The following is a 102,927-nucleotide window of genomic DNA, read 5'->3' on the forward strand; positions in this document are numbered from 1 at the left end:
TCAAAGAAACCTACTAATAAGCAGAATAAACGAGATCATGGCAGATATGATTCTACAAAAATTGAAATATTACCTGCTGAGCCATATTTAGATCCTCGCATCAACATTAAGCATAAGAACGTCAGAACTCTGATTAAGTATATTAAATGCTCTAGGTACTACGTCAATGATGAACAGATAAAAGAAACAGAGGATGTTACCTACTACATTTCATCACTAGCTTATGCAGAAGAATATACTCTACAACAGGTTGTAGCTAGCATTGAAGATTACTGGCAAATTGAAACAAGCCATGCTGTATTGGATAGTCCTCTTCTTTTCCATCAGGATGCCTTACAAGCATGCTTACCTACTACAATAAAGAATGTAGCAGCTTTCAATAAAATCGGCACCGCTGTTCTAAGCTATATCAGACAGAGAATGTCCATTAAAGAGGGTAAGAAGAAGCCTTATTCTTTCAAACTCATTAAATCTAGATGTCAAAATATGGGTCTAGAATCATTACTTATCTATCTATATGACTACTGGTTTGACAGAGTTGAACAAACAGATTCGGATGAACAGTAATACAACACAATCAAAAGGATAACTTTAGAAGTTATACCTTTCACCTCTATTTCACAAATCCTATTTTTGTATATTACAATAACTGTTAAAGAACACCGCTTAAGCTTGTTGAGCGGTATAAACACGAATTATGCATCCAATGTTTATACTTTGTTCAAAAGTGTGAACTTAGTGCTGATCCATAATTTCGCCATAATGGAAGTAATTATTTAAGAACATTTGAGCCAGATAATCTTGACTCTTATATTAAAGAGAAAAGTTATATCAATAACATTAAAGAAAAAGACCTTAGCGTGATGGAGGAATTTTATCATTACAAAGGCTGTTTGATGGAATTTATATCTAAACAATTAAATGATCCGAAACCAAAAAAATGTGGAAAATGTATGAATTGCAAAAAAGAAATTCCATCAATCGAAGTTGAAGAAGATAACTTAGTAAAAGCTAAGAATTTTCTGCTTCATCCATACACTATAAATTCAGATATCAACAAAATAAAACCAAGAAAAAAAGTAAATAATCATAATCTTGATTATATTAATGAACCTGGATTTTTTCTTTCAAAATATAATGTAGGGCTTGGTACACTTGTCTCTGATGGAAAGTATAAAAAAGGATTCTTTTCTGATGAACTTGTAGAGCAAATGGTTATTATGATTAATTACCTTATTAGTGAAAGTAAAATAAAATCTCCTGATATTATTGCATACATACCATCATTGAGAAGACCATATCTTGTTAGAGATTTTGCATATAAAGTAGCACATAAATTAAATATTCCATGTTGCGATGTACTTAAGAAATCAATAAATTCACCAGAACAGAAAACCATGCACAACTCTTGTTTGCAACGTGCAAATGTTGAAAAATCGTTTACTTTAAATGAAAGTGAAATCGATAAAATTAAAGAAAAAAATGTTATTCTTATCGATGATATGGTAGATTCTGGTTGGACATTCACTGTATGTGGTTATTTTATGATGTCATATGGTCAGGCTAGAAGCGTTACACCATTTGCTTTGGCAGATACTTCAAACGGAGATTCTTAGAAATGGAATTATCAGACAATGAACTTGTGACATTGCTTTTATGCTCTGATATTGCTTTGAATGAATCTGGTCTATATCCATTGACAGATGCTGCATATAGTTGTTTTGCGAAGGCTTTGTTTAAAAGTAATCTAGAGCCTGCCAATCTTTTTTCAATGTCAGAAAACTCGATTTATGATCTTGTAAATCAGAATAAAGAATTGTTTTCAAAATTGAAGAATAAAGATTTTGAAACAAGAATTCCTGCTTTACTTAAAAGACATACTCAACTGTATATACAGCTTTCAAAACTACAAAATGAAGGTGTTAGAGTAGTAACTAGAGCAAATAAAGAATTATATCCATCAAAATTAAGAAACAAGTTTTCAAAATCTTCATTTGCTTTACCTTCAGTGATTTATTACTCAGGAAATATTCAAAATATAGATAACATTGACTTTCTTGGAGTTGTTGGTTCTAGAAATATTGATGATGACTCAGAGTCAGTTTCTTTTACAAACAAATTAGTAGAGCTTGCAGTTGAAAATAATTACGGAATATCTAGTGGTGGAGCTAAAGGAATAGACACCATTTCTCAAGTTCAGGCCGATAAAAATGGTGGATTTACAGTTATTTCTGTGTCAGATAGCCTAACTAAAAAAATAAACATAAAAGAAGTCCGAGAATCTATTATGGATGGAAGATCTGTTTATCTTTCTTTGTCATCTCCATACTCTAGATTCTCAGGAATTAATGCTATGAACCGAAATAAACTTATTTACGGTTGTAGTAATTATACTGCCGTTATCACATGCTCTTATCAGACAAAGACTGTTAGAGGCAAAACAGTTATTGATATGAATAAAGGTGGTACCTGGGTAGGAGCTCATGAATGTGTAAAAAATGAGCTCTCAAAACTGCTTGTCCGCTCAAACGGAGAATATACTTCCCCTGGTAATGATGAGCTTATAAAGACAGTAAAATGTATTGAAATAAAACAATCTGATTTGCTTTGTGCAAAAGATTTTGAAAGTCTTTTAAATTCAAAATCAGAAAAAGAAATTCCTGTTTATAAAACTCCAGTTCAGACTGAATTAAATTTTGGTTTGTAGTCTCATAAAATAACGTATATTCAAAATATCTGTTGAATATGCGCTATTTACTTGTTGTCTTACTTCATAAATTTTAAATTTTTCGATTTACGAGATCTTGTTTATTTATTATTTTGTAAAAAAAACATTTTTAGGAAAATACAAATGACTCAAGAAAGTATAGAAAAGAATAAAAATAATAAAGAAAGCAAAGATAATAAGATATGTTTTGAATATCTAGAGCAAGGAAAAATAGATAAGGTATTAGATTATCTGGGTTCAAACCCTGATTGTGTAAATCAGATTGATAAGAAGACCAACTTAACTTTAATTGAATTCTCTATTAAAAAAGGATATGAAAATTTAGTATTTAAGTTGCTGGAAATAAATCAGTTTGATTTAAATATTCAGGGACATAATCCATTAAGAATGGCTATTGAGCATGGTTTTACAAATCTTGCAGAAAAAATGCTCTCCTTAAATGCTAATGTTAATGATTATGAAGAAGGTAAAGACAGTATTCTTAAGTTAGCGTTAGATAGTGAATATTTTGCTCTTGCATCAAAAATTATAGATAAAGGTGCAGAAATAAACGCAAGAGATAGTAGAGGTTGGACTCTTTTAATATGGGCTGCATTTCATGGAAGGCTTAATATTATTGATTTTTTATTAAATTATAAGGCGAATATCAATATCTGTAATAATGATGGTTGGAATGCTCTTGTTGGTGCATATGCAACGGGCAAAATGACTGTTGTAAAAAAACTTGAGGAGTCTGGGGCTTTATTTTGCGATAAATACATAAAAGCAGCTCTTATAAATTCTTATGCTAGTGGTCACAGACTTATAACTAAGAGATTACTTGAAAAAAATGTAGATGTGAACATTAGAGATATCAAAGTTGAGCCACTTTTAGTTCAGGCCGCACGGAAAGGTGATGAAGAAATGTTTATGCTACTTCTTGAAAAAGGCGCGGATCCGAATACTAAAGATAATGAAGGAACTCCCGTTTTAAATATTGTAGTCAAATTAAACCTTGTAAATATGGTAGATGCTCTAATTGAAAAAGGTGTCGATGTTAATTCTACAAGCTCACAAGGTAATAATTCAGTCATTATTGCTTCTATGTTTAATGTAGATAAAATTCTAAATAAACTAATTGCATCTGGGGGGTGTGTAAATTTTCAGAATAATAAAGGAAATACTCCGATAATTTTTGCAGTTATTGATCAATATGTAAATATTGTTGAAATATTAATGAAAAATGGAGCAAATCCTTCAATTTCAAATGATAATAATAAAACGGCATATGATTTTAACAGAGGTGACTATGTGGGAATTATAAATAAGCAAATTGAAAGCCTTATAAGAGAAACAAATGATTGAATCTGAAGAAGTCTTTAATGCTATCAGACGTGGATACACAGAATTAAAAGAAGCTTCACCTGATGAAATCTGCGCCTATTTTTCTGATTTAGAGTCGTCAGAATTAGTCGGACACATAAGCAATATCAAAGGAATTGTGTTTGAACAAGAAGTTGTTGATGCTTTAAAAGAGCAGGGATATTTTGCTACTGTATTTGAAACTACAAATCATCCTGCAACAGATATTGTTTTTATGGATGATAACGATCTTTATGCTGAGTTACAGCTAAAAGCCACAAATAGCACCGAATATATCAATAATACATTAGAGTCTCATCCTGATATTCCAATTATAACTACTCACGAGGTTGCTCAGGAATTTGATGATGTTTCATTAGTTTACGATTCAGGCTTAGATAATTCAGTTCTTACTGATTCTGTTCAGTCTGTTTTAACAGGTTCCTCAGAATTAGTTGATTCTGTGAATGATAGTATTAGTGAAGAAGTTGGAGATGCTCTTAGTGATAGTGTTAGCGAGGGGGTAGGCGATCTTATTGGAGATAGCATAATACCCTTGCCAATTTCTCCTCTTGGAGCAATTCTATCTTGGCTTGTTTGGTAGAAAATGTACCAAACGGAATTATATTAAACATAATCTTGTTTTATGGACTATACCGTTAATAGTTGTCTTTGATATAAACTCAACTAATTGATTGCAAGGGTATTTATTTGATAAATGCGGACACATTGAAAATGTTTTATTAGGATAAAATGTTATTCTGTTTATACCTGGTCTGCATCCTTGCCATTCTCGTGGTAATGTAACAGCATTAGTATTTTCTAACAAGGTAGACAGTTCTGTAAAACAAGGATCTATAGCAACTATAAGTCCTTTATCAGCTTCTCTTTTTATGTCAAGTGCTAACTTTAAAAGCAGAGCATTTGAAATTTTTGCTGAATGTAATCCATTTTTATTTTTCTTTCTAAGCAGAACACATATCATAGGTATATTTAGTTTTCTTGCCATATTTGAAACTGAAATAAAGTCGCCGATATTTTCTGAACCTACGCAGAAATTTATGGCAGATTTTTCTGGTGCAATTCTTGATATCAACTCAAGTGATTTAGCAGATGTTTTATATCCATCCCTTGATACAGAATTGATTAATTCTGTTGATCCATTAAGTGAAACAAAGATTCTAGAAATTCCTGCATTAATTATTGATGATAGTTTGACCTCTGATAATCCATAACCTGATGTTACAAGATTTACTGCTATTCCATTATTAACTGTTATATTGATGAGTTTTTCTAGTTGAGGATGTACAAGTGGTTCTCCACCAGAAAAATTAAAGTAGCTAACTTTTAGTTTCTTTGCAAAGCAAATTATTTCTTCTAGAAATTCTTCTGTAATATTTCCGTATTCTTCATTTGCAAAACAAATAGGGCAGTTATATGGGCATTTTGATGTTAAATGTAAAACAAAAATATTTGTCATTTTTGTTGAATAATCCATAATAAAGACAATTAAAAAAATATAATGTTTGTAATATTAAAAAAAAGATATTTTTCAGTAATTTGATATATTGCATTATTTGTTTAACAGAATATACAACAATCTTTTGTTGTCTTGTATGATAATGTATATTAATTTGAGTCATGTTTGTTTAGAGTGAAGTTCAATGAGTAAGGCAAAAGACGTTTTTTCCACCCTTGTAACGCAGATTGAAAAACTGTCAGGCAAGCAATTTTCTGATTCAATCAATGAAGAAAAAATTGATATAGAGAAAGTCAGAAGATATGAGGCAAAGCTTGCTGCAAGAGAAATTGCTCAACAGCGTCTTGAGAACCACAAGAATTTTGTTAATTCCTTCTATCAGCAGGGTATTTTAGATAGTAAGGATGTATTTGAGACATTTGTTCAGGATAACTGCAATCAAGATGCTTTTTTGTGTGCACAGAGTTTTACTCAAAGCATCAATCCGGCTTTTCTGTCATCAGCAAATAAAATTTCATCAAGACCATCCTTGTTACTGCTGTTAGGAAATCCTGGTACCGGTAAAACAAAGCTTTGTAACTGCATTGCAAACAAGGTTCTAAACGAGTACTGGAAGGATGTGGAAATCAATAATCAAAACGAGATTAAGCGTAAACGTCAGCCATCTGTTTCTGATACAAACTATGATGTTGCAGAAAAGAACTCTCAGTGGGAGAGACTGACAAGCGTTGATCTTCTGATCCTTGATGGTCTTTGTCAGAACTCTTCAAGGCTGAGTCCTTTTGACGTTCAGATGATTTCAGAACTTTTAAGAGTAAGATTCTCAAAGAAATTACCAATGGTAATCACTACACCTCTTGAGGCTAATGCTCTTCATATGGTATTAGGTGATGAGATCATGGAATCAATCAAGCTTTACAATGTATTTTCATCCGTACTTCTTGGAGTATCTAGAAGAAACGGAATCATGATTAACGGAACATTTTACGTATGAGTTTTGTTCTTTGTTTTGATTTTGGTGTTAATCATATCGGTGCTGCTGTTGGTAATACAGTAACAAAAAGTGCTAATCCATTAAAGGAGATAAAAGCAAAAGACGGTATTCCAAATGAGCTAGAACTGCAAAAAACAGTAAAAGACTGGCAGCCTAGTGTATTTGTCGTCGGTCTGCCTCTTAACATGGACGGTACTGAACAGCTGATGACTAAAAGAGCAAGAAAATTTGGCAACAGACTAAAGGAAAAATTCAAGATCCCAGTCGAGTTTGTTGATGAACGCCTAACCTCAAAAGAGGCTAAAGGGCAGATCTTTGAACAGGGTGGTTTTAGAGCTCTTGCAAAAGATAAAGGCGCAATTGATTCTCTTGCTGCAGTTACTATTCTTGAACAGTATTTTTATGAAAATGAACACTAAGATTGAACAAATTGAGCTTGCCTTAAAGGAAATTGAACTTGTAATGAGAAAGCTTAATATCTGGTCTGACGGAAAAAACAGACCTGATGACAGTGCTTTTTTAAGTCAGTCTCCCTTCTTTCTTGATACCATGAATTTTGAGCAGTGGCTTGAATTCGTGTTTGTACCAAGATTTTATTCACTTATTGAAAGTGGTTCAAAACTTCCAGAAAATGTCGTTATTCACACCTATGCGCAGGAATTTTATAGAGGTAGGTGGCAAGAATATAAAGAACTTATTCAAATTTTAATGAAGTTTGATAAGCTTTTTGCTAAGGCATAATTATTGCATGAAAATAGCAAGCTGATGCAATTATCGGATTTTTGACACGCGAACTTGGATGATAAATTGAAACTTCCTGCATTTTTTACAGATTTTATTACACAGGCTAAACGAAACGACAAGGTCATGAAAGGTCTGTCTATAGGTTCAACCGCCTATAAGAAGATCTCTATGTTCAAGGTTGGTACTCCAATACTTGTTCTAGCCTGTCTGTCCATGATCACGCTCCCAATGCCACCATTCCTGCTTGATATGCTGTTCTCTTTGAATATTGCCTTATCAATGATTGTGCTTTTGGTAGCTATCTATTCAACAAAACCGCTTGATTTTGGATCTTTTCCGTCTGTTCTGCTTTTGACAACTATTTTAAGACTGTCTCTTAACGTTGCATCAACCCGTGTGATCCTTTTAAACGGTCAGAATGGTACAGCAGCCGCCGGTAAGGTTATCGAATCTTTCGGTCATGTTGTGATGGGCGGTAACTATACAGTTGGTATCATCGTTTTTGCTATCCTGATTATCATCAATTTCATGGTGGTAACAAAAGGTGCCGGCCGTATCGCTGAAGTTTCTGCAAGATTTACTCTTGATGCCATGCCTGGCAAGCAGATGTCCATTGACGCTGATCTTAATGCCGGTATTATCGATCAGGATACAGCAAGACAAAGACGTATCGATGTTACAAAAGAGGCTGATTTCTACGGTTCAATGGACGGTGCTTCAAAGTTCGTTAAAGGTGATGCTGTAGCAGGCCTTCTCATTATGATAATCAACCTTGTAGGTGGAATTATCATAGGTGTTTTCAATTTCGGCCTGTCTGTTGGTGACGCTGCTTCAATTTTTGCTATTCTTACAATCGGTGACGGTCTTGTAGCTCAGATCCCATCACTGTTACTGTCAGTTGCATCAGCAATTATTGTTACACGTCAGTCAAGTTCTCAGTCAGAAATGGGACAGCAGGTTGTATCAGATCTGTTCTCAAAACCAAAGACAATGTATATCGTCTCATCAGTACTTGCTGTAATGGGACTTGTTCCTGGAATGCCTCATCTTGCATTCTTGCTGCTCTCTTCAATCTGCGCCGGTATAGGTTATCTTATCAAACGAATTGCAGATGCCAAGCAAATGCAGGCTAAAATGGAGATTGAAACATCAAAACTTGGTAATGATGGTAAACCTCTGCCTGATCAGAAAGAGCTTAGCTGGGATGATGTCTCAGAGGTTGATGTAATCGGCCTTGAGGTTGGTTATCGTCTTATTCCTATGGTTGACAAGAATCAGAATGGTGAACTTTTAAACCGTGTAAAGGGTGTAAGAAAGAAACTCTCTCAGGATCTTGGTTTTCTTGTGCCTCCTGTACATATCAGAGACAACCTTGATTTAGGTCCAAACTTCTACAGAATCACACTTATGGGCGTAACCTTTGGTGAAGCAGAAATTCAGCCTGAGCGCGATATGGCAATCAATCCAGGTCAGGTGTTTGGTGATATTCCCGGTATCAAGTCAAAAGATCCTGCATTCGGTCTTGATGCTGTATGGATTTCAAAACAGGATAATGACAAGGCTTTAGGTCTTGGTTATACGGTTGTTGACTGTTCAACAGTCATCGCAACTCATTTATCTCAGATCCTTGTTAATAATTCTGCATCCTTAATAGGACAGGAAGAGGTTCAGAATATTCTTGATATCGTTGCAAAAACTCAGCCTAAACTTGTAAACGGTCTTGTACCTGGTGTTGTAAGCTTAGGTCTTTTAACACACATCCTTCAGAATCTTTTAAATGAAGGAGTGCCAATCAGAGATATGAGAACTATTCTTGAAACACTTGTTGAGTACGGACCTAAGAGTCAGGATCCGGAGGTACTTACAGCTGCAAGCAGAATTGGTTTAAGACGTCTGATTGTTCAGGATATTGTAGGCTCAGAGAATATAATTCCTGTAATTACGCTGGCTCCTGATCTTGAAAAGGTGCTGCACAAATCACTGGAGACAGGCGGTGCTGAAGGTGTAGGCATTGAACCTGGTATGGCAGAAAGACTTCAGCATTCATTAATGGAAGCTTCAAACAATCAGGAAATGGAAGGAGAGCCTGCAATTTTACTAACTTCTGGTATTTTAAGATCAACACTCTCAAGATTTGTAAAGAATACTATTCCTGGTCTTAGAGTATTGTCTTATCAGGAAATTCCTGATGACAAACAGATTAAGATCGTCAATGTGATAGGAAATGCATCAAATCAGATAAATTAAAGCAAAAAAAGTTTTAAAAAGAGCACAAAAATAGATATAGGTGCTCTTTTTTATTGCTCTATATCAAATCTTTATAAGATCCGCTTTGATTGTGCTAAAAATAATTTGTAACATATATTCAATCAAACAAACGTATTGAAGTCACGGATAATAATAAAATGAAAGCTTTGAAATATTTTGCTACTGGCATGCTTATACTATGCGGAATTGTTTTTGCAGTGCATGCAGCAGAAGATTATATAATCAATGGTAAGGTTATATATCTTAGAGGTCAGATGAACAACTATGATGCAACTGACGAGTATGCATTAAAACAGACTGACGTTGGTGGGTGTGTGAATACCAGACTTGTTCGTACAACAAAGTTCAAGTTTGCTGACAGAGACTGGAGCAGAGGTACAAATTTTGGTTATACAAGAATTGGTACCATCAAGGAAGGTGACAATGTGGGGATTGAGCTCAATCCTGATTCTATGTATGAGGATTTAACCTTCTATCCTCCACAGGTTGGAGTATACAAGTTCTGTCTTATAAAGAATAACGATAAATACTATGTAACCATCAATAAAACTAGTGAAAAGGCAGTTAATATAGAATAGTATAAAAAAGAATATGAAACGCATATATGATCCATACAGAAAAACTCCTGTATGGATTTTTTTCTTTTTGTTTTAAGATTAACTGAAAAACGGAGGGTAAATTTTGAACAGAAAAAATATAAAAGCAGGATTAAAACTCTGGTCAGTTAATACCGATCATTATTTGAAAGAAGCCTGCAGATTATATTCACTTGGTATTTATGATTATATAGAGTTATATGTAGTTCCTGATACAACAGATACATTAAGCGCATGGAAAAAGCTGAAGATCCCTTTTATCATTCACAATGCTCATTTTGCACACGGTTTTAATCTTGCAAAAAGAGAAAACAGAGCGCGAAATATGGAAATTTATGAGCAGAGCAGACTTTTTGCAGATGAGTTAAAAGCTGAGAGCATCATATTCCACGGGGGTATTGATGGTGATGTAAATGAAACTGCAAAACAGCTTTCATCTTTTAGAGAGCAAAGAGCACTAATCGAGAATAAGCCATTTGTTGCACTTCCAAATAAAATGGGAGGTAACTTTTGCAGAGGTGCTACAGTAGACGAGCTGAAACTGATAATGGATACAGCATCCTGTGGTCTTTGTTTTGACATTGGCCATGCAGTTTGTTCAGCTAATTCACAAAATATTGAGCCATATTCATTCTTAAAGGAAATTAAAAAGTTAACACCTAGAATGTATCATCTGTCAGATATTACCGATATGACATCTCCTTATGATGCACATCCGCATCTGGGCACAGGCAATCTTGATATCAGGTGGGTGATGGATGAAATAATTCATGAAGGCGCATGTGTATCTGTAGAAACAAACAAGGACAGTAAAGAGAAACTTGATGATTTTGAAAAAGATATCTGTTATCTGAAAAACTGCCAGTAAATCTGACTTTAATTTTCAGTGTAAATATCACAATGTGATATTTACGCTTATCTCAATATACACTTAATGAATCATGCAAAAATCATATATCAGTTTTTTTTATCTGCATGTTTGCAATTTTTCTTAGTCTGCTTGAATTGACTTTACGGCAAACGTTTGCAAAAAAACATAATTACAATAAAATAGGCAACTGTCTAAAACACAACAAAGATAACAAAATAATAAAAAATAGCTTAATCAACTTAACATAATTTATTGTAATTACGTTGATTTTATTGACTTACAGAATTTTTTTTTAGAAAATTCAAGTAAGTGAACTTATATGATAACCATTATCAGTTAATGGGATACATAGCAGAATTATAAATATTAATGGTTTAGGTATGAAATTAAAACGCTTCGTTGCCGCAGACATGCGCTCAGCATTATCTTTGATTAAAGAGGAATTGGGTGCTGAAGCCGTTATTATGTCTAATAAACGCGTAGCAGAAGGCGTTGAAATCATTGCAGGTGTTGAAACAGACTCTCTTGAGCTTGTGAAGGCAGATGCAAAAAAGAAGACTTCATCAAGAACAATCAAGGATGATGAGGTCACCCTGTCTAAAGCTGCAACCAGTCCAAAAGGCAGCAAAGTTTCAGAACGTAAATCATCAGAATTTGCAAAGAGCCTTCTTGAGATCCTGGAAAGACAGAAACAGGAACAGAGCAAGGTACAAAAATCAGCTGTTAAGTCAAACTCTGCAAATTCAGAGCCTCCTGCACCTTTATATGCACAGTCAGGTCTTAAAGATCTGTTCAAACAGAATAATGACGTAAAAGAGAAAGTTGAAAATACCCACGGTATTTCATCATACAAGAGCTTTGCATCTGAAAAGGAAAGTGAAGAACTCAAAAAGATGCGTCAGGATGTTGATTCAATAAGACGTCTGCTGCAGTTTGAACTTGCCGGCTTAATGTCAGACAGCAAAAAGCGTGAAGAGCCTGTAAAAGCAATGATTTATGAGCTTCTTTTATCAAGTGGTTTTGATAGGAGCGTATCATCTTCTCTATCTGATGAAATTGATTCAGATGCTTCATTTAATTTTGCATGGCGACAGCTTGCTGGAATTTTAGAAAAGAAGATTAAGACCGGAAATGATGAAATCATCACAGAAGGCGGAATTGTGACACTAATAGGTCCTGCAGGTGTCGGAAAAACAACAACTTTAGCAAAGCTTGCAGCACGTTTTGTTATGAAATATGGTGCAGACAGAGTAGCTTTAATTACTGCCGATCATTACAGAATTGGAGCTGTGGAACAGGTAAAGACCTATGGTCGTATTATGGGCTGTTCAAGCTTTGCCATCAAGTCTTTAGATGAATTGCCACAGATGCTTTATACCCTCAAAGACAAGAGTTTGGTTCTTGTCGATACAGTAGGTGTAGGTCTTAATGATGAAAGATTTGGCACACAACTTGCAAAACTCAAAGAACAGTCAAAGCTTAATCTGAAGCATTATCTGGTTTTACCTGCAACTGCACAAAGAAGAGTGCTGGAGCAGGCATATGAGCACTTTAGCTCATTGGGAATAAAAGGTCTTATTCTTACAAAGATTGATGAAAGTCAGTCTTTAGCAGATGCACTGTGTCTTTGCATTAAGGAAAAACTTAAGCTTTCTTACTGCACTGACGGTCAGAGAGTTCCTGAAGATCTGAGTGTTCCAAGTGCAAAGGATATTGCAGTTAAAGCTTTAAGCGCTGTAGAGAATGATGTCGCAAAAGAAGCTTTGGCTTTTAGTAAATAACGAATACATGTTCAAAAACAAGGGCAGAAAATGGTACAGGAAGCAGCAAATTCACAACGTAAAGTAAAGGTAATTACCGTTACTGGTGGTAAAGGTGGTGTAGGTAAGTCAAGCGTATCCTTGAATCTTGCCGTTGCCTTATGCCAGCTTGGTAAAAAGGTAATGCTCTTTGATGCTGACTTAGGTCTTGCTAACATCGATGTTATGTTAGGTTTGAAGGTTGACAAGAACTTAGGTCATGTATTAAGTGGCGAGTGCGAACTAAAGGATATTCTTCAGACAGGTCCATATGGTCTTAGAATCGTTCCTGCATCATCTGGTTTAAAGCAGATGGTAGAGCTTACAACAGAGCAGCACGCAGGTCTTATAAGAGCTTTCTCAACCCTAGATGAAGACGTTGATTTCTTAATTGTTGATACTGCAGCCGGTATTTCAGACATGGTTCTATCATTCTGTAGAGCAGCTCAGGATGTTCTGATGGTTGTATGTAATGAGCCAACCTCTGTTGCTGATGCCTATGCACAGATGAAAGTCTTATCAAGAGACTATGGTGTTAAAAAGTTCAAGATTGTAGGTAACTCTCTGCATTCTCTAGACGAAGGCAAGCTTATGTACCAGAAGCTTGTTACCGTAACAGAGAGATTTATCGATGCCACACTTGAACTTGTAGCATGTATTCCTGTTGATCTGAACATGAGAAAAGCAATAAGACAGAGATCATGTGTTGTTGATGTATTCCCAACATCACCTGCAGCAAGAGCATTCAAGACACTTGCAAACAGAATAACAAGCTGGCCAATCCCTGAGGTTGCAGGTGGACATCTGCAGTTCTTTGTCGAAAACCTGGTTAATAAGAAATAAAAAAGAGATTGTTTATGTCAGGTAAGGTTAATGGAGCAAAGATATATCAGGCGCAGGCACGCCTTGATATTTCTGCAAAGGTTGAAGAGTATGCACCTCTTGTTAAGCGTATTGCTCTTCACATGAAGGCTCGTCTGCCTGCCTGCGTTGAAGTTGACGATCTCATTCAATCTGGAATGATTGGCCTTATCGATGCCGTATCCCACTATGAGGAAGGTCATGGTGCATCATTTGATACATATGCATCAATAAGAATACGTGGTGCTATGATTGATGAGTTAAGACAGTCTGACTGGGCTCCACGATCTGTTCATCAGAATACAAGAAGTATTTCTCAGGCTATAAACAAGCTGTCACATCAGCTTGGCAGAGAGCCAAAAGACATAGAGATTGCAAATGAGCTTGGTGTTGACATTGATAAATACAATCAGATGCTTCTTGATTCATCATCAACTCAGATAATCGGCATAGATGATTTAGGTGTTACTGATGATGTGATTGCAGATGGTGGCGATAATACAAGAGACAGACTTTTTGAAACTCTAGCATCAAGCAGTTTTAAGAAATCACTTGCTGAGGCCATTAAAAACCTTCCTGAAAAGGAGCAGCAGATTCTGGCACTGTACTATGATGAAGAACTAAACCTGAAGGAAATTGGAAAAGTTCTTGAACTTAGTGAATCAAGAATATGCCAGCTTATGTCGCAGACCATGGCAAGATTGAGATCTATGCTCAAAGATTGGACTGCAAATTAAGGGCTAAGTAACAGATTTGAATTTTAATAGTGGTATTTTCTATAGATACTGCTTATAAAAGTAAGGAAAATCAGCAAAAAGACTGATTTTTCATGGAAGAAGGAGAAAATCTTGGATAAGAACATCAAGATACTTATTGTTGACGACTTCTCAACAATGCGCCGTATTATTAAGAATCTTTTAAGAGATTTAGGCTTTAACAATACTCATGAGGCCGACGATGGTGCTACCGCTCTGCCAATGCTTGAGGCTGGCGACTTTGATTTCGTTGTAACAGACTGGAATATGCCTATCATGCAGGGTATTGACCTTCTGAAGAATATTCGTAAAAGTCCAAAGCTAAAGGCAATGCCTGTACTTATGGTTACTGCTGAGGCAAAACGAGAGCAGATCGTTGAAGCTGCAAAAGCAGGTGTTAATGGCTATATTGTTAAGCCATTTACTGCTGCAACTTTAAAGGCAAAGCTCGATAAAATCTTCGAAAGATTTGAATAATCAGGAGATTAGCTTATGGCGAATGATGCTGCCCAGTTGACTCTTGAGGATGTTGAAGATCTTCGTGCGCTTGTTGAGGCAGGCATGCAGGATGATGCAAGAGATGCATTGCTCAAGTTAGCTGGAAAATTTCCATCTTTAGACAAGCAGTCTAAGGTTTTTGAGGAAGTTGGCATTTTGACTCGAGATCTTCACAATGCAATTAAAGATTTTGCTGAAGATGATCGATTAAGAGTAATAGCTAACGTAGATATGCCAAGAGCATCAGAGCGACTGACAAGTATCATCAGCATGACAGGTAATGCGGCAAATAAAACCCTTGATGCTGTGGATGCATGCCAGCCTATGGTTGATAAACTCAATGACAGTGTAGAAAAGCTGCTGCCTGCATGGAGTGCTTTAATGCACGGACGTATCGACAGAGATAACTTTGTAACTTTATGCAAGAATGTTGATACTCTGATTCGTGATACAAAGAAGAATGCAGCAAAGGTGTCAGAACAGCTGACAACCATTCTGATGGCTCAGGATTATCAGGATTTAACTGGTCAGATGATACAGAAGGTTATTTCCCTTGTAGCAGAAGTAGAAGATAAATTATTAAAATTTCTGATGAATTTCAGTGAATCTGAAAGAGAATATCTGCTTGAAAAGGACGAACTTCAGTCTGGTATTGAACCACACGGTCCTGCACTTGATAGCATTAAACAGTCAGACAATATTGCAGCAAATCAAGATGAAGTTGATGATTTACTTGCAAGTTTAGGATTCTAAAAAAAATATAACGGAGATAGATTTATGGATGAGGAAATTCTACAAGACTTTATAGTAGAAGCTGGTGAGATTATTGAAAATCTCAATGAACAGCTAGTCCAGATTGAAAAGACACCTGATGATAAGGATCTGCTCAACGCTATTTTCCGTGGCTTCCACACAGTTAAGGGTGGTGCAGGCTTCCTGTCTTTAACTCCATTAGTTGAGGTTTGTCATGCTGCAGAAAGTCTTTTCGACGAACTGCGTAACGGTAGAATCGGCATGTCCCCTGATCTTATGGATGCTGTACTTCAAGCCTATGATGAGATTACTACAAAATTTGATCAGGTAAAAAACTCTGAGCCAATGGATGATGCACCGCAGGATCTGATTGACAGACTGCATGCATTAGCTGCAGGTAAGGCTGTTGAAGCTGCTCCTGCAAAAGAGCCAGAACCTGAACCTGAACCAGAGCCAGAACCAGAGCCAGCAGCAGATAATTCTTCAATCGATGATATTACAGAAGAAGAGTTTGAAGCTTTACTGGATCAGTTGCACGGTAAAGGTCATGCTCCGGGCGTTGATGAGAGTGAAGGCGGTGCTTCAGATTCAGATGATACTGATGCTGAATTTGACAAGCTTGTTGAAAGTGCTCAGGAAAAGAAGGTTGAAGAACTTAAGGTTGCATCTGGTGAAGATTATTCAAAGGCAACAGAGGCTGCAAAGGCTGCAGATAATAAACCTGCACCTGTAGCAAAGGCTGCACCTTCAGCTCCTGCAAAGACAGGTGAAGCAAAAGCTGCTGCTGATGCTGATACTACTGTTCGTGTTGATACCAAGATCCTTGATGACATCATGAAGCTTGTAGGTGAGCTTGTTCTTGTTCGTAACCGTTTGGTTAATATGGCTGCAAGACGCTCTGATCAGGACATGTCAAAAGCTATTTCAAATCTTGATGTTATTACAGGCGATCTGCAAAATTCAATCATGAAGACAAGATTGCAGCCTGTTAAGAAGGTATTCGGTAGATTCCCTCGTGTTGTTCGTGACCTTGCAAGAAAGCTTGGCAAGAAAATTGAACTTAGAATGGAAGGTGAGGATACAGAATTAGATAAGAATCTTGTAGATGCTTTAGCAGATCCTATGATTCATATGGTTCGTAACTGCTGTGACCATGGTATTGAAACGCCTGAAGAGCGTAAAGCAAAAGGAAAGAGCGAAACCGGTGTTGTTCTTCTGTCAGCTTCACAGCAGGGTGATCATATTCTTCTTAAGATCTCTGATGACGGTCAGGGTATGGATCCAAATAATCTTCGTATGGTTGCTGTTAGAAAGGGGCTTATGGATGAGGCCGCTGCAGACAGACTGTCAGATGCTGAGGCTTTGAATCTTATCTTCGCACCTGGTTTCTCAACAAACAGTGAGGTTACAGATATATCAGGTCGTGGCGTTGGTATGGACGTTGTTAAGACCAATATTTCCAAACTAAACGGTATTGTACATGTTCTGTCAGAGTATGGTCAGGGTACCACTATTGAGATTAAGGTTCCTCTGACTCTTGCAATTCTGCCAACACTGATGATCAGTGTATCTCACAGAACATTTGCTCTGCCATTAACATCAGTATCAGAGATCTTCTATCTTGATCTTGATTCAATGAGAAATGTTGATGGTCTGAATACTATTGTTATTCGTGACAAGGCTATACCTCTGTTCTTCTTAAAACAGTGGTTTGAGAATGTATCTATCAAGGAGTATATGAAGCAAAAAGCTCATATTGTTCTTGTACAGGTATCAGCAGCTCAGTTGGTTGGCTTTGTTGTGGATGAGCTTTTAGGTCAGGAAGAAGTTGTTATTAAACCTCTTGATGATGTCCTCCGTCATACACCTGGTATGGCTGGTGCTACTGTAACATCAGATGGTGGTATTGCTCTTATTCTTGATATTCCAGGTCTTATGAGAGCATATGCTCACAAGAATGCTGAGCGTGTAAATCTTGATGTTAAGGATGCAGTTGCAGATCTTGGATCTGTAATGGACAAAGCAGTTAAATCAGCAACTCAGAGCATAGCAAAAGAGCAGGCTGAAAGATTTGGAAATTCACCTAATGAGCAGCCTTTAGAATAAAGTTATAAAAAATTAAATATAAGGATAATTTATGGCAACCAAGGTTTTGATTGTAGATGATTCTACTTTCTTTAGAAAAAGACTAAGAGAGATTATTGAATCTGATCCTACAATGCAGGTTGTAGGAGAAGCAAAGGACGGAAAAGAAGGTGTTGATCTGACACAGAAACTTCGTCCTGACGTAATCACCATGGACGTTGAAATGCCTGTAATGGATGGTATCAGTGCGGTCAAGGAGATTATGAGTAAATGTCCAACACCTATTTTGATGTTCTCATCTTTAACTCACGAGGGTGCAACAGCTACATTTAAGGCCTTAGAGGCTGGTGCGATTGATTTCATGCCAAAGAACTTTGATGATATCGCACACAGAAGAGAGGAGGCTTTAAAGTCTTTAATAGGTTCAATCAAAGCTGTATCCCGTTCAAGAGTTCGCGGTTTTAGACCATCAGTGTCTACAGCAACTGCAGCGTCAAGACCTGCAACAACTCCTTTAAGAACAACAGCTGCCACTACAGCATCATCATCTGCTGCAAGTTCTGCTGCATCAGCTGTAAGACCTACAACTGAAGCTGCTGCCATGGGGCAGTATAAAAAGATTAGTGAGCTTTTAAATACTGATCCTGCTGTACCTGCTGCTGCAAGAAAGTTTACCTTTGGTGATCACAAATCTGAAACAACTGCATTCAGACGTTCAGGAAAGCTTCATTCTATTGTTGCAATCGGTTCATCAACCGGTGGTCCTATTGCTCTTCAGCAGATTATTCCTAATCTTCCAAAACTAAATGTACCTGTGGTTATTGTTCAGCATATGCCTGCAGCATTTACTAATACCTTTGCCATGAGACTTGATGCAATGTCACAGCTGCATGTTGTTGAGGCAAAAGATGGTGACATTCTTGAAGCTGGTACCTGCTATATTGCACCTGGCGGCAAGCAGATGATTTTTGAGAAGGTTGGTGTAAAGGTTAGAATAAGAATTATTTCAGATACAGGCAGAGTTACCTACAATCCATGTGTGGACGTGTCATTTGCATCTTTATCACAGATCTACGGTGACAAGGTTTTAGCTATGATCCTGACTGGAATGGGATCTGATGGCTGTGAGGGCTGTACCCTTTTAAAGAGAAAAGGATCTGTGATCTGGGCTCAGAATGAGGAAACCTGCGTTGTATATGGTATGCCTCAGGCTATTGTAAATGCCAATGTTGCTGATCTGGTTCTCCCAATTGAGGAAATTGCCAACTGTATTGTTAAAGAATTCTAATAAATGCCCCGATAAGCAAATCGGGGCCTTTGAATTTGAAAGCACAATTGAATAACAAAGATTAAAAAAGGTAGGTTTACATGAACTTCCTTGGAATTATCCTTGCGGTCGGATGTATTGTGGCAGGTATGCTCTTGGAGGGTACCAGCCCTCTTATGATGCTTGTTCTTCCTGCTTTCTTAGTTGTGGTTGGAGCATCATTCTTTGCCTGCTGGGTACAGTTCCCTCTGTCAGATATGATAGGTGGTCTAAAGTGTATTCTCTGGCTTTTATCTCCTCCAAGAATTCCATTTGACTCACAGGTTGAATTATTAGTTGGTTTATCAACTACAGCTCGTCAGCAAGGTCTGCTGGCATTGGAAAACTCCATAGGATCTGCAAGTGACGATTATACTCGTGATGGTATTCAGATGATTGTTGATGGTGTTGACAAGGATGCTTTAAAGTCAATTCTTGAAAATGCCATTGCAGTTGAAGAAGCTAAATATGAGCCTTATGCAAAGATGCTTGAGGCTATGGGTGGTTATTCTCCTACCATGGGTATTATCGGTGCTGTGCTGGGTCTTATTCATGCTATGTCACTGCTTGACAGACCAGATGAATTAGGTCCTGCTATTGCGGTTGCATTCGTTGCAACAATTTACGGTCTGGTTGTAGCTAACATTATCTGTCTTCCAGCATCAAACCGCGTTAAGGGTATTATCGGTCAGATGACTTTATACAAGTACATGACTTTAGAAGGACTTGTATCAATCGCAGCTGGCGAAAATACCATGATGTTAAAGAGAAGACTTGCTGTTTACACAGGCGAGAAGAACGAAAACGCATAACCTTTAAGGGGCCAAAATGAAAAAGAAACCGCCAGAGCACGAAAACCTTGAACGTTGGATGGTGTCATATGCCGACTTCATGACTCTTTTGTTCGCTCTGTTCGTGGTTTTATATGCTTTCGCTATGGCAAAGCAGTCTGATGCAAAGGCTATGGCAGAGGCAATTGCCCAGTCTTTTAATGAACAGCTCCAGATTTCATCCCCAGGTGGCGTACTTTTAGTTCCTGGTGCAATGTCATCAAAGATGACTCAGGAAGTAGAGGAAGCTATCAAACAGTCACAAAGTGGCGGTAGCGGAGATGAAGGCAAGCAGATCATTGAAAACGGTGGTGTGATCATGAATTTCCAGGTTACCACCACATCTTCAACACAGCAGCATGAGGATACCACATCAGGCTCTGATGACGATAAGGAAGGTCAGAACAGTGCTGATTCTTCAACTTCATCAGGTGAGCTTGTTATTTCTGAAAATGAGATTTCAAAGAATGACAGCCCTCGTTCAGATAATCCAAATGGCGGTTCAAAATCTGGTGAAGGTGGTTTCCAGGCTGGAGGCTCTTCAGATAAATTTGAAAAGGGCGGTACCACAGAGATAGATGCTACTACTCAGGGTGAAGGTAAGGTTGGTACCCATTTTGATGCGGTAAGACGCTCAATTTCAGAGGCTATCTCTCAGTCTGGTATGGAAAAGTTCATTGACATTGAAGAAGATTCCCACTGGTTGTCCATCAACATTAATTCAGGACTTTTGTTTGCAGAAGGTTCAGCTTCAGTGCTGGCAGCCTCAAGGCCTGTAATTGGAAAGATTGCTGTTACAATTTCAAACATCAATAACTACATCAGAATTCGTGGTTATACAGATGATTCATTCATTCCAAACGGAATTTTCAGAAACAGCTGGGATCTGTCAGCTAACAGAGCAGTGTCTGTTTTAGAAGAGCTTGAAAAGGCTGGTATTAATCCTGAAAGAATGGCTATTGAGGCTTTTGGTCAGTTCTCACCTAAGTACTCAAACAAGACTGCTGCAGGCAGATCATTAAACCGTAAGGTTGTTATTGCAATTTCAAGATATGCTATGGAAAGAAATCCTGTTCTTGAAAATGCAGAAGAGATCCTGAACGGTCAGTCTGATAATAGAAATTACAGTGGTAAGGCAGGCTCAAGCAATATTGGTATTTCTCGTGGCGAGGATAACCGAATTGAGCTGAATTTCTCTGGCAAGAAGAATTAGTTGATAAGCTTTAAAAGGAGTTTTTGTGTTAGTCTGGGCAATTGCAAGTCAGAAAGGCGGTGTTGGTAAAACCACAACTGTTGCTTCATTAGCTGGCTGGTTTCAAAAGGAGAATCTTAAGGTTCTTATCATAGACACCGATCCTCACGCTTCTTTAACAAGCTATCTTGGTTTTGACTATAACGGTATTGATAAGAGTCTTTTCGATCTTTATACAATGGAAGAGCTAACTTATGATAACGTTAAAAGCTGTATAACCCATACAAATTTCCCAAATCTTGATATCATCGTATCAAGTATGACTCTTGCCACAATTGACAGAAAACTCTCAGGTCGAGCAGGTGTTGGTAGAATTTTAACTCATGCACTTTCATTAGTTGAGGATGACTATGATATTGCTCTTATAGACTGTCCTCCTGTATTAGGTGCCCTGATGGTGAATGCACTTGTTGCAAGTTCATCCATTCTTGTTCCAACACAGACTGAATTTCTGTCATTAAAGGGTCTTGAAGGTATGGTTCGTACTTTTGCAGTCATGAAAAAGGCTGACGAGCAGTGCAATATTAACTATACTATCATCCCAACTATGTATGACAAGCGTACAAAAGCCTCAAGAACATCACTTGATTTTCTGATAGCGCACTACAAGGATAATCTCTGGAAGAGTCAGATCCCTGTAGATACTCTTTTTAGAGAGTCATCTCAAAGAGGTATGCCAATTACAATGCTCGATGAAAAGTGCAGAGGTGCACAGGCTTACAGAAAACTGATGATTGATCAGTTAGGTATTGAACTTAAGAATAATAAAGACAAAATTACCCCAAATGCAGCCGCCATTGTTTCTTTAGAGCCTGAATCAGCTCATAGGGAAAGTGATGATATTGATCTGGTTGCTGATGATATGGGCACAATGCTAAAAGATTAAAGGATCTAAAAACTATGTCATTTCACGAGATTGATGACACACTTGTAGAATATTTTAAGCAGATGCTCGCTGAGGAAAGCGAGTTATGTGATAACAACAATGATGCACAATCACAAAAAGCTGTAAAAAGCTCAGATAAAGATGATTTTGGAATTGATACATCATCATTAGATGCGTGTTTAGATGATGCAGGATCATCTTTACAGCCAGATGCTGATAAAGATACTGTTAATGTGTCTGATACTGTTTCATCAGATTCACAGGAATCCTCAATTGAAGTTTTGGATACACAAAGCTCATTTGACAATCCATTGGAAAATGATTCATCAGTCTGCTCAAGTCTTGCTCATTTTGAGGCTCTTGCAAGAATCAGTTCAGATCCTTTGAATGCTCAAATACAGGATCAAAATGAAAAGAATGATGAAAAGCTGCGTGATACTGATATATCAGATGATGTTTCACTGAATGTAGAAACTGCAACTGCAGCAGAAAATGAAAACTCAACCAAGCTTGCGTTTGCTGAGCCTCATCCATTAGAAAAGCTTCTTGAAAAGGTTGAAACAAAGACAGAAAACGCAACTCAAGAAGAGGTCAGAACTGATACTCAAGAAGCGGTACAGACTGTAGAGCAGGATGTAAAATCAGAGCAAAAAGAAGCACAAATCATAGAAGATACAAAGAGTGAAGATAACAATAAGTCACAAGAAGAGTGGCACAATATTGAACTTCCAAAAGAGTTCCAGGCTCTGTTCTTCCTTGTAAAGGGAATTCGTTTTGCTGTGCCGTTAGTTAATCTTGGTGGCATTTTCCAGTCTGAAAAGATTACTCCTTTGTTTGGCAAACCTAAATGGTTTATGGGTATTGCCGATATCCGCGGAAAGAAGATGAATGTTGTTGATACTCTAAAGTGGGTAAAGAGCGATGCTCCTGACAGTGAAAACTATGAATACAAGATTGCTCTTGACAATACATTATGGTCAATAGGCTGTGACGAGCTTGAAGGTAACAGGATCCTTTCAAATGATAGTGTCACCTGGAGACAGCATTCTGGTAACAGACCATGGCTTGCAGGTATTGTTAAAAAGGAAATGTGCGCCCTTTTACATGTTGAAGAGCTCATCAAGATGTTTGAAAAAGGTGTAAACCTCAAAGATTTAGACCTTCAAATGAGTGAGTGATCAAAATTTTAATGATGATTACTTCAACATTAAAAAAAGTTTATTAGAATAGGATAATAAAGGTGTGGCGTGTTGTGCCATACATATGATGAGGAATAGCAGATGTCAGACGAAAACAAAAATGAAAGCATCATTGGTAACAAGCTTTCTGAAAAGAAGGGTGAGCTGTTACGTTGGGTTACCTTTAAGTTAGGAAACGAATTATACGGCGTAAACGTAATGCAGGTTCGAGAAGTTCTGCGTTACACTGATATTGCTCCTGTTCCTGGTGCACCATCATACGTATTGGGTATTATCAATCTTCGTGGTAACGTTGTTACTGTTATTGATACACGTGCCCGTTTCGGTATTCCTCCTGCAGAGGTTACTGACAATACAAGAATCATGATCATCGAATCAGAGAAGCATGTAATCGGTATTCTTGTAGATTCAGTTGCTGAGGTTGCAGATCTGAATACAGCTGATATTGATGATACTCCTAATGTTGGTACAGAAGAAAATGCTCAGTTTATTTCTGGTGTATGCAACAGAAAGGATGATCTACTCATTCTTATCGATTTAACAAAGCTTTTCACTGAAACAGAGTGGAAAGAGGTTACAAACCTTGGTTAATCAGATTAATCCATAGCTAGTCTGAAAGGTCACTGAATAAGTGGCCTTTTTCATATGTAAAAACAGGTTTAATAGTTCCTATGATATTTTCTTTACCTACAATACCAAAATATCTGCTATCAAAGGAGTAAATCTTTTCTGCAACAAAAAGGTATTCACCATCATCAAGTAACTTTTCAAAAAATCTTTGAGGCATAAGCTCTCCATTTGGATCGAATTTTAGTGGCTGGCTTCTTTTGATCCTCACATTGTCAACATATGTTCCAAATCGGTTTATTTTCACAAGGTCTCCAGCTTTTGCCACTGCTTTTTTACCAATCGGTGCAAGTCCATTGCAAACGCCGTTTGATAGATATTTTCTTTCCTTTGCAATAACAGAGAATTCGTCATTCAGGCAGAACAGTGCTAGTTCATTCTTTTTTGGTAGTCTTTTTTCAAGAACATAAAGTCCTTTGGGAATTGAATCTGAGATATTCAGATACAAAGAGAAATAGCCAAAACAAAATGCAAAAACCGCTGTTGAAAATGCAGCAAGCAAAAGAAGATATTTCAGATGGGAAATTGATTTTTTTACAACACAAAACATAAAGACCTCGCAGTTTTTTCAATTTTACAGCCTTTATTTTTTCTGCGAGGTCTTAAACTGGCGTTTTGTGCCAACTTTATACTAATTTTCTTTATATATCAGATAGTTGTTATTTATTATCTGGCAGTAAAGAATCTATTGCGTGCTGAGTTTCCTGTTTTACCTTGATTGCCTTTTCACCGATTGCCTTGATAAGCTCGATATAAATCAAATCGATAATAAAGAATACGCTCAGTCTTGAATCAGCATATCCATGAGCAAGATCGTAATCATGTACAGCATGTAGCACTGTAATATCAGTAAAGGTATAAAGTGGGGATGTAGTCTCAGCTGTAATAGCACAGATCATAGCTTTTCTTTTTGAGCAGATTGCAGCTGATTTTACAAGCTCATTTGTTCTGCCGGAATTTGAAATATAGATAACCAGATCGTCAGGTGTTGCAATAGCTGAATGAGTCATAATCTCATGGGAATCTGAGTAACATCTAGCATCAATACCTATACGTGCAATTTTTCTTGCAGCATCCTGAGCTAAAAATCCCGATGAACCGATACCAAAGAAGAAAACTCTTCTTGCCTGAACAATTTCTTTTACGAGTTTTGCAACAGAATCAAAACCGATTTCAACTGCAGTCTGAGAGAGTAGGGTCTGATTTAACTGCAAGAGTTTCTGTGCTGTTGTTTCAAGACTTTCTTTTAAGTTGATTGCAGATTTTTTTGTTGATTTGTCAGAATCCTGTGCACCTAAATCCTGAGCTATTGCAATCTTGAAATCCTTTAGGGTCTCATAGCCGAATTTTCTTGCAAAGCGGGTTACTGTTGCATGAGAAATATCGCAATGCTCTGATATTTCAGAAATTGATGATGAGCATGCCTTCATGCCGTTTGATAAAAAATAATGTATCAGTTTGTTGTCAGCTTTTGATGTTTTAATCTGAGGAGAACTGAGTTTCTTTAAAATGCTCACTGTTTTATGCCTTGTATTAAAAAAGTGAAAATTATTTTACTATATTTTTAACATTTATAAATTAGAAAATTTACATAAATGGCATAACATATTGAATCTATATAAAAAAATAATTATTAAATATTCTACATTTGTTACTTTATCTTCATTTTACGTCTTTTATTCATATAAATTGAAAATTATAAAATCCTGATAAAAAACACTGATCATAATTAGTGCAAACCGTGTTTTTTATTGGAAAGTTTTAAATTTTTTTGCTACATTTTGAACCAATTAAAAAACAAGCCTTGTTATAGGCATAACCATACAGGTAAAGGAAAATTCATATGACTACAAGAGTAGGTATTTATGGCTACGGTAATTTAGGCCGTGGTATTGAGCTTGCTGTTAATGCAGCTGAGGATATGGAATTAGTAGCTGTTTTCACAAGACGTGATCCAGCATCTGTTAAGATTGCAACTTCAGGTGTAACTGTTGCTAATGTTAAGGATGTAGAGTCTTTCAAGGATAAGATTGACGTTATGATCCTATGCGGTGGCAGTGCTACAGATTTACCAGAGCAGACTCCTGCTTTAGCTAAGTTATTCAACGTAGTGGACAGCTTTGATACCCATGCAAAGATCCCAACACACTTTGCAAATGTTGATGCAAGTGCAAAATCTTCAAAGCATGTTGCCTTAATTTCAGCAGGCTGGGATCCTGGCATGTTCTCATTAAACCGTTTATATGCAAATGCAGTTTTACCAAACGGTAAGGATTATACATTCTGGGGTAAGGGCGTAAGTCAGGGCCACTCAGATGCAATTCGCCGTATTGAAGGTGTTGCTGATGCAAGACAGTATACCTGCCCTGTACAGAGCGCTTTAGATGCAGTTCGTTCAGGTTCAAATCCTGAGCTTACAACTCGTGAAAAGCACACAAGACTATGCTATGTAGTTTTAAAGGATGGTGCTGATGCAGCTAAGGTTGAGCAGGAAATCAAGAATATGCCAAACTACTTCTCTGATTATGACACAACCGTAAACTTCATTTCACAAGAAGAGTTAGACAAGAATCACAAGGGCTTACCTCACGGCGGTTTCGTTATTCGTTCAGGTTCAACCGGCAACGGAAAGAACAAGCACGTTATCGAGTATAGCTTAAAGTTAGATTCAAATCCTGAATTCACTGCAAGTGTTATCGTTGCTTATGCAAGAGCAGTTGCTCGTTTATTCAATGAGGGTGCATCAGGCTGTAAGACAGTATTTGATATCGCTCCTGCATATCTTTCAACCTTATCTGGCGAGCAGTTAAGAGCAACTATGCTTTAATAAAAGTATGTAAAAACTTAACAAAAAATCAAAGTAGAAAATCCCGCAATAGTAGTAGCGGGATTTTTTGTAGATAGTAAAGACTTAACTGGTTCTTGAATAAGACTATCTAGAATGAATTTGTTCTCTTTAATGTGATTTCAATGATCTGAGCTGGTGTTTTAAGACGAAGCGGAATGCCTGCCCATATTCTTGTGCCATTGCTTACAATCATCTTTTCCTTTCCGATAGTATAAAAACCACTTACATATCCGTGATTTGCAGCTGCTACTAAAGATTTAAGTACAGGAAAAAGGCCACCGTGTGTATGTCCTGCTAAGGTTAGATCTGATATTGCTGATAGTTCATCTGCAACCTTTGGCTGATGTGTCAAAAAAATAACAGGAGCATCAGAATCAACATTCTTGATTGCTGTTGGAATGTCTGCTTTTTTATCTGAATATTTGTAGGCTGTAGCATCAGTGATTCCACAGATATTTAAAAGAGGGTAGTCATTGTCAGAAATGGTAACAGACTCATTCTCTAAGAATCTTATACCACCTTTGTTAAAGTATTTAATCCAGCTGTCATATCCTGAGTAAAACTCATGATTTCCAGATACAGCATATACACCGTATTTTGCTTTTAACTTGAATAAAATATCGGTTTTCTTTTTAAGAGAATCTACATCACCGTCTACAAGATCGCCTGTGATAACAATTATCTCAACATTTCTTTTGTTGACCTCTTTTACAATATCCTCAATCTCTTCTTCTGTTGTAGGTGCGCTTATGTGCAGATCGGATAAATGAATTATTCTCATACCATCAGCAAGAGGGGACAGAGTGTCGATATTTACTGTATAACTGCAAAGAGCAGCCGGCTTAAAGCCGTTGTATACACTTACGGTGCCAAGAAGCAATGACACTATTACAGACAAAAGAGCATATCTTAGAGAATGCGGATTTATAATGAATTTTGAGATGTTTCGTCTTAGTGCCTTGTAAAGACCATTGATGCTCATTCTAAAGATAGTCAGCATCAGCACCATAAGACTTGAAAAATACAGGCATGACAGGAACATTGTGGATATTCTTGACAGTTTCGGATCCATTGCATTTCCGCCTGTAAAAATAAACACATATAGCTTGAATGTTCCTACAAGAAGTATGGCAGATATTATTAGCTTTGTTTTAAGTGAACATCTAATCGGTCTTATAAAGAAAATTACAATAATAAGAGCCTGAATCAGTGGGTAGAGTTTAAACAAAGTCATTTTTAATCTTGGATCCTATCTTGTTGCAGGGAACAGGCATCCTAACACAGAATTCTTAGCGCAGGCTGTGGAATCCTTGAGATTTAACGGACGTCTGTGAGTAAACATATATGCAAAATAAGCAAAGGCATGTGCTTCAATAAGTTTAGAGTCAATGCCAAGTGCATCTGCTGTATAGAATTCAACATTATTCTTAGACAGAAGTTCTCTCATTCTATCCATCATAAATCTGTTAAAAGCGCCTCCGCCACAGACAATAAGTCGTGACTCATCCATAGAATATTTATAGATTATCTTTCTTATCTCATTTACGCATGCAATTACGGTAAATTCAGTAAGTGTGGCAACAAGATCTCTTGCGTACTGCTCATTGCTCATGGCAATGAAAAGCTCTTCTTTTATCATATCGGCATTGAATGTTTCTCGACCCGTAGATTTTGGAGCTGGTTTTGAAAGATAAGGATTAGACAGATACTCCTGAAGAAGTGATGGCATTACCTTTGCGTTTTTTGCAATTTCTCCATCCTTATCAAATTTCTTTTTGAAAATAATTCTTAAAACTGTATCAATAAGTGTATTTGCAGGTCCAATATCATATGCGCACAGGACAGTGTGGTTTTCATCATTGTCAATTACACTTACATTTGCAATGCCACCTAGATTTAATACAAATGTCTTTTTGTCAGAGCCAAAAAGTACACTATGAAAAGCCTGAGTCAGTGGAGCTCCGTTTCCACCGTTTGCAATGTCGGCTGCTCTAAAGTTACAGACTGTATCAATGCCGGTATTAGCAGCTATTCTTGCACCGTCATCTAACTGAATTGAAAACATTCTGTCAGGACAGTGCCTTACAGTCTGACCATGAGAGCCTACAGCAACAATGTCAGATGCTTTAAAGCCAGTTTTTTCAAGAAGCTTTAATACAGCCTGGCTCTCATAATCAGCAAGCTTTACTCTTGCCTCACCTGCCTTTTCAATCTCATTGTCAGATGGTGAACAAAGTGAGTGTAAAAGCTCTCTTGTTGATTCATCATAATCAACACTGGTACTGTCTATTATTGTACTTTTTCCGTTTTCATCAAATTTTGCAAGTACTGCATCAATACCGTCGATACTTGTGCCGGACATAAGTCCAATATAAAGCTCATTCATTGTTAAATCTCTTTGATTCTTTTTGCAGTTTAGATTTTTTTCAAAATATATTAAAATATTAAGTTATCAGTTTTTAATTTTAATTCATTTTATTACATAGGTGACAGTAATGTCTGATATTGAGAGCGCATTACGTGAGATTGCTCGTGGCGCAGAGGAAATTATTCCATTAGAAGAGCTTAAAAAGAAGCTTGAGTCTGGTAGAACACTTACAATCAAATTAGGTATGGATCCTACCGCACCTGATATTCATTTAGGCCATACTGTTATCTTAAATAAGCTTCGCACATTCCAGAAACTAGGTCACAAGGTTGTGCTTATTATTGGTGATTTCACTGCTGCAATCGGTGATCCTTCAGGTAAGAATGCAACAAGACCTGAACTGCCACGTGAGCAGATCATTGAGAATGCTAAGACCTATGCTGAGCAGGCTTTTAAGATCCTTGATAAGGAAAAGACTGAAATCAGATACAATTCTGAGTGGTGCGAAAAGCTAGGTGCTGCAGGTACAATTAAACTAGCATCAAAGCTTACTGTGGCACGTATGCTTGAGCGTGATGATTTCTCAAAGCGCTTCTCATCAAAGCAGCCTATCGCTATTCATGAGTTCTTATATCCATTATTCCAGGGCTATGATTCAGTTGCTATCAAGTCAGATGTTGAGCTTGGTGGTACCGATCAGAAGTTTAATCTTCTAATGGGTAGAGAACTTCAAAAAGATGCAAACATGGAACCACAGTGTGTTCTTATGATGCCTCTTCTAGTTGGTCTTGATGGCGTTGTTAAAATGTCAAAATCAAAACACAACTATATTGGTGTAACCGAAGAGCCAAAAGAGATGTTTGGTAAGATCATGTCAATTTCTGACGATCTGATGTGGTCATACTATGATCTGCTTTCTTTCAAGAATGTAGATGAAATTAAGGCATTAAAGGAAAAATGCTTGTCAGGTCAGATGAACCCTCGTGATGCAAAAATTGAACTTGGACGTGAAATTGTTGAGCGTTACCATGGTGAACAAAAAGCAAATGAGGCTGTAGAAGGCTTCAAGTCTCAGTTTGCAAAGGGCGTAATCCCTGATGATATAGCAGAGGTTAGCGTATCATCAAAAACCATTCCAAATCTTTTAAAGGATGCTGGTCTTTGTGAGTCAACTTCTGAGGCTATGCGTATGTTAAAGCAGAGTGCTGTTAAGTGTGACGGTAAGGTTATTACTGACAAGAATGCACCTGTTGAGGCTGGCACTCACGTATGGCAGGTTGGCAAGAGACGTTTTGCAAAAGTAACTGTAGCATAATAGAGGTTTAAAATGACACAGGACGAATTAAAGGTAATGGTTGCTAAGGCAGCTTTGGATTATATTCCAAAGAATGCTGTTTTAGGTGTAGGCTCAGGCTCTACCGTAATGAAATTCATCGAGCAGATCGGTATTAGCAAAGCTAAGGTTGCAAAGGCTGTAAGCTCATCAAACAAAACCACTGAAGCATTAAAGAGTGTTGGTGTTCAGGTTGTTGATCCTAATGAGGTTGAGCCTTATGAGGTTTATATTGACGGCGCTGACGAGGTTGATCCGAATTTCAATATGATCAAAGGTGGCGGCGCATGCCTAACCCGCGAGAAGATCCTAACCTCAATGGCTTCAAAGTTTATCTGTATCGTTGACAAGTCAAAGCTTGTACAGACTTTAGGAAAGTTCCCTCTCCCTGTAGAAATCATTCCTATGGCACGTGAGCAGGTTGCAAGAACTCTAAAGGAGCTTGGTGGAAATCCTGTTCTTCGTGAAGGCTGTATTACTGATAATGGCTGTGAAATTCTTGATGTTCACGGTTTAAATATCACCGATCCTGTTGCACTTGAGCAGAAGATAAATCAGATCCCTGGTGTTGTAACTGTTGGCCTTTTTGCATCAAAGGGAGCAGATATCGTTTTATATGCAACTGAAGATGGCGTTAAGGTTTTAAAGAGAAACTAAAATGTAGTCATATCTGCCTGGTGCAATCATTGTGTCAGGCATCCTTTTCATCATTTTTCTTAACAAAAGATAGATTTTATATCTTTATTCTTTTTTGTTTTCTCTGAATCTTAACAAAACATAGAGAAGACATAATTGTCTTGAAAAATTCTTCATATACTGAATTTGGTATTGAAAAAGTCTTTTATGCATAAATAAATCTGAGACAATATATATAATTACTTATGATCATACGGAGCCGAACCAGATAATCTTCTGAAAAAAATATCAAGTCCTTCTATTTGTCTGTAACGCCTTTTAAGAATTTTGAATTCATTGCATGTTTTGAATAAAAAATGCAATATTTTTGTATCATTTCTCCAAAAAGCTCTAATATAATCTATAAATAGCAAAAAATTGTTTTTATAGTACTCTTACTTCATAAAATAAGACTCGTTGTGAAATGGCTATCTTTATTCCAGGTTTAGAAGATATAAAAAAATTTAGAGTAGCTCCAACTGCAGGAGAATGGTTTTTACTAAATTTTCTAAAACACCTTGATGATTCATATGAAATCTATTTTAATCCTTATTTAAATGAGGATAGACCAGATGTCCTAATAATGCGCAAGGATCATGGTATTCTTATTATAGAAGTTAAAGACTGGAATTTATCTGATTATAAAGTTGTTCAAAAACAATCAAGTCCATTTGAACCATACAATGAACCATACAATCAAGATAAAAAATATAGTTGGTTGCTAATTAAAAATGGTGTTGAAATAAAATCACCTATTGCTCAAGTTAGAAAATATCGTGAAAATTTATTGAATTTTCATATAAAAGGTCTATTACCAGAGTTAATTCTTGAACCTAAAAAATACGCCATTGTGAATACGATGGTTTTCTTCTATGGTTCCAATCGAAATATATTATTTAATTCGAAAAACTTAAATCAATTCACTCAATTTTATGATTTCAATGGTACAAATACAAAAAAAAGTAAATATGTTGCGAATAATTGTATTTTTTCGGAGGAAGATTTAACTGTAGAAAATTTTAAAAATTTACTTTTAAAAAATTATTTGGGAAGTGACATTAAATCAAAATATTTTACTGAAAAAATGTACCTTCGTTTTAGGCAACAATTAGCACCAACCGAACACATGAAAAATCAAGGCAAATCTATAGATTACACTCCTAAACAAATGGAAATAATCTATGATGTAAAGTACCGTAATAATAAAACAGGTGTTATATACAGTCCTAAAGAAAAACCAACACTAAATGCGTATATTAGAGGTACATATGGCTCTGGTAAAACTACTGTTTTAGCAGCAAAAGCAGTAAATACATATTTAAATTTAAAAAAGAAAATTCATGATCCTAGAATTTTGGTAATTTGCTATAACATCGCATTGGTCAATTGGTTAAGGGATAGAATAAACTCTGTTCAAGAAAGATTTTCACATGAGTGTTTTACTATAACTAATTATCACCATTTTATACTAGGCTTCTTTAATAATGCTGGTATAGAAATTTCTCCTCCAGATGATAGTTTAGTACAAATTGAAAAAGATGAATATTGGGAAAAAAATTACTTTGGAAATTATGACTTATTTAATACACTTTTTTCAAAAGAATCACAACACAAAGAACATGAACCTGATTATTTCAAATACGATGCTATTTTCATTGACGAGGTTCAAGATTATCACAAAATTTGGACGCAAATACTGAAAGAATTTTTTCTTCGGGAAAATGGAATATACTTCGTATTTGGTGATGAAAAGCAGAATATCTATGACACTCCGCTAGAAAATAAAATAGTTAAACCATATTTTGGAACAAAAAACGTCTCTTATTTTAGATTGAATGAAAGTAAGAGATCAAATAATGAAATTCAGGATTTTCTCTATGAATACCAAAAGAAATTCCTATCTAATAAATATGATCTAGATTCATCTCTAGAAAAACAAACTGAATTACATTTTTTTGATAAAAATTCATCTAAATCAATTGATTATATTGAAATAAGTAAGCCAAATAAGCTTGAAAAAATAATTAGTTTAATACAACTTATTGAAGATCTTAGTCAAAATAAATTTAATAATATTAATCCTAATGACATTACTATTTTAGGAGCAGAAATCAAATTACTTCGCTTAATTGACGCAATATACAGGTATACAACAGGATGCAAATCAGAAACTGTATTTGAAACCATTGAATTTATGATCCTATTTTGGAAAAAACAACATAATCCGAACTCTAATTTTGTTGAACTTTCAAAAAAAGTAAAAAAAATAATTTACAAATGGATGGAACGGCAGAATTTTTGCAATAAAGAAAATATAAATGCAGTAAAAGAATGCATAGATCGATGGATAGAACAACAACCAAGAAAAATATCTAACAATCGTAGTGTTTTTTTGGAAAATATAGAAGAATTGATACATGGGCTATCTCATATCAATTATGGAAACTTTCAAGAATTAAAAAGCTCTATTCAGATCTGGAGTGAAGACCAACTGAGTGGCTATCAGTTAGTATCTACGCTAGATAAAATATCTGAGGGAGTTCCAAATGCAGATAAAAATAAAGATAAAAAAATCATACAATGTGAACTTTTAACAGCTTTTTATCTGCAAAAACTCTTAAAAGATAATATAGAGCCTGTGTTAGCATTTAAATGCCAGAAATATAGCTTAAATTATGATAATGTTTATAAAGAACTAGATAGTAATATAAAATCAATAAAGAAAATGCTTGAAGTCATTATTGATCCAAACAACAATAATTATGAAGATATACGAAAACAAAAAAAGCTTCATTTTGAAATGAATAAAGGCAGCTTAAAATTAAGCACTATCCATAGTTTCAAGGGGTGGGAGTCTAGAGTTGTTTTTCTGTTATTAGACAAAAAATATGAAAATCAAAATACCTTTGCTGAATTGGTTTATACAGGATTATCAAGAACCAAGGAAAATTTGGTAATAATAAATCTTGGTGATTTTGATTACGGATCAGAATTTAAAGAAATTCTCTCTGATTAACAGAATAATAATTTTAACAATTCTATCAGTTTATCTTTATATTTATTCACATACTATATAGTTGAAACAAGATTTTTTTTAGCTACAATAAAGTAAGTTATAAGCAATATGGATAAAGCTATGGGCGATAAATGCTTTAAACAACTGCCATTTGGAACTGAGAAATTCTCTGTACTTAGAAAAGAGGATTACTATTATATAGATAAATCCTTATACATAAAGAATGTTTTTGAAAACTCAGCTTCCGTTATCCTTTTTACAAGGCCAAGACGGTTTGGTAAAACTCTTTTAATGGATATGTTCTCTTCATTTTTAGCTATAGCTGAAGATGGAAGTGATAACAGAGAATACAAAGAAAAACTCTTTGAAGGTCTTGAGATTTTTAAAGATAAAGAATTTACAGATAAATACCTAGGACAGTTCCCTGTTATTTCTATTTCTCTTAAAAGCGCTTATGGAGAGACTTTTGAACAAGCCTATGATGCATTAGCACGTATCGTAGTAAGGCTATTTTCTGGTTTCGACTTTTTATTAAACAGTAAGAATCTGTCAAAAGATGAGATTGAAAACTATGGAAAATATCTAAATAGAGAATTTCTGTGTGATATAAATTCTATGGGATATGTAAAAGAGGCTTTAGAATTTTTATCAAACTGTCTTTATAAGCACTATAAAAAGAAAGTCATACTTTTAATCGATGAGTATGATGTACCTTTAGCAAAGGCATCAGAGAAAGGTTATCATAATGAGATGGTAACTCTTATAAGCCAGTTCTTTGATTTCATGAAAATCACACCTAATAACAATAGCACAGAATATCCAATTAAAAAGATAGTACTCACAGGCTGTTTAAAGGTAGCAAAAAACAGTATCTTTACAGGTGTAAACAACCTTTATGTGAATACAATTCTGTCAGAAAGTCAATCTTTTGATTCAATGATAGGATTTACAAAAGAAGAGACTGTAAAGATATTAAAGGATTATGAGCTTGAAGAGTATGCAACGCTGGTTAAAGAAAACTATGATGGATACAGATTCAATGAAAAAGAGATGTTCTGTCCATGGGATGTAATTAACTTTATAGCAGAGTCATTAGATAAGATAGGCTCAGGAAAAACAATAATACCAGGAAACTACTGGATAAACTCAACATCAAGCAACGCATTATTATCATATGTTGGATATCTTACAGATAAAGATAATGAGAATATGCAAAAGCTCATGGATGGAGAGTGTATAGAGACCACCATCAATGATTCAATGAATTATGATGATTTAGCTATGCACAAAGCTGAGGATTTCTACACATTATTGCTTTTTACAGGATATCTTACAGTAGATGGCTACAGAACAGAGAATATTTCTGGAGAAGATAAGACAGTCTACTCACTTAAGATCCCAAACAGAGAAATTCGTCAGTGTTTTATAAAGAACATAAAAGAGCACTTTGATACTATAGTAAATCAAGGTGAGAATAAGGCAAAGCTTATAGCAAATGCTCTGTTTGAAGGTGATTTCACAGTTGCAAAAAAGCATATAGATAGTCTTTTAAACAGCTACGTATCAATAAGAGACTTTGCAACAAAGGCAAAACCTGAGAACTTCTATCATGGATTCTTATCAGGAGTATTTACGAACTGTTCTGATTTCATATCTGACTTTAAATCAAACAGTGAATCAGGTGATGGTTATGCTGATTTAATGTTTGTGAATAAAACAGGTGATAAAGCTGTTATTCTAGAGATTAAAGCATCTTCTAAAATCGAATCTGTTATAGAAGATGCAAATCATGCTATAAAACAGATAGAAGATAAAGGATATGCAAAAAGTTATACAACTAATCCTTTTATAAATGAAATTTATGGCATTGGCATCAGTTTCTATAACAAGCAGTGTTATATTTCTTGCAGAAAGATAAAGTAAAATCTGCAAACTTTATTTGGACAATCCTGCTTTTTTGTACAACAAAAATCATTTCCTCTTATGATTGTCCAAATTATTCAATGCAAGCTCTCATTTTTAATCAGTATTCTTCATTAAATCTTGAAAAGCGTTGTCAATAAAGGCAAAATTTACTTAATTAGTAATAGCTTAGAGAATTTTTTTTTCAAACTTGGCACATAACTTGAAAGATATACTTCAGAATTAGATTAAATGTCAGTTTTTTGACTGTTGAGGTTGTTATGAGTATGTCAGTTAATTCTTTAGGTTCAAATATGTCAATGCTAGCTCAGTTGCAGAAGATGCAGCAGCAGATGCATGCTCTTAGCAACGCGGCACGCGGAATTAATACTCCAAATGATGAAGCTGCAAAAGCTCAGTCATCACAGGAGATGGCAAAGACAGTAACTCATGATGAGCATAATGATAATGTCGGTGCCTTTGCAAATATGCTGAAAGATGCATTTGAAAATGTGAATCTGCTGCAGAATGATTCATCTAACAAGCAGACAAAATTTGATTTAGGTGATCGCTCTGTGACTTTATCTGATGTGATGCTAGCTTCTCAAAAAGCAAGTATCTCATTTGAGGCAACCTTACAGATCCGCAATAAGATGCTTGAGGCATATAAGACAGTTTCTCAGATGCAGGTATAACCTTTGAGGATTAAAAATGGCAGATAATGGTTTTCCGGTAACATCATCTTCTTCTCAGGAAAATGAAAATGCATTAGCTCCTGTAGATAGTAATGATAAGCAGTCAGGTTCAAGTGATCTTGTTGTGTCATCTGAGCCAAACGAGCAGTTTTCTCCGGTAGAAACTGACAACTCCTCAGTTGATGAGAAGAGCTCTGGTATCAAGTCTTTCTTTAAAGATGGTGAGATGATTCATCGTCTTATTCTCCTAGGTTTTCTTGTAATATTCATTGCAGGCATTATCTTTGCCGTTTTCTCATTTACAGGTTCATCAAATACTCCTGATACTCAAAGACGTTTAGGCCAGTATTCAAGCCAGGATATCGGTCCTGTTATCGAATTTTTAAAAACCGAAGGCTACAAATACAAATTATCTAACAATACCGTTATTGTTGATGCTAATGAGTATGATTCTATAGTTGAAAAAATGCTTATTCAGGGAATTGCCATTCCAAAAGAGAATACAGATGATGGCGACAAGATCATCATGACTGATTCTGGATTCGGTGTTTCTCAGAGAATGGAAAGTGAAAGAATCAAGCATGGCCGAGAAGTTCAGTTGGCAAGAGCAATTGAAAAAATTGATGGTGTTCAAAGAGCAACCGTTCTTCTTGCAATTCCAAAGGAGAATGTTTTTGCAAGAGAAAAGAGCAGACCTAGTGCTGCTGTAGTTGTTACTCTAAAGCCAAATGCATACTTAACACCTGAAAATGTAAATTCAATCCGTTTTATAGTTTCATCTTCAGTACATAATCTGCTTAGCAAGGATGTTACTGTAACCGATCAGACAGGTCGTCAGCTGTCTGCTGAAGTTCCTAAGGATACAACAGAGAGCAAGCTTCAGCGCGAATTTGAAATGCGTACCATGCGAGAAGCTCAGTACAGAGACAAGCTTGATGCTATTCTTGCTCCAATGCTCGGTATTGGCAATTATTCAGCTGAGGTTGATGTAACTTTAGATACCACTATTCAAGAAGAGACAAGTCAGCTTTATAATCCAGACTCTCAGGCTGTTAGATCTGAAACATTAAAGGAAGCTTCAGGTCAGTCAGAAAAAACTAATCCTTATGGAGTTCCAGGCTCTCTGTCAAATCAGCCTCCTGCTAATGCATCTATTCCTCAGCAGCTCAAGAATGGTACTGCATCTGATTCTCAAAGCTCAGACAACAGAAAAGAGTCTCGTGAGGCTGTAAGAAACTATGAAGTTGATACAACCATGAGACATACTGTAAGACCTACAAATGTTGTATCCCGTCTTACCGTATCTGTTGCTGTTGATTATATAAAGACTCTCAACAAGGATAATAAAATTGAATATGTGCCACGTCCACAGGCAGATCTTGACAAGATTGCTGATCTTGTACGCGGTGGTCTTGGTCTGTCAGAGTCAAGAGGCGATTTTGTCAAGGTGGAGACTGTCTCATTCCCTCATGGTGATATCACACCTGAACTTCCTGTTTACCAGCAGGATTGGTTCATAAGGCTTGTAAAACCTCTTGCAGTTATCCTGATTGTGCTGATTGTTGTAGTCTTCGTAATAAGACCTCTGCTCAACAAGCTTCTGCGTAAGGATGAAACTGATGTACCTGAGGTTGACCAGGATGAGCTTGATTCTCAGTCAGCTCTTGATGGATTTGATGACTTCAATCTCATTGCAAAGAACAAGGAGCTTGCAGATCAGGTTTATACCATCAATACAGAAGGTGGTATCGAGCTTCCAAACTTGCGAAAAGAAGCCGATCTGCTCAAGGCTGTGCGTACTCTTGCATCTAATGAACCACAGCTTACTGCTGAAGTTATTAAAGACTGGCTTGCAGAAGATCTCAAGGAAAAGTCATAGGAGTTACAAATGTCAGATACAGATTTACAGGCACCTATTGCAAAGTCGCCTACAATTAATGGCAATAGCAATGCTGTCCTTGAGTTTACTGAAGACGAGAAGACTGCACTTGAAAGTATGTCCGGAATGGACAAGTGCGTGCTCCTGATGCTTTCTCTCTCTGAGGAGGATGCTGCACAGATTTTCAAGAATCTTGAGCCAAAACAGGTTCAGAAACTTGGTATCAGAATGTCAGAGATGACAAACTTTACTCAAGATCAGGTAAATGCTGTACATAAGTCCTTCTTAAAGGATGTTACAAGTCATTCAAATCTTGGTCTTGGAAATTCAGATTTCGTTCGTCATGCTCTTACTGCTGCATTGGGTACAGAAAAGGCAAACAACCTTATCGAGCAGATTTCTTTGGGTACCGGTTCTCGTGGTCTTGATTCATTAAAGTGGATGGATGCCCGACAGGTTGCTACTATTATTCAGCATGAGCATCCTCAGATTCAGACTATCGTTTTATCATATCTTGAGCCAGAGCAGTCAGCTGAAATTCTCTCTCAGTTCCCTGAAAATGTAAGACTTGATCTTATTATGAGAATTGCAACCTTAGAAGAGGTTCAGCCTGCAGCATTGCAAGAACTTAATGAAATTATGGAAAAACAGTTTGCCGGTACCGCAGGTTCACAGTCTGCAAAGATTGGTGGTCTAAAGAGTGCTGCCGATATTATGAACTACTTAGATAGCTCAACTGAGACTCAGCTGATGAATGCTATTCAGTCTCAGGATAAGGAAATCGGTAATCAGATCCAGGATCTTATGTTCGTATTCGACAACCTCAATGGTGTTGATGACCGTTCAATCCAGACTCTGTTGCGTGATGTTCCATCAGACGTGTTGCAGAAGGCTTTAAAGGGCGCAGACGATGGACTCAAGGAGAAGTTCTTCAAGAATATGTCTTCTCGTGCAGCTGCATCCTTACGTGAAGATCTTGCATCTATGGGACCTACCAAGCTCTCAGATGTTGAGGCTGCTCAGAAGGAAATTCTTACTATTGCAAGAAAACTTGCAGATTCTGGCGCTATCATGCTAAGCCGTGGTGGTGGAAGCTCAGACTTCATCTAGTGACTGAAGGAATACTATGGACGATTTTTTTTCACAGGAACAAGTTGATGATTCCGTTGTTAATGCTGAGGATAACCAGAAGCTTAAAAAGAGCCGTCTTGATATTAGATATCATCGAACTGTTTCTACTGTTACATCAGCTGAGATGGCCAAAGATTACAAGGTTAAGGTCTGGCCGACTCTTGATGAGAATGATGCTGAAGGTCCTATAAATGCACTTGGTGTAAGAATTGAAGATTATCAGTCCCGAAAAAAAGCTCAGATAAAAGAATTTGAACAGTTTCAGTCAAAAAAAAGACAGGAGCTTTTCTTGGAAATCAGCAACATGGCTGATGAGGAAATGGAGCTTATTGAGGCTGAAAGACAAAAGCCAGCCTTTACTGTTGAAGAGCTAGAACAGATTAGAAACGAAGCTTTTGAGGAAGGTAAAAATCAGGGCCTTGAAGAAGGTAGAGCAAAAGGTCATGAGGAAGGTTTTCAGTCTGGATATAATGATGGAATTGAAAAAGGTGTAGCTGAAGGTTTAGAAAAAGGCTACCAGGATGGTTTTCGTCAGGGCCAGGAAGATGGCTTTTCAAAAGGCCACTCTGAAGGTTTAGAGTCAGGTCAGAGCGTCGTGCTTGAACAGGTAGAGCGTTTTAGATATCTTGCTGACTCTCTTGCAAATCCACTTCGTGAGCTTGATAGAGATGTAACAGATGAAATCTGCTATATCATTTCCCGTCTTGCAAAGGTGATTATAAGAAAGGAAATTAATAATAATGAGCCTTTCTTACGTAATACACTGGATAAAGCTCTTTCAATACTTCCAAATTCAAAGAAAGGTGCATCTATCTATTTAAACCCTGAAGATGCAGCTCTTGTTAGAAGTGCTCTTGGCAGTGAGTATATAAATGAACAGCAATGGGAGCTTAATGACGATGAGTCACTTGAGATTGGTGATATTAGAGTCTGCAATAGTGCATCAACTGTTGAGTGGCGAGTTAATGACCGAATTGATTCTCTTTTAGATGAATTCTTAAGCAGTGTCTATCCAAATGTAAACTCAGCTTTAAAAGAATCAATCGAGGGATGTCCTGAGTATGATGAGATCCCAAAAAAGAAGATTGCAAAAAGAACCTTAACTGACATAAAAGATTCAATTGAACATAGTGTAAATCCAGAAGATCATCAACAGATGCAGGATGCTGAAAGTGAAGGTGGCGAAATTTCAGATGAGTCTGTATCTGAAAATGAAGTATCTGATGCTCCTCAAGAAGATGCACAGCAGGTTTTGATGGATGAGCCACAAAACAGAGAGCTTAGCGCAATTGAAGAGCTTGAAAGTCAGGTATCAGAGCCTATGTCTGATGAGGATGCTGCTTCAATTCTATCTAAAAGCGCAACCGGGGAGATATAAATGAGTAATCTTCTCTCCAGACTGCAGTCAATAAATCTTGTGGAGAGTGAAAAGCCTCCTGTTATCTCTGGTCATCTTACAAGAGTAGTCGGTCTTACTCTTGAGGCTGTCGGTATCAAGGTGCCTTTAGGTCAGAGATGTCGTATTGATACTAATAATGGTCCCATGATTGCCGAGGTCGTTGGCTTTTCAGGTGAGACAACATTCCTTATGCCTACCTCTGATATCATTGAGGTTCAAAATGGCGATCCTGTAATTCCTGTTGCAAATACTGATTCTTATCCATACGGACTTCATCTGTTAGGACGTGTGCTAGACGGTATGGGTAATCCTATCGATGATAAGGGACCATTAGTAAGTACAACTGCAACAAAGTGGCATCCTAAAAAGTTAAATCCAATGGGACGTCGTCCTATCAAAGAGCCATTAGATGTTGGTGTAAAGGCAATCAATTCCTTACTTACCATAGGTCAGGGACAGCGTATTGGTCTTTTTGCAGGTTCAGGTGTAGGTAAGTCAGTACTTTTAGGTATGATGACACGTGGTACTACAGCTGATATCGTTGTTGTGGGCCTTATTGGTGAGCGTGGCCGTGAGGTTGTAGAGTTTATCGATGATATTCTCGGAGAAGAGGGAAGAAAGCGCTCTGTTGTTGTAGCAGCTCCTGCCGATGCTTCACCTCTGATGAGACTTAAAGGCTGTGAGACCACAATTCAGATTGCAGAGTATTTTCGTGATCAGGGCTATAACGTTCTTTTAATGATAGACTCATTAACCCGTTATGCCATGGCTCAGCGTGAGATTGCACTAGCTGTAGGTGAACCTCCTGCAACTAAAGGTTATCCGCCATCTGTATTTGCAAAGCTTCCTGCTTTGGTTGAAAGAGCTGGTAACGGTGGTAAAGATCAGGGATCAATTACTGCCTTCTTCACTGTTTTAGTTGAAGGTGACGATCTGCAGGATCCTATTGCAGATTCAGCAAGAGCTATTCTTGACGGTCATATTGTTCTATCCCGTGAACTTGCTGACTCCGGTCACTTCCCTGCAATCGATGTTGAAAAATCTGTAAGCCGTGTAATGCCGGCTGTTGTAACTCCTGAGCATATGGTAATGGCAAGAACAATACGACAGTGTCTTGCTCAGTATACCCAGTCAAGAGAGCTTATTCAGGTTGGTGCTTATCAGCATGGATCAGATCCAAGAGTTGATCAGGCAATCATGATTAAGCCTTATATTGATGATTTTACTGTTCAGGAAATGAAACAGATTGTTCCTTACAAAGAATCAATTGATGGTCTAAAACAGTTGTCTATGATCCTAATCAATGACGCACAGGCAAAGATTGATGCTATGAATGCAGGTAACAGTAAACCTGCTGTAACCGTTAAGAAGAATCCTTCCGTATCATTTAAACAGACTCCAAAAAATCAGCTGCCACAAGGCTAAGAAGAGGATAGAGCAAGATGAGTTCTGATAAATCCTTACTTTTAGTTCTCGATCTTAGAAAAAAGGCTGAAGAAGAAGCCCTTAGAATGTGGTCTGATGCCAGAAAGGCTGTTCAGTCTTTTAAAGATCAGTTGGCACAGCTAGAACAGTTTGCAAAAATATATGAAGTTGAAATGCAGTCAAAATCTAAAAATGGTCTTGATATGACTATGTATCAGTCATATGTTCAGTTTTTAGATAAACTTGAAAAAATTAAAGTGCGACAGGAAAACGGCTTAAAACAACTTGAACTGCAGGAGCAAAGAGCTCAGCAGTTTTATCTTGAAAAGCAAAAAGAGCGTAAAATCATTGAATCCCTCCTTGAAAAACATAAGATCCAAAGACGCATTAAAGAAGCTAAAGCAGAGCAGAAACTTGCTGACGATCTTGTGTCATCTAAGCATGCACGTTTGGTGATGAATAAGAACAACTAATGATTATTATCATTATCTAAGATCGCATAATTGCTAAAAAATTATGAAGAATTGAGTAAAATGTGTAGAGTAATTATACATATGTGTAATATAATGTCTAAAAGTTTTTAGCAATCTCTAACTATATTTAAGATAATAAAAAGTGTGAAAAATGTTTTACTGCTCATTACACAGTAAAAGTTTGATACATACGTATAAATCAGATTTATCCGTTTGTAAATTCAAACGTTGAATGGTCTTGTAAAGAAATTTTTTGTTAATTAAAGGTTATTTATTATGGCTACTACTTCATCAGATTTAGGAAAAACACTATGGGCTGCTGCAGATGTACTACGTCAAAAAATGTCAGCTGATGCATATAAGGATTATTTATTAGGCTTAGTTTTCTATAAGGCTCTTTCAGATAAATACCTAATCAAAGTAGTAGATCTTATTGAAAATAGAAAGGATGTATCTTTAGAAGAAGCACAAAAATTATATGAAGATACAGCTCAGAATTCTGAAGACTGGAAAATATTATGCGAAGAGCTACAAAAGGATATGGGCTGCATTATTCTACCTGAGCACACATTCACTGCGTTTTATAATCAGATCAATGAAGGTTCTTTTCTCTTAGAAAATTTAAGTCAGGCATTTAGAAATATAGAACAGTCTCATGGAAACCACTATGATGGTTTATTTGATGATTTTGATATTTCATCAAAAGATCTTGGTAAGAATGTGATGGAATGTAACAAGATGATTTCATCTGTTATCAAAGCATTGGAGGGTATTGATTTTTCACAGTATTCAGATGATGCTTTAGGTGATGCTTATGAATATCTTATTGGCCAGTTTGCTTCTGAATCAGGTAAAAAAGCAGGTGAGTTTTATACCCCTCAGGCAGTTTCAAAACTGATTGCTAAAATTGTTACTCAGGGCAGGGAGAAAAAAGATGGTTTCTCTGTTTACGATCCTTGTTGTGGTTCTGGCTCCCTACTTCTTCAAGTAAAGAATTACATGTATAAACAAGACAATGTAGATTATTCTCGCCTAGTTCATTTCTTTGGACAGGAAATCAACAATCAAACCTATAATTTGGCAAGAATGAACATGATGCTACACAATGTGTCATCAGGTTACCAGCATTTAAATAACGGTAATACACTTTCTTTGGATTGGCCTGTTGATGAACCAACAAATTTTGATGCTTGTACAATGAATCCTCCATATTCATTAAAATGGGATGCCCAGCCTTCACTTATAACTGATGTTAGATTTTCTCGTTACGAAAGATTAGCTCCTAAAAGTGCTGCAGACTATGCTTTCTTATTGCATGGTTTTTATCATTTGAAAACAGATGGTGTTATGGGAATCGTATTACCTCATGGAGTTTTATTTAGAGGATCTGCGGAAGGTACTATTAGACAGCATCTATTAGAAGATGGATCTATTTATGCAGTTATAGGTTTACCAGCTAATCTATTCTTTAATACACCAATTCCAACCTGTGTGATAATTCTTAAAAAGAACAATCCTTCACGAGATGTTTTGTTTATTGATGCTTCTAAAGATTTTGTAAAAGAAAAAACAAGAAACATTTTAACTGATGAAGCTATAGACAAGATATTATTGGCATACAAGGAACGTAAAGATATTGATAAGTATGCACATCTTGCGTCATACAAAGAAATTAAAGAAAACGACTTTAATTTAAATATTCCTCGTTATGTTGATACGTTTGAAGAAGAGGAACCAATCAACATTGAAGATACTTTTAAGGAATTTGAAAATATCTGCAAAGAAGAACATGAATTAAGTAACTCTTTGAATGATTATTTTAAAGAGCTTGGTTTAACCTTTAGAATGGAGGTTTAAGCCATGTCTAATGAAAAGAAAGTACCAAAACTTAGATTTCCTGGTTTCACTGACGCTTGGGAACAGCGTGAGTTTAGAATTTCATTTACAGGACTTCAAAATAACACTCTTTCAAGAGCAAATCTTAATGATGAATATGGAGTTGCCCAGAATATTCATTATGGTGATGTTTTAATAAAATATGGTGAATATATTGATGCATCGAAAACGAACTTGCCGTATATCACGGATACAGATGTAGTAAACAAATTTTATAAGTCTTTTTTGCAAGACGGAGATATTATCTTTGCAGATACGGCAGAAGATGAAACAGTCGGAAAGTGCTGTGAAATCGTGTGTTCTAAAGGCAAAACTCTAATTGCTGGATTACATACAATGGCATTCAGACCAAATGAAAAATATGCTTCTAAATTTCTTGGTTATTATCTAAATTCACCTTCGTACCATGATCAATTGAGACCATTGATGCAAGGAATAAAGGTAACATCTTTATCTAAATCAGCAATGCAAAATACAGTTATGATTGTTCCTAGATCTATTGAAGAACAAGAAAAAATCGGCGAGTATTTTTCAAATTTAGATTCCATTATTACCCTTCAGCAGCGTAAGTGTGAAAATCTAAAAAAACTAAAAAAAGGACTTCTTCAAAAAATGTTTCCAAAAAATGGAAGCAATTTTCCAGAACTTCGTTTTCCTGGATTTACTGACGCTTGGGAACAGCGTAAGTTGGGGAATATTGGTAGCACATATACAGGATTGTCCGGAAAAAACAAAGATGATTTTGGACACGGTGATGCTAAGTTTATTACTTATTTGAATATCTTTAACAACGCAATTGCAGATCCTGAGCAATTAGAAAGTATTGAAATTGATCCTAAGCAAAATGAAATCAAATATGGCGATATCTTCTTTACAACATCTTCAGAAACTCCAGAAGAAGTAGGAATGTCTTCTATTTGGCTTCAAAATCAAGCAAATGTATACCTAAATAGTTTCTGTTTTGGTTACCGTCCCATAATAGATATTGATCCTTATTTCATGGCCTTTAATCTTAGATCTGAATCTATTAGAAAGAAATTTATGTTCCTCGCACAAGGCATTTCAAGGTATAACATTTCTAAAAATAAAGTAATGGAAATGGAAATATGTCTTCCTTGTTTAGCTGAACAAAAAAAGATTGGTGCTTTCTTTTTTAAACTAGATAATCTTATCACCCTTCAGCAGCGTAAGTTAGAATCATTAAAACAATTGAAGAAAGGTTTTCTTCAGCAGATGTTTGTATAGTAAGGATTTTATTTATGTCAGAATTAGAATCAACAATTGAAGAAAAATTAATTAAAGTGCTTACTACTGGAGTTTCTCAGTGGAATTACAGACAAGATTTAAAAAATGAGAACGATTTGTGGAATAACATTCGAGAAAAATTGAATGCTTCAAATGCTAATAAGCTAAATGGTGTTCTCATTACTGATTTTGAAATGGAGCAAATAAAGGAATTTATTAAAACTCAGGCTGAATCTCCTTTTAAGGCTGGTACTTGGCTGTCAGGAGAGAATGGTTTAGCTCAAATTCCATTAAAACGAGAAGATGCAAAACAAGGAAGTATCAGCTTAGATGCAATTGATAATCGCCAAATTAAGGGAGGAAATTCCTCCTATGAAGTGATAAATCAATACGTTGCTTTTAGGGATGATAGTAAGGATAGAAATAGACGTTTTGATGTTACTCTTCTTATCAATGGTTTTCCTATGATCCATATTGAACTTAAAAACCAGGATCACAGTATAGATGAGGCCTTTAATCAAATAAAAAAATACTCTGGGGAGGGTAAATTTAGAGGTTTGTTTGGTCTTGTTCAAATGTTTGTTGTATCAAATGGAACAGATACAAAATACATTGCGGCTGCAACTCATGATAAGTTGAATAAAAAATTTCTAATTTCTTGGGTAGATAAGGACAACCATAGAGTTGATGATTATTTAAGTTTTGCTCAGCATGCGTTAAATATACCATGTGCTCACGAATTGGTTGGAAAGTATAGTATGCTCGATGCAAACACAAAATCATTGCTTCTATTGAGACCATATCAGATCCATGCAATTGAGGCTGTAAAAGAAGCAAGTGTACATCCTGATCCGAAAATGAGATCTGGTTTTGTGTGGCATACAACAGGTTCAGGCAAAACAATTACATCTTTTAATGTAACTCGAAATCTTCTTGATATTCCAAGCATTGATAAAGCTATTTTTTTAGTTGACAGAAAGGATCTAGATCAGCAGACTACTTTAAGTTTTAAGTCTTACGCAGAAAGTACTGGTGATCAGATTTTTGAAACAGAGAACACTAAGTATCTTGAAAAGGCTTTAAAAAGTAAGGACAGAATTGTAATTGTTGCAACCAGACAGAAGATGGATTGCTTGTTAGAAAAATGCAAGAAAGCAATTGCAAATGGTGATGAATCAGCTTATTACTATAAAACAGCAATGAAGATCAAAGAGAAGAATGTTGCTTTTGTAGTAGATGAATGCCATAGAGCAATAAGTGACCAATCAAAAAGAATTATATCTGAATTCTTTGATACACAATTTAAAAAATCATTGTGGTATGGATTTACTGGAACTCCTATTTTCAAAGAAAACAAAAAAGCCGAATGTGGTCAGGCAGCAAGAACAACAGAGCAACAGTATGGAAGATGTCTTCATAAGTACACCATTAAAGAAGCTCTTCATGACAAAGCTGTATTAGGTTTTCAGGTACAGAGTTCTGGGTTTTCTAGACAGGAACTAGAAGATATTGCAGATCAACTAGATTTAGGAAAAGATTCTGATTTTATTGAAAAGGCTGATAGAGCAGACTTAGAAGATAAAGTATTAAAAGCGTTTAAGGCTAAATCGGAAAACAAAAATTTCTATGATTCTCCACAGCATAGAGAGCAAGTAATAGATTATATCTGCAATAAATCAGTTGACTTGTTTAGATTAAAAGAACCTAATGGCGAAACTTTTGAAGCCATATTAACTTGTTCAAGTATTGCAGAAGCTCAGAAATATTATATTGAGTTTAAGGATTTTATTTCGAAGGGGAGAATAAAAGAAAAGATAAAACGTTTAAAGCCTGATTTCCCAAAAATTGCAATTACGTACTCAGTTTCTGAAAATGATGAATCTTCTGAAGTAAATCAAAATATGATGAAAGCATATCTAGAAGATTACAACAAGATGTTTGACACAAAATGGACATTAGAAAACATTGCTTCATATAATTCGGATCTTAATGCACGTCTTGCAAGAAAAAGTGGAAAATACAAGGTGAGAAAGGAGCAGTTAGATTTAGTAATAGTTGTTGATAGACTGTTAACAGGTTTTGATGCACCTTGTTTGTCAACATTATTTATTGATAGACAACCTATGAGCCCTCAAGGAATAATTCAAGCTTTTTCAAGAACTAATAGAATATATTCAGATAAAAAATCTTGGGGCCACATTGTTACATTCCAAACTCCTGCAATGTTTAAGAAAGCCTTTGATAAAGCTCTTGACTTATATTCGAATGGAGGAGGTAATTATGTTCAAGCTCCATCTTATGAAGAGTGTAAAGATAGGCTTATTACAGCTTTAGCTGAATTAAAAGCTTATAAAGAAAATCCTCAGGATATTGAAATTTCTTCAAGTACAGATAAATCTGAACTTAAGAAATTTGCATCACTTTTCCAGCGATTTGATAAAGCCTTAGCAGCAGTGCAAACATATGAGGAGTGGTCATCGGAGGCTGAGAAATATATTAGTAGAGAATCATCAAATGATGTTACAAATGAAAATCATAGTGATGATAATGAAATAAATAATTATCAGGAATTACAAGAAACTGATATAGGGGTAATTTTAAAAGGAATTACTGGTCTTACTGTCTCTCAAAAAGAACTAGATACTTATACTGGTAAATACCATAATGTTATTGAAGAAATTAAAAATCGCGAAGATTCAGATGATCCAATTGAACTTGATATTAACTATGAATTGGAATCAGTTAACCAGACACAAATTGATTACAGTTATCTCATAGCGTTAATGCAGAAATATGTTCCTGCTTCAGATGAGGATACCATAAGACAGATTAATGATCCTTCCATAGAAAAATATATTACAAATATGGAAGTAAAAAATCGTAAGCTGGGAGAGGTTATTCGCGGAATTTGGGAGCAGATAAAAACGGAACCTTCACAGTTCAGAGGTAAACAAGTAATCCATGTAATAAATGACAAAATTGATTTAATTATTAACGAGAAAATTGAGTCATTTTGTAATGAATGGTGTGTTGAAAGAACTGATATGAGATACTTTTCAAAGTACTACTCCAAGGAAATAGGTCTTGAAATCTCGAATATGGATAAATTCTGCTATTTTGATGAGTATGTTGCTAAAGGAGGAACATTATCAAAGCTTCGCTACAGAAAATTAGTAAGAGAAAAAGCAGAATCTTTGATTGCTGAAGAAATTTTACCTTTAAGACAAAGGTAGTGTAGTAAGTAATAAGATTCTAAAAATCAGCAGCGTATTTTTTTTAGATCTTAAAGACTTGCTAACGATCTCATAACAATATCTACATCTTTATTCTCAAGTTCTTGAATAATATGTAGATATGTTTTCTGCGTAGTGTTCATACTAGCGTGGCCAAGTCTTCTGGCAACGCTAGCAATTGATACTCCAGCAAACAACAATAAAGAAGCATGTGTATGTCTTAGACCGTGAATCGATATAACAGGTATTTTGGCTAACCTGCATTTACGTGCAAGAAGATCGTTAATTGTTGAGTTATAAAGCCTTGTTCCTTCTTTAACAAAGATGGGTTTGTCTTCTGGTAAGTTTTTTATCAATTCTGAGAATTGAACAATGGTTTGCCAATCAATCTGAATTTTTCTTACAGAAGATTTATTTTTTGTTGGTTGGTAACCTCCTTCCCCCTTGTAATCCCACGTTTTATCAATAGATAGAAGTTGATGAGCAAAATCGAAATCTTTTGGAGTAAGAGCAATAGCTTCCGAAAATCTCAATCCTGTTTTTGCTATCAATTGAATGAGCCAATCAGAATTTATGGTACTTCCAAGATCCAATACAGAAAGTAAGGAGTGCAGCTCAAACTGGCTTAAAAACTTAGGCTTTTTAGAACGAGATACTTTACCTTTGATGATAGCTTTTCGAGTAGGATCATGTTCAATCAATCCTTCATCTAAAGCATCCATGATTGCACCTTTGAGTTGATGATGAAAATCCATTGTTGTTTGTTTTTCGTGAACTTCTGCATAGTCATTTAATAGTTTTTGATATACATTTCTTGTCATTTCAAAAACTTTTATGTTTGGAATCAACTTCTTTAACCATTGAAGTGTCATTTTATATTTATTGAGCGTTACTTTTCTTATGGCTCCATCTTTATAAATGGAAATCCATTTTTCATAATATTCATAAAAAAGTGCAGTTTTCATAGTTGAAACTCCTTACTTTATGTTATTTGGAAAATATACTTACGCTGCTGAAGGGTGATAAGATTATCTAGTTTAAAAAAGAAAGCACCAATCTTTTTTTGTTCAGCTAAACAAGGAAGACATATTTCCATTTCCATTACTTTATTTTTAGAAATGTTATACCTTGAAATGCCTTGTGCGAGGAACATAAATTTCTTTCTAATAGATTCAGATCTAAGATTAAAGGCCATGAAATAAGGATCAATATCTATTATGGGACGGTAACCAAAACAGAAACTATTTAGGTATACATTTGCTTGATTTTGAAGCCAAATAGAAGACATTCCTACTTCTTCTGGAGTTTCTGAAGATGTTGTAAAGAAGATATCGCCATATTTGATTTCATTTTGCTTAGGATCAATTTCAATACTTTCTAATTGCTCAGGATCTGCAATTGCGTTGTTAAAGATATTCAAATAAGTAATAAACTTAGCATCACCGTGTCCAAAATCATCTTTGTTTTTTCCGGACAATCCTGTATATGTGCTACCAATATTCCCCAACTTACGCTGTTCCCAAGCATACGTTATTTGTTCATGAAAAAGTCTGAAAACTTGTTTCATTTTTATGAATATTGTTTTTTCACTATTTAATAATTTTAAGGCTAAATATTCATTTTTCACTTACGCAGCTGAAGGGTAATAAGGTTATCTAGTATTGAAAAATAGTCGCCTATTTTCTTTTGCTCATGAGAAGATGGAATTGCAACAACTAGTTCTTTAATTATTTGTGCTGATAAATTTCCTTGTCCACCTTGGAGAAACGTTGCGATAATATTGCTCTTTTCTTTTCTGAACCACTCTACCAAAAAATCTGCATTTATATCCTTGTTAGGCAACAATGCCAATATAGCTTGATTTATTGCACCATCAAGTCTTGCACGACTTACTTCACCACTTGTGGCTCCATATAGTGCATATAAAATATCCCCTTTATGAACCATCTTAGCGGATGAATTATCCATACCTAATTTTGTAATATTCAATTCAGTTTTGTCATTATTAATTTCACCTGAACGAATGAATGGTATGTCTCCATCGTAATATTCAGCTGTTCCTGATTTTGGTGTTCCCCCAGAGTATGAAGTTACTAATTCTGAAACCTTACGCTGTTCCCAAGCAATGACAAGAAAATAAATTTCATATCTAATGGTTATTCGATGTAATCAACAAACTGTAGTATTATTTTTTCACTTCTTAGATTCCATTTTTATGAATTAAAACAACCCACCTTATAAATTGGCACCACATTTGCATAATAAAAACTTAGGATAAACTTTGAGTTTATCTTTAAGTGGATAAAATACTGATAATAAATAAAAATTTACTATCTGAAGCGAAATAAAGAGGAATGTGGTATGCAAATAATTGCCTCTACGCAGAATGAAAAATTGTTAAATCTTGCCACTTCTGCCAGTGATAGAAATACTGACAGATCATCAGGTATGGATTTTTCATATCTTTTCAATCTAGCCAAGACTAGTGACTCAATAAATGCTTCTCCTGTAAAGCAGCAAAACAAAGCTACTCGTACTGATAGAAATACTCAGAGTCTTTATGGTGAGAATAAAAAAGATCTTTCTGTAATAAAAAAAGAAAACACAGTAACTTTCAAGCAAGGAAATATTGCAAGAAAGAGTAGTTCTTCTGAGACTTCATCTCGATATGAGAAGTTGGATCAGGATGTTTTAAATAAGAACAAATCTGATCCATTCAAAAATTTTAATGAATCTGATGAATGTAAAGAAATAAAAGAACAAGCAAAAATAATTTGTGAAGATGAGGTAAACAACGATGCTATTACTGATCAAGAGAATAATCAGGCAGTACAGGGGCAGATACTAAACAACTATAAACTGCTTGAAACACCAAAAATATATGCAGATGTGCAGGCAGAATCAAGACCAATTACAGAAGAGGATATTGAACTTCTAGAGTCTTTAAAAAACGCAGAAAACATGAACCCTGATGAAATATCTGATCCTAAAACAGAATCCTTAACAGATATCTTTTTAAAGTCTACTTTAAAGATTAAAGAAGAGGACGAGGTTGATGAAGAGCAGACTGATGAAGAGACTGAAGAAAAAACAGCTGATACAGTTGCAGACAACGCAAAGAAGCTTGCAATAAAGGATCCTTCATCAACTGATAAGACTTTAAAGTCACAGATAGCATCTATGCTAACTGAACTTAATGCTGAATCTGTTGAGGTCGTAGATAAAATTGATACAGCACAGAGTATCAATGACGATGAGTTTGGTGCAAAGACCTTTGAAGCAATTGAAGATTCAATTATAGCTTCAATGGAGCTTGAAGAGAATTCACACAACATCGAGAAAGAAGAGCTTCTCCCTGAAGAGAATGAGGTTAGCGAGTTTAAAAAGTCTCTTGATATATTAAAAGCTGCTGTAAAGGGAAGTGATTCAGAGACAGATGTAAGTGAAGAGTCTTTAGCATCAGATGAGTTTGCAAATCCTGATGAAAATACTGCTAACACTAAAGATGCTGACAGAAACACAATTGTCCTTCGTGATCAGAAGAATGCTGATTCATTAAAAGGCAGTAACGGATCTTCATCAAAGGATAGTGGTTCATCACTTGGTGGGAACCAGAATCATACATCTGCAAGCGCATTTATTAAGGAGATGAATGCAAAGAGTGCAACTACTCAGAGTACTCATTCATCATTCTCAACACTTTTAATGTCATCTAATCTAAAGCAAAATGCTCAGCAGATAACAGAATCCGTTATGAAGATGGCTGCAAAAAACCTAAAGAGCGTTAATATCCAGCTGTCTCCTGAAGGTATGGGTAAGCTCAAAATAAGCATTGATATGACAAAATCAGATGAGGTTGCATCTGTATCAATCAGTGCAAGCAATCAGGCAACAAAGCAGTTAGTCGAGCAGGGGCTTACCGATCTTAAAGAGAGACTGATGGCAAATGACATCAAGGCTGATCCTAGAGTTGAAGAGTACAGCGAGCAGGAGCAGTCAGGTCATCAAAAAGAGCAGTCAGAAAAAAATTCTGATGATCACAAAAAAGAGCACAATTTAGCTGACAATGACGAAAATATCGAGTTTATTGATGATAATCTCAGCTTTGAAAGTCTAATTAACTCACAAAATATAGACTTTATGAACAAATTTGCATAAAAAATCAAATAATTATTTGATGCAATATGCCATAATAAAAGAAAAGCATGGAGAGTCCTATGGCAGCGAATGAAAAAGATGATAACCTTGAAGAAGCAAAGCCAAGCAAAAAGAAGAAATTTTTAATGCTTATTCTGCTAGTTCTTCTACTGCTTGGTATATCAGCAGGTGGTCTTTTTGTTTATGAAAAATTCTTTAACGACAAAAATGAAGGCCCAACTCCAGAGGAGATTGCTGCTAAGAAGGCTAAAGAGGAGCTTGAGCAACGCCTTTTACAAAAAGAGATTTATGTTCCTTTAGGGGCTCCTTTTACTTATACTGTTAAAGGAGAGCGCCGAACCCATAACGGTCAGTTAGAACTTGTATTGGTTGTTATCGGTGAAGAAAACGAGGCCTTAGCTAAAAAGCATCTTGTACTTCTAAATTCAGTTGTGTTTGATAAGCTTTCAGCTCAGACTTATGAATCATTGCTTCTTCCTACAGGACGAAACAGACTGAAAAGAGAATTACTAGATGCAGTACGTGCACGTATGACTGAGGTTGCAAAAGCACCAGTCGTAGAGCAGATACTGTTTACAAGCTTTGTTTTACAGTAATGGAGCTTAATCTGTGACAGAATATTTAACACAGGATGAAATTGACGCCCTTCTGCATGGTGCAGATGATGTAGAGCCAGAAGTTCCCCAGGACACCTCGGGTATTAAATCCTTTGACTTTGGCTCTCAGGAACGTATTGTCCGTGGTCGTATGCCAACACTTGAGCTTGTTGACGAACGATTTGCAAGACATATGCGTATCAGTCTTTTCAACATGATGAGACATTCTGCTGAAGTTACCTGGACTGGCGTTAATATGATGAAATTTGGTGAGTACGTACAGGGTCTGTATGTGCCTACCTCTTTGAACATGGTCCGTTTCAGACCATTGAAGGGTACAGCTTTAATTACTCTTGAATCAAAGCTTGTATTCATTATGGTGGAAAACTTCTTTGGTGGTGAAGGACGATTCAGAACCAAGATTGAAGGTCGTGAATTTACACCAACTGAAAGACGTATTATTCAGAAACTTTTAAAGATGGTGTTTGCCGATTACAAGGAAGCCTGGGCTCCTGTAATGGACGTTGAGTTTGAGTACTTGGACTCTGAAGTTAACCCATCTATGGCTAACATTGTAAGCCCATCAGAAGTTCTTGTTGTTAATCAGTTCCATATCGATCTTGATGGTGGTGGCGGTGATTTGCACATCTGCTTCCCATACTCAATGATTGAACCTATCAGAGAGCTTTTAGATGCTGGTGTTCAGTCAGATAAGGGTGATACCGATGTCCGCTGGAACAAAGCTCTGCGTGAAGAGGTTATGGATGTTAATGTTGATATGAGAGTAAAGCTTTTAGATACTCTTGTGTCACTAAGAGATATCATGAACTTTAAGGTCGGTGATGTTCTTAATGTTGAAATTCCGCCAAATCTATTAGTATATATTGAAGATCTGCCAAGCTATCATGCAAAGCTTGGCCAGGTCAAAGACAAGATGGCAATTAAAATCTCTGAGGTTCTAGAAAGACCTAAGAGTGTTAAGAATGATTTAAGCTTCATTAAAGGCAATAATATTTCTGTTGCGGATGATGATGATGTTGAAGAATTTGATGATGATTAGCAGGTAGTATTATGTCAGATGATCAGAAATTAGCAGACGAGTGGGCAGCAGCCTTAGGCGCTCAGGAAGGGGCAGGTCAGATTGAAGGTGTTGCTGTAGAGCAGTTCGATGAGGACAGTTCTTCTGCAAAGGCTCCTTTATCTGTTGAAGAGAGAAAAAAGCTTGATTCAATTCTTGATATTCCTGTAACCATTACTATGGAAGTTGGCCATGCAAAGATTTCTATTAGAAATTTACTGCAGTTAAACCAGGGCTCTGTAATTGAGCTTGAAAGATTAGCTGGTGAACCATTAGATGTTCTGGTTAACGGTACTCTAATCGCTCATGGTGAAGTGGTTGTTGTTAACGACAAGTTCGGTATCCGTTTAACAGACGTTATCTCACAGGTCGAAAGAATCAAGAAGTTGCAGTAATTATGAGAAGAATTATAAGCATTGCACTAATGCTTGTGTCAGCATCTGTTTATGCTGATGAAACTGCAACAAACAGGGGGCTAGTTTCATCAGCTAATATCGTTTCATGGATTACATCTACCTTTGTAATCCTTTTTATTATCCTGATATTGGCTTATCTTCTGAAAAAGACACGTTTTGGTCGAATTAATACTGGTGATCTCAGAATTGAAAATCAGCTTTTTTTAGGCCCAAAACAAAAGATTATGGTGGTAAATGCCTATGGAAGAAAAGTGCTGTTAGGCGTTACAGTCAATCAGATAAATTATCTTACAGATCTGGATACAAACAAGTCTGATTTTGAGTCTCTTTTAAAAGGATCTGCACAGATAAACGATAAGCCTCAAGAGAGTAGCGATGATACTGAGTAAAGAAAACTATATGGGCAATACAAAAGCCATCATCAAAAGGTTAGCTTCATTAAAGAAAACTTTCTTTGTAAGCCTTTGTCTTACAGTTTTCTTTGGCTCAATACTTTGCTTTTCTCAAAGCGCTTATGCAGAGAATACTCTTGATATATCAGCTTTTACTGTAAAGACAAATCCTGATGGTACTCAGGATTACTCATTGTCATTGCAGGTTGTCATCCTGATGACGCTTCTGTCCTTTCTACCATCAATACTTGTGATGATGACGTCTTTTACAAGAATTATTATTGTTCTCTCTATTTTAAGACAGGCTATCGGTCTTCAGACAGCCCCATCAAACCAGGTGCTGGTAGGTATCTCTCTTTTCCTGACACTTTTTGTCATGACACCTGTTTTTGACGATATCTATACCCAGGCTATAGAGCCTTATATGCAGGAGAAAATTCAGGCTAGAGAAGCTTTGCAGATAGGTCAGAAACCAATACACAAGTTCATGATAAATCAGACAAGAATGTCCGATCTGAGCGCATTTAGTGAATTTGCCAATATAAAAATTGATAAGCTTGAAGATGTACCAATGAGAGTACTTATTCCTGCTTTCGTGGTAAGTGAACTTAAGACAGCCTTCCAGATTGGTTTTATGCTGTTCTTGCCATTTTTGATTATCGATCTTGTTGTAGCTTCCATTCTTATGGCCATGGGTATGATGATGCTCTCGCCTATGCTCGTATCGTTGCCATTCAAGCTTATGCTGTTTGTTCTTGTAGATGGCTGGGCTCTTATTATGGGAACGCTCATGAGTAGTTTTGGTCTTGGAACGGCCGGAGGGTAGAGATGGAACCAGAGATTTTTGTTGATATCGTCCGTCAGGCATTAGGCCTTGTTGCTATTCTTGTAAGTGCCAGTATTGTCCCTTCACTTGTGGTTGGTCTTTGTGTATCTATTTTCCAGGCTGCAACCTCAATCAATGAACAGACATTATCCTTTCTTCCAAGATTGCTTGTGACTGTTGGCGCTCTGATGTTCGGATCACACTGGGGTCTTGAAAAGCTGATGTCTTTTTTCAGATCCATTATTGATATGATACCTCAGGTTATCAGCTGATGAATTTTCTTGAGCCTATAACTTTAGCTGCAGTAGCCCAGATTGTGTGGCCACTTTGCAGAATAAGTGCTTTTTTAGCCACTATGATGGTTATCTCTGGAAATTCCTTTCCTATGATGACTAGAGCTCTTTTATCATTAGCTGTTACAGTCTGTTTTCTTCCATCAATTCCAAATCTTCCTGCAGATGCAGCCCCGTTTTCAGCTCCAGGAATTCTTACGACAATAAAAGAAGTCCTTATAGGCCTTTGTATGGGACTTGCAACTTTGCTAATTTCTCAGGCTTTTATTGTTGCAGGTCAGACCATTGCAATGCAGACAGGTTTAGGTTTTGCCTCCCTTATCGATCCTGTATCAGGTACAAATACAGCTGTAGTAGGTCAGTTTTTTACAGTTCTTTGTACACTGGTATTTTTCAGTGTTAACGGTCATCTTATTTTCTTCAGGCTTCTTTTATTAAGCTTTGAAGTTTTACCAATAGGAAGTTTTCTTCCAGCTCAGGGGCTAAACGAATTTTTATTTTTCTTTGGCTCAATGTTTACAGCAGGTCTTGCGATGGCTTTAACTGCTGTATGCACCATGTTGGTTGTTAATTTTACATTAGGTGTTATGACAAAGGCAGCACCTCAGCTAAATGTCTTTTCTTTAGGTTTTGCAATTTCAATGGTTGTTGGTATGTTCGTTCTTATCTTCTCATTAAATGCATTTATGAGTAATTTTACGAACAACTTTAATGACGTGTTTGATGCAACCTGTGCCCTGATAGGCACAAGCTGCGATGGAGTATTAAGATAGGCTATTCAAAGGTATAGCAAGGCTTGTATTCTTTTTGTGACAGTAAAATACGATGCTGCTTTATGAAATTCTCAAGAAGTTTTCCAAGCTCATCGATAATCATCTTGTCACCATGAAGAACAAAAGGTCCGTTCTTCTTGACTGCCTGAATACCATAATCTTTAACATTACCTGCAACAATGCCAGAAAATGCACTTCTTAAGTTTGCTGCAAGTTTCCACTCTTCCTGTTCTTTTGTAAGATTTAAAGATGACATGAATTCATGAGTTACAGTATTTGCTATCTGAAGTTCATAAGGAATTTTCATAGTCCAGTTAAAGCAGTAAGAATCATGTGTAATGGTTCTATGATCAAATACTGATTCATTGTTCTTTTTAACCTTGTTTGCCACAGCTACAGGATCATCGATAATCAGATCGTAGTATCTTGTAATTTCCTTGCCAAAACATGTGATGAGAAAATCTTCAAGTGCTTTGAAATATTCTTCACTTTGTTTGTTACCTGTGAGAATTAAAGGTATGAAATTATGTTTATTCTCAGGATGTAACTTTATAGAAAGAATATATAAAAGCTCTTCAGCTGTACCTGGTCCACCAGGGAAGATAATAAGAGTATGACCAAGACGCACAAATGCTTCAAGTCTCTTTTCAATGTCAGGCAGAATAATAAGATCATCTACCATTGTATTTGGCGGTTCAGCTGCAATAATGGATGGCTCTGTAAGACCAATTAGTCTGCATTTTTCCTGAGCGCATTGTTGAGAATATCCCTGCAGTGATCCTTTCATTGGAGCTTCCATTACACCAGGTCCGCATCCTGTGCAGATATCGATATAACGAAGTCCCATTTCAAAGCCTACTTTGTATGCATAATCATATTCTTCCTTACAGATAGAATGACCACCCCAGCACACAGCAATGTTTGGTTTTGCACCAGCCTTTAAAACCTGTGCATTTCTTAAAATAATAAAAATAAGATGGGTTATATAATCAGATTCATCATCAAACTGGCTTTTTACAGACGCATTGAGCAATGATGAAAGATTTGTTAACTGAATAATATCTCTTAAAACTGAATACAGATGATTTCTTAATTTTTTTATTACAATTCCATCAACAATTGCACTTTCAGGAGGATTAACAAGCTCTAGCTTTAAACCTCTTTCATTTCTAATGATGTTAATTTCAAAATCTTTTGAGTTTTCAAGCAGATCGGCTGAATTATCAGTGATATTACCTGAATTTAAAACTGCAAGTGAACAGTTTCTGTATAGTTCATAAAGCTCTCCTTTTCCTGATAAAGAAATAGCGTCAGCTTCATTTTTTGTTAAAAGTGCCATTGAACCAACTGGCCATACATCAACTACACTCATAAAAATCCTTTATTATCAAATACATTTCTTTTTACAGTATAGATAAGAATTGTTAAGAATGTTATGTTCTATGTTAAGAAAATGCTATTAATTCAATATTAAATTTTTTTGAAACTAAATGCTTTTAAGCTAAAATATAGAAAGTAAACAAAAATACGGATAAAGACTATGAGTGATAAATGCTTTAAACAACTGCCTATAGGAAATGAGAATTTTGCTTATATCATTCAAAATGGTGGTTATTATATTGATAAGACCTCCTATATAAAAAAAGTATTTACCAATCTCTCTCCAGTGATCCTTTTCACAAGACCAAGACGTTTTGGAAAAACTCTATTAATGGATATGTTCAAATCCTTTTTAAGAGTTGCACCAGATGGATCTTCAAACAGAGAGTATAAAGAAAAACTCTTTGATGGTCTTGAGATTCTAAATGATAAAGAATTTACAGATAAATACCTAGGACAGTTTCCTGTTATTTCTATTACACTTAAAAACGTATATGGTGATACATTCACAGAAGCTTATGAAGCTTTTGCCTATGTGATATCTAATTTATCTAGTGAATTTGATTTTTTACATGAAAGTAATAAGCTATTAGATTCAGAAAAAGAATCATTAAGAATACTACAGAATGTTAATCAGTTACGTTCATTAAATAATAGCTTTTATATAAAAAACTTTTTAGAATTCTTATCAAACTGTCTTTATAAACACTATTCAAAAAAAGTCATTATCCTGATTGATGAATATGATGTACCTTTAGCAAAGGCTTCTGAAAAAGGTTACCACGATAAGATGGTGACTTTGATGACTTCATTTTTTAATGTAATGAAAAATAATTTTTATGCAAATGAAAAAGCAGATTTGCCTATAGAAAAGATAGTACTCACTGGCTGTTTAAAGGTAGCAAAGAACAGTATTTTTACAGGTGTAAACAATCTTTATGTGAATACAATTCTGTCTGAAAGTCCATCATTTGATTCAATGATAGGCTTTACAAAAGATGAGACTGTAAAGATATTAAAGGACTATGAACTTGATGATTACTTTCCTTTTGTAAAAGAGAATTATGATGGCTACAGATTCAATAAAAAGGAAATGTTCTGTCCATGGGTTTTAGTCTCTTTTATTAAAGATGCCATAGAAAAGAAATCACAGAATATCAAGGTAAATGCACCAAACTACTGGATAAACTCAACCTCAAGTAATGCATTATTGTCATATGTTGGATATCTTACAGATGAAGATAATGAGAATATGCAAAAGCTTATGGATGGTGAGTGTATAGAGACAACCATCAATGATTCAATGAACCATGATGATTTATCGATGCACAAAGCTGAGGATTTCTACACATTATTACTTTTTACAGGATATCTTACAGTAGATAGCTACAGAACAGAGAATATTGCTGGAGAAGATAAGACCATCTATTCACTAAAGATACCAAATAAAGAAATCAGAAAATGCTTTATACAAAATATCAATGCTCACTTTGATGCAGTAGTAAATCAAGGAGAGAATAAGGCAAAGCTTATTGCAAACGAATTGTTCGAAGGTGAATGTGAAAGTGCATCAGAAAATATCTCTGACCTTCTTAGCTCCTATGTATCTATAAGAGACTTTGCAACAAAGGCAAAACCTGAGAACTTCTATCATGGATTCTTATCAGGAGTATTTACAAACTGTTCTAACTTCATAACTGACTTTAAATCAAACAGTGAATTAGGTGATGGCTATGCTGATTTAATATTCATGGATAAAAGAAGGAAGAAAGTAGTTATCCTTGAGATTAAAGTATCAAAAAGCGATGATGATTTTGAACAGGACACAAATGATGCTCTTTTACAGATAGAAAAGAAAAAGTATTACGAGCCATTTGTAAGAAAAGTTACCATAAATACTATCTATTGTTACGGCATAAGCTTCTATAATAAGCAGTGCTATATTGCAGGTAAAAAAATAAAGTAAAAGTGAAGATATTAAGGTGCAATGCTGCACCTTAATAGTGTATGTTTTACTGTCTAACAGTTCTTACGTTTTTATATGAATCTATTGCTTGATTTGTTCTAAATGGATTGATGTCAATACCACCACGTCTTGTAAAACTTGCATGAACACAAAGCTTTTTTGGCTTTAACATTGTCATAATATCGCTGTATATCAGTTCAACGCACTGCTCATGAAACCCCTGATGATTTCTAAGTGAGATAAGGTAGGATAGCAAAGATTCATAACTTATCTCTTTTCCCTCATATTCAATAAACATTGTTGCATGATCTGGCTGTGCTGTTACAGGACAAAGCGAACGGAAAAGATTTGTATGACAGTTTATTGAGATTTGCTTGTCTGAAGTTGCTTTGAGCATATCTGTTGAATAGGTAAAAGAGTTTTGTTGGAAATTTTTCAGATCGATTGCACTTTCAAGCTCAACACTATCAATCTTGGATATAGCAAAATCATTATCGTTTAAAGTCATAAGTGAGACTTTTACATCACATTCAAGTAGTTCACTCAGATCTCTTTTGATAACAGATTCCACCTGCTCAAGTGATTTGAATTTTGTCATGGTCAAAGAGAAAATATATAGTTTTAATGACTTTGACTCGACTATATATTCACTGTCTTTTGGAACTATGATCTTACCTACTGCAACTTTTGGAAGTGAATTGAGATCAAGATAGGTTATCTCATACAGTCTCCAGAGATCGTAACCTTCAGATTCTGTATAGTTTTTAATCTGTGAACGACCAAGCTCTCGTTTGATTCTCTGCAGTCTTGAAGGTGCATATTCACAATCATAGGTTGTGCTTTTTCCAAGAACGAGGTTTGTCATTTCCATTTATAAATCTCCAAAGGTACAACCTAATATTGAAAGTGCTGCTAATGCTGCTGTCTCTGTTCTTAATATTCTAGGGCCTAATGTAACTCCTTGAAATCCAGCTTTTGCTGCATTGTCTATTTCCTCTGCTGAAAGTCCGCCTTCAGGACCAATAAGAAGTCTTACATTCTGCTTTGGTTCAATTTCAGTAAGCTTTTTGTCAGCCTTAGGATCAAGAGTCAATGACAGAGCATTCTCACCTTGCTTGTACCAGTCATCAATCAAGGTAATATCATTAACAACAGGCACAACATTTCTTCCTGACTGTTCGCATGCTGCAATAGCAATCTTCTGCCACTGTTCGACTTTCTTTTCTTCACGCTTTCTGTCAAGTTTCACACCGCATCTTGATGAGTACAGAGGTGTAATACAGTGAATTCCAAGTTCAGTAGCTTTCTGTATTGTAAATTCCATCTTGTCTCCGCGGCTTATGACCTGACCTAGTTCAACAAGAAGTGGACTTTCGACATTTCTGTCAATCTTATCTGTACATTTAAAAGAAGCCTTTTTAGAAGATACCTCTTCTAATGTTGCTTTGTACTCATTTGCTAATCCGTCAAATACGATAAAGTTATCGCCCTGTTTGAATCTTAATACTCTTATAAGATGGCCAAAGCCGTCATCATCAAGAGTGAATGTGTCATTCAGGTTTAAATTTGCTCTAAACTGGCAGATCCTTACATCACGCATAGCTATCCTGTTTTTTATAGTTTAAATCTCTTGCACTGAGCCTTTACAAAAGGATTATCGTTTCCTTGAATCTCCTTTATAAGCTTATTTCTTATGCATTCGTTCTTTGTAACTTTGTATTTTTTGTTCCAGTATCTGAACATATTTATCTCTTCAGAAGTCAACGGTATCTTGTAGGTACTCGACATATAAAGATATGCTCTTGCAACAATACCCTTAGCTCTGTTTGGAATTGAGGCTACCTTTTTTTTAGTATTTATAACAACTGAGCATTTACCGTAAGGTGATTTTCCTTTAAGCTTTTCTACAAATCTGTAGTTGCTTCTATCGCCATTTACCTCACCAATTGAAGGATAAAGATTATGAAGATCACCTTCCATATAGATAAATTCAGGATCATTCTCAGAGCATTCTTTTCTGCCGCCTAAAATCCAGCACTCTCTTTTTTTACCGAATGCATGTGCAGGCATAATATGTTCAGCTTCTATTCTTTTTGCTCTTTGCTCATTAGATCTTATTTTATAACCGCATGAAGCAAGATCTGGTTTATATCCGTTTTCATAAAAAATAATATTGCAACCGCAGTAGATTGTTTTTGCCTTTGTAAGCTTACTGAATATTCCTGGCATATGAGTTTTAGATTCTCTAAAAGAGAGTGGTTCACTCATTGCACAAGTAAAGAGTACGCTTATAGATAGAATTAAAACAGATAGCTTTTTTATCATCTTTTTAAACCTTATAAATTCAAAAAAAGATTCTAACACAAAGACATGATCATTTTATAATTTTGCAAAAAGCATGATAACTGGCTGTATGCTATAATCAGATAAGTTGAATTTACAATTTTTTAGGTATTTCTTTTGGAGTGCAAATGTCTATTGATTTGAGCAAAATGGCTACATTTGGCGTAGCAGGTAATTTTACCGGACACCTCGAGCAGGCAGGTGAGGCAGTTGATTTTACCAATGTAAAAACTGCTGAAGCTAAGGCCCCTAAGGCAGTATTCCCAACATTCATGCCAAAAGCAGGCAAGAGCATTCCTGAATTTTTAAATGTATTTCCATTTGATTCACAGAAGATTATCTTCCCTGAGGGGGAGACCAAGCTTCAGATTGAACCTGAGTGTGCAATTATCTGTGAGGTAACCTATGAAGGTACACAGGTAAAGTCATTAAAGCCTGTTTTATTCGGTGCATCCAATGACTGTTCAATCAGAAAGGAAGGCGCAAAGAAGATTAGTATTAAGAAGAACTGGGGAAAATCATCAAAAGGCCTTTCGGACAACCTTATTGCAATTGATTCATTTGATGAATCAGGCATATTGAACAGGTACCGCATTGCAAGTTTCATGGTAAGAGATTCCAAAGTTATAGCATACGGTGAAGATTCAGCTGTAAGAGATTACAGCTATGTTTATCAAAAGCTTGTTTTATGGCTAATCGATAAGCTTAACAATCAGCAAAATGAAGGTCCTGCTGAGAAGATTGGTGATTATATAAATGAGGCTGGCAAACCAGAACTTATCATGGTTTCAATTGGTGCTACAAGATATACAGATTTTGGTGAGCACAATTTCCTTGCAAACGGCGATAAATCAGTTGTTGTAGTTTATCCTGAGGATAAGTACTCAAGTGAGGATATTAAAAAGGGCGTAGAGAATAACTCTCTAAATGACAAGGATGTAAGTGTTTTATCTCAGCTTGTAGTTCTATAAACTCTGAAAATTAAAACACAGTTTTAAATCAAAAAGATAAATGCCACTGAAGTTTTAATATCAGTGGCATTTTAATTTTGGTAGAGTATTACAGATCCAAATTTATATCGGGCTCTATCAAATTATTATTTGATGGCCTGCAGCAGATCATCTACCTTGTTGGTCTGTTCCCAGCTGAAGCTTGGACGGCCGAAGTGACCGTATGAAGCAGTCTTCTGGTAGATTGGTCTTAACAGATCAAGCTGACGGATAAGGCCAAAAGGTCTTAAATCGAATACTTCAGGTACGATCTGAGCAATCTTGTTGTCATCGTACTTACCTGTACCGAATGTATTTACTGATACAGAAACTGGCTTTGCAACACCGATTGCATATGAAACCTGAACCTCTGCTTTCTTAGCCAGGCCTGCAGCAACGATATTCTTTGCAACATATCTTGCAGCATATGCAGCTGATCTGTCCACCTTTGATGGATCCTTACCTGAGAAAGCACCGCCACCGTGACGGGCTGCGCCACCGTATGTATCAACGATGATCTTGCGACCGGTTAAACCTGCATCACCTACAGGACCACCGATAACGAATCTGCCTGTTGGATTGATGAAGATCTTGGTATCCTTTCTTAAGTATTTCTCAGGAATTACTCTCTTGATGATTTCTTCATAAACGCACTCATGGACAGTTTCCTGTTTTACAGTCTCATCGTGCTGGGTAGAAAGAACGATAGTATCGATATAGTCTATAGAGCCATCATCCTTGTAAGCTATGGTAACCTGGCTCTTTGCATCAGGACGTAACCATGAGATAGTGCCGTTACGACGCAGCTGAGCCTGTTTTTTCATAAGCTCATGAGCATAAGTAATTGCAGCAGGCATTAAGTGTTCTGTTTCATTGGTTGCATAACCAAACATCAAGCCCTGATCACCTGCACCCTGATCTTCAGGTAAGGCTCTGCTTACACCCTGATTGATATCAGGAGACTGTTTGCCAAGACCATTTAAGAATGCGCAGTAGTGTCCGTCGAAGCCAACTTCAGAATTATCATAACCGATATCACAGACAGTCTTTCTTGCAATTGCTTCAAAATCGACATTTGCAGTGGTGGTAACCTCACCTGCAATAAGAATAAGACCTGTCTTAACAACAGTTTCGCAGGCAACGTGAGCTGTTTTATCCTGCTTTAGGATAGCATCAAGAATAGCATCAGAAATCTGATCGCAGATTTTGTCTGGATGTCCTTCTGAAACTGACTCTGAGGTAAATAATCTTGACATAATTTAATTCCTCTTAAATAAATCTTATGGACTGATTATATACTAATAAAAAAACTTGTATAGATATTATTGAAAAAATTACTCAATAAAATTAAATAAATTACGTAAAATCAAATAATAAAATGCTTAAAAAGTAGTGATTAATATTTTATAATTTACTACTAAAAAATGTGGGATTAATATTTGAATTTTCTTGTGATATTTCAGTGAATACGCAGATAATTGAAAACATGATTTTTCTTTTTGCCAAATTCAAAAAAATAGAGTAAAAATTAAAGGTGAAAAAAATAAAATTAGAAAAAGTTCACAGTTTTATAAAATTGTAAACGTTTACGGTGCTGTTTGTACTATTATTAAGTAAAACAGTTTTATTAACAGAAATTGATTCGTAGGGAGTATTTATAAATGAGATTCTTTTTAGATACAGCTAATGTTGAAGATATTAAAAAGGCAAACGATTTAGGTGTTATCTGCGGTGTGACAACCAATCCATCACTGATTGCAAAGGAAGGTCATGATTTTAAAGAGACCGTAAAGGAAATTGCTTCAATTGTTGACGGCCCTATCTCAGGTGAGGTTAAACCTACAACTCTTGATTTTGATGGAATGATGAAAGAGGCTCGTGAAATTGCAGCTATTCATAAGAACATGGTTGTAAAGTTACCAATGACTGCTGAAGGTTTAAAGGCATGCAAGCAGTGCAAGGCTGAAGGTATCAAGACCAATCTTACCTTAATCTTCACAGCAAACCAGGCTTTACTTGCAGCAAGAGCCGGTGCAACCTATGTTTCACCATTCGTTGGTCGTCTTGATGATATTTCAGAGGATGGTCTTGATTTAATAAGAACCATCTCAGAGATGTTTGCAATCAATAACATTGAATCACAGATTATCTGCGCATCAGTCAGAAATCCGGTTCATGTTACCCAGTGCGCACTTGCAGGTGCCGATATTGCTACAGTTCCTTACAAGGTTATCGAGCAGATGATTCATCATCCTCTAACCGATCAGGGTATTGAAAAGTTCCAGGCTGACTACAAGAAAGTCTTCGGTTAATCAAAAAAAGTGTGATATACCGGCTAATGCCGGTATATTAAACTTGAGGCAAACTCTTCAATTGAAGTACACTTCACTGGTATTTAATTGGAGATTTTAACTTGCAGTCATTCAAACTAAAGATATCACTTAGCCTTGTATTGCTTGTTCTTGGCGCTGCCTTTTTTTATAGAGCAGGTATATATGTTACCGGTAAGTGTGCAAACAGGACACTTGCAGCACTTGTATACAAGGCTAATTTGTTCTTGGAACATGAGTACAATACAGATCTGCTTTTGTACAAGACAACCGTAAGTTATAAAAAGATTGATGAGAGCTGGAATCATCAGGTTGGTTTTGTTGAAATAGAGATCCCTGATATTGAAAAGCGTTATCAGATAATTGTAAAGACTGACTACAACTTTTTAAATCTTGAATCAAAGTTTCAGATTGAGCCGATTTTAAGAGATTTCACTGTTAAAACCGGACTTTTAAAGGACAGTATAAGTAATGAAGCTTCAGTAAAGGTTAAACTTATTCCTTTATCTGTAAGCGCAAGGTTCTATCTTAATGCACCATATTCAGACAGAATCATAGATCAGGGGGTTGTAAAGAAATACAACGGAAAGAATTCAAACCTGACAATAGATTACAGATTCCTGCAAAGAGAAGATGCAAGACGAACTGTAGTAGGAGAGTTTGACAACCTTTATCTTCCAGGTTTGAGTGCAGAAAAATTCTTCTTTACAATGACATATGATCAAATAGAGGAGCTGCAAAAGCCTCTGTTTGCAAGAATCTATGCAAAGGAGCTTGTAACAGAAAGTGAAATGCTTCAGCAGTTCAGATCTTTTGATGTTTCGCTTGTACCTTACAGATTTGATAAATTTAATAATTTCAATCTGAAGATTATGGCAAGAGGAAATTTAAAATACGGTACAGGTGCATTTGAAGGATCGCTTCGTTATTTAAATATGAATGAACTTAAAAAGCTAGATCTGTCATGGCCTGAGCTGATATTGAGACCAATGCTGATAAACAGGGCTACAATATATCAGGCTGTAAAACTCGATATGAAAAAACTTGAGTATCGATCACAGTTTATTAAAGATAACAAAAATGTAATGTATAATGCTATGGCTAACGGCTACTTGACTATTCCAAAGCATAGCAGAGGTATAAACCCAGTTTTAAGTCATCTTGTCGGAAAGATAAATGTAAAGTTCGACAGAATGAATGATGCCGGTTTTGAATATATAAGTTCAATTGGCGATGAAGTTTTAGTAAAATCAAAGGATACCTATCACACTTCGATAGAACTGAATGATGGTAAGGTAATCTTTGACGATCAGGTTAATTAGGTTTTGTTTTCAAGGAGAAAATATGTCAGATTTCAGAGAGCTAGCTAACGCAGTGCGTGCATTGAGCATGGATGGTGTTCAAAAAGCAAATTCAGGTCATCCTGGTGCACCTATGGGTATGGCTGATATGGCTGAAGCATTATGGCGTGGTTTTATGCATCACAACCCAAAGAATCCTAAGTGGGCAAACCGCGACCGTTTTGTTTTATCAAACGGCCATGCTTCTATGCTTATTTACTCCCTGTTACACCTGACAGGTTACGATTTATCCTTGGATGATTTAAAGAATTTCCGTCAGTTCGGTTCAAAGACACCAGGCCACCCAGAGTATGGTGAGGTTCCAGGTGTTGAAACAACAACCGGTCCTCTTGGCATGGGTATTGGTAATGCTGTTGGTATGGCACTTGCTGAGCGTTTACTGGCTTCAGAATTCAACAGAGAAGGTTTTGATATCGTTGATCATTACACCTATGTATTCACAGGTGACGGCTGTTTAATGGAAGGTATTTCACATGAAGCATGCTCACTTGCCGGTACCTTGGGTTTAGGCAAGCTTGTTGTTCTTTACGATTCAAACGGCATTTCAATTGACGGTGAGGTAAAAGGCTGGTTTGCTGACGATACAAAGAAGCGCTTTGAGGGCTACGGCTGGCAGGTTATCGAAATTGAAAACGGTAATGACGGCAAGCAGGTACGTGCTGCAATCGAACTTGCTCGAGCTGATAAGAACCGTCCATCAATTATTATTTGTCCTACAACAATCGGTTTTGGTTCTCCTGCAAAGGCTGGCTCTGAGAAGTCACACGGTGCTCCTTTAGGTGAGGATGAGATTGTTGCAACCAAGAAGGCTTTAGGCTGGAACTATGGTCCATTTGAGGTACCTGCAGACATCAGATCACAGTGGGATGCAACAGAGCAGGGCGCAAAGCTTGAGAAAGAATGGAACGATCTGTTTGCTTCTTACAAGGCTAAGTACCCAGAGCTTGCAGCTGAATATGTACGCCGTATGGAAGGCAGGTTACCTGCTGACTTTGCTGCAAAGACCAAGTCATGGATTGAGCAGTTGCAGAAAAATGCAGATCCTAAGGTTGCTACACGTAAGGCAGGTCAGTTAGCTTTAGATTTCTTCGGTTCACTTCTTCCAGAGCTTGTAGGTGGTTCAGCTGACCTTGCACCTTCAAATCTGACTGTAAACAAGGAATCAAAGTCTGTTCTACCAGGTCACCTTGAGGGTAACTATATTCACTGGGGTGTACGTGAGTTCGCTATGGCAGCTGCAATGAACGGTATGTTACTTCACGGTGGCTTCCGTCCATATGGCGGTACCTTCCTGATCTTCTCTGACTATGCTAAGAATGCATTAAGAATGTCAGCATTAATGAAGATCCCTACATTATATGTATTCACCCACGATTCTATCGGTGTTGGTGAGGATGGTCCTACCCACGAGCCAATCGAGCAGATTTCAACATTGCGTTTAATTCCAAACTTTGATGAGTGGCGTCCTTGTGATATGGTTGAAACCGGTGCTGCTTGGTCATACATGATTGAAAGACAGGATGGTCCAAGTGCTGTAATTTTATCACGCCAGACCTTAGAGCAGATGAACCGTACACAAGAGCAGGTTGAGAATATCTCTAAGGGCGGTTATGTATTAAAGGACTGCGCTGGCACTCCTGATCTTATCTTAATCGGTACTGGTTCTGAGGTAGCTCTTGCATATCATGCAGCAGAGCAGTTAGAGGCTCAGGGTAAGAAGGTTCGTGTTGTATCAATGCCAAGCACAGATGTGTTTGATCGTCAGTCAGCTGAGTACAAAGAGTCTGTACTTCCTAAGGCTGTACGTGCAAGACTTGCAGTTGAGGCTGGCTGTTCTAACATCTGGTTCAAGTATGTTGGTCTTGATGGTGATACATTATGTCTTGATCATTATGGTGCTTCTGCTCCTGCATCATTGCTGTTCAAGGAGTACGGCTTTACTGTTGAGAATGTAGTAAACAAGGCATTAAATCTTTTAAAATAAGATATGAAATATGACAGGGCCGGCTTTATGCCGGCTTTGTTTTTTGGTTCTTAAAGAAGATAAAAAAATCATTTGAAATGTATATTGCAAGAGTGAATGAAATCAATTTTCACCACAATGAATTCAAAATGAAAAATAGTGAAAAAATGTCTCATTAAAATTGCATTGTTTGACTTATGTGCTAAAATATTGGGACGTAAATGCTAAGTAAAAGTCTAACAAAGACGAATTTAATAACAGAGGAAAACGAACTATGGCAGTTTTAAAGATGGCCGATCTTGACCTACAGGGCAAGAGAGTACTTATCCGTGCAGACTTAAACGTACCTTTAAAGGACGGCAAAGTTGCATCAGACAAGCGTATTATGGCTACATTACCAACCATCAAATTAGCTCTTGAGAAGGGTGCTAAGGTTATGGTTATCTCTCACTTGGGCAGACCTACTGAGGGTGAGTACGCAGAAGAGTTCTCATTAAAGCCAGTTGCTGATTACATTGCAACCAAGTTACCAAACGTATCAGTTCGTTTAGAGAAGGATTACTTAAACGGCGTTGACGTTAAGGAAAACGAGCTGGTAGTTTTAGAGAACTGCCGTTTCAACGTTGGCGAGAAGAAGAACGCTGAAGATTTATCAAAGAAATATGCTGCATTATGCGACGTATTCGTAATGGACGCTTTCGGTACAGCTCACCGTGCTCAGGCAACTACTTACGGTGCAGCTCAGTTTGCTCCAGTAGCTTGTGCAGGTCCATTGTTAGCTGCTGAGTTAGATGCTTTAGGCAAGGTTATGGATAACCCTGCACGTCCAATGGTTGCTATTGTTGGCGGTTCAAAGGTTTCAACCAAGTTAACCGTTTTAAACAGCTTATTAAAGGTTTGCGACCAGTTAATCGTTGGTGGCGGTATTGCCAATACCTTCATCAAGGCTCAGGGCAACAACGTAGGTAAGTCTTTATGCGAAGACGAGCTTGTAAACGATGCTAAGGAAATTGCTGGCAAGACCAACATTCCTGCATTCGTAGACGTTGTTGTTGGCAAGGAGTTCAGCGAGAATGCTGAGGCTACTACCAAAGATTTAGCAGACATCGCTGATGACGACATGATCTTCGACTTAGGTCCTAAGTCAATGGCTAACATCAACGAAGTTTTAAAGAATGCAAAGACCATTTTATGGAACGGCCCAGTTGGCGTATTCGAGTTCGATCAGTTCGCTCTAGGTACCAAGTCAATGGCTGACGCTATCGCTTCTTCAGAGGCTTTCTCTGTTGCAGGTGGTGGTGATACCATCAACGCAATCCAGAAGTTCGGCGTAACTGACAAGATCTCTTACATCTCAACAGGTGGTGGTGCTTTCTTAGAGTTCGTAGAGGGCAAGAAGTTACCTGCTGTTGAAATCTTAGAGAAGAGAGCAGCTGAATAATTCATTTTGTAAAATGCCAGTGTCAGCTGGCATTTGTGTTATCTAAAAGTTTCTTTTTTTATTTTTATAGGTATTTAATCTTATGACTAAGATTTTAGACGTTATCAAGCCAGGTGTTGTTGCTGGTGAAAACTTACAGAAGTTATTTGCTTTAGCTCGTAAGGGTGGTTTCGCTTTCCCTTCAGTTAACTGCGTTGGTACTGATTCAATCAATGCTGTTATCGAGGCTGGTGCTAAGGCTAAATCTCCTGTAATGGTACAGTTCTCAAACGGTGGTGCACAGTTCATCGCTGGTAAGGGCTTAAAGATGGATAAGCCACAGGGTGCAGCTATTTTAGGTGCTATCTCTGGTGCTTTACATGCTCGTAACGTTGCTGAGTTCTACGGTGTACCTGTAGTTGTTCACACTGACCACTGCGCTAAGAAACTGTTACCATGGATTGACGGTTTATTAGACGCTGGTGAGAAGTACTATGCTGAGCACGGTGAGCCATTATTCTCATCACACATGATTGACCTTTCAGAGGAATCATTAAAGGATAACGTTGCTCTTTGCTGCAAGTATTTAGAGCGTATGTCTAAGATCGGCATGACTCTTGAGTTAGAGTTAGGCTGCACCGGTGGTGAAGAAGATGGTGTTGATAACTCAGGTAAGGACGAGTCAGCATTATATACTCAGCCAGAAGACGTAGCATATGCATATGAGGAGTTATCAAAGATTTCTCCAAACTTCACTATCGCTGCTTCATTCGGTAACGTACACGGTGTTTACAAGCCAGGTAACGTTAAGTTAAAGCCAACCATCCTACGTGATTCACAGAAGTACGTTAAGGAGAAGTTTGGTTTAGCTGATGAGAAGCCATTAAACTTAGTATTCCACGGTGGTTCTGGCTCTTCAGAGCAGGAAATCCGCGAATCAGTATCATATGGTGTTATCAAGATGAACATCGATACCGATACTCAGTGGGCAACCTGGGAAGGTATCCTTAACTACTACAAGGCAAACGAGAACCGTTTACAGGGTCAGTTAGGTGATGGTACCGATCCAGATGTTCCAAACAAGAAGTTCTACGATCCACGCGTATGGTTACGTAAGGGTCAGGAGAGCATGGTTGTTCGTCTACAGGAAGCATTTGATCGCTTAGGTTCAGCTGGCTGCTTAGACAAGGACATCTAATGTTCTGAAATATCCTTGATTTAGGATATTTATAAGATCGCCGCAAACAATGCGGCGATTTTTTTTGCATGTAGATTGCAATCTATGAAAGGTTTTCGGATCACATCTTTACCAAATTGTGCCGGAAAGCATCTGGCATCAGCCATGGTGCGCTGTCAACATCTGTGTCTTTATCTAAAAAAGCCTCTTATAACTCATTTCTAATGAGTTGAATTAAATTTAAATTCAGTTAAACTAACATATAGTTACTATATATTCTGGATATAAAAATGACCGAAAAGACATTCAAACCATTGCCACTTGGCAATGAGGACTTTGTTTCATTAAGACAAAAAGGTAAATACTATGTAGATAAGACACCTTATCTAAAGAATGTCTTTACAGAGCCATCCTCGGTACTTCTTTTTACAAGACCAAGACGCTTTGGTAAAACTCTTTTAATGGATATGTTTGCCTCATTTTTAAGACTTGCACCAGATGGCAGTGACAACAGAGAATTTAAAGAAAAAATCTTTGAAGGTCTTGAGATTCTAAAAGATAAAGAATTCACTGATGAATACATGGGACAGTTCCCTGTTATTTTCATTTCTCTTAAAAGTGCATATGGAGAGACTTTTGAGCAAGCCTATGATGCATTAGCACGTGTCGTAGTAAGTCTATTTTCTGATTACGACTTTTTATTAAACAGTAAGAATCTGCAAAAAAAAGATCTTGAGAACTATAACAAATATCTAGATAGAGAATTTCTGTGTGATATAAATTCAATAGGATATGTAAAGGAAGCTTTTAAATTTCTATCAAACTGTCTTTATAAGCACTATAAAAAGAAAGTCATACTTTTAATCGATGAGTATGATGTACCATTAGCAAAGGCATCAGAAGGTGGATATCATTCACAGATGGTGAAACTGATAAGTCAGTTCTTTGATTTCATGAAAATCACACCAAACAATAATGAATATGAAGTATCCCCAATAGAAAAAATAGTTCTTACTGGCTGTTTAAAAGTAGCAAAAAACAGTATTTTTACAGGTGTAAACAACATCACTGTTAATACAGTGCTTTCAGAGGACTATGATTTTGATTCCATCATAGGTTTTACAAAAGAAGAGACTCTAAAGCTTTTAAAAGACTATGAGCTTGAAGAGTATACAACGTTGGTTAAAGAAAACTATGATGGATACAGATTCTATAAAAAAGAGATGTTCTGTCCATGGGATGTAATTAACTTTATAGCAGAGGCAGTCAAAAAGAAAGTTTCTGGCACTAAGATAATACCAGGAAATTACTGGATAAACTCAACCTCAAGTAATGCATTATTATCATATGTAGGATATCTGACTGATAAGGCAACAGACAAGATGCAGGCACTGATGGATGGTTTGAGTATTGAAACCTATATCAATGATTCAATGAATTATGACACCTTATCAGAACATGAAGAGATAGATTTCTTCTCCCTTCTTTTGCATACAGGATATCTGACATCTGATGGTTATAGAGTTGAAAACGAAGAAACAGGAAGACCAAAAGCTGTCTATTCACTTAGAATACCTAATCTTGAAATCAGAGAATGCTTTGAAACTAACATATTGAAGCATTTTAAAGAATCATCAACTAAAGGTGAGAATAAGGCTATGCTTATAGCTAAAGCTCTGTTTGAAGGTGATTGTGAAACAGCAAAAATCAATTTAAAAAAGCTACTTAAAGGATATGTATCTGTAAGAGATTTTGCAACAAAGGCAAAGAAAGAGAACTTCTATCATGGATTCTTATCAGGTGTGTTCACAAACTGTTCTGATAGCATAAGTGATTACCAGTCAAACAGTGAATCTGGTGATGGTTATGCTGATATCGTCTTTAAAAATGAAAGTGAAGATACTGTTGTTATTCTTGAACTTAAAGCATCAAAAAATATTGAATCTGTAATAATTGACGCAAAAAATGCAATAAAACAGATTGATGATAAAGAATATGCAAAAAGTTATATCACTCATCCATTTGTAAACAAAATATACAGCTACGGGATCAGTTTCTATAAAAAAGACTGCTATATTGAATTGAAGAAAGTAAAGTAATTTAACTACAAGCTCTTTTATTATATAAAAACAAAGGGCGATAATTATCGCCCTCGTTTTTATGCGCAATGCAATTGCTGTTAACCAATGCTGCTCATGATCTGAGATATGTATGTTGATGATGTATTGTACTTGGCCATAAGGGAGTCAAGGTTACCATACTTCTTACGAAGCATAGCCTCATACTGTTCAAGTTTAACAGTATTTGCCTCTTCTTTGTCAGTCCAGCTGTCAATCTGTTTTTGAATATCATCAACACGCTCAGATAGAAGACCACCAGTCTCTGTGTAATCTTCAACGTAGTTACTCATTTCCTTGAGAAGGCCGTCTTCAGAACTGAACAGATTAACTACAGCATTGAAACTTTCATTAATAGCTTTTGTAAACTTAGTCTTATCAAGAGCGAGTGTTCCATCTTTTTTTAAGGTCAGACCACAGTCAAAAATAGTTTTATTACTGCCAGATGATGACCCATCTCCACCGTCATCTGTTTTATTGAATCTTGAGATCATGGTCTGAAGAGCATTCTGAATACCCTTAACCTGAGAGTCACCTGCAAGATCACCACCGTCTAACTGATTCTTACCTTCTGAATAGGTGTTGTGTTTATACAGAGAGGTTAGAGTAGACTGCAGAGTGTTGTAAGCTTCGACGAACTTATTCATCTTGTTGTAAGCTTCATCGGCATCAGTAGTAATATTGACACTGTAGCTCTTGAAACCAGTGGTAACGTTACCACTACCATCATCAATGGTTTCTTTTTCTGACAGTTTTAATACTTCAAGGGTAATACCTGAAATTTGTTCATCAAACTGATTGGTGTGTGATGTTACGCTTTCACCATCAATAAGAATTTCAGCATCCTTAGCTTCTCTATATGCCCATTTAGAGCCACTTGTAGAAACTCTGTTACCTTTTGCATTAACCTCAGTATCAGATGATCTGTCAAAGTTGAATACACTGATAGAATCGTGTGTTGTATCAGATGGATTGCTAGGAGTTGCAGTGATCTTCATGTTGGTGGTATCAACACCAGTTGTACCGCCATCAACAGAGAAAGTGTATCCAGATGAAGTCTTGATAAGATTTACGTTTACACCAAGATCGTTCTTGTTTAAACGCTTTCTTACAAGTTCAATTGTATCGCCTTCGCTGATATCAATTTCAAACTTTCTTTCTCTGGTTTCTTTTTCGCCCCTGTCATTTTGGAAAGTTTCAGGACCAAGATCGATTGTAATATGACCTGCACCAAAAGAATTTCTAAAGCCGTCTGCTGTATTGAATTTCTGTGTAACAGCCTCTGACTGAGCTAGCTGAGTAACAGTAATATCAAAATTGGTGTTGGAGCAGTCTTCTTTTTGAGTAATTTTGAAAGCTTCATAATCTTTTGACTGTGAAGTTGTAACCTTATGTGTATTCATAGCATTTGCTTTACACATTTCTTCACAGGCTGTCTGGAAGGTGTTGAGCGCACTCTTCATCTTCTTGACACCATCAAGTTCAATTTCGCATTTAGCTTTTGCTTTTGTAACTCTGTTAGTCAGATTAGATTTCTTAGTAGAAAGCATCGCCTGAATGATGCTTTCAAAATCATTACCAGAGCCAACACCAGCATTGGTAATAGTTGTCATTTTGATTACCTCTTATATCTATATCAAATATAGAATTATCCCACCTATATATATTATCGGCGAAGAAAAAGTAAAAGTTTAATTTTTTTGACAAAAGATTTGATAATTTTTTTGAAGTGCCAATCCTTTGATCACAGATCAAAGGATTGCAAATAGTGTGCCAGTTACAGATTAGTCTTCCAGTAACTGCTTGTGAAGCTCATTTAAAGCTACAGAAGTGTCTCCGTCCTTTAAAAGGAAGCATAGGTTGTGGCGTGAAGCACCGTAGCAGATCATTCTTACAGAGAACTGCTGAATACAGTCAAAGGCTTTAGTGATAACACCGTTGTTCTCTGACATATTGTTGCCGATAATGGCAATTAGTGGCAGACCCTGTTCAACCTTAACGTGGCAGAACTGTTCAAGCTCTTTTAACATGTTAGGATCAAGACCTTGAGCACCTGATGTGCTGGTACCACCGTCAATAGTAACTGCAATTGAGATTTCTGATGTGGAAACAAGATCAATTGAGTGGTTGTATTTAGCAAATACTGAGAATACGTTTGCCAAGAAGCCAGTTGCACCAACCATTACAGGTGATGATAAAACGATAAGAGTCTGATTCTTGCGTAAAGCTAAGGCTCTGAAGTTTGGAGCAGTCTGTGTTGATGGACGAACCCAGGTACCACCCTTTTCTGGCTCCTTTGAAGAACCAACAAAGATAGGAATTGCGCGTCTTACAGCAGGAACCATTGTTGATGGATGTAAAACCTTGGCACCGAAGTTTGCCATTTCAGCAGCTTCAATATAGGTTAACTCAGGAATTGGCTTTGCATTCTTTACAACACGTGGATCGGTTGTGAATACGCCTGGAACATCAGTCCAGATGGAAATAGTTGCAACGTCTAAAGCTTCACCTAATAATGCTGCAGAGTAGTCAGAGCCACCACGTCCTAAGGTTGTGGTCTCACCTAAAGTATTTGAACCGATAAAGCCCTGAGTGATGATAATAGTCTTATCAGAAATAAGAGGCATTAACTTGTCACGGGTTAAAACACGGATTTCATCGCAGTTTGGCTTTGCGCATGAGAACTTGGAATCAGTGCGCATTACAGTACGAACATCGAACCACTGTGCATCAGTACCGTAGTGCTTGAATAAAGCAACAAACAGGAATGATGACATTAACTCGCCGTGAGATACGATTGCATCAGCAATCTGATCGTTTGTGCCCTTATCGTTTGCAACAAGGGTCTGATCCTTAATCTCTTTTAAGTGGCCTTCGATGAAGTTTCTTAATTCGTGCTGGTTTTCAAGATGAGTGATGATCTGCTCGTGAATATCGCGAAGCTTGGAGATAATCTCATCAATTTTCTCGTTTGAGCATTTACCTGAAGCAAGCTCAACTAATAGATTTGTAACGCCAGAGCAGGCTGAAATTACAACAACACGTGAATTTGGATTTGATACAACTACCTTGTAGCTTGAAGTCATAGCTTCAAAGTTACCTACAGATGTACCACCGAATTTAGCAATATCTAAATTTGTCATAGTTATATGTCTAATAAGTTAAAAAAAATAAATAGAATAATAGCATACGAAAGCCGATGTGTAATTCTAATATACTTTTACCCCTTTTTGGTGCATAATTAATATTTATTTCTTGTATTAAACTGATATTTATTCCTTATCTGCATAATCATGAATAATCGACAGCTTTTTTTACTGGGAGTACGTCATTCTATTCCTATCTGTTTGGGTTATATTTCTGTTGGCTGTGCTTATGCTGTTATGGCAAAAGAGTATGGCTTTTCAGCTTTTGAGACAATTCTGATGTCAATGATCTGCTACTCAGGATCAGGTCAGTTCCTGGCTGTTACATATGCTCAGCAGGGGGCAAGTCTGATTGCGCTTGTGGTTGGTCTTTTACTTCTAAACTTCCGCTACTTTATTATGAGCGCAGTTGTTTTTGCAAGATTCAAGGTAATGAGTAATTTTCAGAGAGCATTTTTCTCTCACTACATTACAGATGAGCCATTTGCTATTTTTGCAACTGCAAAAAAAGAGCTTGTAAGTCCATATTATTTTTCAGGCCTGGTATTTATCTCATGGTTATCATGGATAAGTGGAGCAGCATTAGGTCTTGTTGCACATGATTTTATGCCGCCAGCTCTTACATCATCGATGACAATTGCTCTTTATGCGCTGTTTGTTGCGATTATTATTCCTGGTGCCTGCATGAGCAGATCAATGTTTTCAATCATTTGTTCTTCAGCTTTATTCAATATCCTCATGACAAGGTTTATGGATGAGTGCTGGGCTGTTCTTGCAACCATTGTTGTCTGTTCGTTAGCAGGAGCTTTCTTTATAAAAGACAAGGTTTCAGATGATGAAAAGCAGCAGATAGAATCAAAGGATAATGAAGGGGGGAAAGAGAATGGAACACTCTAATTACTATCTTTACATAGTTATTCTGTCATTTGTTGCAACATATCCTGTAAGATCAATACCAGCTTTATTCATATCAAAGCTAAAGCTTAGCCCATACTGGCAGAAAGTCTGGGATCTTGTGCCATATACTGCATTGACAGCGCTGGTGTTTCCTGGAATATTCAACTGTATAAAGGAAAAAGTACTAGTTGATGGAATTGAAACAGAAGTTATCAATGTGCATGCAGCTGCAATTGGCACTGTAGTTGCTATAGTAAGTGCGCTTTTTAAGTTACCTTTATCGGTTACAGTTCTCTTATCTGTTGTGGCAACCTATATCAGTGTTTTAATTTTTTAGGCTCAGTACAAATAAATGTGGGATCTAGGATCCCCTTATTCATTCTGAGACTTCCATCTTTGTCCTTGGGAATCAAACAGTTTTAAAAAGAAATATTCATCATCAGTGAGTCCATAGCTCTTCGTTCGATTGTCTTTATCTTCTGATTGATACCTTCAACCTTTCCGTTTGATAACGGCTATCTCATGGCTTATGATGCCATTAATATGATTTTTAAGTAACCTTGAAAACCATATGAAGTGCTTGTTTTCTGTGCCTTTATAGGAGTTAATAATCTCTTCTATATTGATTTATATAATGATCTTATTCAATAATCGCAAATATAAAAAGAGAACGAAAATCAATAAGTTACACTAGACAGAAAAATATTCCAAAATTTACTGAATGGTATGTAGAGAACGGCGATACACTGACGCTCAATGTCAGATATATATATTAAAAAACCTGAATATAAATTCAGGTTTTTTATGTTCAGTATATAGACTGACTGTTAATCTAAAGAATCTTCTGAAGACTGTGAGCCACCCATGAAGCTGTTGCCGTTTAACTCATCATCATTGCCAACTGAGCATAGACGGTGAAGGTGGCGTGGCTGGATAACCTGAAGATACTTCTTGAAGATCTTTGCGTTTTTATCAGTAATTACCTCATCAGAAGTAATCTGCTTTACGAACTCTTTTTCTTCATCATTTGAAGGCTCACGGGTACCGTTGTAAAGTTCCATCATTGCAGTACCGTATTTCTCAAGAAGATTTGACTCATTGATTGTAAAATCACCGCTGCGACGTAAGCCACGAGCAAAGTGCTGGAAATCGTTAAAAGGCTTTTCTGATTCAAAGCTCATCTTTATATCCTCGGTTAAAAGAGATTTAATTCATGCGATTATATATTTTTTTTAGAAAATTGTGTAGTTTCGTATAAAAAAAAAGATGTTGATAATATATACAGTACAAAAAAATCAAAGCTATATCTCAATTATGCATTAATTGTAATATTCTACAAAAATTTAAGATATTGAAAATAAATAAAATTATTTTATTTATTGATGCAAAAAATAACAAAAATTGCTAATAAAATTGAGTGTTTAGCTGCTCTTTGATAAAATCAGTACAATTGTTGATTAGTTAATAGTTTTTTCCGTTGGAATTGGAGTAAAAAAGAATGAGTAATACTGTTGGAGTTGAGGAAAAGATCCCTCGTAACTTTATTACTGATATTATTGATGACGATTTAAAATCCGGCAGGACCGATCATGTTGCAACCCGTTTCCCTCCAGAGCCAAATGGATATCTTCATATAGGCCATGCAAAATCAATCTGTCTTAACTTTGGTCTGGCAAGAGATTACAAAGGTACATGCAATTTAAGATTTGATGATACAAACCCTGAAAAAGAGGATATGGAGTACATCAACTCAATTAAGAACGATGTACAGTGGCTTGGTTTTAAGTGGACTGAGATTCGTCATTCCTCAGATTATTTCGACAGACTTTATGGTTATGCAGTAGAGTTAATCAAAAAAGGCCTTGCATATGTTGATGAGTTAACACCAGATCAGATCCGTGAATACCGTGGTACTCTTACAGCACCAGGTAAGGACAGCCCATACAGAAACCGTTCAGTTGAGGAAAACCTCAATTTGTTTGAGAGAATGAAAAACGGTGAATTTAAAGAAGGTGAAATCTGTCTTAGAGCAAAGATTGATATGGCATCTGCATTTATTTGCATGAGAGATCCTGTTATCTACCGTGTTCGCTATGCAAGTCATGCAATAACAAAAGACAAGTGGTGTATTTATCCAATGTACGATTTTACCCACTGTATTTCTGATGCAATCGAAGGAATCACTCATTCAATCTGTACTTTAGAGTTCCAGGACAACCGTCGTCTTTATGACTGGGTTTTAGAAAATATTTCTATTGAGGCAAGACCTCATCAGTATGAAATGAGCCGACTGAATCTTGAAGGTTCAATCACATCAAAAAGAAAGCTCAATCTTCTTGTAAAAGAAGGTATTGTTGATGGATGGGACGATCCTAGACTGACAACTATTTCAGGTCTTCGCCGCAGAGGTTATACACCTGCGTCTATCAGAGAATTCTGCCGTAGAATCGGTGTGACAAAGCAGGATAATGTTGTTGAGATGAGCGCACTTGAATCATGTATTCGTGACGATCTCAATACCAATGCACCACGAGCAATGGCTGTTCTTCATCCAATCAAGCTTATTATTGAGAACTATGGCCAGGAAGGTGTAACCGATACTTCCTATACAGTTTCAAATCATCCTGAAAGAGAAGATTTAGGCAGCAGGACAATCACATTGTCTAAGGAAATCTACATTGATGCTGCTGACTTCAGAGAAGAGGCAAACAAGCAGTACAAGCGCTTGAAGCTAGGCTCAGAGGTTCGCTTGAGAAACAGTTATATTGTTAAGGCTTTATCCTGTCAGAAGGATTCAGAGGGCAATGTAACAGTAGTTCACTGTGAGGCTGTTCCAAACTCAGTTGGTGCAAATATTGAGGGACACAAACCAAAGGGTGTAATTCACTGGGTTGATGCAAACAACTGTTTTAGAACAACAGTAAATCTGTATGAGAATTTATTCAATACACCAAATCCTGGTGCAGCAGAGGATTTCTTATCTACAGTAAATCCAAATTCAAAGACAGTAATTGAAAATGCCGCTTTAGAGAAGAGCCTTGAGAATGCAAAAGTTGGTGATCATTTCCAGTTTGAGCGTGAAGGCTATTTCTGCACAGATTCAAAGGCTTTTGAAGAGGGTAGAGTCGAGTTCAATCTGACTGTTGCTCTTCGTGAAAGCAAAAAGGTTATAGTATAAATAAAACATAGGAGTAGACATTATGTCTGATTATGAGAATTCTGACGTGCAAAAATCAGATGAGAAGTTAGCACCTCCACCAGGAAGCGATTATGAGGTTGCTTTTACCTATCATTCTGATAATCAGTTAGAAAGAGCTTATGATAAAGCTGAACACTGGGTAAGATGCGGTGTAAAGCCAAATCAGGTGTTCCTGGATGACCGCTCAATGGGTGTTATCAATTTCAGAAAGGAAATGCGCGACCCTTTACTGATTCAGGCAGGGGTAGAGCGTCTAATTGACTTTAGATGTTCATTAACTTTATCTGATACAGATGTTGATGCCGTTTTCTCAAGTGTAAGTTATTACGAGCCAGGCTGTGAGCCAACATACATTAATGCATATGATCCTGAACTTTCTTCCATTAGAGAAGTTCTAAATATGGTAAGTAATAATTTATTCAATTATCTGCAGAAGCCTCTAGTACAGACTGATGCGGATTAATAAAAGACAAGACTTCCTGTTTTTCAGGAAGCTTTCTTTTTTATAAGGAAAATTGGAGATCCTTGTGACCAGAATTAAAATCAAAAAGCTGGTAGGCGCACTCTTTGTATGTGGCCTTCCTGCTTTTGTTATGTCCGGATGTATTTGTGTAAAGAATCAGTACCAGAAGGTTTTTGGTGTTGATGAAAGTGTGAATGAGTCAACCGGATATTATTCATATCTTGATGCTCAATTATCAGACAACAAAATTGTTGTACCAGAAGGTCTTGATAATCCTGGCAGGAATTCTCAGCTGAAGGTTCCTTCTGTAAATCCAGACACCTTAAAGGGAAATGTTGGTGAGAAGGTTGATGTAAGACCTCCTGCAGCTCCATACAGAGCAGACTTTGGCAGCTACACCCAGTGGATAGACAATGAGGCTATTGTATGGTTTGAAAAAGATGGAAGCCACGGTATTCGTACCGAGGATGATGCATGGATGCTGATTGATTCAATGCTGAGAACCATGAAGGTTGGTATCGGTGAGGTTTCTGACGGTCAGTATGTTCTGACAACAGTTTCATCTGATTTTACAGATTACGGCAAACCTTATTCTGAGCTTGACGAGGACAATGGTATTCTTCGTTATCGTCAGATTTATCAGCTTCGTGTTGGTAGAAATTCTGCCAATGAAATTGGTATTGCAAGCAGACTGTTAGCTTCAGGACGATTCCTGTCAAATGGTTATTCTGTAAATAAAGATCTTTCTCCTATCGAGCAGGAAAGATTTACTATGGGCTTTTCAAACAATATCATTCATGCTTTGAATGATAGATTTGTTGAAAGATCATATGATCCTGAAAATCTTGTAATTACACTTGGTAAGGATAACAATGGTCATGATGCTATCCTGGTTGAAGCTCCATTTGATACTACCAACAAGGTGCTTGTAAGAACATTCCCAAGAATTGGCTGGAGTGTAACAGCACATTCTGTTGCAAAGGCTCAGTATGATATTGAGGTTCTGGACAGTTCTGATGAGCAGGTAGTGTACACAAATTCAACATCGCTTGATATTGATCAGGGTACATATAAGATCCGTGTCGGTATTCATGGCAACATGAGTGCTATTACTCTGTATGACAAGGATGATGCTCCTGTACCTTATGAGGTTGTCTCAAGGATCTATCAGGGCTTTGCACAGGTAATGTCAGCACAGTTTGTAGAATATACAAATAATCAGGCTAATGTCGTCAAAGCAAAATAGACATTAACTGATATTCAATAATAAGGAGCAGTAGTGCTCCTTGTTTTTTTTTAATCACTGTTCAAAATAGCATTAACATAATTGTCAATTTATTAAATGTGGTTTATTATATCAATAGATGGCAGAATGTTATTTTTATGGGATTTCTTTATGGAAAAGCTAACATATACAATCAAGGATAGAGATGGTGTTCATGCTCGTCCTGCAGGTGCAGTCATTAAAGCTGTAAGTGCTTACAAGTCTACAATCACCTTAATCTATAAAGATCGTAAAATCGATTTAAAGAAGGGCGGAATCTTTGCTCTTTTAGGTTTAGGTATCCGTTTTGGTGAAGAGATTTATCTTCATGTTGAAGGTGAAGACGAAAAGGATGCATCAGTAGCTTTAAAGCGTGCTTTTGAAGAATTCCTTTAATTTTGGATCATAAAGAATAAATATAAAAGGGCGATTTTTCGCCCTTTTTGCTAACTGTATAAAGGCAGCTTCAGCTGCCTTTTGACTAAGATTTAAACACCTGCAGGTTCATCAGCTACAGGACGCTTGCCAAATACTAAAAGTGCTACAAGACAAGCTAAACCAAATACAATACCAACACCATTTGAAACTGTCAGATCCATACCGAATCCCATATTAGGCTCGTATAGAATATATGCAGCTGCAATAGATGTTATGAATGTTGCAGGAATTGATGCTATCCAGTGCAGTTTGTTTCTTCTGTACAGGTATGCTGCAGCCGCCCATAAAGCGATTGCTGCAAGTGACTGATTTGACCAGCCGAAGTATCTCCAGATAACGTTGAAATCAACCTGGGATAAGATTATACCGATGATGAAAACAGGTACTGCAATTAAAAGTCTACTGGTTGCCTTTGTTTGCTCAGTATGAATAGCCTCTGCAATTGTCAGACGGCATGCTCTAAATGCTGTATCACCAGAGGTGATTGGCAGAATAACTACACCAAGAATTGCAAGAATACCACCGATAGGACCCAGCAGATCACGGCAGCTTTCAAATACTACTGATGCAGGACCACCAGCGTTCATTAGCTCCTGAGCTGTTGGATAGAATGTCATACCAACAGTAACCCATACAAGACCGATAAAGCCTTCTGCTACCATTCCACCGTAGAATACCATTCTGCCTTCTTTTTCATTTTCAAGACAGCGAGCCATCAGAGGTGACTGTGTGGAGTGGAATCCTGACAAGGCACCACAGGCGATTGTAATGAATACTAAAGGCCAGATTGGCAGCCCCTTAGGATGTGGATTAACATCAAAATCACACCATGAATAGAAATCACCTGATTTGTAGACGAATAGACCGATTGTAACACCGATAGCCATTATGATAAGCAGTGCACCGAAGATTGGGTATATTCTTCCGATGATCTTATCGATAGGCACGATTGTTGCCAAAAAGTAGTAAGCGAAAATGATAACAATCCAGAATGTCATTGTCAGGTTGTTATCAAAGTAACCTGCAGTCAGTTTTGCAAGCAGTCCTGCAGGAGCAGTTGCAAAAACAACACCAACAAGTAAAAGGAGGATAGTAGCAAACACGCGCATTACGTATTTTGCACCTTTTCCAAGGTTGTAACCTACGATATCAGGAACATTTGCACCGCCATATCGTACAGACAGCATACCAGAGAAGTAATCATGAACGGCACCTGCAAAGATTGTTCCGAATACTACCCATAGTAATGCAACAGGACCGTACAGAGCACCAAGGATAGGTCCGAATACAGGTCCGACACCGGCAATATTCAATAGCTGAATAAGCCAGAGCTTCCATTTTGGCATTGCAACGAAGTCAACACCATCATTTTTTAGTTTTGCAGGGGTAGCTCTTTCAGGTTTGATACCGAAGACCTTCTCCACAAACTTACCATATACCAAATATCCTACTATAAGCATAGCTACAGCAAGGATAAACCACATGAATCTTGGCATAGAAGCCTCCTTATGTTTTTGACTTATAAGGGGATCTTAATTATTCCTTTAATATCAGTGGCTTTATATATGCAAATTTGATACACAGTACACATTAAAAAAGGATAAAACATGAGTTTTATCACGTTTGTATGATGTATAAAAATCGTATTTGTCTGTAAATTAAGAAAAAAATTACTAAATCGTATTCTTTAGGATCTGAGTTTTCTTTACAAAATCCTTTAGAAGAAGGCTCGATTTATCATTGTATTTATAATCATATTCAGGATGCCATTGAACAGCTACCATGTAAGGATGTGTGGTACTGCTTACTGCTTCTATAATACCGTCCTGTGAGATACCGTTTATCATCAGATCCTTTCCTAAATCCTTGATAGACTGATGATGAATACTGTTTACCTTAATATTTGAAATTTCAAACAGATAAGACAGATATGAGTTATCTACTAAAGTAACATTATGAGATGGAGTGCAATAAGGTTTTTCCTGATGATGATTAATCTCTGATTTGCCTTGAGAAACAATATCCTGATAGAGAGTCCCTCCTTGCATAACGTTGATAAACTGCAATCCTCTGCAGATCCCTAAAATTGTTTTCTTCTTTAAAATAGCATGGTTGTAGACAGTTACACTCAGATTGTCAAGAATATCAAGACACTCACCACAGTAGTCAGCCTTTTGCTCATTGTAAAGTTTTGGTGATACATCCTGACCGCCTGTGAAAAGAAAACCGTCACAGTATGAGCATATCTGTTCAAGAACATCTTTTTTGTCAGTATATGGAAGAATAATAGGACAAGCGCCGTGATCAACCAGTGCATTTATATAGTCAGGAAGCATCCATATGCTGTCTAATTGAGTGTCATATAAAGGCAAAACGCCTATAACAGTCTGTGTCATAAAATCTCCTTTTCTTCGATTTTATATAAAAAGAAGAAAAGAATTTCAAAATGACTATATTTGAACATAATGCATGAATTAAGTGCTAAAAATGTACAAAAATAGTGATGAATTTTCAAATTGGATCTACAATGCAAAAAAACTTTTTTTTAGGACGATTATTCATGAAAACTGTACTGAATCTTATTGCGGCAGTAAGTTCTTTCTTTTCAAGAACCTTTGCCTATATAGTTATTGTATTTGCTCTGATTGCATATTTCTTTCCAGATGGATTTACAAAGATTGCACCATACATTGCTTATCTACTTGGTATTGTAATGTTTGGTATGGGACTGACCATGCAGCCAAAGGATTTTGCTGAAGTTCTGAAAAGACCTGTAATGGTTCTGTCAGGTGTTGCAGGACAGTTCATTTTAATGCCAGTAATTGCTTATGTTCTGGTTTTTGTATTCAGTTTCTTTACTGATATGCCTGAGTTCTCATCAATTGCTGCAGGTGTTCTGCTTTTAGGATGCTGTCCTGGCGGTACTTCATCTAATGTTATGTCATATCTGGCAAAAGCTGATGTTCCTTTATCTGTGACGATTACTGCATGTACAACACTTTTAGCTCCTGTTGTTACACCAGCTTTATTCTACCTGATGGCCAGTCAGTGGGTAGATATTGATCCTGTAGCCATGTTCTATTCAATCATTAAAATTGTGATCCTTCCAATCGTTGGCGGTGTCATTGTAAATTTACTGTTCAAAAATGCAGTAAAGAAGGTTATCGTATCACTTCCACTTGTAAGTATTGTTGCAATTGTAGCTATTGTATGTGCTGTTGTTGCACTGAATGCTCAACGTTTAGCACAGACTGGTGCAATCATCTTTGTTCTGGTAGTACTGCACAACTGCATAGGTTATGCTCTTGGTTATTTGATGGGGGCGATCTTTAAATTCAGATTGTCTGCCAAAAAGACTGTAGCTATTGAAGTTGGTATGCAGAATTCAGCTCTGTCAGTAACACTTGCACAGAATTTAGCTAAAACTGGAGCAATCGATCCGATTGCTGCTGTTCCTGGTGCCATTTTCTCTGTATGGCACAACATATCAGGACCGATTGTTGCTACTATCTTTGCAAATATGAAAGATAAAAAGGACAATAGCAAGTAATAAGTGAAATTCTGATGTTATAACAGTAACAATCCTCCTTATACATAAAAGTATCGGAGGATTTTTTTGTTTTTGAGTTTACAACTGATTTATCAAAGAATGTAAGATTGGAAAGGTGATTTTCGATTCTACGTACTATCTTTAAAAAAATATGCACTTTCTGGCAGGAATAAGCAAAATAAGAGACTCAAATAGCATTGCAGATTTTTTGACTGAAGAGAGTGAATATTCAAGATGTCAGCATCTCAGTCATCCTTGCACTCCAAGCTGTTAGTCTCTGCATTAGAATGATCCTTCCTTTGCAGGTGGAGAATGTAAAACTATTTCAACGCTAAAATGCTTTTTGTAAGATAGAAACAGTATTTCTTTAAAATACAAAAATAATAAATACTGATTAAGATATTGAACATATCCTCTGTATGTATGAAGAATATACAGAGGATAAATTTGATGAAAACTAATTAAAGCTGGTGCTGAATTTTTTCAATAGCAAGATGGTAGATATTTTCAAGTGACTGTTCTGTAGTAGTCTTGTACAGTGTCTTTGTATCTGTAATTACCTTTCTTGTCTGACGGTTCTTGAGCTTGAAGTGCTTTTGCATATTGTTCTGCTGAGTGTAGATATCAAGCTCAATATCTGAATTTATATCATCAGTCATATTATCAAGACCAGCCCATGTCCAGAACTGTTTGATGCTTACTGCAACTACAATAGTTTCTTCATCATCAGCAAAACCAGGTTCTACTACCTGATATCCAGCTTCACTAAACGCTCTTGAAATAAGCTTTCTAAACAAGTCAGCCACAGTGCTGTTCTTTGGCAGGAGCAGAGCACCTGACTGTTCATTGAACATATTCTTGAGTCTTGCATAAGCTCTTGATTTGTAATCTTTTGACAAGATCTTTCCTGATGGAAGATTAGGCTGCTTTGCGTTGCCGATAAACATACGATTATCAGTTACATCTGCAATCATTACCTTTGGTCCATTTTTTGGCTCATCAATATATGTTGGTAATTTTAAATCTACAGCCTTTTCGCTGTTAGAGCATGCACTGAGATTAAGGGCGATACATGCTACAAGAAGTAATTTGATCAGTAGTTTCATAAGATATTACTCTAATAATGTGGTGGTGGTACTTCATCCTTCAGATCTCTGGTTGCGTATGGATCGCCAACTTTTGAGTAGAGGATTTTAAACTGTACTTTTAGTTTATCTAAAGTTTCATATACAGAAGTTAGTTCATTAGACTGTTTTTCAAGTTCAGCCTCAAGCCAGGAAATTTTTTCCTCAAGCTCAACTAGCTTTTCACTGTCGGACATTTTTTTCTCCTTTATAGCGGATAAAACATTATAATGTTTTTGCAAAAAATAATAAAAAGGAATTTATATGTCTTCTCAGGAACTTGTTGATATTGTTGATGAAAATAACGAGGTTATAAAAACTGTTACAAGAGCAAAGATGAGAAAAGATCAGTTGCCTCACAGAGCATCATATATTGCACTTTGCAACAGTAAAGGTAATTTTCTTGTGGAGGTTAGAACTTTAAACAAGGATTATGCTCCGGGGCTTTTTGATGCTGTTGTAGGTGGTGTGATACAGCATGGAGAGGATTTTGATGAAAGTGCAAAAAGAGAACTTTTAGAAGAAGTTGGTATAGATGCTGATTTAAAGGAAGTAGAGTTTCACTCACTTGGTAACTGTAAAATAGTTGGCAAATCAAAAATGCGCTATTTTTATGGATATTTGTATCTAGCTAAAACCGATCTGATCACTAAAAGACAGGCAAGTGAGGTATCAGGTATTATGTATCTGCCATTTGAGGATATTATTAAATTAAAAGACTCTACAACTCATGATTCGGTTGTTGCTCTTCTGGAGATTATTAAAAGAGCAAAAGAGAAGAAACTACTGTAGATGTTTTTTTTGCGCCTTCGCAGAAAGACAACTTAAGGCGCAATACAAGATTATTAATAACTGAAAGCTTTGTGCTTATAACCAGCCTTTCTTTCTAAAGAAGAAATATGTAATAGCTGCAGATAAAATCATCATTCCGATAGAAACCGGATAACCGTAATACCATTCTATTTCTGGCATAAACTTAAAGTTCATTCCATAAACAGATGCAATCCAGGTAGGAGGCATGAACACTACAGCAGCCACGGAGAAGATCTTGATGATGCTGTTCTGCTTCTGATTTGTATAACCCATTGATGCTTCTAGCTGGAAGTTAATCTTGTTAGAAATAAATGAGGTGTGAGGCAGAATAGACTCAATATCGTTTAAAACCTCTTCAAGCACACGGGACTGTCTGTCATCAATATAGCTTTCAAATGTCTTTCTGATAAATCTTAAAGCTCTTCTTGTATCGTGTAGAGCCTGCAGGATCTGAGAGTTCAACTCTTCCTGTAAAATAAGCTCTTCTAAAGTTTCCTTCACGTGAGAATCATCTGTTATCTGGTCGGATGTCTGTTCAAGAGTAAAGTAAGCATCCTCGATGAGATCGGATAACTGATCAACCTTAAGATCCTGAAGTTTTAAAAGGATATCAAGAGCTGAGCGGATTTCAACCTTGTCATGTCTTATGTAGTATCTTAAAAGTCTGACAATTGAGATGTCATCTTCCCTGAATGAGATAAGAAGATTCTTTCTCATTGTAAAAGACATGTTCACACCACGGGTTTCATTTGAAAGTCTCTGTGGGAATAATGACAGGATATGAACACCGTCAGGACCTACTCTGAAACGGGATGATGACTCGATATCATCCATCTCATCCTCTTCAGGAACGTCCTCAACGAATAAAGTTTCAAGCCAGGAGCGCTCTTCTTCATCAGGCTGATTAACATCAAGCCAGATAACATCGGCAGGAAGACTTTCTTTAGGACTGACCTGAACGATGCTTAATTTATCAGTGTCTTCATTTAAAATGCATGCTGAAATCATACATCCTCCTAAAGAAAAAGAAGCCTATTTTAACTTCGGTTTATACACAAATCCTGTCAGGAAACCTGTCCTGCTTAAAAAAAACGCTTTATTCTTTCACAAAACTGCAAAAAAAACATTAAATTTTTTGTAAAAAATGTAAATAATATTTTATAAAAAATCAAATTTGTCTTTTATTACAATTACTTAACTAAATGTTCAAAATTTTTCCAGTAGGCACCAAAGTCTGGAAGAATATGTGCTCTTAGAAGGGTTACAACACGACCAATATTTCTTTCCTTGATTGCATTAGCAATATTCTGATGCTCGATTATGGATTTTTGCATGTGTTCCATATTGTTGCCAAGTCTGTTTCTAGCTGTGTTCATTATTGCAGAAATTCTTTCAAATGATGAAATGAAATAGCTGTTTTCACACAGATCTACAAGGTTTTTATGGAAAACAGAATCCTGATAAAGATAATCCTCACCATTGTTAGAAGATAGAGCAAATTTCATTTTTACAATTACTTTTTCTGTTTCTTCTATTAATCTTTCCTGATTTATAGCAAAAGAAAGGATCACACTTTGAGATTCAATTACAAATCTGAAGTTTAATAGATCCAAAAGTTCTTTTGAATTTAATGAGAATACATATGTTCCACTTTTAGCTTTTCTTACAACAAGACCTTCAGCCTGCAGTCGTTTTAAGGCATCACGGATAGGAGCCTTGTTAGCTGTAATAAGCTGTTCAAGCATTCTTTCGGAGATCTTCTCGCCCATAGCAAAAGAGCCCTGGATGATTTTCTCTTTTATCTGCTCATATACAATATCTTTCTGAAGATTATGCTCCATACCATACCTTAAAAAAATAAAGATTTTTATAGATTAAGATCAGTTTCGTCTTAAAAACAAGATAAAAATATTATATAAACTGCAATCTAAATATTCACAAAAATTAACAAAAGATAGTTAAATATAATAAAAATATGTGAATAACATCACAATTATTTTATTTTACATAAATTTAACAAAGTATTGAATAGAACTTTACGAATCAAGTAAAAAATAAAATATATCTACCAAAAAAGTAATTAGATCTAGTAAAATTACCCCCAAAGTATATAACTTAAGGAACACCATGTTTTCAAGTATAGTTTTTATCATTGTGGTTATGCTTCTGCTGCTGGCTGCACTGGACCTTTTTGTAGGCGTAAGTAATGACGCTGCCAACTTTTTAAATTCTGCTATCGGAACCAGAATCGCGCCACTTGCCGTAGTGCTGGTGGTTGCTTCGTTAGGTGTTCTTATGGGAGCTACCTTTTCGTCTGGAATGATGGAAATTGCAAGAAAAGGTATGCTTTATCCTGAAATGTTCAGCTTCGGTGAAATAATCCTTATCTTTGTCGCTGTAATGATTTCAGATGTCCTTTTACTTAATCTTTTCAATTCATTCGGTCTGCCAACCTCTACAACAGTTTCAATCATTTTCGAGTTACTGGGCGCTGCAACATTCGCATCCTTCTTTAAGGTATATGGTACTGGTCTGTCCTATTCAGAAATTTTCAATTACATTAAGCTTGATAGAACCGCTACCATTGTTTCAGCTATTTTACTGTCTGTTGTAATTGCTTTTATTACAGGTATGGTAGTGCAGTTTGTCTGCAGACTTCTTTTCACATTCAGATTTGAAAGAACTGTAAAATATCTTGGTGGTATCTACTGCGGTCTTTCAATTTCAGCAATTGCATACTTCCTAATCATGAAAGGTGCTAAGGGTGCATCTTTTATGAAGCCTGAATATCTTGAGTTCATGAATGCTCATTTCTCAACTATCATGTGGACCATCTTCGCATCTTTTGCTCTGATTGGTCAGATAATGGTGCTCTTTAAGAGAAATGTATTCTGCCTTATCATTCTTGCAGGTACCTTCGCACTTGCATTCTCATTTGCAGGAAACGATCTTGTAAACTTCGTAGGTGTTCCTCTTGCAGCGCTTGACTCATATCAAAACTGGAGTCAGTTTGGAGCAGGTGATTCATCATTCATGATGGACTGTCTGAATGAGACTAACAGAACCTCAACAATCTGGCTGTTTACAGCAGGCGCTATCATGTGTGTTACTCTGTGGGTGAGCAAGAAGGCAAGACAGGTTATTCAGACATCTATTAACCTTTCATCAAGCACATCAGGTACAAGAGAGCAGTTCGGCGCTTCAACTCTTGGCAGAATCATCACAAGAATTGGTCTTGGTGTTTCAAGAACAGTATATAAGGCTATGCCTGATTCAGGCGTTTCCTATATCAAGAAAAGATATACAAAACCTCTTGTTAAGAAAGGCGAGGATAGATTACCTTTTGACTATGTAAGAGCTTCAATAAATCTTGTTATTGCTGCAACGCTAATCTCTGTTGCAACTTCATTAAAGCTACCTTTATCAACAACTTATGTTTGCTTCATGGTTGCAATGGGAACCTCATTTGCTGACGGTGCATGGGACAGAGAAAGTGCAGTTTATAGAATTTCAGGTGTGGTAACTGTTATTGCAGGCTGGTTCTTAACCGGTATTTCCGCCTTTACATTTGCATGCTTTATCGGATTTATTCTGTTTAATCTTGGGTATATTGCTGCTCTTTGCATAACTCCATTTGTATTTGTTTTAATTATCTATACTAACTTCTTTAGAAAGTCAAAATCAGATGCTGCAATCAGTGAACTTTCAGCAAAAACTGATCAGGAAATTCTTCAGTCTGTTGCTAATTCAGTTCCTGAATATTTTACAAAGGAGCTTGAAAGCCTGCAGGTTTCAATCGATGCCTTCTTTGATGATAACGAATTCCAGTTAAGAAGAGCACGTAACAAGGCATCTAATATTCTTGAATCCTTAAGTGAGAAAAGACGTGCTTACTATTCTCTTGCAATAGATAATACAAAAGATCTGCTTTCATCAAAGGCTGTTTCAAGAGCTAAATGTACAAATGATGCCAAGTTCTTCTTCTATCTTGTGTTCTCAAATATGAAGGAAGCTTCAAAATCAGTTCATTACGCAATTGATCAGGCTGTAAATCATGTTGCAAACCGTCATACTATATTTAGTGGTGTCATGAAACAGAGTCTATATGAACTGTTAAAGAGAGTTGAGCGCTTAAATGACGATCTGGCATCTATAAGAGAACAGGCTAATTATCAGTCTGTTGAAAACCTGGTAAAGCATTCAAAGAAACTTAACCGAGATATCGATAAATGTCAGCTAGAATTAGTAGCTATTATCGGCTCAGAGCACGTATCTATGCATTCATCTGAAATGTATCTGACATTCTTGCAGTGTATGAGAGATATTGCAAACAGATATGTGGCTGTATGTATGCAGGCTCATGCCTTAGCAGAGATTGTATATGGCTTAAAGTCCAGCAGGGATGCTGACAGTCAGGCTCAGAGCATTGTTATGGCAACAGCTTTCAGACAGGAAAGATCAGAACTTGCAATTTCTGATAGTCAGACACAGCAATCTCCTGTTTTAAAGATAAGTGATGAAATTCCAGCTCAGAGAGTAGGTTATCTTGTAGATAATGATGATTCTTATGTTGAGCTGCCAAAATCACCTGCTCAGATGGAATCTGAAAAATAAGAAATTAAAAAAAATGAAATAATACCTCAGTTTGTTTTATAACTACTGAGGTTTTTTATTTTAGTAGTTAAAGAAATCTTGTGATGCACCGTTAAATGTTTGTATTTCAATAAGGTATAACTTTGAATTAAGTCAAAATTTAATAATTTTGGATTAACATTATTGATAAACATTGCCGATAATAGTAACAAAGTATCAGTAGTCTGCTGACACTGTTTTTCTTATACAAATAAGGATGATTCATATGTTTGGTTGGTTTAATAATCTTGCAGTAAAGGCTAAACTTCTTGTCGCCTTCTCAGTTGTAATCGTATTGACACTCGTTATCTCAATTGTCTCCTTAGTAAATCTATCATCTATTAAGGGCTCTATTGAGTATGCTGATACAGAACTTTCAGGTAACTATAATCCTAATGTTGAAATCAGCGCACTTATAAATGAGGTCAACGATCAGCTGTTTATTTTCGTAAGTAATATTCGTGAATTTACTCCTGAAAATCAGGCTGCTGTTGAAAACAAGTTAACACAGATAAGTCAGTTTGCTGATAAGATTGACAGCACTAATTCAACAGAGTACACAAAACTCTTAAAGTCTGATATTGCAGAAGTTGTAGCAAATTACCATGAAAGACTTATTCCTGTCTTAAAGCGTAACTTTCAACCTATGGCTCGTGGTATTTACTCTGTAGAAATCTATCCAAAGCTAGTTAATGCAAATAAGATCCTTGTCAAGATTAACTCATCAATTCTGTCAAGTATCATGGCAAACTTAAATGAGCTGAACTCCAACGGTCATATCGTTGCTGTTGCATTGGCATCATTATTGGTAGTTATTCTGTCAGTAATTGTAAGCATCTCTCTTGCAACGGTATTCACAGGTGCAATCAAGCAGGCTCTTGTTGCAACATCTGCAATTTCAAAAGGTGACCTGTCAAGTGAGATACGTACAAACTTAAATGATGACTTTGGTACACTTCTACGTGCATTAGAGAGTATGCGTGTTGAATGGCAGGGCATTGTAGGTGCTATCAAGGGTGCTGAAGCCAAGTTAAATGAGAACTTTACCAACATCAATAACACTACAAGTGAGATTGCCGAATCTGCTAAGGTAACTGAGAGCCGTGCTCTTACAGTTGCAGCTGCAGCAGATGAGATGGTTTCTACAACATCTGATATTGCCAAGAACTGTCAGGAAGCTGCTGTTAATGCTGAAGATTCCAACAGAACCACCCAGGATGGTGTATCAAAGGTTCGTCTGACCATTGAAGCTATTCAGGAACAGGTTGTTAAGTCAAAGAACGATGCTCAGCAGGTTAGCGCTCTTGTAGATAGAGCTCAGAAGATTGGTACTATTGTTCAGACCATTGATGAGATCGCTTCTCAGACCAACTTACTTGCTCTTAACGCTGCAATTGAGGCTGCTCGTGCAGGTGAGGCTGGTAAGGGCTTCGCTGTGGTAGCAGATGAAGTTCGTGCCCTTGCATCCCGTACTTCAAAATCTACTCAGGAAATTACCTCAATGGTATCTCAGGTTCAGTCTGATGCCAACCTTGCAAATGAGTCTATGACCAAGTCTGTTGAGTCAATGGATGCTTTAGCTGCAGAAACTGCTGCTATCGAATCACTGCTTAACGATATTATCATGAAGGGTGAAACTGTAACTGCTCAGATTGGTCAGATTGCAACAGCTGCAGAGCAGCAGACAACTGCAACATCTGAAATCTCCAACAACATGCAGAGCATTACCAATGCAGCTCAGGGCTTTGCTGTTGAGGTTGATACCGCTCAGAGAATCGTTAATGATGCAACAGATAACGTATCTCACTTAACAGAGATGGTATCTAAGATTAAGGTATAAATACAATCAAACATTTAAAGGATCACTTAATGTGGTCCTTTTTTTGTGTCTTATAATCCTGCCATTTAAGTCGCAGATGTTAATAACTTAGTATCTGCTGTTTTTTTGATAAAGCAAAGTGAACCTTTAGTTTTTTTGCTGCATACAACCTCTGCACTCAGAGCAATAGGCTTCTTTTCTCAAGACTTTTTCCTTTAAAAGAGGTGACTGTCAGGTAAACGTATGTAACATACAAAGAACATTTTGTTTTGTATATTTTTCTTTTTCATATATCATATTATCAGTAATCAATTCATATCGAGGCTCAAATGGAAGATAAGGTTGTTAAACTTGGCAATATTGAAATTGCCAACCACAATAAGTTTGTTCTTTTCGGCGGAATGAACGTTCTTGAAAGTCGTGATCTTGCAATGAAGATCTGCGAACACTATGTTAAGGTTACTGAAAAACTAAATATTCCATATGTGTTCAAGGCAAGTTTTGACAAGGCTAACAGATCATCAATTTTCTCATTCAGAGGTCCTGGTCTTGATGAGGGCATGAAGATTTTTGAGGAAATCAAAAAGACTTTTAATGTACCTATTATTACTGATGTTCATGAAAATGAGCAGGCAGCTGTAGTTGCAGAATATGTTGATGTTCTTCAGATCCCTGCATTCTTAGCCCGACAGACTGATCTTGTTGCTGCAATTGCAAAGACTGGCAAGGTTGTAAACATCAAGAAGCCTCAGTTCCTATCTCCATCTCAGATGGCTAATGTTACAAAGAAATTTGAAGAGTGCGGAAATGACAAGCTTCTTCTTTGCGACAGAGGCTCAAATTTTGGATATGACAATCTTGTTGTAGATATGTTGGGTTTCTCTGTTATGAAGCAGGTTACAGGTAATTATCCTGTAATTTTTGATGTTACACATTCTCTTCAGTGCCGTGACAGCAATGGTGCAGCATCAGGTGGCAGAAGAGCTCAGGTTACAGAGCTTGCAAGAGCAGGATTAGCAGTTGGAATTGCAGGTTTATTCCTTGAGGCTCATCCAGATCCTTCAAATGCTAAATGTGATGGTCCATCAGCTTTACCTCTTGATAAATTAGAGCCATTCTTGGCTCAGTGCAAGGCAGTAGATGATCTGATTAAGTCTTTTGCTCCATTAGATACATCTCATTAGTATGGATGTCCTTTAAAGAATAAATAAGGCCTCAATATGAGGCCTTTTAACATTATAAATATAGATTAGATATCCTTTGCAAACTTGACAGCACGACCAATGTAGGTTGCAGGAGTCAAGCCACGTAATAAAGCCTTTGCTTCTTCTGGCATATCAAGATTCTCAAGGAAGTTTTCCATGATCTCTTTAGTAACCTGCTGACCACGGGTTAATTCCTTTAACTTCTCGTATGGATTTGCAATACCATAACGACGCATTACTGTCTGATATGGCTCAGCTAAAACTTCCCAGTTGTTGTCTAATTCAACTGCAGTGTGGTTTGCATTAGCCTGAAGCTTTGAAATACCCTTTAGGGTTGATTTATAAGCGATTAGAGAATAACCAAAAGCAACACCAAGGTTTCTTAAAACAGTTGAGTCAGTAAGGTCACGCTGGAAACGTGAGATAGGTAATTTGTTTGCTAAGTGACCGAATAGAGCATTGGCGATACCCAGGTTACCTTCTGAGTTTTCAAAGTCAATTGGGTTAACCTTGTGAGGCATAGTTGATGAACCGATTTCGCCTGCGATAGTCTTCTGAGTGAATACACCGTTTGAGATATAACCCCAGATATCACGGTCAAAATCGATAAGGATTGTGTTGAATCTGTCAACAGCGGCAAATAACTCAGCAATGTAGTCATGTGGTTCAATCTGAGTTGTATATGGATTGAAGGTTAAGCCTAAATCCTCTTCAAAAGCCTTTGAAAATGCGTACCAGTCAACATCTGGATATGCAACTGTATGAGCATTGAAGTTACCAACAGCACCGTTGATTTTACCCATGATTTCAACATTGGCAATCTGCTCGCGCTGACGGCGCATTCTGTAAACTACGTTTGCCATTTCCTTACCGATAGTGGTAGGAGATGCAGGCTGACCGTGGGTACGTGCTAATAATGGAACATCTGCATACTTGTGAGCTAAATCTGCAATCTTTGAGATGATCTCATCCACAATTGGAAGTAAAACTTCTTCTCTTGCAGTCTTAAGCATTAAAGCATGAGAGTTGTTGTTGATATCCTCTGAGGTACATGCAAAGTGAATGAACTCGCTAACTTTTGCAATCTGCTCGTTAGACTTTGTCTTGTCCTTTAAGAAGTATTCAACAGCCTTAACATCATGGTTTGTTACAGCTTCACGCTTTTTGATATCTAAAGCATCTTCTTCGTTGAAGTTCTTAATAATTGAATCGATAAACTCAACAGTTTCCTTAGAAAATGCAGGAACCTCTTTGATCTGTTCGCAGGCTGCCAAGTGCTTTAACCAGGTTAACTCAACCTGTACTCTAAAGCGCATAAGGCCATATTCAGAAAAAATAGGACGCAGTTCTTCAGTTTTAGATGCATAACGACCATCTAAAGGTGAAACAGCTGATAAAGTTGAAAGTTCCATGATATTCCTCATATAAAAGTAGAAATTCTAGATCTGCTCAGATGCGTAACTTAGAATGTCTTTACGTCTGAACATTAAATAAAGCTTTTTACCGCCTACCTGATTCCATAAAACCACTGCTCTGATACCTGCAAGCAGGAGAGCTCTGATCCTATTCTGATTCTCAGTTGAACTTAAAAAACGCTCCTCACCAAAAATCAGGAGTTTTGAAAAATTAGGACTGATTAAAGACTGATAGAGCTGAGCAAATTTTTCAACATTGTCTGAATTCATGACAACTGAAGTACTTCCATCAAGAAAATCAGGATAATTCTTTTCAATTTGTACCTTCAGAGAATCAATTTCATTTGACAGTCTGTTGTACAAGGAAGAGTTACCCATAATTCTATCTGTAAGAGCAATAACCTGCATTGCAAGTTTTGCCAGCTCTTTTGCATTATTGTCTGTAATACCGTCTGTTGAGAATCCTTCAATAAGAGACTTAAATCCATTTTTAAGATCGCTTGTCTTGTAGATATCCTCAACTGTATCAGGATCTGTAACAAGAAGTGCACGTAATACTGTCGCTGCTGCATTTTCATCACAGTACCCTGTATGAGCTATTCTGTTTATCTGTGAACAGCACTGGAACAATGCTGCAAGAGCAATTGCTTCTGATTTGATATTCTTCATATTTCTAATCTTTCAGATGTCGGTCAATAACAGCACCACCAAGACAGTCAGGTCCCTGATAGAACACAACAGACTGACCTGGAGCTACAGCTGCAACCTTATTATCAAAAATAACCTTTAGGTTTTTTCCTTCTCTGTATACGGTACAAGGTACATCTGGCTGGCGATAACGGATCTTGCAGGTGCATTTTAATGGTAATTGAGGGCAGTCAGTGATCCAGCTTTCATTGATTGCAACAAGTCCGTATGAATAAAGATCAGTATCCTCATTTCCCTGTGCAACTATAAGTCTGTTGTTCTTAACATCCTTTTCAACAACATACCATGGTTTTCCGTTACTGTCTTTTCTGCCGCCAATATTAAGTCCCTTGCGCTGACCTATGGTTGCATACATAAGTCCATCATGACGGCCAACTACTTCACCTTTGGTGTTAACAATGTCACCTGGTGTTGCAGGAATATACTTTGAGAGAAACTCATGGAAACGTTTTTCTCCGATAAAGCAGATACCTGTAGAATCTTTCTTTTTAGCAGTTGCAAGACCTAGTTTTTCTGCAATGGCTCTAACCTCAGGCTTTTCAATATCGCCTACAGGGAAGAGCACTCTTTCAAGGATATTTCTGTTTATTGCATGCAGAAAATAACTCTGATCTTTATTTGAATCTGCACCTCTTAAAAGGTGAGCTTTTGGTGTATTGAAGCTTCTCTGACAGTAATGACCTGTAGCAATGTAGTCAGCATCAAGTACCTCGATTGCATACTGCATGAAAGCTTTAAATTTGATTTCTTTGTTGCAAAGAATATCTGGATTCGGTGTTCTGCCAGCCTTGTACTCTGACAGGAATATCTCAAAAACATTATCCCAGTATTCAGCTGCAAAATTGATGGTTTTAAGTTCTATTCCAAGTTTGTCACAGACTTTCTGTGCATCCTCTCTGTCCTTTGCTGCAGCACAGTATGAATCAGTGTCATCCTCTTCCCAGTTTTTCATGAAAAGAGCAGTTACTTTCATTCCGTTCTGCTTTAAAAGTGCAGCACTCACAGATGAATCTACACCGCCTGACAGTCCGACAACAACATGCTTTCCTTTTAGCTGTTCGTAAGGGATGCGTGCATCAAATTCCATTTTATATCCTATGGCTTGATTGAGCTTATTAAAGACAGATCAAAACGCTGTCCCTTGAAATAGGCATCGAAATTTTTGCCAACAAGTCTTGTACGCCATTTATCCTTGTTGTTGTAGATTTCTTCTTTTGTATACCATTTAACTGCAAGGATCTCATTGTCAGGATCATCAGCTCTCATCTGCTCCTTGTAATCCTTAAGCCTGCCTTCAAAGCAGAATCTGTAGATTGTTTCATTATCCTTGACATAATCATCAATAGAAACAAGGCTTACAATTTCAACTTCACAGCCGGTTTCTTCATAACCTTCTCTTTTTGCAGCCTCAACAATGGTTTCCCTTCCATCAATATGACCGCATGGATTTGAAAAGACAAGACGGTTTTCCTGATCCTCGTTATACTCTTCAACAATAAGGTATTTTCCATTGTGCTCAACAATAAGAGCAACGGTTGCATATGGCTTGAATCTTGATGACATTTTTATCTCCTTGAATGTGATCATTTTAGCAAAAATTACTGATTTTTTAAACTGCAGATAAAAAGGAGACAAGACATGATTTTTTTTTCTGATGCCATATTTTTGTGCATAAAGCAGTCTAACTGAGAATATTTCAAGAATACTGCTAGTTTTGCACTATTTTTGCTACAATTATGCATCATACATTGTTTTATTAGGAGATACTGATGTTCAACTCAAAAGTTGTAGTACCTGCAGAAGGTAGCGCAATTACAATCGATGCAAACGGCAAGTTGCAGGTTCCTGCAAATCCAATCGTTCCATTTATCCGTGGTGACGGTATCGGTGCTGATATTACTCCTGTAATGCAGAAGGTTGTTGATGCTGCAGTTGCTAAAGCTTATAACGGTCAGAAGAAGATTTCTTGGATGGAAATCTATGCAGGTGGTCGTTCAGTTGAGGTTTATGGTGACAACACATGGTTACCAGATGAGACTTTTGATTTTATCAGAAAGTATCACGTTGCTATCAAAGGACCTCTAACAACTCCTGTTGGCGGTGGTATCCGTTCATTAAACGTTGCTTTAAGACAGACTCTTGATTTATATATCTGTCTTCGTCCAGTACGTTACTTCAATGGTGTTCCATCACCTGTAAAGCATCCAGAGCTTGTTGATACTGTTATCTTCAGAGAGAATGCTGAGGATATCTATGCAGGTATCGAGTGGGAAGCAAATTCAGAAGGTGCCAAGAAGCTTATAGACTTTTTAGAAAAAGAAATGGGCGTTAAGAAGATCCGCTTTAATACAGACTGCGGTATCGGTGTAAAGCCTATGTCAAAGGCTGGTACTGAAAGATTAATCGGTGCTGCTTTTGAATATGCTATTGACCATGACAGAAAGTCAGTAACCATCGTTCACAAGGGCAATATCATGAAGTTTACTGAAGGTGCCTTCAAGAACTGGGGTTACAAGCTTGCTGAAGAAAAGTATGGTGCAACTAAGGATGAGAAGGGTGTAGTAAGCTTCACCAATCCAAAGAATGGCAAGAAAATTGTAGTTAAGGATTGTATTGCTGATGCATTCTTACAGAACATTCTTCTATATCCACAGGATTATGATGTAGTTTGCGCAATGAACTTAAACGGTGACTATATTTCTGATGCTCTTGCAGCAGAAGTGGGTGGTATCGGTATTGCACCTGGTGCAAACATCGGTGCTGACAGCGCAATCTTCGAGGCAACTCATGGTACTGCTCCTACTATTGCAGGTACCGGTAAGGCAAACCCAGGTTCAATCATCCTGTCAGCTGAACTTATGTTACGTCACATGGGCTGGGAAGAGGCTGCTGATTTGATTGTTGATGCTATGGAAAAGGCTATTACCTCAAAGCGTGTAACATCTGATTTTGCTGGTTTAATGGAAGGTGCAACAACCTTAACTACCAGTGAATTCGGTGATGAGATTATCAAGCACATCTAATTAGATTTTACAAAAATGACAGTGTCGGTGCATAGAGTAATGCATTGACACTGTTTTTTTTAATTAGAAAAGGAGAAAATACTTATTTGAACTATCACAATAGTCTTGTTTGATCCTCTATTTTGTTTAGCTATTATAGAAGTGACATTTTTTTTTGTCACTTCTAATGTCAATTCTCAAAAATATTTTTGACCAAGTTTTTTACTTATTTTATTGTTTTTAAAACAAAATATAACTAATACAATCTATTTACTTCTTTTAG

Annotated in this window: 91 protein-coding genes and 2 pseudogenes; 66 read left to right on the forward strand and 27 right to left on the reverse strand. The window is 36.7% G+C overall.

What is annotated here, in order from left to right; genetic code table 11:
* The 5 genes from J5V48_RS01770 to J5V48_RS01790 form a co-directional block, all read left to right on the forward strand.
* Positions 1-567, forward strand: a 567-nt coding sequence (locus J5V48_RS01770) for a hypothetical protein (protein WP_219936376.1), incomplete at its 5' end; no start/stop codon positions are given.
* 329 nt (positions 568-896) lie between these two features.
* Positions 897-1,616 (forward strand): phosphoribosyltransferase, encoded by a 720-nt coding sequence (locus J5V48_RS01775; protein ID WP_219936378.1) that lies wholly within the window; start codon positions 897-899, stop codon positions 1,614-1,616.
* 2 nt (positions 1,617-1,618) lie between these two features.
* On the forward strand, positions 1,619-2,707 hold the full coding sequence (locus J5V48_RS01780; RefSeq protein ID WP_219936383.1) for a DNA-processing protein DprA: 1,089 nt from the start codon (positions 1,619-1,621) through the stop codon (positions 2,705-2,707).
* A gap of 144 nt (positions 2,708-2,851) precedes the next feature.
* The gene (locus tag J5V48_RS01785; protein ID WP_219936386.1) at positions 2,852-4,072 is read left to right on the forward strand and encodes an ankyrin repeat domain-containing protein; all 1,221 of its coding nucleotides are present in this window, start codon (positions 2,852-2,854) and stop codon (positions 4,070-4,072) included.
* A complete protein-coding gene (locus tag J5V48_RS01790; protein ID WP_219936389.1) occupies positions 4,065-4,673 on the forward strand; it encodes a hypothetical protein in 609 nt (202 codons plus the stop codon). Before J5V48_RS01785 ends, J5V48_RS01790 begins: the two co-directional genes overlap by 8 nt.
* An 18-nt stretch (positions 4,674-4,691) precedes the next feature.
* Here the strand turns inward: J5V48_RS01790 and J5V48_RS01795 are convergent, their stop codons facing one another.
* The gene (locus J5V48_RS01795) at positions 4,692-5,567 is read right to left on the reverse strand and encodes a radical SAM protein (protein ID WP_219936391.1); all 876 of its coding nucleotides are present in this window, start codon (positions 5,565-5,567) and stop codon (positions 4,692-4,694) included.
* A gap of 166 nt (positions 5,568-5,733) precedes the next feature.
* Here J5V48_RS01795 and J5V48_RS01800 point away from each other — a divergent pair, with 166 nt between their 5' ends.
* The 19 genes and pseudogenes from J5V48_RS01800 to J5V48_RS01885 all read left to right on the forward strand — a co-directional run bounded on the left by J5V48_RS01800 (position 5,734) and on the right by J5V48_RS01885 (position 23,837).
* The gene (locus J5V48_RS01800; RefSeq protein WP_219936394.1) at positions 5,734-6,543 is read left to right on the forward strand and encodes an nSTAND3 domain-containing NTPase; all 810 of its coding nucleotides are present in this window, start codon (positions 5,734-5,736) and stop codon (positions 6,541-6,543) included.
* Positions 6,540-6,962: a Holliday junction resolvase RuvX gene (gene ruvX, locus J5V48_RS01805; protein ID WP_219936401.1), complete on the forward strand. Its 423-nt coding sequence runs from the start codon at positions 6,540-6,542 to the stop codon at positions 6,960-6,962. Before J5V48_RS01800 ends, ruvX begins: the two co-directional genes overlap by 4 nt.
* Positions 6,946-7,284, forward strand: a complete 339-nt coding sequence (locus tag J5V48_RS01810; RefSeq protein ID WP_219936404.1) for a YqcC family protein — start codon at positions 6,946-6,948, stop codon at positions 7,282-7,284. Before ruvX ends, J5V48_RS01810 begins: the two co-directional genes overlap by 17 nt.
* 126 nt (positions 7,285-7,410) lie before the next feature.
* Positions 7,411-9,534 carry a flagellar biosynthesis protein FlhA gene (flhA, locus tag J5V48_RS01815; RefSeq protein WP_219936615.1) on the forward strand — a complete coding sequence of 708 codons (2,124 nt, stop codon included), beginning with the start codon at positions 7,411-7,413 and terminating at the stop codon, positions 9,532-9,534.
* A 158-nt stretch (positions 9,535-9,692) separates the two neighbouring features.
* Positions 9,693-10,133 (forward strand): early set domain-containing protein, encoded by a 441-nt coding sequence (locus tag J5V48_RS01820; protein WP_219936407.1) that lies wholly within the window; start codon positions 9,693-9,695, stop codon positions 10,131-10,133.
* 103 nt (positions 10,134-10,236) lie between these two features.
* Complete coding sequence (locus J5V48_RS01825) at positions 10,237-11,019, forward strand: sugar phosphate isomerase/epimerase family protein (RefSeq protein ID WP_219936411.1); 783 nt, start codon at positions 10,237-10,239, stop codon at positions 11,017-11,019.
* 383 nt (positions 11,020-11,402) lie between these two features.
* Positions 11,403-12,803 carry a flagellar biosynthesis protein FlhF gene (gene flhF / locus J5V48_RS01830; RefSeq protein ID WP_219936414.1) on the forward strand — a complete coding sequence of 467 codons (1,401 nt, stop codon included), beginning with the start codon at positions 11,403-11,405 and terminating at the stop codon, positions 12,801-12,803.
* A 30-nt stretch (positions 12,804-12,833) separates the two neighbouring features.
* On the forward strand, positions 12,834-13,664 hold the full coding sequence (locus J5V48_RS01835; protein WP_219936420.1) for a MinD/ParA family ATP-binding protein: 831 nt from the start codon (positions 12,834-12,836) through the stop codon (positions 13,662-13,664).
* A 41-nt stretch (positions 13,665-13,705) separates the two neighbouring features.
* Positions 13,706-14,419, forward strand: a complete 714-nt coding sequence (locus J5V48_RS01840; RefSeq protein WP_443069877.1) for an RNA polymerase sigma factor FliA — start codon at positions 13,706-13,708, stop codon at positions 14,417-14,419.
* 111 nt (positions 14,420-14,530) lie between these two features.
* Complete coding sequence (gene cheY / locus J5V48_RS01845; RefSeq protein WP_219936425.1) at positions 14,531-14,914, forward strand: chemotaxis response regulator CheY; 384 nt, start codon at positions 14,531-14,533, stop codon at positions 14,912-14,914.
* Positions 14,915-14,929: 15 nt separating this feature from the next.
* A complete protein-coding gene (locus J5V48_RS01850) occupies positions 14,930-15,688 on the forward strand; it encodes a protein phosphatase CheZ (protein WP_219936428.1) in 759 nt (252 codons plus the stop codon).
* 24 nt (positions 15,689-15,712) lie between these two features.
* Positions 15,713-17,794, forward strand: coding sequence for a chemotaxis protein CheA (locus J5V48_RS01855; RefSeq protein WP_219936430.1), 2,082 nt, complete (start codon positions 15,713-15,715; stop codon positions 17,792-17,794).
* 31 nt (positions 17,795-17,825) lie between these two features.
* Positions 17,826-19,061: a protein-glutamate methylesterase/protein-glutamine glutaminase gene (locus tag J5V48_RS01860; protein WP_219936432.1), complete on the forward strand. Its 1,236-nt coding sequence runs from the start codon at positions 17,826-17,828 to the stop codon at positions 19,059-19,061.
* 80 nt (positions 19,062-19,141) lie between these two features.
* Entirely contained in the window at positions 19,142-19,891 is a 750-nt protein-coding gene (locus J5V48_RS01865; protein ID WP_219936435.1) for a flagellar motor protein, read from the forward strand.
* Between the two features lie 16 nt (positions 19,892-19,907).
* Positions 19,908-20,034 (forward strand): annotated as a pseudogene (locus tag J5V48_RS10065) (flagellar motor protein MotB); the annotation flags it as partial.
* A gap of 194 nt (positions 20,035-20,228) precedes the next feature.
* The gene (locus tag J5V48_RS01870) at positions 20,229-21,122 is read left to right on the forward strand and encodes an OmpA/MotB family protein (RefSeq protein WP_418896164.1); all 894 of its coding nucleotides are present in this window, start codon (positions 20,229-20,231) and stop codon (positions 21,120-21,122) included.
* Between the two features lie 25 nt (positions 21,123-21,147).
* Entirely contained in the window at positions 21,148-22,047 is a 900-nt protein-coding gene (locus J5V48_RS01875; protein ID WP_219936443.1) for a ParA family protein, read from the forward strand.
* 14 nt (positions 22,048-22,061) lie between these two features.
* Positions 22,062-23,225: a chemotaxis protein CheW gene (locus J5V48_RS01880; RefSeq protein WP_219936446.1), complete on the forward strand. Its 1,164-nt coding sequence runs from the start codon at positions 22,062-22,064 to the stop codon at positions 23,223-23,225.
* 102 nt (positions 23,226-23,327) lie between these two features.
* Positions 23,328-23,837 (forward strand): chemotaxis protein CheW, encoded by a 510-nt coding sequence (locus J5V48_RS01885; protein ID WP_219936448.1) that lies wholly within the window; start codon positions 23,328-23,330, stop codon positions 23,835-23,837.
* Between the two features lie 16 nt (positions 23,838-23,853).
* On the opposite strand, the gene J5V48_RS01890 is transcribed toward J5V48_RS01885, so the two are convergent.
* Together J5V48_RS01890 and J5V48_RS10005 are read right to left on the reverse strand one after the other, a co-directional pair.
* The gene (locus J5V48_RS01890) at positions 23,854-24,423 is read right to left on the reverse strand and encodes a S26 family signal peptidase (RefSeq protein ID WP_219936450.1); all 570 of its coding nucleotides are present in this window, start codon (positions 24,421-24,423) and stop codon (positions 23,854-23,856) included.
* Between the two features lie 109 nt (positions 24,424-24,532).
* Positions 24,533-25,390, reverse strand: coding sequence for a MurR/RpiR family transcriptional regulator (locus tag J5V48_RS10005; RefSeq protein ID WP_219936452.1), 858 nt, complete (start codon positions 25,388-25,390; stop codon positions 24,533-24,535).
* 326 nt (positions 25,391-25,716) lie between these two features.
* On the opposite strand from J5V48_RS10005, the gene J5V48_RS01900 reads away from it, so the two are divergent.
* Positions 25,717-26,700: a diaminopimelate dehydrogenase gene (locus J5V48_RS01900; protein WP_219936453.1), complete on the forward strand. Its 984-nt coding sequence runs from the start codon at positions 25,717-25,719 to the stop codon at positions 26,698-26,700.
* A 109-nt stretch (positions 26,701-26,809) separates the two neighbouring features.
* On the opposite strand, the gene J5V48_RS01905 is transcribed toward J5V48_RS01900, so the two are convergent.
* The gene (locus J5V48_RS01905; protein ID WP_219936459.1) at positions 26,810-27,955 is read right to left on the reverse strand and encodes a metallophosphoesterase; all 1,146 of its coding nucleotides are present in this window, start codon (positions 27,953-27,955) and stop codon (positions 26,810-26,812) included.
* Between the two features lie 15 nt (positions 27,956-27,970).
* Positions 27,971-29,107, reverse strand: coding sequence for an anhydro-N-acetylmuramic acid kinase (locus J5V48_RS01910; RefSeq protein WP_219936464.1), 1,137 nt, complete (start codon positions 29,105-29,107; stop codon positions 27,971-27,973).
* A 109-nt stretch (positions 29,108-29,216) separates the two neighbouring features.
* Between J5V48_RS01910 and tyrS the strand changes: the two genes are divergently transcribed.
* From tyrS to J5V48_RS01975, 13 genes are all read left to right on the forward strand, one after another.
* Positions 29,217-30,404, forward strand: coding sequence for a tyrosine--tRNA ligase (tyrS, locus tag J5V48_RS01915; RefSeq protein ID WP_219936467.1), 1,188 nt, complete (start codon positions 29,217-29,219; stop codon positions 30,402-30,404).
* A gap of 12 nt (positions 30,405-30,416) precedes the next feature.
* Entirely contained in the window at positions 30,417-31,079 is a 663-nt protein-coding gene (gene rpiA, locus J5V48_RS01920) for a ribose-5-phosphate isomerase RpiA (protein ID WP_219936471.1), read from the forward strand.
* 442 nt (positions 31,080-31,521) lie between these two features.
* Positions 31,522-34,113 (forward strand): AAA family ATPase, encoded by a 2,592-nt coding sequence (locus J5V48_RS01925; protein ID WP_219936475.1) that lies wholly within the window; start codon positions 31,522-31,524, stop codon positions 34,111-34,113.
* A 120-nt stretch (positions 34,114-34,233) separates the two neighbouring features.
* On the forward strand, positions 34,234-36,036 hold the full coding sequence (locus J5V48_RS01930; RefSeq protein WP_219936479.1) for an AAA family ATPase: 1,803 nt from the start codon (positions 34,234-34,236) through the stop codon (positions 36,034-36,036).
* A gap of 260 nt (positions 36,037-36,296) precedes the next feature.
* On the forward strand, positions 36,297-36,710 hold the full coding sequence (fliE, locus tag J5V48_RS01935) for a flagellar hook-basal body complex protein FliE (RefSeq protein WP_255557636.1): 414 nt from the start codon (positions 36,297-36,299) through the stop codon (positions 36,708-36,710).
* Positions 36,711-36,726: 16 nt separating this feature from the next.
* Positions 36,727-38,589, forward strand: a complete 1,863-nt coding sequence (fliF, locus tag J5V48_RS01940) for a flagellar basal-body MS-ring/collar protein FliF (protein ID WP_219936481.1) — start codon at positions 36,727-36,729, stop codon at positions 38,587-38,589.
* Between the two features lie 117 nt (positions 38,590-38,706).
* Complete coding sequence (fliG, locus tag J5V48_RS01945) at positions 38,707-39,699, forward strand: flagellar motor switch protein FliG (RefSeq protein ID WP_255557669.1); 993 nt, start codon at positions 38,707-38,709, stop codon at positions 39,697-39,699.
* A 16-nt stretch (positions 39,700-39,715) separates the two neighbouring features.
* Positions 39,716-41,098: a FliH/SctL family protein gene (locus tag J5V48_RS01950; protein ID WP_219936483.1), complete on the forward strand. Its 1,383-nt coding sequence runs from the start codon at positions 39,716-39,718 to the stop codon at positions 41,096-41,098.
* Positions 41,099-42,544, forward strand: coding sequence for a flagellar protein export ATPase FliI (gene fliI, locus J5V48_RS01955; RefSeq protein WP_219936485.1), 1,446 nt, complete (start codon positions 41,099-41,101; stop codon positions 42,542-42,544). It abuts the gene before it with no gap.
* Between the two features lie 17 nt (positions 42,545-42,561).
* A complete protein-coding gene (gene fliJ, locus J5V48_RS01960; RefSeq protein ID WP_219936487.1) occupies positions 42,562-43,017 on the forward strand; it encodes a flagellar export protein FliJ in 456 nt (151 codons plus the stop codon).
* 276 nt (positions 43,018-43,293) lie between these two features.
* Complete coding sequence (locus J5V48_RS01965) at positions 43,294-44,874, forward strand: type I restriction-modification system subunit M (protein WP_219936489.1); 1,581 nt, start codon at positions 43,294-43,296, stop codon at positions 44,872-44,874.
* A 3-nt stretch (positions 44,875-44,877) separates the two neighbouring features.
* On the forward strand, positions 44,878-46,158 hold the full coding sequence (locus J5V48_RS01970) for a restriction endonuclease subunit S (RefSeq protein WP_219936491.1): 1,281 nt from the start codon (positions 44,878-44,880) through the stop codon (positions 46,156-46,158).
* A gap of 14 nt (positions 46,159-46,172) precedes the next feature.
* Complete coding sequence (locus J5V48_RS01975) at positions 46,173-49,391, forward strand: type I restriction endonuclease subunit R, EcoR124 family (protein WP_219936493.1); 3,219 nt, start codon at positions 46,173-46,175, stop codon at positions 49,389-49,391.
* Between the two features lie 50 nt (positions 49,392-49,441).
* Here the strand turns inward: J5V48_RS01975 and J5V48_RS01980 are convergent, their stop codons facing one another.
* From J5V48_RS01980 to J5V48_RS01990, 3 genes are read right to left on the reverse strand one after another with little or no spacing between them, the layout of a single operon-like run.
* On the reverse strand, positions 49,442-50,356 hold the full coding sequence (locus J5V48_RS01980) for a site-specific integrase (RefSeq protein ID WP_219936495.1): 915 nt from the start codon (positions 50,354-50,356) through the stop codon (positions 49,442-49,444).
* Positions 50,357-50,373: 17 nt separating this feature from the next.
* Complete coding sequence (locus J5V48_RS01985; protein WP_336244980.1) at positions 50,374-51,018, reverse strand: restriction endonuclease subunit S; 645 nt, start codon at positions 51,016-51,018, stop codon at positions 50,374-50,376.
* Positions 51,015-51,551, reverse strand: coding sequence for a restriction endonuclease subunit S (locus tag J5V48_RS01990; protein WP_219936623.1), 537 nt, complete (start codon positions 51,549-51,551; stop codon positions 51,015-51,017). Before J5V48_RS01990 ends, J5V48_RS01985 begins: the two co-directional genes overlap by 4 nt.
* A gap of 201 nt (positions 51,552-51,752) precedes the next feature.
* On the opposite strand from J5V48_RS01990, the gene J5V48_RS01995 reads away from it, so the two are divergent.
* The 8 genes from J5V48_RS01995 to fliR are packed head-to-tail and all read left to right on the forward strand — an operon-like array spanning position 51,753 to position 57,923.
* The gene (locus tag J5V48_RS01995) at positions 51,753-53,549 is read left to right on the forward strand and encodes a flagellar hook-length control protein FliK (RefSeq protein ID WP_219936498.1); all 1,797 of its coding nucleotides are present in this window, start codon (positions 51,753-51,755) and stop codon (positions 53,547-53,549) included.
* 59 nt (positions 53,550-53,608) lie between these two features.
* Positions 53,609-54,145, forward strand: a complete 537-nt coding sequence (locus J5V48_RS02000) for a flagellar basal body-associated FliL family protein (protein ID WP_219936502.1) — start codon at positions 53,609-53,611, stop codon at positions 54,143-54,145.
* A gap of 13 nt (positions 54,146-54,158) precedes the next feature.
* Positions 54,159-55,205 carry a flagellar motor switch protein FliM gene (gene fliM / locus J5V48_RS02005; RefSeq protein ID WP_219936505.1) on the forward strand — a complete coding sequence of 349 codons (1,047 nt, stop codon included), beginning with the start codon at positions 54,159-54,161 and terminating at the stop codon, positions 55,203-55,205.
* Between the two features lie 11 nt (positions 55,206-55,216).
* Positions 55,217-55,618, forward strand: a complete 402-nt coding sequence (gene fliN / locus J5V48_RS02010) for a flagellar motor switch protein FliN (RefSeq protein WP_219936509.1) — start codon at positions 55,217-55,219, stop codon at positions 55,616-55,618.
* 2 nt (positions 55,619-55,620) lie between these two features.
* Entirely contained in the window at positions 55,621-56,028 is a 408-nt protein-coding gene (locus tag J5V48_RS02015; protein WP_219936512.1) for a FliO/MopB family protein, read from the forward strand.
* The gene (fliP, locus tag J5V48_RS02020; protein WP_255557638.1) at positions 56,015-56,857 is read left to right on the forward strand and encodes a flagellar type III secretion system pore protein FliP; all 843 of its coding nucleotides are present in this window, start codon (positions 56,015-56,017) and stop codon (positions 56,855-56,857) included. The genes J5V48_RS02015 and fliP overlap by 14 nt, the downstream gene beginning before the upstream one ends.
* 2 nt (positions 56,858-56,859) lie before the next feature.
* Entirely contained in the window at positions 56,860-57,129 is a 270-nt protein-coding gene (gene fliQ, locus J5V48_RS02025) for a flagellar biosynthesis protein FliQ (RefSeq protein ID WP_219936514.1), read from the forward strand.
* Positions 57,129-57,923 (forward strand): flagellar biosynthetic protein FliR, encoded by a 795-nt coding sequence (gene fliR, locus J5V48_RS02030; protein WP_219936516.1) that lies wholly within the window; start codon positions 57,129-57,131, stop codon positions 57,921-57,923. The genes fliQ and fliR overlap by 1 nt, the downstream gene beginning before the upstream one ends.
* Position 57,924: 1 nt before the next feature.
* On the opposite strand, the gene ppnN is transcribed toward fliR, so the two are convergent.
* Complete coding sequence (gene ppnN / locus J5V48_RS02035) at positions 57,925-59,295, reverse strand: nucleotide 5'-monophosphate nucleosidase PpnN (RefSeq protein ID WP_219936520.1); 1,371 nt, start codon at positions 59,293-59,295, stop codon at positions 57,925-57,927.
* Between the two features lie 168 nt (positions 59,296-59,463).
* On the opposite strand from ppnN, the gene J5V48_RS02040 reads away from it, so the two are divergent.
* Entirely contained in the window at positions 59,464-61,269 is a 1,806-nt protein-coding gene (locus J5V48_RS02040; protein ID WP_219936522.1) for an AAA family ATPase, read from the forward strand.
* Positions 61,270-61,315: 46 nt separating this feature from the next.
* Here the strand turns inward: J5V48_RS02040 and J5V48_RS02045 are convergent, their stop codons facing one another.
* Genes J5V48_RS02045 through J5V48_RS02055 form a run of 3 tightly spaced genes read right to left on the reverse strand, consistent with a single transcriptional unit; the run spans position 61,316 to position 63,594 of the window.
* The gene (locus J5V48_RS02045; protein ID WP_219936524.1) at positions 61,316-62,140 is read right to left on the reverse strand and encodes an NADPH-dependent 7-cyano-7-deazaguanine reductase QueF; all 825 of its coding nucleotides are present in this window, start codon (positions 62,138-62,140) and stop codon (positions 61,316-61,318) included.
* The gene (locus J5V48_RS02050; protein ID WP_219936526.1) at positions 62,141-62,869 is read right to left on the reverse strand and encodes a 16S rRNA (uracil(1498)-N(3))-methyltransferase; all 729 of its coding nucleotides are present in this window, start codon (positions 62,867-62,869) and stop codon (positions 62,141-62,143) included.
* A 14-nt stretch (positions 62,870-62,883) separates the two neighbouring features.
* Positions 62,884-63,594, reverse strand: coding sequence for an endonuclease (locus J5V48_RS02055; RefSeq protein ID WP_255557648.1), 711 nt, complete (start codon positions 63,592-63,594; stop codon positions 62,884-62,886).
* A gap of 146 nt (positions 63,595-63,740) precedes the next feature.
* Here J5V48_RS02055 and J5V48_RS02060 point away from each other — a divergent pair, with 146 nt between their 5' ends.
* A complete protein-coding gene (locus tag J5V48_RS02060; protein WP_219936528.1) occupies positions 63,741-64,583 on the forward strand; it encodes a DUF5718 family protein in 843 nt (280 codons plus the stop codon).
* Positions 64,584-64,708: 125 nt separating this feature from the next.
* Here J5V48_RS02060 and metK read toward each other — a convergent pair whose 3' ends face one another.
* The gene (gene metK, locus J5V48_RS02065) at positions 64,709-65,857 is read right to left on the reverse strand and encodes a methionine adenosyltransferase (RefSeq protein ID WP_219936531.1); all 1,149 of its coding nucleotides are present in this window, start codon (positions 65,855-65,857) and stop codon (positions 64,709-64,711) included.
* 405 nt (positions 65,858-66,262) lie between these two features.
* Here metK and fsa point away from each other — a divergent pair, with 405 nt between their 5' ends.
* The 6 genes from fsa (at position 66,263) to J5V48_RS02095 (ending at position 74,951) form a co-directional block, all read left to right on the forward strand.
* Positions 66,263-66,913, forward strand: a complete 651-nt coding sequence (fsa, locus tag J5V48_RS02070) for a fructose-6-phosphate aldolase (protein ID WP_219936534.1) — start codon at positions 66,263-66,265, stop codon at positions 66,911-66,913.
* A gap of 101 nt (positions 66,914-67,014) precedes the next feature.
* Positions 67,015-68,253, forward strand: coding sequence for a hypothetical protein (locus J5V48_RS02075; RefSeq protein WP_219936537.1), 1,239 nt, complete (start codon positions 67,015-67,017; stop codon positions 68,251-68,253).
* Between the two features lie 22 nt (positions 68,254-68,275).
* On the forward strand, positions 68,276-70,276 hold the full coding sequence (tkt, locus tag J5V48_RS02080) for a transketolase (protein ID WP_219936539.1): 2,001 nt from the start codon (positions 68,276-68,278) through the stop codon (positions 70,274-70,276).
* A gap of 253 nt (positions 70,277-70,529) precedes the next feature.
* Positions 70,530-71,696, forward strand: coding sequence for a phosphoglycerate kinase (locus J5V48_RS02085; RefSeq protein WP_219936541.1), 1,167 nt, complete (start codon positions 70,530-70,532; stop codon positions 71,694-71,696).
* 82 nt (positions 71,697-71,778) lie between these two features.
* Positions 71,779-72,873, forward strand: a complete 1,095-nt coding sequence (gene fbaA, locus J5V48_RS02090; protein WP_219936543.1) for a class II fructose-bisphosphate aldolase — start codon at positions 71,779-71,781, stop codon at positions 72,871-72,873.
* Positions 72,874-73,142: 269 nt separating this feature from the next.
* Entirely contained in the window at positions 73,143-74,951 is a 1,809-nt protein-coding gene (locus J5V48_RS02095; protein ID WP_219936545.1) for an AAA family ATPase, read from the forward strand.
* Between the two features lie 80 nt (positions 74,952-75,031).
* On the opposite strand, the gene fliD is transcribed toward J5V48_RS02095, so the two are convergent.
* Together fliD and lysC are read right to left on the reverse strand one after the other, a co-directional pair.
* Complete coding sequence (fliD, locus tag J5V48_RS02100) at positions 75,032-76,582, reverse strand: flagellar filament capping protein FliD (protein WP_219936547.1); 1,551 nt, start codon at positions 76,580-76,582, stop codon at positions 75,032-75,034.
* 171 nt (positions 76,583-76,753) lie between these two features.
* Positions 76,754-78,112: a lysine-sensitive aspartokinase 3 gene (gene lysC, locus J5V48_RS02105; protein ID WP_219936549.1), complete on the reverse strand. Its 1,359-nt coding sequence runs from the start codon at positions 78,110-78,112 to the stop codon at positions 76,754-76,756.
* A 150-nt stretch (positions 78,113-78,262) separates the two neighbouring features.
* Between lysC and J5V48_RS02110 the strand changes: the two genes are divergently transcribed.
* Entirely contained in the window at positions 78,263-79,012 is a 750-nt protein-coding gene (locus J5V48_RS02110; protein ID WP_219936551.1) for an AzlC family ABC transporter permease, read from the forward strand.
* The gene (locus J5V48_RS02115) at positions 78,999-79,349 is read left to right on the forward strand and encodes an AzlD domain-containing protein (RefSeq protein WP_219936553.1); all 351 of its coding nucleotides are present in this window, start codon (positions 78,999-79,001) and stop codon (positions 79,347-79,349) included. The genes J5V48_RS02110 and J5V48_RS02115 overlap by 14 nt, the downstream gene beginning before the upstream one ends.
* Before the next feature lie 35 nt (positions 79,350-79,384).
* Here the strand turns inward: J5V48_RS02115 and J5V48_RS10120 are convergent.
* Both J5V48_RS10120 and J5V48_RS02125 read right to left on the reverse strand, forming a co-directional pair.
* Positions 79,385-79,524 (reverse strand): annotated as a pseudogene (locus tag J5V48_RS10120) (transposase); the annotation flags it as partial.
* A gap of 315 nt (positions 79,525-79,839) precedes the next feature.
* The gene (locus J5V48_RS02125; RefSeq protein ID WP_219936574.1) at positions 79,840-80,193 is read right to left on the reverse strand and encodes a MaoP family protein; all 354 of its coding nucleotides are present in this window, start codon (positions 80,191-80,193) and stop codon (positions 79,840-79,842) included.
* 317 nt (positions 80,194-80,510) lie between these two features.
* Between J5V48_RS02125 and glnS the strand changes: the two genes are divergently transcribed.
* The 4 genes from glnS to J5V48_RS02145 all read left to right on the forward strand — a co-directional run bounded on the left by glnS (position 80,511) and on the right by J5V48_RS02145 (position 84,334).
* Positions 80,511-82,190: a glutamine--tRNA ligase gene (glnS, locus tag J5V48_RS02130; RefSeq protein WP_219936575.1), complete on the forward strand. Its 1,680-nt coding sequence runs from the start codon at positions 80,511-80,513 to the stop codon at positions 82,188-82,190.
* Between the two features lie 22 nt (positions 82,191-82,212).
* A complete protein-coding gene (locus J5V48_RS02135) occupies positions 82,213-82,674 on the forward strand; it encodes a hypothetical protein (protein ID WP_219936577.1) in 462 nt (153 codons plus the stop codon).
* A 64-nt stretch (positions 82,675-82,738) separates the two neighbouring features.
* Entirely contained in the window at positions 82,739-83,920 is a 1,182-nt protein-coding gene (gene bamC, locus J5V48_RS02140) for an outer membrane protein assembly factor BamC (RefSeq protein WP_219936579.1), read from the forward strand.
* Between the two features lie 150 nt (positions 83,921-84,070).
* Entirely contained in the window at positions 84,071-84,334 is a 264-nt protein-coding gene (locus J5V48_RS02145; protein WP_219936581.1) for an HPr family phosphocarrier protein, read from the forward strand.
* Positions 84,335-84,426: 92 nt separating this feature from the next.
* Here J5V48_RS02145 and J5V48_RS02150 read toward each other — a convergent pair whose 3' ends face one another.
* Together J5V48_RS02150 and J5V48_RS02155 are read right to left on the reverse strand one after the other, a co-directional pair.
* A complete protein-coding gene (locus J5V48_RS02150) occupies positions 84,427-85,872 on the reverse strand; it encodes a carbon starvation CstA family protein (RefSeq protein ID WP_255557655.1) in 1,446 nt (481 codons plus the stop codon).
* A 177-nt stretch (positions 85,873-86,049) separates the two neighbouring features.
* Positions 86,050-86,772: a gamma-glutamyl-gamma-aminobutyrate hydrolase family protein gene (locus J5V48_RS02155; RefSeq protein ID WP_219936583.1), complete on the reverse strand. Its 723-nt coding sequence runs from the start codon at positions 86,770-86,772 to the stop codon at positions 86,050-86,052.
* Positions 86,773-86,936: 164 nt separating this feature from the next.
* Here J5V48_RS02155 and J5V48_RS02160 point away from each other — a divergent pair, with 164 nt between their 5' ends.
* Positions 86,937-87,926 (forward strand): bile acid:sodium symporter family protein, encoded by a 990-nt coding sequence (locus tag J5V48_RS02160; protein ID WP_219936585.1) that lies wholly within the window; start codon positions 86,937-86,939, stop codon positions 87,924-87,926.
* 461 nt (positions 87,927-88,387) lie between these two features.
* On the opposite strand, the gene J5V48_RS02165 is transcribed toward J5V48_RS02160, so the two are convergent.
* Both J5V48_RS02165 and J5V48_RS02170 read right to left on the reverse strand, forming a co-directional pair.
* Positions 88,388-89,032 carry a hypothetical protein gene (locus tag J5V48_RS02165; RefSeq protein WP_219936587.1) on the reverse strand — a complete coding sequence of 215 codons (645 nt, stop codon included), beginning with the start codon at positions 89,030-89,032 and terminating at the stop codon, positions 88,388-88,390.
* 11 nt (positions 89,033-89,043) lie between these two features.
* Positions 89,044-89,247, reverse strand: a complete 204-nt coding sequence (locus J5V48_RS02170; RefSeq protein WP_219936589.1) for a SlyX family protein — start codon at positions 89,245-89,247, stop codon at positions 89,044-89,046.
* A 67-nt stretch (positions 89,248-89,314) separates the two neighbouring features.
* Here J5V48_RS02170 and J5V48_RS02175 point away from each other — a divergent pair, with 67 nt between their 5' ends.
* A complete protein-coding gene (locus J5V48_RS02175; protein ID WP_219936591.1) occupies positions 89,315-89,842 on the forward strand; it encodes an NUDIX domain-containing protein in 528 nt (175 codons plus the stop codon).
* A gap of 75 nt (positions 89,843-89,917) precedes the next feature.
* On the opposite strand, the gene corA is transcribed toward J5V48_RS02175, so the two are convergent.
* Together corA and J5V48_RS02185 are read right to left on the reverse strand one after the other, a co-directional pair.
* Complete coding sequence (gene corA / locus J5V48_RS02180) at positions 89,918-90,871, reverse strand: magnesium/cobalt transporter CorA (RefSeq protein ID WP_219936592.1); 954 nt, start codon at positions 90,869-90,871, stop codon at positions 89,918-89,920.
* A gap of 182 nt (positions 90,872-91,053) precedes the next feature.
* On the reverse strand, positions 91,054-91,704 hold the full coding sequence (locus J5V48_RS02185; protein ID WP_219936594.1) for a GntR family transcriptional regulator: 651 nt from the start codon (positions 91,702-91,704) through the stop codon (positions 91,054-91,056).
* A 286-nt stretch (positions 91,705-91,990) separates the two neighbouring features.
* Here J5V48_RS02185 and J5V48_RS02190 point away from each other — a divergent pair, with 286 nt between their 5' ends.
* The 3 genes from J5V48_RS02190 (at position 91,991) to kdsA (ending at position 97,498) form a co-directional block, all read left to right on the forward strand.
* The gene (locus tag J5V48_RS02190) at positions 91,991-94,477 is read left to right on the forward strand and encodes an inorganic phosphate transporter (RefSeq protein ID WP_219936596.1); all 2,487 of its coding nucleotides are present in this window, start codon (positions 91,991-91,993) and stop codon (positions 94,475-94,477) included.
* A gap of 244 nt (positions 94,478-94,721) precedes the next feature.
* The gene (locus J5V48_RS02195; protein WP_219936599.1) at positions 94,722-96,335 is read left to right on the forward strand and encodes a methyl-accepting chemotaxis protein; all 1,614 of its coding nucleotides are present in this window, start codon (positions 94,722-94,724) and stop codon (positions 96,333-96,335) included.
* A gap of 308 nt (positions 96,336-96,643) precedes the next feature.
* Complete coding sequence (gene kdsA, locus J5V48_RS02200) at positions 96,644-97,498, forward strand: 3-deoxy-8-phosphooctulonate synthase (RefSeq protein WP_219936602.1); 855 nt, start codon at positions 96,644-96,646, stop codon at positions 97,496-97,498.
* A 65-nt stretch (positions 97,499-97,563) separates the two neighbouring features.
* On the opposite strand, the gene purB is transcribed toward kdsA, so the two are convergent.
* Genes purB through J5V48_RS02220 form a run of 4 tightly spaced genes read right to left on the reverse strand, consistent with a single transcriptional unit; the run spans position 97,564 to position 101,205 of the window.
* Entirely contained in the window at positions 97,564-98,931 is a 1,368-nt protein-coding gene (gene purB, locus J5V48_RS02205; protein ID WP_219936604.1) for an adenylosuccinate lyase, read from the reverse strand.
* Between the two features lie 27 nt (positions 98,932-98,958).
* A complete protein-coding gene (locus J5V48_RS02210) occupies positions 98,959-99,603 on the reverse strand; it encodes a lysogenization protein HflD (protein WP_219936606.1) in 645 nt (214 codons plus the stop codon).
* A gap of 4 nt (positions 99,604-99,607) precedes the next feature.
* Entirely contained in the window at positions 99,608-100,729 is a 1,122-nt protein-coding gene (mnmA, locus tag J5V48_RS02215; protein ID WP_219936609.1) for a tRNA 2-thiouridine(34) synthase MnmA, read from the reverse strand.
* An 8-nt stretch (positions 100,730-100,737) separates the two neighbouring features.
* On the reverse strand, positions 100,738-101,205 hold the full coding sequence (locus J5V48_RS02220; protein WP_219936611.1) for an NUDIX domain-containing protein: 468 nt from the start codon (positions 101,203-101,205) through the stop codon (positions 100,738-100,740).
* Between the two features lie 206 nt (positions 101,206-101,411).
* Between J5V48_RS02220 and icd the strand changes: the two genes are divergently transcribed.
* The gene (gene icd, locus J5V48_RS02225; protein WP_219936613.1) at positions 101,412-102,665 is read left to right on the forward strand and encodes an NADP-dependent isocitrate dehydrogenase; all 1,254 of its coding nucleotides are present in this window, start codon (positions 101,412-101,414) and stop codon (positions 102,663-102,665) included.
* Positions 102,666-102,927: the final 262 nt, after the last annotated feature.

Origin of the sequence: Succinivibrio faecicola (assembly GCF_019448115.1) — a bacterium.
Classification (GTDB): Bacteria; Pseudomonadota; Gammaproteobacteria; order Enterobacterales; family Succinivibrionaceae; genus Succinivibrio; species Succinivibrio faecicola.

Excerpts from the sequence above, each read along its gene's own strand:
- J5V48_RS01855 (WP_219936430.1), top strand. The coding sequence starts at position 15,713 with ATGGATGAGGAAATTCTACAAGACTTTATAGTAGAAGCTGGTGAGATT.
- J5V48_RS02110 (WP_219936551.1), top strand. The coding sequence starts at position 78,263 with ATGAATAATCGACAGCTTTTTTTACTGGGAGTACGTCATTCTATTCCT.
- fliG (WP_255557669.1), top strand. The coding sequence starts at position 38,707 with ATGTCCGGAATGGACAAGTGCGTGCTCCTGATGCTTTCTCTCTCTGAG.
- J5V48_RS02190 (WP_219936596.1), top strand. The coding sequence starts at position 91,991 with ATGTTTTCAAGTATAGTTTTTATCATTGTGGTTATGCTTCTGCTGCTG.
- J5V48_RS02145 (WP_219936581.1), top strand. The coding sequence starts at position 84,071 with ATGGAAAAGCTAACATATACAATCAAGGATAGAGATGGTGTTCATGCT.
- J5V48_RS01925 (WP_219936475.1), top strand. The coding sequence starts at position 31,522 with ATGGCTATCTTTATTCCAGGTTTAGAAGATATAAAAAAATTTAGAGTA.
- J5V48_RS01860 (WP_219936432.1), top strand. The coding sequence starts at position 17,826 with ATGGCAACCAAGGTTTTGATTGTAGATGATTCTACTTTCTTTAGAAAA.
- J5V48_RS02085 (WP_219936541.1), top strand. The coding sequence starts at position 70,530 with ATGGCAGTTTTAAAGATGGCCGATCTTGACCTACAGGGCAAGAGAGTA.
- J5V48_RS01905 (WP_219936459.1), bottom strand. The coding sequence starts at position 27,955 with ATGACTTTGTTTAAACTCTACCCACTGATTCAGGCTCTTATTATTGTA.
- fbaA (WP_219936543.1), top strand. The coding sequence starts at position 71,779 with ATGACTAAGATTTTAGACGTTATCAAGCCAGGTGTTGTTGCTGGTGAA.
- fliF (WP_219936481.1), top strand. The coding sequence starts at position 36,727 with ATGGCAGATAATGGTTTTCCGGTAACATCATCTTCTTCTCAGGAAAAT.
- J5V48_RS02060 (WP_219936528.1), top strand. The coding sequence starts at position 63,741 with ATGTCTATTGATTTGAGCAAAATGGCTACATTTGGCGTAGCAGGTAAT.
- J5V48_RS02000 (WP_219936502.1), top strand. The coding sequence starts at position 53,609 with ATGGCAGCGAATGAAAAAGATGATAACCTTGAAGAAGCAAAGCCAAGC.
- J5V48_RS01890 (WP_219936450.1), bottom strand. The coding sequence starts at position 24,423 with ATGTTTTGTGTTGTAAAAAAATCAATTTCCCATCTGAAATATCTTCTT.
- J5V48_RS01885 (WP_219936448.1), top strand. The coding sequence starts at position 23,328 with ATGTCAGACGAAAACAAAAATGAAAGCATCATTGGTAACAAGCTTTCT.
- J5V48_RS01835 (WP_219936420.1), top strand. The coding sequence starts at position 12,834 with ATGGTACAGGAAGCAGCAAATTCACAACGTAAAGTAAAGGTAATTACC.
- fsa (WP_219936534.1), top strand. The coding sequence starts at position 66,263 with ATGAGATTCTTTTTAGATACAGCTAATGTTGAAGATATTAAAAAGGCA.
- J5V48_RS01980 (WP_219936495.1), bottom strand. The coding sequence starts at position 50,356 with ATGAAAACTGCACTTTTTTATGAATATTATGAAAAATGGATTTCCATT.
- tyrS (WP_219936467.1), top strand. The coding sequence starts at position 29,217 with ATGTCTGATATTGAGAGCGCATTACGTGAGATTGCTCGTGGCGCAGAG.
- J5V48_RS01790 (WP_219936389.1), top strand. The coding sequence starts at position 4,065 with ATGATTGAATCTGAAGAAGTCTTTAATGCTATCAGACGTGGATACACA.
- J5V48_RS02125 (WP_219936574.1), bottom strand. The coding sequence starts at position 80,193 with ATGAGCTTTGAATCAGAAAAGCCTTTTAACGATTTCCAGCACTTTGCT.
- fliI (WP_219936485.1), top strand. The coding sequence starts at position 41,099 with ATGAGTAATCTTCTCTCCAGACTGCAGTCAATAAATCTTGTGGAGAGT.
- J5V48_RS01970 (WP_219936491.1), top strand. The coding sequence starts at position 44,878 with ATGTCTAATGAAAAGAAAGTACCAAAACTTAGATTTCCTGGTTTCACT.
- fliD (WP_219936547.1), bottom strand. The coding sequence starts at position 76,582 with ATGACAACTATTACCAATGCTGGTGTTGGCTCTGGTAATGATTTTGAA.
- J5V48_RS02040 (WP_219936522.1), top strand. The coding sequence starts at position 59,464 with ATGAGTGATAAATGCTTTAAACAACTGCCTATAGGAAATGAGAATTTT.
- J5V48_RS02210 (WP_219936606.1), bottom strand. The coding sequence starts at position 99,603 with ATGAAGAATATCAAATCAGAAGCAATTGCTCTTGCAGCATTGTTCCAG.
- flhA (WP_219936615.1), top strand. The coding sequence starts at position 7,411 with ATGAAAGGTCTGTCTATAGGTTCAACCGCCTATAAGAAGATCTCTATG.
- J5V48_RS02175 (WP_219936591.1), top strand. The coding sequence starts at position 89,315 with ATGTCTTCTCAGGAACTTGTTGATATTGTTGATGAAAATAACGAGGTT.
- J5V48_RS02050 (WP_219936526.1), bottom strand. The coding sequence starts at position 62,869 with ATGCGTGATGTAAGGATCTGCCAGTTTAGAGCAAATTTAAACCTGAAT.
- J5V48_RS01965 (WP_219936489.1), top strand. The coding sequence starts at position 43,294 with ATGGCTACTACTTCATCAGATTTAGGAAAAACACTATGGGCTGCTGCA.
- J5V48_RS01880 (WP_219936446.1), top strand. The coding sequence starts at position 22,062 with ATGTCATTTCACGAGATTGATGACACACTTGTAGAATATTTTAAGCAG.
- J5V48_RS01930 (WP_219936479.1), top strand. The coding sequence starts at position 34,234 with ATGGGCGATAAATGCTTTAAACAACTGCCATTTGGAACTGAGAAATTC.
- J5V48_RS02115 (WP_219936553.1), top strand. The coding sequence starts at position 78,999 with ATGGAACACTCTAATTACTATCTTTACATAGTTATTCTGTCATTTGTT.
- lysC (WP_219936549.1), bottom strand. The coding sequence starts at position 78,112 with ATGACAAATTTAGATATTGCTAAATTCGGTGGTACATCTGTAGGTAAC.
- J5V48_RS02220 (WP_219936611.1), bottom strand. The coding sequence starts at position 101,205 with ATGTCATCAAGATTCAAGCCATATGCAACCGTTGCTCTTATTGTTGAG.
- ruvX (WP_219936401.1), top strand. The coding sequence starts at position 6,540 with ATGAGTTTTGTTCTTTGTTTTGATTTTGGTGTTAATCATATCGGTGCT.
- icd (WP_219936613.1), top strand. The coding sequence starts at position 101,412 with ATGTTCAACTCAAAAGTTGTAGTACCTGCAGAAGGTAGCGCAATTACA.
- J5V48_RS01850 (WP_219936428.1), top strand. The coding sequence starts at position 14,930 with ATGGCGAATGATGCTGCCCAGTTGACTCTTGAGGATGTTGAAGATCTT.
- corA (WP_219936592.1), bottom strand. The coding sequence starts at position 90,871 with ATGATTTCAGCATGCATTTTAAATGAAGACACTGATAAATTAAGCATC.
- J5V48_RS01910 (WP_219936464.1), bottom strand. The coding sequence starts at position 29,107 with ATGAATGAGCTTTATATTGGACTTATGTCCGGCACAAGTATCGACGGT.
- fliJ (WP_219936487.1), top strand. The coding sequence starts at position 42,562 with ATGAGTTCTGATAAATCCTTACTTTTAGTTCTCGATCTTAGAAAAAAG.
- J5V48_RS02165 (WP_219936587.1), bottom strand. The coding sequence starts at position 89,032 with ATGAAACTACTGATCAAATTACTTCTTGTAGCATGTATCGCCCTTAAT.
- J5V48_RS01995 (WP_219936498.1), top strand. The coding sequence starts at position 51,753 with ATGCAAATAATTGCCTCTACGCAGAATGAAAAATTGTTAAATCTTGCC.
- J5V48_RS02185 (WP_219936594.1), bottom strand. The coding sequence starts at position 91,704 with ATGGAGCATAATCTTCAGAAAGATATTGTATATGAGCAGATAAAAGAG.
- J5V48_RS02150 (WP_255557655.1), bottom strand. The coding sequence starts at position 85,872 with ATGCCAAGATTCATGTGGTTTATCCTTGCTGTAGCTATGCTTATAGTA.
- fliN (WP_219936509.1), top strand. The coding sequence starts at position 55,217 with ATGTCAGATGATCAGAAATTAGCAGACGAGTGGGCAGCAGCCTTAGGC.
- J5V48_RS01780 (WP_219936383.1), top strand. The coding sequence starts at position 1,619 with ATGGAATTATCAGACAATGAACTTGTGACATTGCTTTTATGCTCTGAT.
- J5V48_RS02195 (WP_219936599.1), top strand. The coding sequence starts at position 94,722 with ATGTTTGGTTGGTTTAATAATCTTGCAGTAAAGGCTAAACTTCTTGTC.
- J5V48_RS01810 (WP_219936404.1), top strand. The coding sequence starts at position 6,946 with ATGAAAATGAACACTAAGATTGAACAAATTGAGCTTGCCTTAAAGGAA.
- glnS (WP_219936575.1), top strand. The coding sequence starts at position 80,511 with ATGAGTAATACTGTTGGAGTTGAGGAAAAGATCCCTCGTAACTTTATT.
- J5V48_RS01975 (WP_219936493.1), top strand. The coding sequence starts at position 46,173 with ATGTCAGAATTAGAATCAACAATTGAAGAAAAATTAATTAAAGTGCTT.
- fliR (WP_219936516.1), top strand. The coding sequence starts at position 57,129 with ATGAATTTTCTTGAGCCTATAACTTTAGCTGCAGTAGCCCAGATTGTG.
- J5V48_RS01775 (WP_219936378.1), top strand. The coding sequence starts at position 897 with ATGGAATTTATATCTAAACAATTAAATGATCCGAAACCAAAAAAATGT.
- metK (WP_219936531.1), bottom strand. The coding sequence starts at position 65,857 with ATGTCAAGATTATTTACCTCAGAGTCAGTTTCAGAAGGACATCCAGAC.
- J5V48_RS01785 (WP_219936386.1), top strand. The coding sequence starts at position 2,852 with ATGACTCAAGAAAGTATAGAAAAGAATAAAAATAATAAAGAAAGCAAA.
- mnmA (WP_219936609.1), bottom strand. The coding sequence starts at position 100,729 with ATGGAATTTGATGCACGCATCCCTTACGAACAGCTAAAAGGAAAGCAT.
- rpiA (WP_219936471.1), top strand. The coding sequence starts at position 30,417 with ATGACACAGGACGAATTAAAGGTAATGGTTGCTAAGGCAGCTTTGGAT.
- kdsA (WP_219936602.1), top strand. The coding sequence starts at position 96,644 with ATGGAAGATAAGGTTGTTAAACTTGGCAATATTGAAATTGCCAACCAC.
- J5V48_RS01820 (WP_219936407.1), top strand. The coding sequence starts at position 9,693 with ATGAAAGCTTTGAAATATTTTGCTACTGGCATGCTTATACTATGCGGA.
- J5V48_RS01950 (WP_219936483.1), top strand. The coding sequence starts at position 39,716 with ATGGACGATTTTTTTTCACAGGAACAAGTTGATGATTCCGTTGTTAAT.
- J5V48_RS01800 (WP_219936394.1), top strand. The coding sequence starts at position 5,734 with ATGAGTAAGGCAAAAGACGTTTTTTCCACCCTTGTAACGCAGATTGAA.
- J5V48_RS01900 (WP_219936453.1), top strand. The coding sequence starts at position 25,717 with ATGACTACAAGAGTAGGTATTTATGGCTACGGTAATTTAGGCCGTGGT.
- J5V48_RS01795 (WP_219936391.1), bottom strand. The coding sequence starts at position 5,567 with ATGGATTATTCAACAAAAATGACAAATATTTTTGTTTTACATTTAACA.
- fliQ (WP_219936514.1), top strand. The coding sequence starts at position 56,860 with ATGGAACCAGAGATTTTTGTTGATATCGTCCGTCAGGCATTAGGCCTT.
- J5V48_RS02055 (WP_255557648.1), bottom strand. The coding sequence starts at position 63,594 with ATGATAAAAAAGCTATCTGTTTTAATTCTATCTATAAGCGTACTCTTT.
- J5V48_RS02170 (WP_219936589.1), bottom strand. The coding sequence starts at position 89,247 with ATGTCCGACAGTGAAAAGCTAGTTGAGCTTGAGGAAAAAATTTCCTGG.
- J5V48_RS01865 (WP_219936435.1), top strand. The coding sequence starts at position 19,142 with ATGAACTTCCTTGGAATTATCCTTGCGGTCGGATGTATTGTGGCAGGT.
- J5V48_RS01870 (WP_418896164.1), top strand. The coding sequence starts at position 20,229 with ATGAATTTCCAGGTTACCACCACATCTTCAACACAGCAGCATGAGGAT.
- fliE (WP_255557636.1), top strand. The coding sequence starts at position 36,297 with ATGAGTATGTCAGTTAATTCTTTAGGTTCAAATATGTCAATGCTAGCT.
- J5V48_RS02135 (WP_219936577.1), top strand. The coding sequence starts at position 82,213 with ATGTCTGATTATGAGAATTCTGACGTGCAAAAATCAGATGAGAAGTTA.
- ppnN (WP_219936520.1), bottom strand. The coding sequence starts at position 59,295 with ATGAGTGTAGTTGATGTATGGCCAGTTGGTTCAATGGCACTTTTAACA.
- tkt (WP_219936539.1), top strand. The coding sequence starts at position 68,276 with ATGTCAGATTTCAGAGAGCTAGCTAACGCAGTGCGTGCATTGAGCATG.
- purB (WP_219936604.1), bottom strand. The coding sequence starts at position 98,931 with ATGGAACTTTCAACTTTATCAGCTGTTTCACCTTTAGATGGTCGTTAT.
- fliP (WP_255557638.1), top strand. The coding sequence starts at position 56,015 with ATGATACTGAGTAAAGAAAACTATATGGGCAATACAAAAGCCATCATC.
- J5V48_RS02155 (WP_219936583.1), bottom strand. The coding sequence starts at position 86,772 with ATGACACAGACTGTTATAGGCGTTTTGCCTTTATATGACACTCAATTA.
- flhF (WP_219936414.1), top strand. The coding sequence starts at position 11,403 with ATGAAATTAAAACGCTTCGTTGCCGCAGACATGCGCTCAGCATTATCT.
- J5V48_RS02045 (WP_219936524.1), bottom strand. The coding sequence starts at position 62,140 with ATGGAAATGACAAACCTCGTTCTTGGAAAAAGCACAACCTATGATTGT.
- J5V48_RS02160 (WP_219936585.1), top strand. The coding sequence starts at position 86,937 with ATGAAAACTGTACTGAATCTTATTGCGGCAGTAAGTTCTTTCTTTTCA.
- J5V48_RS02015 (WP_219936512.1), top strand. The coding sequence starts at position 55,621 with ATGAGAAGAATTATAAGCATTGCACTAATGCTTGTGTCAGCATCTGTT.
- J5V48_RS02095 (WP_219936545.1), top strand. The coding sequence starts at position 73,143 with ATGACCGAAAAGACATTCAAACCATTGCCACTTGGCAATGAGGACTTT.